Annotated in this window: 113 protein-coding genes, 2 tRNA genes, 1 other RNA gene and 1 pseudogene (1 of these 117 running past the window's edge); 68 read left to right on the top strand and 49 right to left on the bottom strand. The window is 69.3% G+C overall.

Features of this window, described 5'->3' with window-relative positions; translation table 11 throughout:
• Window positions 1–745: the 5' portion of an iron transporter gene (locus M1L36_RS06775; RefSeq protein WP_250872963.1), read on the bottom strand. It extends 329 nt beyond the left edge of the window; 745 of the gene's 1,074 nt are visible here — the first part of the coding sequence; its start codon is at window positions 743–745; the stop codon falls past the left edge of the window.
• A 33-nt stretch (window positions 746–778) separates the two neighbouring features.
• Between M1L36_RS06775 and M1L36_RS06770 the strand changes: the two genes are divergently transcribed.
• The 5 genes from M1L36_RS06770 (at window position 779) to M1L36_RS06750 (ending at window position 4,305) form a co-directional block, all read left to right on the top strand.
• Window positions 779–1,240, top strand: coding sequence for a halocyanin domain-containing protein (locus M1L36_RS06770; RefSeq protein ID WP_250872962.1), 462 nt, complete (start codon window positions 779–781; stop codon window positions 1,238–1,240).
• Window positions 1,241–1,399: 159 nt separating this feature from the next.
• Window positions 1,400–2,674 carry a right-handed parallel beta-helix repeat-containing protein gene (locus M1L36_RS06765; protein ID WP_250872961.1) on the top strand — a complete coding sequence of 425 codons (1,275 nt, stop codon included), beginning with the start codon at window positions 1,400–1,402 and terminating at the stop codon, window positions 2,672–2,674.
• Window positions 2,674–3,117 carry a hypothetical protein gene (locus M1L36_RS06760; protein ID WP_250872960.1) on the top strand — a complete coding sequence of 148 codons (444 nt, stop codon included), beginning with the start codon at window positions 2,674–2,676 and terminating at the stop codon, window positions 3,115–3,117. The genes M1L36_RS06765 and M1L36_RS06760 overlap by 1 nt, the downstream gene beginning before the upstream one ends.
• Window positions 3,118–3,203: 86 nt before the next feature.
• Window positions 3,204–3,665 carry a PaaI family thioesterase gene (locus M1L36_RS06755; protein ID WP_250872959.1) on the top strand — a complete coding sequence of 154 codons (462 nt, stop codon included), beginning with the start codon at window positions 3,204–3,206 and terminating at the stop codon, window positions 3,663–3,665.
• Window positions 3,666–3,711: 46 nt separating this feature from the next.
• Window positions 3,712–4,305 carry a hypothetical protein gene (locus tag M1L36_RS06750; protein WP_250872958.1) on the top strand — a complete coding sequence of 198 codons (594 nt, stop codon included), beginning with the start codon at window positions 3,712–3,714 and terminating at the stop codon, window positions 4,303–4,305.
• A 24-nt stretch (window positions 4,306–4,329) separates the two neighbouring features.
• Here the strand turns inward: M1L36_RS06750 and M1L36_RS06745 are convergent, their stop codons facing one another.
• Window positions 4,330–4,902, bottom strand: a complete 573-nt coding sequence (locus tag M1L36_RS06745) for a cysteine hydrolase family protein (RefSeq protein WP_250872957.1) — start codon at window positions 4,900–4,902, stop codon at window positions 4,330–4,332.
• A gap of 79 nt (window positions 4,903–4,981) precedes the next feature.
• Here M1L36_RS06745 and M1L36_RS06740 point away from each other — a divergent pair, with 79 nt between their 5' ends.
• The 6 genes from M1L36_RS06740 (at window position 4,982) to M1L36_RS06715 (ending at window position 12,059) form a co-directional block, all read left to right on the top strand.
• A complete protein-coding gene (locus M1L36_RS06740) occupies window positions 4,982–6,673 on the top strand; it encodes an Hvo_1808 family surface protein (RefSeq protein ID WP_250872956.1) in 1,692 nt (563 codons plus the stop codon).
• On the top strand, window positions 6,674–7,972 hold the full coding sequence (locus M1L36_RS06735) for an Hvo_1808 family surface protein (protein WP_250872955.1): 1,299 nt from the start codon (window positions 6,674–6,676) through the stop codon (window positions 7,970–7,972). It abuts the gene before it with no gap.
• Window positions 7,973–8,080: 108 nt separating this feature from the next.
• Entirely contained in the window at window positions 8,081–9,238 is a 1,158-nt protein-coding gene (locus tag M1L36_RS06730; protein ID WP_250872954.1) for a nicotinate phosphoribosyltransferase, read from the top strand.
• Between the two features lie 39 nt (window positions 9,239–9,277).
• Window positions 9,278–9,703: RNase P RNA component (rnpB, locus tag M1L36_RS06725), an RNA gene on the top strand.
• Window positions 9,704–9,956: 253 nt separating this feature from the next.
• Window positions 9,957–11,117 (top strand): zinc-dependent metalloprotease family protein, encoded by a 1,161-nt coding sequence (locus M1L36_RS06720; protein ID WP_250872953.1) that lies wholly within the window; start codon window positions 9,957–9,959, stop codon window positions 11,115–11,117.
• A 48-nt stretch (window positions 11,118–11,165) separates the two neighbouring features.
• A complete protein-coding gene (locus M1L36_RS06715) occupies window positions 11,166–12,059 on the top strand; it encodes a hypothetical protein (protein WP_250872952.1) in 894 nt (297 codons plus the stop codon).
• Window positions 12,060–12,095: 36 nt separating this feature from the next.
• Here the strand turns inward: M1L36_RS06715 and M1L36_RS06710 are convergent, their stop codons facing one another.
• Both M1L36_RS06710 and M1L36_RS06705 read right to left on the bottom strand, forming a co-directional pair.
• Window positions 12,096–12,965: an ATP-grasp domain-containing protein gene (locus M1L36_RS06710; RefSeq protein WP_250872951.1), complete on the bottom strand. Its 870-nt coding sequence runs from the start codon at window positions 12,963–12,965 to the stop codon at window positions 12,096–12,098.
• 119 nt (window positions 12,966–13,084) lie between these two features.
• Window positions 13,085–13,615, bottom strand: a complete 531-nt coding sequence (locus M1L36_RS06705) for a 50S ribosomal protein L16 (protein ID WP_250872950.1) — start codon at window positions 13,613–13,615, stop codon at window positions 13,085–13,087.
• Window positions 13,616–13,993: 378 nt separating this feature from the next.
• Between M1L36_RS06705 and M1L36_RS06700 the strand changes: the two genes are divergently transcribed.
• The 5 genes from M1L36_RS06700 to M1L36_RS06680 all read left to right on the top strand — a co-directional run bounded on the left by M1L36_RS06700 (window position 13,994) and on the right by M1L36_RS06680 (window position 19,154).
• Window positions 13,994–15,034, top strand: coding sequence for a glutathione S-transferase family protein (locus M1L36_RS06700; RefSeq protein WP_369694219.1), 1,041 nt, complete (start codon window positions 13,994–13,996; stop codon window positions 15,032–15,034).
• Between the two features lie 72 nt (window positions 15,035–15,106).
• Window positions 15,107–16,093 carry a DUF7282 domain-containing protein gene (locus M1L36_RS06695; protein WP_250872949.1) on the top strand — a complete coding sequence of 329 codons (987 nt, stop codon included), beginning with the start codon at window positions 15,107–15,109 and terminating at the stop codon, window positions 16,091–16,093.
• Window positions 16,094–16,188: 95 nt separating this feature from the next.
• Window positions 16,189–17,496 (top strand): DUF7405 family protein, encoded by a 1,308-nt coding sequence (locus tag M1L36_RS06690; RefSeq protein WP_250872948.1) that lies wholly within the window; start codon window positions 16,189–16,191, stop codon window positions 17,494–17,496.
• 106 nt (window positions 17,497–17,602) lie between these two features.
• The gene (locus M1L36_RS06685; protein WP_250872947.1) at window positions 17,603–17,842 is read left to right on the top strand and encodes a hypothetical protein; all 240 of its coding nucleotides are present in this window, start codon (window positions 17,603–17,605) and stop codon (window positions 17,840–17,842) included.
• Between the two features lie 172 nt (window positions 17,843–18,014).
• Window positions 18,015–19,154: an MFS transporter gene (locus tag M1L36_RS06680; protein WP_305794418.1), complete on the top strand. Its 1,140-nt coding sequence runs from the start codon at window positions 18,015–18,017 to the stop codon at window positions 19,152–19,154.
• A gap of 41 nt (window positions 19,155–19,195) precedes the next feature.
• Here the strand turns inward: M1L36_RS06680 and M1L36_RS06675 are convergent, their stop codons facing one another.
• Together M1L36_RS06675 and M1L36_RS06670 are read right to left on the bottom strand one after the other, a co-directional pair.
• Window positions 19,196–19,348: a hypothetical protein gene (locus M1L36_RS06675; RefSeq protein WP_250872945.1), complete on the bottom strand. Its 153-nt coding sequence runs from the start codon at window positions 19,346–19,348 to the stop codon at window positions 19,196–19,198.
• Window positions 19,349–19,449: 101 nt separating this feature from the next.
• On the bottom strand, window positions 19,450–19,626 hold the full coding sequence (locus M1L36_RS06670) for a hypothetical protein (RefSeq protein WP_250872944.1): 177 nt from the start codon (window positions 19,624–19,626) through the stop codon (window positions 19,450–19,452).
• 156 nt (window positions 19,627–19,782) lie between these two features.
• On the opposite strand from M1L36_RS06670, the gene M1L36_RS06665 reads away from it, so the two are divergent.
• Window positions 19,783–20,622 carry an aldo/keto reductase gene (locus M1L36_RS06665; protein ID WP_250872943.1) on the top strand — a complete coding sequence of 280 codons (840 nt, stop codon included), beginning with the start codon at window positions 19,783–19,785 and terminating at the stop codon, window positions 20,620–20,622.
• Between the two features lie 45 nt (window positions 20,623–20,667).
• Here the strand turns inward: M1L36_RS06665 and M1L36_RS06660 are convergent, their stop codons facing one another.
• The 5 genes from M1L36_RS06660 to M1L36_RS06640 form a co-directional block, all read right to left on the bottom strand.
• Window positions 20,668–21,060, bottom strand: a complete 393-nt coding sequence (locus M1L36_RS06660) for a hypothetical protein (protein ID WP_250872942.1) — start codon at window positions 21,058–21,060, stop codon at window positions 20,668–20,670.
• A gap of 163 nt (window positions 21,061–21,223) precedes the next feature.
• Window positions 21,224–21,418 carry a cold-shock protein gene (locus M1L36_RS06655; RefSeq protein ID WP_250872941.1) on the bottom strand — a complete coding sequence of 65 codons (195 nt, stop codon included), beginning with the start codon at window positions 21,416–21,418 and terminating at the stop codon, window positions 21,224–21,226.
• A gap of 2 nt (window positions 21,419–21,420) precedes the next feature.
• Window positions 21,421–21,615, bottom strand: coding sequence for a cold-shock protein (locus M1L36_RS06650; RefSeq protein ID WP_250872940.1), 195 nt, complete (start codon window positions 21,613–21,615; stop codon window positions 21,421–21,423).
• A gap of 436 nt (window positions 21,616–22,051) precedes the next feature.
• A tRNA-Phe gene (locus tag M1L36_RS06645) sits at window positions 22,052–22,125 on the bottom strand.
• 53 nt (window positions 22,126–22,178) lie between these two features.
• Complete coding sequence (locus M1L36_RS06640) at window positions 22,179–22,649, bottom strand: universal stress protein (protein ID WP_250872939.1); 471 nt, start codon at window positions 22,647–22,649, stop codon at window positions 22,179–22,181.
• A 324-nt stretch (window positions 22,650–22,973) separates the two neighbouring features.
• Between M1L36_RS06640 and M1L36_RS06635 the strand changes: the two genes are divergently transcribed.
• Window positions 22,974–23,714 carry a hypothetical protein gene (locus M1L36_RS06635; RefSeq protein ID WP_250872938.1) on the top strand — a complete coding sequence of 247 codons (741 nt, stop codon included), beginning with the start codon at window positions 22,974–22,976 and terminating at the stop codon, window positions 23,712–23,714.
• 288 nt (window positions 23,715–24,002) lie between these two features.
• Here M1L36_RS06635 and M1L36_RS06630 read toward each other — a convergent pair.
• Window positions 24,003–24,076, bottom strand: a tRNA-Tyr gene (locus M1L36_RS06630).
• Between the two features lie 115 nt (window positions 24,077–24,191).
• Between M1L36_RS06630 and M1L36_RS06625 the strand changes: the two genes are divergently transcribed.
• The 3 genes from M1L36_RS06625 (at window position 24,192) to ftsZ (ending at window position 26,389) form a co-directional block, all read left to right on the top strand.
• Complete coding sequence (locus tag M1L36_RS06625; RefSeq protein ID WP_250872937.1) at window positions 24,192–24,767, top strand: double zinc ribbon domain-containing protein; 576 nt, start codon at window positions 24,192–24,194, stop codon at window positions 24,765–24,767.
• A gap of 233 nt (window positions 24,768–25,000) precedes the next feature.
• Window positions 25,001–25,174: a transcriptional regulator CdrS gene (gene cdrS, locus M1L36_RS06620; RefSeq protein WP_247414101.1), complete on the top strand. Its 174-nt coding sequence runs from the start codon at window positions 25,001–25,003 to the stop codon at window positions 25,172–25,174.
• Entirely contained in the window at window positions 25,175–26,389 is a 1,215-nt protein-coding gene (gene ftsZ / locus M1L36_RS06615) for a cell division protein FtsZ (protein ID WP_250872936.1), read from the top strand.
• Between the two features lie 59 nt (window positions 26,390–26,448).
• Here the strand turns inward: ftsZ and M1L36_RS06610 are convergent, their stop codons facing one another.
• Both M1L36_RS06610 and ncsA read right to left on the bottom strand, forming a co-directional pair.
• Window positions 26,449–26,886: an SRPBCC domain-containing protein gene (locus M1L36_RS06610; RefSeq protein WP_250872935.1), complete on the bottom strand. Its 438-nt coding sequence runs from the start codon at window positions 26,884–26,886 to the stop codon at window positions 26,449–26,451.
• 67 nt (window positions 26,887–26,953) lie between these two features.
• Window positions 26,954–27,961, bottom strand: coding sequence for a tRNA 2-thiolation protein NcsA (ncsA, locus tag M1L36_RS06605; protein WP_250872934.1), 1,008 nt, complete (start codon window positions 27,959–27,961; stop codon window positions 26,954–26,956).
• 185 nt (window positions 27,962–28,146) lie between these two features.
• On the opposite strand from ncsA, the gene M1L36_RS06600 reads away from it, so the two are divergent.
• A complete protein-coding gene (locus M1L36_RS06600; protein ID WP_250872933.1) occupies window positions 28,147–29,214 on the top strand; it encodes a peptidoglycan recognition protein family protein in 1,068 nt (355 codons plus the stop codon).
• 53 nt (window positions 29,215–29,267) lie between these two features.
• Here M1L36_RS06600 and M1L36_RS06595 read toward each other — a convergent pair whose 3' ends face one another.
• A complete protein-coding gene (locus M1L36_RS06595; protein WP_250872932.1) occupies window positions 29,268–29,633 on the bottom strand; it encodes a hypothetical protein in 366 nt (121 codons plus the stop codon).
• Window positions 29,634–29,838: 205 nt separating this feature from the next.
• On the opposite strand from M1L36_RS06595, the gene M1L36_RS06590 reads away from it, so the two are divergent.
• A complete protein-coding gene (locus M1L36_RS06590; RefSeq protein ID WP_250872931.1) occupies window positions 29,839–30,543 on the top strand; it encodes a DUF7095 family protein in 705 nt (234 codons plus the stop codon).
• Window positions 30,544–30,580: 37 nt separating this feature from the next.
• On the opposite strand, the gene M1L36_RS06585 is transcribed toward M1L36_RS06590, so the two are convergent.
• Window positions 30,581–31,276, bottom strand: a complete 696-nt coding sequence (locus M1L36_RS06585) for an alpha/beta hydrolase (protein WP_250872930.1) — start codon at window positions 31,274–31,276, stop codon at window positions 30,581–30,583.
• A gap of 113 nt (window positions 31,277–31,389) precedes the next feature.
• On the opposite strand from M1L36_RS06585, the gene M1L36_RS06580 reads away from it, so the two are divergent.
• The gene (locus M1L36_RS06580) at window positions 31,390–31,572 is read left to right on the top strand and encodes a hypothetical protein (protein WP_250872929.1); all 183 of its coding nucleotides are present in this window, start codon (window positions 31,390–31,392) and stop codon (window positions 31,570–31,572) included.
• 52 nt (window positions 31,573–31,624) lie between these two features.
• Here the strand turns inward: M1L36_RS06580 and M1L36_RS06575 are convergent, their stop codons facing one another.
• The 4 genes from M1L36_RS06575 to M1L36_RS06560 form a co-directional block, all read right to left on the bottom strand.
• The gene (locus M1L36_RS06575) at window positions 31,625–32,494 is read right to left on the bottom strand and encodes a winged helix-turn-helix domain-containing protein (RefSeq protein WP_250872928.1); all 870 of its coding nucleotides are present in this window, start codon (window positions 32,492–32,494) and stop codon (window positions 31,625–31,627) included.
• Window position 32,495: 1 nt separating this feature from the next.
• The gene (locus M1L36_RS06570) at window positions 32,496–33,338 is read right to left on the bottom strand and encodes a class I SAM-dependent methyltransferase (RefSeq protein WP_250872927.1); all 843 of its coding nucleotides are present in this window, start codon (window positions 33,336–33,338) and stop codon (window positions 32,496–32,498) included.
• A 46-nt stretch (window positions 33,339–33,384) separates the two neighbouring features.
• Window positions 33,385–33,849 carry a hypothetical protein gene (locus M1L36_RS06565; RefSeq protein WP_250872926.1) on the bottom strand — a complete coding sequence of 155 codons (465 nt, stop codon included), beginning with the start codon at window positions 33,847–33,849 and terminating at the stop codon, window positions 33,385–33,387.
• A 346-nt stretch (window positions 33,850–34,195) separates the two neighbouring features.
• Window positions 34,196–35,032, bottom strand: a complete 837-nt coding sequence (locus M1L36_RS06560) for a deoxyribonuclease IV (protein WP_369694209.1) — start codon at window positions 35,030–35,032, stop codon at window positions 34,196–34,198.
• A gap of 598 nt (window positions 35,033–35,630) precedes the next feature.
• Between M1L36_RS06560 and M1L36_RS06555 the strand changes: the two genes are divergently transcribed.
• Both M1L36_RS06555 and M1L36_RS06550 read left to right on the top strand, forming a co-directional pair.
• Window positions 35,631–36,293 carry a helix-turn-helix domain-containing protein gene (locus tag M1L36_RS06555; RefSeq protein ID WP_250872925.1) on the top strand — a complete coding sequence of 221 codons (663 nt, stop codon included), beginning with the start codon at window positions 35,631–35,633 and terminating at the stop codon, window positions 36,291–36,293.
• Window positions 36,294–36,369: 76 nt separating this feature from the next.
• On the top strand, window positions 36,370–36,789 hold the full coding sequence (locus tag M1L36_RS06550; protein ID WP_250872924.1) for a DUF7344 domain-containing protein: 420 nt from the start codon (window positions 36,370–36,372) through the stop codon (window positions 36,787–36,789).
• Window positions 36,790–36,839: 50 nt separating this feature from the next.
• On the opposite strand, the gene M1L36_RS06545 is transcribed toward M1L36_RS06550, so the two are convergent.
• Window positions 36,840–37,697 carry a lipoate--protein ligase family protein gene (locus M1L36_RS06545; RefSeq protein WP_250872923.1) on the bottom strand — a complete coding sequence of 286 codons (858 nt, stop codon included), beginning with the start codon at window positions 37,695–37,697 and terminating at the stop codon, window positions 36,840–36,842.
• Window positions 37,698–37,838: 141 nt separating this feature from the next.
• On the opposite strand from M1L36_RS06545, the gene M1L36_RS06540 reads away from it, so the two are divergent.
• Together M1L36_RS06540 and M1L36_RS06535 are read left to right on the top strand one after the other, a co-directional pair.
• The gene (locus tag M1L36_RS06540; RefSeq protein ID WP_250872922.1) at window positions 37,839–38,447 is read left to right on the top strand and encodes a proteasome subunit beta; all 609 of its coding nucleotides are present in this window, start codon (window positions 37,839–37,841) and stop codon (window positions 38,445–38,447) included.
• Window positions 38,444–39,127: an archaeal proteasome endopeptidase complex subunit alpha gene (locus M1L36_RS06535; protein ID WP_250872921.1), complete on the top strand. Its 684-nt coding sequence runs from the start codon at window positions 38,444–38,446 to the stop codon at window positions 39,125–39,127. Before M1L36_RS06540 ends, M1L36_RS06535 begins: the two co-directional genes overlap by 4 nt.
• Before the next feature lie 59 nt (window positions 39,128–39,186).
• On the opposite strand, the gene M1L36_RS06530 is transcribed toward M1L36_RS06535, so the two are convergent.
• The 4 genes from M1L36_RS06530 to M1L36_RS06515 form a co-directional block, all read right to left on the bottom strand.
• Window positions 39,187–40,029: an ABC transporter permease gene (locus M1L36_RS06530; RefSeq protein WP_250872920.1), complete on the bottom strand. Its 843-nt coding sequence runs from the start codon at window positions 40,027–40,029 to the stop codon at window positions 39,187–39,189.
• A gap of 184 nt (window positions 40,030–40,213) precedes the next feature.
• Window positions 40,214–41,179, bottom strand: coding sequence for a DUF7351 domain-containing protein (locus M1L36_RS06525; protein WP_250872919.1), 966 nt, complete (start codon window positions 41,177–41,179; stop codon window positions 40,214–40,216).
• Window positions 41,180–41,410: 231 nt separating this feature from the next.
• Window positions 41,411–42,001 (bottom strand): DJ-1/PfpI family protein, encoded by a 591-nt coding sequence (locus M1L36_RS06520; RefSeq protein WP_250872918.1) that lies wholly within the window; start codon window positions 41,999–42,001, stop codon window positions 41,411–41,413.
• A gap of 63 nt (window positions 42,002–42,064) precedes the next feature.
• On the bottom strand, window positions 42,065–43,414 hold the full coding sequence (locus M1L36_RS06515) for an MFS transporter (protein ID WP_250872917.1): 1,350 nt from the start codon (window positions 43,412–43,414) through the stop codon (window positions 42,065–42,067).
• 116 nt (window positions 43,415–43,530) lie between these two features.
• Here M1L36_RS06515 and M1L36_RS06510 point away from each other — a divergent pair, with 116 nt between their 5' ends.
• From M1L36_RS06510 to M1L36_RS06495, 4 genes are all read left to right on the top strand, one after another.
• On the top strand, window positions 43,531–44,115 hold the full coding sequence (locus tag M1L36_RS06510; RefSeq protein WP_250872916.1) for a PaaI family thioesterase: 585 nt from the start codon (window positions 43,531–43,533) through the stop codon (window positions 44,113–44,115).
• Window positions 44,116–44,243: 128 nt separating this feature from the next.
• On the top strand, window positions 44,244–45,191 hold the full coding sequence (locus M1L36_RS06505; protein WP_250872915.1) for a ring-cleaving dioxygenase: 948 nt from the start codon (window positions 44,244–44,246) through the stop codon (window positions 45,189–45,191).
• Window positions 45,192–45,290: 99 nt separating this feature from the next.
• Complete coding sequence (gene yciH / locus M1L36_RS06500) at window positions 45,291–45,593, top strand: stress response translation initiation inhibitor YciH (RefSeq protein ID WP_250872914.1); 303 nt, start codon at window positions 45,291–45,293, stop codon at window positions 45,591–45,593.
• Window positions 45,594–45,772: 179 nt separating this feature from the next.
• Window positions 45,773–46,678, top strand: a complete 906-nt coding sequence (locus tag M1L36_RS06495; RefSeq protein ID WP_250872913.1) for a serine/threonine-protein kinase RIO2 — start codon at window positions 45,773–45,775, stop codon at window positions 46,676–46,678.
• A gap of 233 nt (window positions 46,679–46,911) precedes the next feature.
• Here M1L36_RS06495 and M1L36_RS06490 read toward each other — a convergent pair whose 3' ends face one another.
• Window positions 46,912–47,952 carry an aldo/keto reductase gene (locus tag M1L36_RS06490; protein ID WP_250872912.1) on the bottom strand — a complete coding sequence of 347 codons (1,041 nt, stop codon included), beginning with the start codon at window positions 47,950–47,952 and terminating at the stop codon, window positions 46,912–46,914.
• A gap of 76 nt (window positions 47,953–48,028) precedes the next feature.
• Entirely contained in the window at window positions 48,029–49,867 is a 1,839-nt protein-coding gene (locus tag M1L36_RS06485) for an ABC transporter ATP-binding protein (RefSeq protein ID WP_305794416.1), read from the bottom strand.
• A 359-nt stretch (window positions 49,868–50,226) separates the two neighbouring features.
• Here M1L36_RS06485 and M1L36_RS06480 point away from each other — a divergent pair, with 359 nt between their 5' ends.
• From M1L36_RS06480 to yqeC, 7 genes are all read left to right on the top strand, one after another.
• Window positions 50,227–50,577: a DoxX family protein gene (locus M1L36_RS06480; protein ID WP_369694218.1), complete on the top strand. Its 351-nt coding sequence runs from the start codon at window positions 50,227–50,229 to the stop codon at window positions 50,575–50,577.
• Window positions 50,578–50,702: 125 nt separating this feature from the next.
• Complete coding sequence (locus tag M1L36_RS06475; protein WP_250872909.1) at window positions 50,703–51,929, top strand: trans-sulfuration enzyme family protein; 1,227 nt, start codon at window positions 50,703–50,705, stop codon at window positions 51,927–51,929.
• 115 nt (window positions 51,930–52,044) lie between these two features.
• Window positions 52,045–52,512 carry an Lrp/AsnC family transcriptional regulator gene (locus tag M1L36_RS06470; protein WP_250872908.1) on the top strand — a complete coding sequence of 156 codons (468 nt, stop codon included), beginning with the start codon at window positions 52,045–52,047 and terminating at the stop codon, window positions 52,510–52,512.
• A 77-nt stretch (window positions 52,513–52,589) separates the two neighbouring features.
• On the top strand, window positions 52,590–53,051 hold the full coding sequence (locus M1L36_RS06465) for an NAD-binding protein (protein ID WP_250872907.1): 462 nt from the start codon (window positions 52,590–52,592) through the stop codon (window positions 53,049–53,051).
• On the top strand, window positions 53,048–55,231 hold the full coding sequence (locus tag M1L36_RS06460; protein ID WP_250872906.1) for an amino acid permease: 2,184 nt from the start codon (window positions 53,048–53,050) through the stop codon (window positions 55,229–55,231). Before M1L36_RS06465 ends, M1L36_RS06460 begins: the two co-directional genes overlap by 4 nt.
• Before the next feature lie 180 nt (window positions 55,232–55,411).
• Window positions 55,412–56,002 (top strand): 50S ribosomal protein L15e, encoded by a 591-nt coding sequence (locus M1L36_RS06455; protein WP_250872905.1) that lies wholly within the window; start codon window positions 55,412–55,414, stop codon window positions 56,000–56,002.
• Between the two features lie 114 nt (window positions 56,003–56,116).
• Window positions 56,117–56,851 (top strand): selenium cofactor biosynthesis protein YqeC, encoded by a 735-nt coding sequence (gene yqeC / locus M1L36_RS06450; RefSeq protein WP_250872904.1) that lies wholly within the window; start codon window positions 56,117–56,119, stop codon window positions 56,849–56,851.
• Here yqeC and mobA read toward each other — a convergent pair.
• From mobA to M1L36_RS06430, 4 genes are all read right to left on the bottom strand, one after another.
• Window positions 56,848–57,459, bottom strand: a complete 612-nt coding sequence (gene mobA / locus M1L36_RS06445; protein ID WP_250872903.1) for a molybdenum cofactor guanylyltransferase — start codon at window positions 57,457–57,459, stop codon at window positions 56,848–56,850. The genes yqeC and mobA overlap by 4 nt on opposite strands.
• 70 nt (window positions 57,460–57,529) lie before the next feature.
• The gene (locus tag M1L36_RS06440) at window positions 57,530–57,820 is read right to left on the bottom strand and encodes a hypothetical protein (RefSeq protein WP_250872902.1); all 291 of its coding nucleotides are present in this window, start codon (window positions 57,818–57,820) and stop codon (window positions 57,530–57,532) included.
• A 338-nt stretch (window positions 57,821–58,158) separates the two neighbouring features.
• Complete coding sequence (gene fdhF / locus M1L36_RS06435) at window positions 58,159–61,440, bottom strand: formate dehydrogenase subunit alpha (RefSeq protein WP_250872901.1); 3,282 nt, start codon at window positions 61,438–61,440, stop codon at window positions 58,159–58,161.
• Window positions 61,441–61,442: 2 nt separating this feature from the next.
• Entirely contained in the window at window positions 61,443–62,948 is a 1,506-nt protein-coding gene (locus M1L36_RS06430; RefSeq protein WP_250872900.1) for an NADH-ubiquinone oxidoreductase-F iron-sulfur binding region domain-containing protein, read from the bottom strand.
• Window positions 62,949–63,104: 156 nt separating this feature from the next.
• On the opposite strand from M1L36_RS06430, the gene M1L36_RS06425 reads away from it, so the two are divergent.
• Complete coding sequence (locus M1L36_RS06425) at window positions 63,105–64,280, top strand: CobW family GTP-binding protein (protein ID WP_250872899.1); 1,176 nt, start codon at window positions 63,105–63,107, stop codon at window positions 64,278–64,280.
• Between the two features lie 39 nt (window positions 64,281–64,319).
• Here M1L36_RS06425 and M1L36_RS06420 read toward each other — a convergent pair whose 3' ends face one another.
• Complete coding sequence (locus M1L36_RS06420; RefSeq protein WP_250872898.1) at window positions 64,320–64,466, bottom strand: hypothetical protein; 147 nt, start codon at window positions 64,464–64,466, stop codon at window positions 64,320–64,322.
• A 103-nt stretch (window positions 64,467–64,569) separates the two neighbouring features.
• Here M1L36_RS06420 and M1L36_RS06415 point away from each other — a divergent pair, with 103 nt between their 5' ends.
• Complete coding sequence (locus M1L36_RS06415; protein ID WP_250872897.1) at window positions 64,570–64,713, top strand: hypothetical protein; 144 nt, start codon at window positions 64,570–64,572, stop codon at window positions 64,711–64,713.
• 33 nt (window positions 64,714–64,746) lie between these two features.
• Here M1L36_RS06415 and M1L36_RS06410 read toward each other — a convergent pair whose 3' ends face one another.
• From M1L36_RS06410 to M1L36_RS06395, 4 genes are all read right to left on the bottom strand, one after another.
• Window positions 64,747–65,907 carry a glutathione-independent formaldehyde dehydrogenase gene (locus tag M1L36_RS06410; protein WP_250873446.1) on the bottom strand — a complete coding sequence of 387 codons (1,161 nt, stop codon included), beginning with the start codon at window positions 65,905–65,907 and terminating at the stop codon, window positions 64,747–64,749.
• Window positions 65,908–66,137: 230 nt separating this feature from the next.
• The gene (locus M1L36_RS06405; RefSeq protein ID WP_250872896.1) at window positions 66,138–67,106 is read right to left on the bottom strand and encodes an ABC transporter permease; all 969 of its coding nucleotides are present in this window, start codon (window positions 67,104–67,106) and stop codon (window positions 66,138–66,140) included.
• A 149-nt stretch (window positions 67,107–67,255) separates the two neighbouring features.
• Window positions 67,256–68,293 (bottom strand): ABC transporter permease, encoded by a 1,038-nt coding sequence (locus tag M1L36_RS06400; protein ID WP_250872895.1) that lies wholly within the window; start codon window positions 68,291–68,293, stop codon window positions 67,256–67,258.
• Window positions 68,294–68,408: 115 nt separating this feature from the next.
• On the bottom strand, window positions 68,409–69,491 hold the full coding sequence (locus M1L36_RS06395) for an ABC transporter permease (protein WP_250872893.1): 1,083 nt from the start codon (window positions 69,489–69,491) through the stop codon (window positions 68,409–68,411).
• Between the two features lie 130 nt (window positions 69,492–69,621).
• On the opposite strand from M1L36_RS06395, the gene M1L36_RS06390 reads away from it, so the two are divergent.
• The 3 genes from M1L36_RS06390 to pyk all read left to right on the top strand — a co-directional run bounded on the left by M1L36_RS06390 (window position 69,622) and on the right by pyk (window position 73,157).
• A complete protein-coding gene (locus M1L36_RS06390) occupies window positions 69,622–70,824 on the top strand; it encodes an ABC transporter permease (RefSeq protein WP_250872892.1) in 1,203 nt (400 codons plus the stop codon).
• 284 nt (window positions 70,825–71,108) lie between these two features.
• Entirely contained in the window at window positions 71,109–71,333 is a 225-nt protein-coding gene (locus tag M1L36_RS06385; RefSeq protein WP_250872891.1) for a hypothetical protein, read from the top strand.
• Window positions 71,334–71,384: 51 nt separating this feature from the next.
• The gene (gene pyk, locus M1L36_RS06380) at window positions 71,385–73,157 is read left to right on the top strand and encodes a pyruvate kinase (protein ID WP_250872890.1); all 1,773 of its coding nucleotides are present in this window, start codon (window positions 71,385–71,387) and stop codon (window positions 73,155–73,157) included.
• Window positions 73,158–73,193: 36 nt separating this feature from the next.
• Here pyk and M1L36_RS06375 read toward each other — a convergent pair whose 3' ends face one another.
• Complete coding sequence (locus M1L36_RS06375; RefSeq protein WP_250872889.1) at window positions 73,194–75,026, bottom strand: AMP-dependent synthetase/ligase; 1,833 nt, start codon at window positions 75,024–75,026, stop codon at window positions 73,194–73,196.
• 118 nt (window positions 75,027–75,144) lie between these two features.
• On the opposite strand from M1L36_RS06375, the gene wecB reads away from it, so the two are divergent.
• From wecB to M1L36_RS06350, 5 genes are all read left to right on the top strand, one after another.
• Window positions 75,145–76,221: a non-hydrolyzing UDP-N-acetylglucosamine 2-epimerase gene (wecB, locus tag M1L36_RS06370; protein WP_250872888.1), complete on the top strand. Its 1,077-nt coding sequence runs from the start codon at window positions 75,145–75,147 to the stop codon at window positions 76,219–76,221.
• Window positions 76,222–77,208 carry a glycosyltransferase gene (locus M1L36_RS06365; RefSeq protein WP_250872887.1) on the top strand — a complete coding sequence of 329 codons (987 nt, stop codon included), beginning with the start codon at window positions 76,222–76,224 and terminating at the stop codon, window positions 77,206–77,208.
• Window positions 77,209–77,212: 4 nt separating this feature from the next.
• Entirely contained in the window at window positions 77,213–78,565 is a 1,353-nt protein-coding gene (locus tag M1L36_RS06360; RefSeq protein WP_250872886.1) for a sulfatase family protein, read from the top strand.
• Between the two features lie 43 nt (window positions 78,566–78,608).
• Window positions 78,609–80,036: a flippase gene (locus tag M1L36_RS06355; protein WP_250872885.1), complete on the top strand. Its 1,428-nt coding sequence runs from the start codon at window positions 78,609–78,611 to the stop codon at window positions 80,034–80,036.
• 144 nt (window positions 80,037–80,180) lie between these two features.
• Window positions 80,181–81,437, top strand: coding sequence for a sulfatase-like hydrolase/transferase (locus tag M1L36_RS06350; protein ID WP_250872884.1), 1,257 nt, complete (start codon window positions 80,181–80,183; stop codon window positions 81,435–81,437).
• A gap of 34 nt (window positions 81,438–81,471) precedes the next feature.
• On the opposite strand, the gene M1L36_RS06345 is transcribed toward M1L36_RS06350, so the two are convergent.
• Window positions 81,472–82,413: a glycosyltransferase family 2 protein gene (locus tag M1L36_RS06345; protein WP_250872883.1), complete on the bottom strand. Its 942-nt coding sequence runs from the start codon at window positions 82,411–82,413 to the stop codon at window positions 81,472–81,474.
• A gap of 67 nt (window positions 82,414–82,480) precedes the next feature.
• Here M1L36_RS06345 and M1L36_RS06340 point away from each other — a divergent pair, with 67 nt between their 5' ends.
• The gene (locus M1L36_RS06340; RefSeq protein WP_250872882.1) at window positions 82,481–83,428 is read left to right on the top strand and encodes an alkaline phosphatase family protein; all 948 of its coding nucleotides are present in this window, start codon (window positions 82,481–82,483) and stop codon (window positions 83,426–83,428) included.
• Between the two features lie 54 nt (window positions 83,429–83,482).
• On the opposite strand, the gene M1L36_RS06335 is transcribed toward M1L36_RS06340, so the two are convergent.
• Complete coding sequence (locus M1L36_RS06335) at window positions 83,483–84,664, bottom strand: glycosyltransferase (RefSeq protein ID WP_250872881.1); 1,182 nt, start codon at window positions 84,662–84,664, stop codon at window positions 83,483–83,485.
• Window positions 84,665–84,783: 119 nt separating this feature from the next.
• Between M1L36_RS06335 and M1L36_RS06330 the strand changes: the two genes are divergently transcribed.
• From M1L36_RS06330 to M1L36_RS06285, 10 genes are all read left to right on the top strand, one after another.
• Complete coding sequence (locus tag M1L36_RS06330; RefSeq protein ID WP_250872880.1) at window positions 84,784–85,131, top strand: thioredoxin family protein; 348 nt, start codon at window positions 84,784–84,786, stop codon at window positions 85,129–85,131.
• Window positions 85,132–85,208: 77 nt separating this feature from the next.
• Entirely contained in the window at window positions 85,209–87,869 is a 2,661-nt protein-coding gene (gene mutS / locus M1L36_RS06325) for a DNA mismatch repair protein MutS (RefSeq protein ID WP_250872879.1), read from the top strand.
• Between the two features lie 91 nt (window positions 87,870–87,960).
• Window positions 87,961–89,112, top strand: coding sequence for a thiolase family protein (locus M1L36_RS06320; RefSeq protein ID WP_250872878.1), 1,152 nt, complete (start codon window positions 87,961–87,963; stop codon window positions 89,110–89,112).
• A 72-nt stretch (window positions 89,113–89,184) separates the two neighbouring features.
• On the top strand, window positions 89,185–89,487 hold the full coding sequence (locus M1L36_RS06315; RefSeq protein WP_250872877.1) for a putative quinol monooxygenase: 303 nt from the start codon (window positions 89,185–89,187) through the stop codon (window positions 89,485–89,487).
• A gap of 137 nt (window positions 89,488–89,624) precedes the next feature.
• Complete coding sequence (locus tag M1L36_RS06310) at window positions 89,625–90,035, top strand: NUDIX domain-containing protein (RefSeq protein ID WP_250872876.1); 411 nt, start codon at window positions 89,625–89,627, stop codon at window positions 90,033–90,035.
• Window positions 90,032–92,266, top strand: a complete 2,235-nt coding sequence (gene mutL, locus M1L36_RS06305; RefSeq protein ID WP_250872875.1) for a DNA mismatch repair endonuclease MutL — start codon at window positions 90,032–90,034, stop codon at window positions 92,264–92,266. Before M1L36_RS06310 ends, mutL begins: the two co-directional genes overlap by 4 nt.
• A gap of 160 nt (window positions 92,267–92,426) precedes the next feature.
• Window positions 92,427–93,371: a PfkB family carbohydrate kinase gene (locus tag M1L36_RS06300; protein WP_250872874.1), complete on the top strand. Its 945-nt coding sequence runs from the start codon at window positions 92,427–92,429 to the stop codon at window positions 93,369–93,371.
• 137 nt (window positions 93,372–93,508) lie between these two features.
• The gene (locus tag M1L36_RS06295; protein ID WP_250872873.1) at window positions 93,509–94,756 is read left to right on the top strand and encodes a carboxypeptidase-like regulatory domain-containing protein; all 1,248 of its coding nucleotides are present in this window, start codon (window positions 93,509–93,511) and stop codon (window positions 94,754–94,756) included.
• Window positions 94,757–94,853: 97 nt separating this feature from the next.
• Entirely contained in the window at window positions 94,854–96,194 is a 1,341-nt protein-coding gene (locus M1L36_RS06290) for an MFS transporter (protein ID WP_250872872.1), read from the top strand.
• Between the two features lie 44 nt (window positions 96,195–96,238).
• Window positions 96,239–97,069, top strand: coding sequence for a DUF7537 family lipoprotein (locus tag M1L36_RS06285; RefSeq protein ID WP_250872871.1), 831 nt, complete (start codon window positions 96,239–96,241; stop codon window positions 97,067–97,069).
• A gap of 203 nt (window positions 97,070–97,272) precedes the next feature.
• Here the strand turns inward: M1L36_RS06285 and M1L36_RS06280 are convergent.
• Together M1L36_RS06280 and M1L36_RS06275 are read right to left on the bottom strand one after the other, a co-directional pair.
• Window positions 97,273–97,819, bottom strand: a pseudogene (locus M1L36_RS06280) (Type 1 glutamine amidotransferase-like domain-containing protein); the annotation flags it as partial.
• An 88-nt stretch (window positions 97,820–97,907) separates the two neighbouring features.
• A complete protein-coding gene (locus M1L36_RS06275; RefSeq protein ID WP_250872869.1) occupies window positions 97,908–98,669 on the bottom strand; it encodes an SDR family NAD(P)-dependent oxidoreductase in 762 nt (253 codons plus the stop codon).
• Between the two features lie 134 nt (window positions 98,670–98,803).
• On the opposite strand from M1L36_RS06275, the gene M1L36_RS06270 reads away from it, so the two are divergent.
• Together M1L36_RS06270 and M1L36_RS06265 are read left to right on the top strand one after the other, a co-directional pair.
• Window positions 98,804–99,250 (top strand): peroxiredoxin, encoded by a 447-nt coding sequence (locus tag M1L36_RS06270; protein ID WP_250872868.1) that lies wholly within the window; start codon window positions 98,804–98,806, stop codon window positions 99,248–99,250.
• Between the two features lie 68 nt (window positions 99,251–99,318).
• Entirely contained in the window at window positions 99,319–100,080 is a 762-nt protein-coding gene (locus M1L36_RS06265; RefSeq protein ID WP_250872867.1) for an SDR family oxidoreductase, read from the top strand.
• Between the two features lie 111 nt (window positions 100,081–100,191).
• Here M1L36_RS06265 and M1L36_RS06260 read toward each other — a convergent pair whose 3' ends face one another.
• Window positions 100,192–100,599 (bottom strand): DUF7988 family protein, encoded by a 408-nt coding sequence (locus tag M1L36_RS06260; protein ID WP_250872866.1) that lies wholly within the window; start codon window positions 100,597–100,599, stop codon window positions 100,192–100,194.
• The gene (locus M1L36_RS06255; RefSeq protein ID WP_250872865.1) at window positions 100,596–101,744 is read right to left on the bottom strand and encodes an MBL fold metallo-hydrolase; all 1,149 of its coding nucleotides are present in this window, start codon (window positions 101,742–101,744) and stop codon (window positions 100,596–100,598) included. The genes M1L36_RS06260 and M1L36_RS06255 overlap by 4 nt, the downstream gene beginning before the upstream one ends.
• A gap of 401 nt (window positions 101,745–102,145) precedes the next feature.
• Here M1L36_RS06255 and M1L36_RS06250 point away from each other — a divergent pair, with 401 nt between their 5' ends.
• Window positions 102,146–102,787 carry a rubrerythrin family protein gene (locus M1L36_RS06250; RefSeq protein WP_250872864.1) on the top strand — a complete coding sequence of 214 codons (642 nt, stop codon included), beginning with the start codon at window positions 102,146–102,148 and terminating at the stop codon, window positions 102,785–102,787.
• 70 nt (window positions 102,788–102,857) lie between these two features.
• Here M1L36_RS06250 and M1L36_RS06245 read toward each other — a convergent pair whose 3' ends face one another.
• From M1L36_RS06245 to M1L36_RS06230, 4 genes are all read right to left on the bottom strand, one after another.
• Window positions 102,858–103,694: a YihY/virulence factor BrkB family protein gene (locus M1L36_RS06245; protein ID WP_250872863.1), complete on the bottom strand. Its 837-nt coding sequence runs from the start codon at window positions 103,692–103,694 to the stop codon at window positions 102,858–102,860.
• Between the two features lie 114 nt (window positions 103,695–103,808).
• Window positions 103,809–104,177, bottom strand: a complete 369-nt coding sequence (locus tag M1L36_RS06240) for a DUF8159 domain-containing protein (protein WP_250872862.1) — start codon at window positions 104,175–104,177, stop codon at window positions 103,809–103,811.
• Window positions 104,178–104,246: 69 nt separating this feature from the next.
• Window positions 104,247–104,795, bottom strand: coding sequence for a DUF6663 family protein (locus M1L36_RS06235; RefSeq protein WP_250872861.1), 549 nt, complete (start codon window positions 104,793–104,795; stop codon window positions 104,247–104,249).
• Window positions 104,796–104,873: 78 nt separating this feature from the next.
• Complete coding sequence (locus M1L36_RS06230; RefSeq protein ID WP_250872860.1) at window positions 104,874–105,218, bottom strand: YkvA family protein; 345 nt, start codon at window positions 105,216–105,218, stop codon at window positions 104,874–104,876.
• 273 nt (window positions 105,219–105,491) lie between these two features.
• Between M1L36_RS06230 and M1L36_RS06225 the strand changes: the two genes are divergently transcribed.
• Both M1L36_RS06225 and M1L36_RS06220 read left to right on the top strand, forming a co-directional pair.
• Entirely contained in the window at window positions 105,492–106,424 is a 933-nt protein-coding gene (locus tag M1L36_RS06225; protein WP_250872859.1) for an ABC transporter substrate-binding protein, read from the top strand.
• Entirely contained in the window at window positions 106,424–106,846 is a 423-nt protein-coding gene (locus tag M1L36_RS06220; protein ID WP_250872858.1) for a desampylase, read from the top strand. The genes M1L36_RS06225 and M1L36_RS06220 overlap by 1 nt, the downstream gene beginning before the upstream one ends.
• A 104-nt stretch (window positions 106,847–106,950) precedes the next feature.
• On the opposite strand, the gene ubaA is transcribed toward M1L36_RS06220, so the two are convergent.
• Both ubaA and M1L36_RS06210 read right to left on the bottom strand, forming a co-directional pair.
• Window positions 106,951–107,772 (bottom strand): SAMP-activating enzyme E1, encoded by an 822-nt coding sequence (gene ubaA, locus M1L36_RS06215; protein WP_250872857.1) that lies wholly within the window; start codon window positions 107,770–107,772, stop codon window positions 106,951–106,953.
• A 67-nt stretch (window positions 107,773–107,839) separates the two neighbouring features.
• Entirely contained in the window at window positions 107,840–108,220 is a 381-nt protein-coding gene (locus M1L36_RS06210; protein WP_250872856.1) for a hypothetical protein, read from the bottom strand.
• Between the two features lie 103 nt (window positions 108,221–108,323).
• Between M1L36_RS06210 and M1L36_RS06205 the strand changes: the two genes are divergently transcribed.
• The 3 genes from M1L36_RS06205 to M1L36_RS06195 all read left to right on the top strand — a co-directional run bounded on the left by M1L36_RS06205 (window position 108,324) and on the right by M1L36_RS06195 (window position 110,601).
• Complete coding sequence (locus M1L36_RS06205; RefSeq protein WP_250872855.1) at window positions 108,324–108,647, top strand: EthD family reductase; 324 nt, start codon at window positions 108,324–108,326, stop codon at window positions 108,645–108,647.
• A gap of 204 nt (window positions 108,648–108,851) precedes the next feature.
• Window positions 108,852–110,111: an MFS transporter gene (locus tag M1L36_RS06200; protein ID WP_250872854.1), complete on the top strand. Its 1,260-nt coding sequence runs from the start codon at window positions 108,852–108,854 to the stop codon at window positions 110,109–110,111.
• 121 nt (window positions 110,112–110,232) lie between these two features.
• Window positions 110,233–110,601, top strand: coding sequence for a DUF7522 family protein (locus M1L36_RS06195; protein ID WP_250872853.1), 369 nt, complete (start codon window positions 110,233–110,235; stop codon window positions 110,599–110,601).
• Window positions 110,602–110,794: the final 193 nt, after the last annotated feature.

Here is a 110,794-nt window from a genome sequence, read left to right as displayed (position 1 = left end):
CCACCGCGTCGTCGGCGCGCGTCCGCCCGAGCCTCGTCCACGCGGAGTCGGCGGTCGGCGTGCGGGCGGTCGGCACCGGTGGCTCCTCGAGTGGGTCGACGGCTCCCGAGGTGCCGGCGTCCTCGTTCCGGCGGGTCGCGAGCGCGTCGCGTTCGGCACGACTGTACTCGAACTCGAACGTGTGGCTCGCGGGGTCACCGAACCGGTCGGCGAACGCGCCCGTCCGTCGGAGTTGGAGGCCGCCGACGGCGACGGTGACGTCGTAGCGGCCGTCGCCCGGCAGCGCGACGTTGTCGCCGTAGTGGAAGCCGAGCCCCTGTGAGAGCATCGCGTAGACGGCCTCTTCGGCGACCAGGTCGCCCGCGTCGTGGTCCGCGCCGGTCTCGGCGTGGGTGACCTCGACGGTCAGGCCGACCTCGGGAAAGACGACGCCCGTCTCGGGGTCCCACGCGAGCGCCATCAGGTGGACGCTGTCCTCGTCGGTCACGTCCCGCAGGTAGGTCTGCTCGCCGACGACCTCCCAGAAGCGCGTCGGGTAGCTGTAGAGCACTCCGAGGCGGAACGGGCCGGCGTCGGCGGTGCCGACGAGCGCGAGGCCGGTGCTGGCGGGTGGTCGGTAGACGCCGGCCGGTGGGTCCGCGACGCGCGGTGGCGGGACGTAGCTCCCGTCGGTTGCCCCGCCGAGACACCCGCTCGTGGCGGCGAGCGCTCCGGTGGTCGCGGCGAGGAACGTCCGGCGTCGCATACAGTTAAGAGGCGACTCCCGCTCAAAGTGATTGTGCACAGCCAACGCGATGCGGAACGGCGCTCTCCAGGCGCACGACGGAGCAGACGGGCGGTTCTCGGCGCGGTGGGGTCGGCCCTCGCGCTCGCCGGGTGTCTGCGCAGCGGCAGCGGCGACTCGGTCGACTACGACGAGTGGCTCGACGGCTCGAACGGCTACGAGTCGGTCGTCGACCGCACCGGAACCGACGAGACGACGGTGCAGGTCGGAACCGAAGGCGGTCTCGCGTTCACCCCGGCGGCTATCGAGATCGACCCCGGGACGACCGTCGTCTGGGAGTGGACCGGGAAGGGCGGCGGTCACAACGTCGTCGCGCGCGACGGCACGTTCGAGAGCCAACTGTACAGCGACGCCGGTGAGACGTTCTCCTACACCTTCGAGGAGAGCGGCGAGTTCCCCTACTACTGCGAACCCCACCGCCCGAGCGGGATGCAAGGCGGTGTCGCCGTCCGCTGACCGTGCACGGCCACGCTCGGCGGAGTCCGCCCCGCTGACTGCACGCGACCGCGCTCGACGGTGTCTGTCCCGCTGACCGTCGAGACTCCCACCGAGGCGTAGTTTTATCCTCGGGTACTCGAATCGACGAGACATGTCAACGAACGACGTGGGTGGGGCGTGACCCACCGTCGACGCGACGTGCTCCGGGCGCTCGGTGCGGCCGGTGCGGTCGGGACGGCGGGGCTCACGGCTGCACACCTCGCCAGCGCCGACCAGTCCGCCCCCGAGTTCCCCGCGGGCCAGCCACTGCGCGGCGAGCCACGCGCCTACGAGGACTACACGGTCCACGAGGTTCCGGGCCAGTACGACACCATCCAGGCGGCGGTGAACGCGGCCGCTCCGGAGGACCTCGTGCTCGTCGAACCGGGCGTCTACCGCGAGGCCGTCGCGGTGACCGACACGCCTCGACTCACCATCCGGGGTACCGACCGCAACGAGGTCATCCTCGACGGCGAGTTCAAGCGCCAGGACGGCGTGCTCGCCACCGTCGACGACGTCGTCGTCGAGAACCTCACCGCGCGCCACTACGTGCGCAACGGCTTCTTCTGGTCGTCGGTGTCGGGGTGGCGTGGGTCGTACCTCACCGCGTACAACAACCAGGTGTACGGCATCTACAACATCGACAGCCAGCACGGCCGCTACGACAACTGCTACGCGTCGGGCCACACCGACTCGGGGTTCTACATCGGCCAGTGCAAGCCCTGTCACGCGCTCATCGAGAACGTCCGCTCGGAGAACAACGCCATCGGCTACTCCGGGACGAACGCGGGCGGGTACCTCACCGTCCGGGACTCGGTGTGGCGCAACAACATGGGCGGCATCGTCCCGAACTCCCTGGACAGTGAGGCCGACCCGCCACAGGACAGCGCCCGCTTCGAGAACAACCTCGTCGAGTCGAACCACAACGCCGACGCGCCCGACGAGGGGTTCGGCTACGCCGCGTTCGGGACGGGCATCAACGTCGCCGGCGGAATCGACAACGAGGTGGTCGGCAACACCGTCCGGGACCACCCCAACTTCGGCATCGTCGCGGTGCCGATGGTCGACGACAACGTCTACCCGCCGCGGAACAACCGCTTTCTCGACAACGACGTCTCGGGGTCCGGGCGCGCGGACCTCGCCGTCGGCGCGCCCGAGGACGGCGGCAACGTCTTCGAGGGGAACCGCGCCGACTCGACCCGCCCCGGCGGTCTCGACGGCGGCCTCCGCATCCTCGGGGGCGACCCCTGGGTGACGATGGTGCTGCTCGAGCAGTTCACGCAACTCGACAACGGCGAGGCTCCACGCGGCGACTGGCGGAGCGCGCCCGAACCGCCGTTCGACGAACTGGAGGGCATGCCGAACGCGCGTGACGCCCCGCCCCGCGAGGCGGTCCGCCGGGGTGAGTCGTGATGTCGACGAGCGACGCCCTCCGTCGCCGTCTCGACCGGTGGTTCGGCCACGGTCACGACGCGCTCACGACGGGGCTGGTCGTCGGATGTGCGGTCGTCCTCGGCGCGCTCGCGGCGTGGGTCGGCGCGGACCTGCTCCCGCGAGCGGTGCTGTTCGGCCTCGGCGTCGTCGGCTTCGGGGCGGTGCTCTACGGTCGGCCCTCCCGACGGGGGGTCGTCGCGACTGCGCTGTACGCCCTCGCCGCGCTCGTCGCCGCCGTCCCCGTGGTCTACGAACTCGTCCTCGCGATGCACGTCGCCGACCCGCTCGCCCACCTGCTCTCGGTGACGGACCTGCTGTTCGTTCTGGTGTGCTGGCTGCTCGCACTGGTGCCGGCGCTGGTCGGCTACCGGGTGGCGACGGGACCGTTCGGCCCCCGAGTTCGGGCCGCACTCGGACGCTGAGACGCTCGTCGGTCGGCCGCCCGCCGAACCGGTGGCTCGACCCGTCGAACCGCTGATTTCAAACCGTCACCGCCTCGATGGGTCGTATGACCGACGACACGCTCCCCCCGGCGGCAAAGGAGATGCTCCAGCAGTTCATCGAGCAGGAACACGGCTACCTGTCGTGGCTCGGCACGACCGTCGAGGAGTTCACCTACGACTCCATCACGCTCGCGGTGCCGTTCGACGAGAAGCTCACCAACCCCACCTCGCCGCCGACGATGCACGGGGGAATCGCGGCGACGCTCATCGACACCGCCGGCGGTATCGCGCTGCGTCCGTCGCTGGAGAACCCCATCCAGGGCGGCGTCGCCACCATCAACCTCAACGTCAACTACCTCCGGCGGGCGGCCGGCGACGTGACCGCCCACGCCGAGGTCATCCGCTCGGGCGGGTCCGTCGGCGTCAGTCAGGTGACGGTGACCAGCGACGTCCCGACCGGCGAGGGCGAGACGGCCGTCAAACCGGTCGCCGTCGGGCAGGGTGCCTACAGACTGTTTCAGGGCTGATTTGACCCACCGGGGGGATTACGGTCGCCCCGCCGACAGGAGTCGTATGGCTCCGACCCGTCGTCGCGTCCTCCGAACGGTCTTCGCCGGGACCGCTACCGTCGCTACCGCTACTCTCGCTGGCTGTGTCGAGAGCGAGGGACTCCCCGAGACGAGTGGGCCGGCGACCAGTGCCCTCGAAACCGGGATGTCGCCCGACGGCACGTCGACGCCGCGACGACCCACCACGACGCCCACCGAGACCTCGGCAACGGAGTCGCCGGGGACCGGCACCGACGCTCCGCCGGGGACGATGGCCGACCCGAACGAAGTGAGCTACGACCACCACGTCGCCATCGACAACCAGTACGACAGCGAGCAGACCGTCGATGTTCGTATCGAAGGGCCGGCTGCGGGGAGTTCCGACGAGACGACAGTCTACCACGAGGAGACCTACACGGTCGCAGCGACGAGTCGAAAACGCGTGTTCGAGTTCTCGACGCTCGAAGCGGAGACGGGTGGTGACCGGGAGTTCACCGTCTACGCGGCTCACGACGACGAGACGGCCTACGACACCGTTCGGACCACCGTCTGTTACATCGGGGTCACCTTCGCTATCGGCCCCGACTACGACTTCCGTGTCCGCTCTGGCATCTGCTGAGCGGTCGGTTCGCGACGGACACGGTCAGTCGAACGTCACGTCCGCCGCGTCGACCACCTCGCCGAACAGCCAGTCGGCGTGGTCCAGCGCGTACGCCTTGTGGTCGTCCTCCAGTGCGCCGATGGCGTCCGCGACGAGGACGGGCCGGAAGTCCCGCAGCCCCGCGCTCCCGGCCGTGTGAAGCACGCAGACGTTCGCGAGCGTGCCACAGAGCAGGAGGTCCGTCACCCCGCGAGCGCGGAGCCAGCCCTCCAGTTGCGTCTCGTAGAACGCGTCGTAGGTGTGTTTCTCGACGACGAGGTCCGCCTCGCGGACGTCGAGGTCCGCGTGTAGCTCGGCGTCCCACGTCCCCTCGACGACGTGTTCGCCCCATCGCTCGAACTCGTCGTAGTAGTGGTTGCCGTCGAACTGCTCTGGGGGGTGGACGTCGCGGGTGTAGACGACGCGCCCGCCCGCCTCTCGGACGCGGGCGACGAGGTCGGTGACGGGGGCGAGCGCCGCCTCGCTGCCGGGTGCGTAGAGGCTGCCGTCGGGGTGACAGAACCCGTTCTGCACGTCGACGACGACGACCGCGGTGCTGGTCGGTTCGAGGTCCATAGTCGGGCTACGGCGGGCGTGTGGAAAACCGTCACGTCGACAACAGGGGTTTCATTGTGGGGCCGCGAGTACGGGTGGTATGCGACGCCCTGCACTACTGGCGGTCGTCCTCGCGGTGCTGACGCTCTCGGCACCCGTGGCGGCCGCGGTCCCCGGGTCGGCCCCCGCGGCCACCTCCACCGACTCGGCGGTCGACTCGACACAGAACAGCGCCCCCGACGACCCCGAGAGCGACGTCCTCGGCTGGGAGAACGGCTACTGGTACAACGAGAGCGTCGACGTCGACCCGAGCGACGGGCTGAACGACGAGGAGCTCGACACGGTCGTCGCCCGGGCGATGGCCCGCGTCGAGGAGGTTCGGGGCCTGGAGTTCGAGCGGTCGGTCCCCGTCGAGATCTACACCCGCGAGGAGCTGCAGGCGGAGGCCGGGCAGGGCACGGCCAACACGAGCGAGAACGCGCGGCTCCACCAGAACGTGAAGTACGAGGCGACGTTCATGGTCGGCGAGTCCACCGACGCGGTCGCCGTCCAGCAGTCCAACCAGGGCGCGACCGTCGGCGGCTACTACAGCCCCTCCCAGGAGCGCATCGTGGTCGTCTCGGAGAACGCCGAGTCGCCACAGCTCAACGAGGTGACGCTCTCACAGGAGCTGTTCCACGCCCTCCAAGACCAGAAGTTCGACCTCACCTCCTACAACCAGTCGACCCGCGAGAAGCACAACGCCATCGACGGCATCGTCGAGGGCGACGGCAACTACGTCGACTACCTCTACCAGCAGCGCTGTGAACTGCCCGCCGACGACGCCGACGCGTGGGGGGAGTGTCTCACCGACACGCCCGCACCCGGCTCGAACGGCAGCGCCGCCGGCGGCAGCAGCGACATCAACCTCGGGCTGTACCTGACCATCTACCAGCCCTACAGCGACGGTCCGGCGTTCGTCCGGAGCCTCCACGAGAACGGCGGCTGGGACGCGGTCAACGCCGTCTACGAGAACCCGCCCGCCTCGACCGAACAGACCATCCACCCCGAGAAGTACGGCGAGGACGCTCCCAGCGAGGTGTCCATCGAGGACCGGTCCGACGAGCGCTGGAACGTCCTCGAACTGGAGGGTGGCCTTGACTACGCCGAGTTCGGCGAGGCCGGCCTCGCGGCCATGTTCATCTACCCGACGTACGCCTCCCAGGGCCAGGGCGGTCTGCTCTCGCCCCAGCAGTTCCTCAACATCAACGAACAGGGCACGGGCGCGGACTCGTTCGACCCGCTGAACTACGACCAGTCGTGGTCGAACGGCTGGGACGGTGACAAGCTCCTGCCGTACGTCGCGAGCGACGCCGGCACCAACGAGACGGGCTACGTCTGGAAGATGCAGTGGGACTCGCCGGCGGAGGCCGAGGAGTTCCGCGAGGGCTACGAACAGCTGCTCGGCTTCCACGGCGCGACGCAGGTCGGTCAGGACACCTACGTCGTCGAGGACGGCGAGTTCGCCGACGCGTTCCACGTCGCCGTCGAGGGCGACACGACGACCATCGTCAACGCCCCGACCGTCGAGGACCTCTCGGGTGTCGACGGGAACGTCTCGGTCCAGGAGATTCAGAACGGTACGGACGCCGGGACGGGCACCGACGGCTCGACCGGAACCGACGGCACGAACACGACCGGCGACGACGTCGACTCGACGACCGACTCCTCCAGCGGGTTCGGTCCCGGCTTCGGTGTCGTCGTCGCGCTCGTCGCGCTGCTCGCCGTGGCGCTGCTCGCCCGGCGGTCGTAGATGCGCGCGCTGGTCGGTTGTTGTGTCGTTCTCGTCGTCCTCGCGGGCTGTTCGCTGCCCGCCATCGGCCCCTCCGACGCGGAGGACCCGAACGACCGGCTGGGCTACGAGAACGGCTACAACGCCACCGACAGCCTGTCGGTGACGACCGCCGACGGACTCAACGCGAGCGAACGCGAGGCGGTCCTCGGGCGTGCGATGGCCCGCATCGAGACGATTCGAGGGCTGGAGTTCGAGGAGACCGTCACGGTCGAACTAGTCACCCGCGAGGAGTACCGCGCGAACCGCGGCGGCGGGCCGACGCCGAGCGCCGACGAGCGCGTCTTCGTCAACCAGCGCTGGGAGGCGCTGTTCGCCGTCGGCGAGGACGCGGACGCGACCGCCGCCTTCGAGTCGGTGTACGGCAGTTCGGTCATCGGTTTCTACTCGAACGGCCGCATCGTCATCGTCAGCGACAGCGAGTCGCCCGAACTCGACAGTCGGACGCTCGCACACGAACTGGTCCACGCGCTCCAGGACCAGCACCTCGGGTTCGGTCCGGGTCGGTCGACGTTCGACGGGGCCCGCGCCCGCGAGGGACTCGTCGAGGGCGACGCCAACTACGTCGAGTCGCTGTACGATGCCCGCTGTAACGCCTCCTGGAGCTGTCTCCCGATCCCCGAGCGCCCCGAGGACCCGGGGTCGTTCAACCGCGGCATCTACGGGACGCTCATCCAGCCGTACGTCGAGGGGCCGGAACTGGTCGGCGCGCTCCACGAGCGCGGGAACTGGACGGCGGTGAACGACGCCTACGGCCGGTTTCCCGAGAGCACCGAACAGACCATCCACCCCGAGCGCTACCCCGAAGAGCCAGTCGTGGAGGTGACCGTCGAGGACCGCTCGGACGAGTCGTGGTCGCGTCTCGACCGCGAGCGCTGGTCCGACCGCCTCGGCGAGAGCGGGGTCTACACGATGTTCCGCACGAACGGGCTGTTCCACGACCACGACCCGTACGACTACTCCCACCCCGCGACGACCGGGTGGGCCGGCGACCGCCTCGTCCCCTACACGAACGCCGACACCGGCGAGTCGGCGTACGTCTGGCGGCTGGAGTGGGACTCACCCGAGGACGCCCGCGAGTTCGTCGCCGCCTACCGCGACCTGCTGGTGAAGCAGAACGCGACGCGGTCGGGCGACCGCTACACCATCCCCACGGGGCCGTACGCAGACGCGTTCCGGGTGACCCGCGACGGGTCGACGGTCACCATCGTCAACGCGCCGACCGAGGGGGCGCTGGACGCGGTCCACGCGCGGGACTGAGCCCCGCTCGCCCGTCTCGGCCGCCTCCCGACGCCGGCCCGACGCTGGTCCGTCGCGGCGAGCGGTCGGAACCGGCCGTTTTTTCGAGCCGCCACGTCTACCCGGCGTATGTTCGACATCGTCTCCGCGGAGACCATCCGCGAGGGGGCCGCGACCGACGCCTACTTCGACCGGACGGTCGCCGCTCTCGACCACGCCGGCCGGGACCCGCACGTGGTCGCCGAAGTCACCGCCGACCAGTTCCCCGACGGCGAGTTCGAGGTGTTCGCCGGTCTGGAGGACGCGGCCGAGTTGCTCGCGGACCTCGCCGTCGACGTCGACGCCGTGCCCGAGGGGACACTGTTCGACGGCGGCCCCGTCATGCGCGTCGAGGGCCGCTACACCGAGTTCGCCCGCTTCGAGACCGCGCTCCTCGGGTTCCTCTCGCACGCCTCGGGCGTCGCGACGAACGCGCTGCGCGCGCGCCGGGCCGCCCCCGACTCGTCGCTACTCTCGTTCGGTGCCCGGCACGTCCACCCCGCCATCGCCGCGATGGTCGAGCGCTCGGCGCTCGTCGGCGGGTTCGACGGCTTCTCGCACGTCGCCGCCGGCGAGTTGCTCGGCCGCGAACCGTCGGGGACGATGCCCCACGCGCTCGTCATCTGCTTCGGTCCCGGCGAGCAGGAAGCCGCGTGGGAGGCGTTCGACGCCGCCGCTCCCGAGGGTACCCCTCGCATCGCGCTGTGTGATACCTACACCGACGAGACCGACGAGAGCCTGCGTGCCGCCGAGACCATCGACCTCGACGGTGTCCGCCTCGACACCACCGGCTCGCGACGCGGCGACTTCCGTCACATCGTCAGGGAGGTCCGCTGGAAACTCGACGACGCGGGCCACGACGACGTCGAGGTGTTCTGCTCGGGCGGGCTGGGCCCCGAGGAACTCCGCGAGTTGCGCGACGTCGCCGACGGGTTCGGCGTCGGCGGATACGTCTCGAACGCGACGCCCGTCGACTTCGCCCTCGACATCGTCGAGGTCGAGGGCGAGTCGCGAGCGAAACGCGGGAAGCTCCCCGGCCGGAAGGCCGTCTACCGGAGCGCCGACGGCGAGCACCTCGTGCTCCCCGAGGGCGACGACGCGCCCGCCGACGCCGAGTCGCTGTTCGAACCGCTGATTCGCGACGGCGAGGTCGTCGCCGAGTTCGACGTCGACGCCGCGGCCGACCGCGCGTTGGACGACGCCGAGCGCGTCGGGTTCGGGTCGGGCGACGACGCCGAGAACGAGTAACCGAACGACTTAGGCCGCGCGCTCGGCTATCTCCAGACGGGCAGCGAGTGACCGGCCACCGTGGCGGCGTGCCCGTTGGCACGCACGCAAACGAGGAAAGTCCCCCCACCGGCCGGGCAGGCGACCGGGCACAAGCCCGGGACGGGAGACCGTCGGCTATGGAACAGAAACGAGACCCCTCCTCCGGACCGATGAGGTGCGTCGCGACGGGAGCACCGTCGCGCTTGCGTTCGCGGGCGACGCCCGCGAACGGGCGAAGCGACCCGCGAGGGAAGCGAGCTAACCCACCGAGGGTAGCGCGGTCGTACGGGACCGCCGATGGAGGAGAACGGGTGGAACGGCGAACCCTCGCCGGTGCAAGCCCGCGACGTCGAGGTAGCCCGGCAGACGACCAGTAGGGTCGGCCTGTCGCGGGCGCTCAGCCGAATGCCGGTTCGAACAGAAGGGGGCTTACGGCTCGCAGCCCACCACCTCTTACTGCGTGAGCGGCTGTGCCGCTCACTGGCAAAAGCTGGACCAAAAGCGCTGCACGCCCCCTGCGGGACCTCCGGTCCCGCTCCGGTCGCGTTCGCGCCCGCTCGCTCGCTCCACTCGCTCGCGGCGAGTGCGCTGGTGACTGTGTGTCGATAGTCGCCACTCCCCGGTCTCAGAATCTGTCGGTTCGAAAGCGACACAGGTCCCACAAGGGTCATTCCGCTCGCCGTGGTACCCCGGGTAGATGACGAGACGGGTCACCGCACTCGCCCTCCTCTGCTGTGTCGTTCTCGCGGGCTGTTCGGCCCCCGTCACGCTCCCGGAGGTGGGTGACTCCGACCCCGGCGACGCCGACGGGCCGTCGCCGGGTGGGACGGTCACCGAACGCACCGACTCGACCGCGGAGCCGGGCGCGCGCTCGACGGCCGAGGCGACCGGTGGGTCCGGAACGGACCGACCGAACGGCGGTGAGGGTGCTCGAACCCTCGAACCGACGGTCGAGCCGCGGGACAACCCCTACGAGGAGGGGACGCTGACCGTCGCCGTCGACGCGACGAACGTCTCGGCCGACCGGGACGTCCGCACCGCCGTCCGCGAGGCGCTCGACTACTGGGAGGCGAACGCGACCCGCTACGCCGGCTACGACGTCGAGTACCGGCTGTTGGCGGCGAGTGCGGACGCGAGCGACGCCGACGTCGTGGTGCGGTTCGTCGACGAGATCGTCGACTGCGGGCGCGACCAGCACGTCGCCGGCTGTGCCCCCTACATCACCCGCGGGCCGGTCGAGCGACCGGTCGTCGTCCGCCTCCAGACCGGCTACGACGACGACTCGACGCGACTCGTCCTCCAGCACGAACTCGGTCACACGCTGGGCCTCGACCACGACGACCCGCCACAGGACGTGATGTCGAGTCGCGCCGCGCTGACGAGCCAGCCGCGGACCGACGCGAGCGAGCGAGAGTTCGCCTGGAACCACTCGACGCTCTCGGTGTACGTCGACTACGGTGCCGCCGAGGACCGCGCGGCCGCCGAACGGCAGGTCGACGCCGCGCTCGGCTACTTCGCCGACGGCGCGGCGGGCACCGTCCCCGACAACGTCTCGTTCGTGCGCGTCGACGACCCCCGGCGAGCGGACGTCACCATCACCTTCGCCGAGACGCTGCCGTGTGACGCCACCGGCGGGTCCTGCGGTCGGCTCGGCGGGTTCGACCCCGACCGCGACGGCGCGCTGGAGACGTACACGTCGCTCGACATCACCGTCGCGGACCTCGACACCGAGGCCGTCGCGTGGCACGTCGCCCGCTGGGTCGGTCTCGGTCTGAGTCTCGACGGCGACGACGAGTTCCCCGAACCGCTGCGCCAGTCGGCCTCCCCCGGCGAGCGACGCAGCGAGTGGTGGCGTTGAGCGAGTCGGACACCGCTACTTTTCCTCACACGCGTCGGACGACCGGTCGTGTCTCCCTCCCCCGACGACCACCCGCCCTCCACGGCGACTCCGCCCCCGACCGTCGAGTGGCGCTACGACGCGACGACGAGTCGCTGGCTCCGCGGTGTCGCGCTCGTCCGGGCGGCACTGCTCGGCGGTGCGACCGTCGTCGTGTTCACCGTCCTCGCCGTCCTCGTCTCGCTGCTGGTCGCGAGCGCCGACGCCACGCTCGCCGGCGTCGCGCTCCTCGTCGTCGCGCTCCGCCTGTTCGGCGACCCCAACACCCTCGCGCTGGTGACCGGCGACGACCGCCTCGCGATAGTCCCCCGGCAGTACCGTCGCCCACGTCTCTCGCGGCGTCAGCGCCGACTCGTCGCGGTTCCGGGTGCGCTCGTCCTCCTCGCCGCGGCGTGGCTGTCACCGCCGCTCGTGCTCGTCCCGCTCGTCGTCGGCCTCGCCGCGCTCGCCGTGCTCGAAGCGTTCAGCACCGCTGGTCGACTCGACGCCGCCGAACGCCGGTACCTCTCGGAACCGGGTGCGGTCGAGTGGTCGTTCGCCGGCCTCTCCGGGTACACGACCCGCCGTCTCGGTCCCGTGGTGGTGTTCCGACTGCGCTACCCCCGTCGGCCGGGGCGGCTGTCGAAGCTCCAGCGCGTCTGGGTCCCGACGGCGCGCGCACCCGACGCCGCAGCGTTGTTCGACGCCGTCGTGGCGTCGTCGCCGTCGTCCGACGCCCCGGCCACGGACGGTCGCTCGTCGAACCGGACCGTGACGCTCGTCGCCGGCGTGATGGCTCTCGGTATCCTCGTCGGGAGTACCCTCGCCGTCGTCGAACTCGGGGGTGTGCTGGGCTGGTACTTCGCGGCTATCGGGGGGACGTTCGGACTGCTGTTGCTCGCCGTCGCCGTGTTCGAGGGGTGAGACGGTTCGACGTCTCGCCGTCGCGTCGACGGTTGCTCACTCGGCGCGCGAGCGAATCAGCGCCGCGAGGTCGTCGTAGAACCCGGGGTCGTACTTCGTCTCGTCGTCGACGGTCGGCCGGGCGTTCGTCTCGCCGACGACGACTCGGTCGTCGGTGACGAGCAGGTCGACGCCGAGGTAGTCCACGCCGAGCGCCGCCGCCGCGTCCTCGGCGACCGCTCGCAACTCGTCGGGTAGCGAGACGCCCTCGGCCACCGCGCCGCGGTGGACGTTGTGTTTCCACTGGCCCGCGGCCCGCGCGCCCTCGGGGAGGCGACGCTCGACCGCGCCGACACACGCCCCGTCGACGACCATCGCGCGGTAGTCACGCGCCTCGGGCAGGTACTCCTGGACGAGAAACGACTTGTCGCCGGTCGCCCGGTAGTCGTGGACCAGCGCGAGGTAGTCGGTGACGCCGAGCAGCGAGTCGACGTCGTGGACCTTCGTGATGCCCGTCCCCCGCGTCGTCGAGTTCGGCTTGACGACGACCGGCGGGTCGAACCGCTCGAACGCCTCACGGAGGTCGGCGTCGCTCGCGGGGTTCGAGACGACGACGCTGTCGGGGACCGGGACGCCCGCTCGCGCCAGTCGCGCCAGCGCCTCGCCCTTGTGCCGCGAGCGCAGGACGGCCTCGCGGTCGTTGACCCACGGCACGCCGAGCAGCGCGTCGATGACGCCGCCCTCTGGGAGTCGGGAGGGGTAGACGAACCCCACGTCGAACCCCTCGAACTCCGCGGGGCGGCCGTCGCCGAGCGCGACCGTCCGCTCGTCGGCCTGCACGTACCCCACCTCGACACCGCGCTCGGCCAGCGGGTCGGCCACGCGCTCGAACGTCTCGGCGTCGGTCGTCATCGCCAGCCGAAGCATACGCTACCCGAGCGTGGAGAACGCAAAAAGATGGCCCGTCTCTGCCGGGCAGTGCAGGTCTCTGCGAGACGAGCAGGTCCTCACCGCGCCCTACTGGGCGGAGCGAAGAACTGCTGGTTCTACGAAACCAGCAGTTCTTCGCCGCGCTCGACCTTGATGCGGCACGGCGGGGTGATCTTGTTGTACGCGCGGCGGAAGGCGTCCTTCACGACGGGTGCCTGTTCCGGCGTACACCACGCGGTGAACAGCTGGTCGCCCTCGTAGACGCGCGCGGCGGTGCCGACGATCTTCCCGAACGAGAGGCGCATCCCGTCGGAGACACGGTCTGCACCCGCACCGGTCGCCTGCTTGTTCTCTCGGAGCACCTGGTGGGGGAACTTCCGGAGAATCATCTTGTAGTTCTTCTCGCCGAGCTCCTTGATGAGGTGGCGGTTCGCCGAGAGGCGCGAGGCCTCCAGCGAGCCGTGCCGGAGCTGGACGGACTCTTCGACGACGAGACTGATCTGGACCGGGTAGTCGTCGGGGTCGGCCTCGATGTCGCCCATCTTGTGCTGGGCGATCTTCGAGCCGGGAATCCCCGTGATGTACTCGCGCCGGGTGTACGGTGGCTTGTCGATGTCCCGGTACATCGAGGCGGGTTTATCGGCCATATTACGTGTGGTGAAGAGCAGTTGGGGGTTAAAGCCTTCGAACCCACTTTTTGCTGCGCTCGCGGTTCGATGACACGCCTCACTGCGTTCGGCGGTCATCGAAGGCTCGCTGGCAAAACCTGGACTAAAAAACACTCCCTCACCGCCTCTGCCACTCGCTTCGCTCGTTCCGTCGACGGTTCGGTCGGCCCGCTCGCTCGTTCGCTTCGCTCACTCACTCGCGGTAGGAACGCTGGTGTACCCATCACTCGCTGAGTGGCTATCGCGCTGTTGGCTCGCGAGACCGGCCACCGAATCTCGCTCGTCACACTCGTCTCGCCCGGTTACGCCCGTGCCACCTGTGTGCCTATCCGGGGTCGGCCCCTACCTTCTGCCATGGTGAACATGTTCGTCGACGGCGAGTGGCGCACCGACGCCTACGAGATGTCGAACGAGGACGGCGAGTTCGACCGCGACGAGACCACCTTCCGGAACTGGGTGGGCGGCGAGCAGGTGCGCGACGGCGAAGCCCCCGACCCCGACGCGGAGTTCCCCGTCGAATCCGGTCGGTACCACCTCTACGTCTCGCTGGCGTGTCCGTGGGCACACCGAACGCTCGTCACGCAGGCGCTGAAGGGTCTGGAGGACGCGATTTCGGTCGATGTCGTCGACCCGTACCGCGACGACGGCGGCTGGCAGTTCACCCCCGAGAAGGCGGGCTGTGACGCGGACTCGATAAACGGGTTCGACTACCTGCGGGAGGCGTACGTCGCGGCCGACGAGAACTACACCGGACGCGTGACGGTGCCCGTGCTGTGGGACAAGCAGGAGGGTACCATCGTCAACAACGAGTCCGAGGAGGTGATGCGGATGCTGGACGTGGCGTTCGACGACCTCGCGGAGCGAGACGTCAACCTCTACCCCGAGGGCCACCGCGCGGACGTCGACCGCGTCGTCTCCGAAATCTACGAACCCATCAACAACGGCGTCTACCGCTCGGGGTTCGCCGAGACCCAGGAGGCCTACGAGACGGCCGTCGGCGAACTGTTCGACGCGCTGGACCGCTGGGAGGCGGTCCTCGACGACCAGCGCTACCTCGCCGGCGACGTGCTCACCGAGGCCGACGTCGCGATGTTCACGACGCTGGTCCGCTTCGACGACGTCTACCACACCCACTTCAAGTGCAACGTCCGGAAGATAGCGGAGTACCCGAACCTGTGGAACTACCTGCTCGAACTGTCGCAGTTGCCGGGGGTCGCAGAGACGGTGAACATGGACCACATCACCGAGCACTACTACACGACCCACACCGACGTCAACCCGAAGCAGATCGTCGCGGTCGGCCCGGACCACGACTTCCTCGCCGCACACGACCGCGACCGACTGGCGGGCGGCCCGCCCGACGCGCTCCGCGAGGCGAACGCGACGGCCGACGACTGAGCGGTCGCCCGGAGCGGCCCGCCCACGCGGCCACCCGGTAGCCCTTTTCGGACGGCTCCCGTAACCCCGGTCATGCGTCGCCCGCTCGCGTTCGCAGTCGTCCTCCTCGTCGTCCTCGCGTCGGTCCCGCTGCCGGTCAGCGCGCACTCGAACCACCTCACCGCGACCAGCCAGGTCAGCGACGACGGCACCCTCCTCGTCGAGACGGTGTTCGTCTCCCAGCGCGCCCACCTCGTCGTCCACGCCGACGACGGCGGCGAGATGGGCGCGGCGCTCGGTTCGCGCTCGCTCACGCCCGGTGGCCTAGTCCGCGACGTCGAGGTGGACGTCGCCGCCGACCAGTGGGACCAGTGGGGCGAGAACCGGACGGTGTGGCTCGCGCTCCACGCCGACGACGGCGACGGCGAGTACGACGCCGACGACCCGGTCTACACCCGGTTCAACCGGCCGGTCGCCGAGCGCGTCGCCGTCGGGAAGGGGTCGCCCGCCATCGTCACCGGTCAGGGCTTTCTCGGGCAGTACACCGACGGCCCCGAGGTGACCGTCGGCCGGGTGACGCTACCGGACGACGGGTTGGTGGTCGCCCGGGACAACGAGACCGGCGACGTCCTCGGGACGCGGGCGCTCGCGGCGGGTACGCACCGCGAGGTCGCCATCGGACTGAACGAGTCGTTCGTCGCCGCCCAGGACGGCCAGTTCGTCGTCCGCACCCAACTGTACGCCGACGACGGCGACGGCAGGCTCGGCGACGCCGACCGACCGCTCCGAGTCGGGAACCTGACTCTGGAGACGACGCTCCCCGTCGTCTCGACCGGCGACGGGAACGGGTCGGCCCCGGTGGTGAACACCCCCACGCAACCGGCCATCAACACGCCCGCGAAGACGACGGGTACGTCACCGCCCGCCGAGTCGTCGCCGACGAGCACCGCACCGAGCACCGATTCGACGAGTCCGACGCCGCCGTCCTCGGGCACCGGGGGCGGGTTCGGAGTGGGGGTGGCGTTCGTGGCCGCCACCCTCGCTTCCGTGCTCTGGTTCGTCCGTCGAACGGACCGCTGACACCGAAAGGGCCTTTCTGACGAATCCGCTAGTCGAGATATGGTCACTCCCCGCTCGTCGCGTCCTCGTTCGGCCCGCTCGGAGGTGCTGTGCGGATGACCGACGACCCGTCTCGCCGCGAGGTCCTGAAGGCGGCCGTCGCCCTCGGCGGTGCGAGCGCGCTGTCGGCGTGTCTCGACATCCAGGGCGGTGACGACGGGACGCCCACGCCGGTTCCGACCGGTGGCGGCCCCGACTCGCTCCCCCGCCGCCAGTTCGCGTGGAACGAGCGCATCCGCCACGACGAGCACGGCAACGACCTCCTGCCGACTCACCAGACGCTGTGGTACCTCTCGGTGCCCGGCGACGGACCGCCCGACGCCGACACGCGCGAGGCCGTCGAGTCGGCGCTCGCCACCCTCGACCGTGCCTACGAGCGCTCGAACGAGGGCCTCATCTACTCCATCGGCTACTCGCCGGCGTACTTCGCGCGGTTCGACGAGTCGCTCCCGGAGGGCCTCGACCTGCCCCGGCCGCGTCGCCTCTCGTCGTTCGAACAGCCGACGCTCGACGAGCAGGACGCGCTGCTCCACCTCGCCAGCGACCGCGCCGACGCGCTGCTCGAAGCCGAACAGGCGCTCCGCGGCGAGGTCGACACCGCCAACGGCGTCGACGTCGAGACGGCGCTCACGGACGCACTGGACCTCGACGACCGCCGGACGGGGTTCGTCGGTCCCGGCCTCCCCCGCCAGAAGGCCGAGGACACCGACCTCAACGGCGTCCCCGCGGACAACCCCATCCCCGAGGCGTCGCCGCTGTTCATGGGGTTCGCCGCGGGGTTCCAGCGCAACCAGGCGACCGAGGACTACGTCACCATCCAGGAGGGGCCGTTCGCCGGCGGGACGACGAAACACGTCGCCAACGTCCGCCAACGGCTCGACGACTGGTACGGTGAGCAGGACTTCGACCAGCGCGTCACGGAGATGTTCAGCCCGCAGCACGCCGAGCAGGGACTCGTCGAGGGTGTCGGCGACAACCTCGGGGACGACAGCGGTATCGACCAGTTCCTCGACACGGTCGTCGAGGACGCGAAGGAGTTCGGCCGGGTCGGCCACGCCCAGAAGGCCGCGCGCGCCAACCGCGACTCGGAGGGGAACGTCCGCCTGCTCCGGCGGCACTTCGAGTCGACCGACGACGACGACGCGAGCCTCCACTTCCCGTCGCTCCAGCGAGGAATCACGGCGTTCGAGGAGGTCCGAACCGCGATGAACGGCGAGGACGTGACGCAGGCGACCCCCGCGGTCCGCCAGCGCGTCAACAACGGTATCCTGGAGTACATCTTCGTGCGCAACCGCGGGAACTTCCTGGTCCCGCCGAGCGACCTGCGCGCGCTCCCGACGCCGACCGGCGACGCAGCGGAGTGACGCGTCGGGGTCGGGGTGGTCCGGAGCGAACACGGCCGCGGCGTTCCGCCCGTCGACCGACGACGGGAAGCGAAACGCTGTAACCTCTCGACGGCAATCCCGAGCCATGCCCGACCCGTTCTCCCAGAACCCGCGGTTCCGGAAGTTCGCGCTGTACCGCAGCGAGGACTCGACCGGCGTCTCCGGTACCGGCGTCGTCGCCTACGGCGTCCAGTTCCCGCCACCGAACGGCAAGTGCGTCATCGCGTGGACCACGGACGTCCCGAGCCTCAACATCTACGACAACATCCGCGAGGTCCAGGAGATACACGGCCACGAGGGCGGCACCGAAATCCTCTGGGAGTAGTCGACACCCGGACCGACCGTTCGGGCCACGTGCCGAGTGCGTGCTCGCGTCGCGTGCGCACCGTCCACCAGAACGCACCCGTCTTTTTCGTCTCGGCTGACCGACGTGTCGTGTGGCACTCGACCGGAAGTGGCGGGCGCTCGTGCTGTTGGGCACCGCCGAACTGTTCGCGATGGCGCTGTGGTTCAGCGCGACAGCGGTCGCGCCGGACCTCGCCGCGGCGTGGGACCTCTCGGCGGTCGAACGGGCGTGGCTCACCAACGCCGTGCAGGTCGGGTTCGTCGTCGGCGCGCTCTTCAGCGCCGCCCTCACGCTCTCGGACGTGGTCCGCCCGCGCGTGCTGGTCGCCGTCTCGGCGTGGCTCGGTGCGGCCGCGACGGTCGCCATCGCGCTCGCGGTCGACAGCGCGCTGCCGGCCATCGGACTCCGATTTCTCACCGGCGTCGCGCTCGCGGGCGTCTACCCGCCGGGGATGAAGCTCATCGCGGGGTGGTTCCGGAACCGCCGCGGGTTCGCCATCGGCACCCTCGTCGGCGCGCTCACCGTCGGCTCCGCCCTGCCGCACCTCCTGCGAGCGGTCGGTGGCGTCGGTCGGCCACGGGCGGTCCTGCTCGGGGCGGCCGGCCTCGCCGTCGTCGGCGGGGCGCTCGCGCTCCGTGTCGAGCAGGGTCCCTACCAAGCGCCCACCGCGCCGTTCGACCCGCGTGCGGTCCGGCGACTGCTGGGCAACCGTCCCGCGGTTCTCGCGAACCTCGGCTACTTCGGGCACATGTGGGAGCTGTACGCCGTCTGGACCTGGATTCCGGCGTACCTCGCGGCGAGCGCGACCGTCGGGTCGCCCCGTCTCGCGTCCGGCCTCGCGTTCCTCACCATCGGCGTCGGGTCGGTGGGGGCGGTGGTGGCCGGCGTCGTCGCCGACGACGTGGGGCGGACGACGGTGACGAGCGCGAGCATGGTCGTCTCCGGGGCGGCCTGTCTCGGTGCGGGCGTCGCCTTCGACGCGCCGTTGCTCGCGCTCGTCCCGTTTCTCGTCGTCTGGGGGGCGACTATCGTCGCCGACTCCGCGCAGTTCTCCGCGGCGCTCACCGAACTCGCCGAGGCGGAGTACGTCGGGACGGCGCTCACCCTCCAGACGGCCGTCGGCTTCCTGTTGACGACGGTCTCCATCCAGGTGACGCCGCTGGTCGCCGACGCCGTCGGCTGGCGGTGGGCGTTCGCGCCGCTCGTCGTCGGTCCGGTGCTCGGCACGCTCGCGATGCTCAGACTCCGGGGACTGCCGGCCGCGAGAAAACTGGCGGGCGGACGGCGGTGAGACGCGGTCGGTGGTGAGTGAGCGGTCGGCCGACGAGTCGACTACTCGTAGCGGCCGGTCCAGGCGCAGCCGACGCAGGCGACGAGACCTTGCCCCTCGACGAGCGCCTCCTCGCACTCCGGGCAGGCCGTCGCGCGTCGGGCGAGCGGTTCGGGGTCGGCGGTTCGAACTCGTGGCTGGGACATCGCGGACATGTTCGACGGAGGTCACTACACGCGTATAAACTCGCGCACTAGCGTGGTAAGACGCTCGTACGTTCCTGATTCGTGATTATATCCCTTAGACACCGACTCACTCAGACGGCACCTCTCCCGGGTGGCGTCGGTTCGCTCTCGGTCACCGGTTCCACCAGGGACTCCGACGTCGAACCGTCCGCCATCACTCGTTTCATCAGGACGATACCGACGGTTCCGACGGCGGCGAGCACGCCGCACGTCAGGAGTGTCAGGACGAACGCGGCCATCTCGGTCATAGGTACCAGTTCACACTGTGGTGGCAAAAGGCTGTCTCGGAACGCCGCCGCGAGAGACTCTCTCCGGCGGCTGAACGGACGTCCCGACGGTGCGGACTGCCGGACGACGTTGCCACTGCGCCAACGGCTTTGCGGCGTCCGCGCGGACCACCGACGATGCCGACCAACGAGAGCGACACCTTCGACCTCGACGGCGAGACGACCGTCAACCGACTCGGCTTCGGCGCGATGCGCCTCTGTGGGGAGGGCATCGTCGGCCCGCCGGACGACGAGGAGAACGCCCGCGACGTGCTCCGCCGGGCCGTCGACCTCGGCGTCGACTTCGTCGACACCGCCGACTCCTACGGCCCGGGCGTCAGCGAGCGACTCATCGGCGAGACGCTCGACCCCGACGAGGCCGTCGTCGCCACCAAAGCCGGCCTACTGCGCAACCGCGACGGCGACTGGCTCCCCCACGGCGACCCCGACTACGTCCGCAACCAGGTGCTCTGCTCGCTCGACCGCCTGCGAACCGACACCATCGACCTCTACCAGTTCCACCGCCCGGACCCCGACACCGACTTCGAGGAGAGCGTCACGACGTTCGCCGAGTTGAAAGACGACGGACTCGTCCGCCACGTCGGCCTCTCGAACGTCTCGGTCGACCAGCTAGAGACCGCCCGCGACCACGTCGAGGTGGCGACCGTCCAGAACAACTTCAACGTCGGCAACCGCGAACACGACGACGTGCTCGCCGCCTGCGAGGAGTACGACATCGGGTTCATGCCGTACTTCCCGCTGGGCGCGGGCGACCTCGGTGAGAAGAGCGCGGTCGTCGACGTCGTGGCCGACGCCCACGACGTCTCCCGCATGCAGGTCGCGCTCGCGTGGCTCCTCCGCCACTCGGACGTCACCCTCCCCATCCCCGGCACCTCCAGCGTCGACCACCTCGAAGAGAACGTCGCTGCCGCCTCGCTCGACCTCACGGACGAGGAGTACGACCGCCTCAGCGAGTGAGCGGTCGGCGACGGTCGGCGCTCCGTCGGCTCCGGTCCGCCGCGCTCAGAGTCGCCGCTCCCGTCGCCGCAGTCGGGTGAAGTCCGCGGCCCGGACCGCCGCCACCCCCGCGGCCCCGCCGACGACGGCGAGCGTCAGGCCGACGTTGAACAGCGTCACGACCGACGGCTCCGCCGAGAAACAGGCGACGAACAGTCCCGTCAGCACCGACCGCACCGCCAGCGCCGCCACGAGCGTCGTCGTCGCCCCGACGAGCGCCGCCCGCGTCCAGCGGTACTCTCGCCGCATATCGCCCGGTTCGTAGTGGACCGGCGAGAGCCCGAAGAACAGCTCTCGGAGTCGACCGACGACCGCCCGCCACGCCGACCGGACGGTCGTCGCCACCGTCGGGCGGAACTGCTGGTCGAGCGAGGAGGCGTCTCGGGGTTGCGCCGCCATGAGTGTCGGTGGTTCACCGCCGGGGAGTATGAAGGTCAGTCAGACACCCGTCGGTCACACGACGTTTCTTCGTCGCCGTCGGATCGACCGTCTGGTCCCCGCGCCAGCGCTGTCGCTGTCGGAGTGAAAATACCGAGAATCGTCGTTCGTGTGTGAAGTCGTCTTACAGGCGGGTGACGTTGGTCGCGCGTGGACCCTTGTCGGCCTGCTCGATGTCGAACTCGACTTCCTGACCCTCTTCGAGGTCGGGACCGCCGACGTCCTCCATGTGGAAGAAGACGTCCTCGTCCTCCTCGTCGGTGTCGATGAAGCCGTACCCGCCCGTGTCGTTGAAGAAGTCGACTTTGCCTTTCGCCATGATTAGAGTCGGGTGACGTTGGTCGCGCGCGGGCCCTTGTCGGCCTGCTCGATGTCGAACTCCACTTCCTGTCCCTCTTCGAGGTCGGGGCCGCCAACGTCCTCCATGTGGAAGAAGACGTCCTCGTCCGCATCCTCAGTCTCGATAAAGCCGTAACCGCCCGTGTCGTTGAAGAAATCAACCGTACCTTTCGCCATTACTTCTAACTGGAATGGCTTGCCAGACATAAGGCTTCTGCAGGCGGTCTCCTGTGTCTCTCGCTAGCATACGTGGGGGTTGGACGGGTCGTCCCCGACACGGTCCGGCCTCCGAACGGCCGGTCATCTGGGGGTGTCGGCCCGCTCTGCTTCGGCGTCGCGACCGCACAGTAGTTTTGTGCGGCCGCATCGGGACTCACTTCGCTCGGACTCGTCTGGTTCGGAATCCGCTCGAGGTGCACAGATACGTTGGCGACGGCTCGAGTCTCAGTCGAGAGCCGCAGCCCTCTCGAACGTGATTCGCGTGAAAACGCCATGCCGCCTCCCGGATTTGAACCGGAACAAGACGGACCTGCTCGCTGCGCTCGCAGGTTGCGACTTGCAGGGTTCAAACCGGTCGCGAGCATTTTCACTGCTCACTTCGTTCGCAGGAAAATGCCGCCTCCCGGATTTGAACCGGGGACAGCTCGATCTTCAGTCGAGTGCTCTCCCAGTCTGAGCTAAGGCGGCGCGCATACGTGACGAGGCCGAGCACCTGAAAAAGCGTTTCGGAACGCGGTCCGTCACTCCTCGTCGGTCGTGGTCGACGAACCGTCGAGGATACCCTCCGGGGAGACGGCCAGTACGGGGATGGAGGAAGCCATCAGCACGCGTTCGGTCGTACTACCGAGGAGGTGTTCGAGGCCCTCTCGACCACTGGTCCCCATCACGACCAGGTCGACGTCGTGGTCGGTGCAGTAGTCGACGATGGCGGTGTGGACCTGCACGGCGTGTCCCAGTTCGGTCGTCACCTCGACGCCGGCGTCGGTGGCACGTTCCTCGACGGTCGCCAGCACCTCCTCGCCGCGTTCGCGCAGCGACTCCAGGACGGTCCGCATGCTGTGGGTCGAGAGCAACATCGACTCGACGCTCTCGTCGACGACGAACAGGACGTGCACGTCCGCGCCCAGGGCCGTCGCGAGGTCGAACGCGTGGTCGGCGGCGGCGTAGGCGATGTCGCTGCCGTCGACGGGGACGAGGATTCGCTCGTACATGCCTTCACGTGCGCGGGCGCGACCCTTAGTTGTAGGTCCGTGGCTGTCGGACGACCACGGTCGCTATCGTACGCCCGCGCCACCCGGCAGAAAGTATTTCGTGTCGGATTCACGAACACATCGTATGCGCCGCCGTGCCCTCCTGGCGAGTCTCGGTGCTCTCGCTGCAGGCTGTCTGCAGTCGCCACCACAGACGAACCGTTCGTCGCAGCCCTCTCGCCGTCCCGTTCGACACCACCCGCTACGGGGTCGAGCCAGACGCCGACCGACGCGGAGTACAGACTGACGAACCTCACCCGGTCGACGAGCGTCGAGCGTCCCTCGGTGAAGTACGTCCTCGAACCGTCGGCGTTCTACTCCGGGGACGCCGTCGAACGGGAGGGAGAACGCACCGGCGAGGAACAGGTCGTTGTGGACGTGGCGGACATCGACGACGCCACGGTCCGCGGTGCTGTCGAAACTGCGATTCGGGACGGCGAGTGGCGGTCGAACACCGCGCCCGAGGGGTTGGCCGAGACCGTCGAGCGCGTCGACTTCTTCACCGGTCCCACCGACGGCGACACCGCCACACACGTCGGACTGACGCTGTATCGATTCGACCCGGACAGCCCACCCGCCGTCGAGTTCAGCGCTTCGGTCGTCGACGACACCGTCTCGGCGGCGAGTCCCGGCGCGGTCGAGTTCACGCTCACGAACAGTAGCGAGACGACCCAACTGGTGTACGCGGGGACCGTCCCGCCGTTCGGTGCCGTGTTCGCGCAGGCCGTCGACGCCGACGAGCGGTTCCTGCTCTGGCGGGAGTACGAGGAAGAGGGCTGTATCAGCTTCTCGGACCGGGGGATGACGGCGTGCAGTATCGGCTCGGTGACGGAGCTAGCGCCGTCGGACGGCGTCACCCGCCGCTACGAGGTGTTGCCGACCGGGACGACGAACCACCCCGAGTTCACGGTGCCACCGGGACCCGGTACCTACCGCGTCACCGACTCGCTGAGTTACTCCGCGGAGCGGGGGGCACCGGGGTCGACACTCTCCGTCGACGTCGCGTTCACGCTCGAATCGGCGTAGTTCCCACTGCCGCGTGCAGTAGCGGTTTGCTCTCCCCGACTTGAACGCGCCGAGACGGTCGCTCCTCCCGGTCGCGCTGCGTCTCGTCTCTTCAAATCGTGTTGGGGTGTCTTCTCGACCTCACCGTACTCGCTTCGCTCGCGGTTCGGTCACGAAGAAGTCCGCTCTCCCCGATTTGAACTCACTCGCTCCCAGCCGTCGCTCGTTGCTCAAATCGGGTCGTGTTGGACACCACACGCGGCGCTGGTTCACTCGCTTCGCTCGTTCACAGTCGCCGCGAGAAGGTAGTCCGCTCTCCCCGATTTGAACGGGGGGCAAGTCGATCTACAGTCGACTGCTCTGCCAGACTGAGCTAAGAGCGGCCTGTTCGGTGGGAGTACGTCGTCGAATTTAATGCTTGTCTTTCGGTGCGACTGACGGACGTCTGACGCGGGTGAGGAAAATATATATCGAATGAACAGTAATCCGTCGTATCCGATGAGTAAAATCACGTTCCGCGCCGACGATGACCTCGTCGCTCGCATCGAGGCGTGTGAGGGGTCCAAGAGCGAGGTGATGCGCGAAGCGCTTCGCGCGTACCTCGACGACGCCTCGGCGCGGGACGACGACGAGCGCCCCGCCCCGTCGGACGGGCCGGCCGTCCACGGGTCACTCGACGCACTCGTTCGCGAGCGCGTGGACACGCTCGTCGACCAACGCATCGACGCCGTGCTCGCGGCACACGAGCGCCGACACGGACGCCGCGACGCTCAGGACATCAACGTAAACGTCACGCTCGACGGTGACCGCGCACCGTCGCGGTCGGAACCGAGCGCACAGACCGACCGGCCCCCACGAAGTGAACAGTCCACGTCGGACGGCGAAGACGGGCGTAAACAGTGCTCCGGCTGTGGGACGTCGCTCGCCGGGGACGCGGTGTACTGTTCGAACTGTGGCGAGAAGGCGACCCACCGCGTGTTCTGTGAGTGTGGTGACGAACTCCGGTCGGACTGGGGGTTCTGTCCCGGGTGCGGTCGTCGGACGCCAGCGGCAGACGTGCTAGAACGCTCGTAAACGCGTCGTACACGGGAATTCGTTCTCGTTTACGTACTAATCGTCGTCGGCGTCTTACGCCGGGCCAAAGTTTTATTACACATCGGAGTATGCAAACACCTGCGTAAGACAGTCGTCTTACACGGGGTGTGGCGGGTCGAATTCCTGCCACGTACTGCGGTTTCCTCCCGTGTCCGGCGCCTGGGTCGTCGTGACACGCGGCTCGGTGTCTTACCAAGGGGAATACGATAAAAATGGAGCGTGTGACACTACGGATTCCGAAGCAGCAGATCGAGGAAGTTGAACGCATGGTCGAGACCGGGGAGTACCCGAATCGCAGCGAGGCGATTCGCGCCGCGGTCCGCGACATGATCAACGAGGACAACACCGAGCGCCGCGACAAGAAGCGGCCGTGGGCGAGGGCCTGAATGCAGGACATCGTCAACTCGGCGCTCGAGAACGCCGAGAAAGAGCAGCGCAAACGCTCGGACTCGGGCGACTCCGAGGCCGACGAGTTCGGCGACCCCCGAATCGTCATCGTCGGCTGTGGTGGTGCGGGTAACAACACCGTCAACCGCCTGTACAACATCGGCGTCGACGGCGCGGACACCATCGCCATCAACACCGACAAACAGCACCTGAAGATGATCGAGGCCGACACCAAGATACTCGTCGGCAAGTCGCTCACGCAGGGGCTGGGTGCCGGTGGTGACCCGTCGATGGGCGAGCGCGCCACGGAGATGGCCCAGGGCACCGTCAAGGACGTCCTCGGCGAGGCGGACCTCGTGTTCGTCACCGCGGGCATGGGTGGTGGCACCGGGACCGGTGCGGCCCCCGTGGTCGCCAACATCGCCAAGGAGCAGGGCGCGATCGTCGTCGGGATGGTCTCGACGCCGTTCAACGTCGAGCGTGCCCGCACGGTGAAAGCCGAGGAGGGCCTGGAGAAACTCCGCAACGCCGCGGACTCCATCATCGTCCTCGACAACAACCGCCTGCTCGACTACGTCCCGAACCTGCCCATCGGCAAGGCGTTCAGCGTGATGGACCAGATCATCGCCGAGACCGTCAAGGGTATCTCGGAGACCATCACCCAGCCGAGCCTCATCAACCTCGACTACGCCGACATGACCGCGATCATGGGCCAGGGCGGCGTCGCGGTGATGCTCGTCGGTGAGACCCAGGACAAGAACAAGACCCAGGAAGTGGTCAAGGACGCGATGAACCACCCACTGCTGGACGTGGACTACCGCGGGGCCACGGGCGGTCTCGTCCACATCACTGGCGGCCCCGACCTCACGCTGAAAGAGGCCGAGGGCATCGCCCAGAACATCACCGAGCGCCTCGAAGCCTCCGCGAACGTCATCTGGGGCGCGCGCATCCAGGAGGAGTACAAGGGTAAGGTGCGCGTCATGGCCATCATGACGGGCGTCCAGTCGGCCCAGATTCTCGGGCCGACGACCCAGAAGCAGGCCAACGCATCGCGCGAGGCCATCGACAACTCCGGCGGCATGGGGTCGACCTCCCAGAGCCACCAGTTCGAGTCGAACTCCGGGTCCAACGGCGGCAACGGCGTCAACTTCGGCGAGACCGACGGCGGGCGCAGCGAGGTCGAGCAGAACAACGGCCTCGACGTCATCCGATAGTCGGGCCGCCGACTCTTCCACCTGTTCACAGCACCGAGCGACAGCGTCCCGGTCTCGACTCAGGCGACGACGCGCGATTCGACTCGTTCTTTCAGTGCCTCGTTCGTCGCCTCGAACCCACGTTCCGTCGAGTCGCCGAGCCACCAGTTGATGGGGCCGACCAGTACCCCCGAGAACGTCTCGGCGTGGACGAGGTGGGTCGTTCCGTCCGGTTGCTCGGTCAGCGTGAACGAGTGCTCTCCATCGTAGAGGCCACCGACGAACAGTTGTCCGCGCCAGCGTAGCTCTCGCCCGTCGGCGACGAGAATCTCGGGGGTCATCGTCACGGACGGCTTGCCGGGTGGCGTCAGGTGGACGGTCACCTGCTCGCCCTCGGTCGGTCGCTCTTCTACGTCGATGAACGGGTTCCACTCCCCGTAGCTGTCGACGTCCATCAGTACGTCCCACACCGCTTCGGGCGGCGCATCGATGTCGACGTGCGTCTCGATAGAATCCATGGCGTCTGTACTGGTGGCCGAGAGGATAAACCCGCGCAGCGGCCCGTAAACGCGGTGATGTGGTCTCTCAGTCGCTCCCGGTCCCGACACCGGCGTCGGCGTCGGCCTCGTGGACCGCCTCCACGAGTTCGCACTTCCGACACAGGTCGCGGGTGGTCGTCGCGCCACAGCGTTCACAGTCGCCGAGGGCGGGGCCGTCGCCGTCGCCACGGAACCGCTCGGCGACGATGGCGGCGAACTCCTCGTAGCCCGCCATGATGGAGTGACGGGTGCCGGGGTGGTTCGATTCGAGGTTCAACAGTAGCTCCTGAATCTCGCCGCGGTAGGCCTCGCTGGAGTGGGGACACTCGGCCATGTGTGTCGGTAGCTCGCGCAGGTGAGCGTACAGGGCCACCTCCTTCTCGGGGACGTCGCGCAGGGGTTTGGCGCGCGGGACGAACTCGTCGGCGTGTTCGTCACCGCGGCGGTCGAAACTCCCCAGGGAAGCGTCGAAGTGTTTCGCCATCTGGCGGAGGTCACCCGACAGCACGTTCATCAGCGCGGTCTGGGCCTCGTCGTCGAGGTTGTGGCCCGTCAGCAGTTTGTCGGCGTCGAGCGCCTCGGCGTAGCGTGAGAGCACGTCCCTGCGGAAGACGCCACAGTACGCACACGGAGCCATCCCTTCGGGGTCCTCGCGCGCGACGTCGTCCATCCGCAGGCCGAACTCCTCCTCGTAGCTCACCACCTCGTGGCGGATGTCGAGGGCGTCGGTCAGCGAGAGACAGGCGTCGAGTGACTTGTCGCGATAGCCCTGGATGCCTTCGTGGATGGTCAGCGCGACCAGTTCGACGCGGGGGTCCTCGGCGAACGTCTCGTGGAGGATGTGCGTGAGGACGACGCTGTCCTTCCCGCCCGACAACCCGACGACCCACGTCTCGGGGTCGTCGGGCGTCGCCGCGTCCGACAGCAGGTCGTCGTCGCGGACCCGGCGACGGAGCCGTTTCTCGACGGAGCGACAGAAGTGCGACTCACAGAGGTGCAGTCCGGAGTAGGCGGCGTGCATCACCGCCGGTGCGCCACACTTCTCACAGTCCATGGCCGCGCTGGGGGTTCGAGCGGGATAACGTCCGCGTTCGACTGCGCTCGGAGCTCCCGGATTCGATATTGAATACGACTTGGCCGCAAATTTTAACCATCGCAAACAGTGGATTCTAACCGTTCCGACACACCGTCGGAGTACACCATGATAGACGACGAGACCGCGACGACGGAGGTAACGGCATGAACGACCGCCGGACGTTCCTGAAGGGCGTCGGTGCGTCGGCGGTGGGTGGGCTGTCGCTGCTCGCCGCCGGGACGGCGAGCGCCGCGGCCCCGCCAGCAGACGAGTACATCGCCGCCGACTCGTCGAACTACTCGGACGACTATCGGGGCGCGAGCGAGATCGACTGGGTCGTCGTCCACATCACGGACGGGACGTGGGGGAGTGCGGTCAACTGGTTCCAGGACCCCGACGCGGACGTCAGCGCCCACTACGTCGTCCGCAACAGCGACGGCCACACCGCCCAGATGGTCGACGAACAGGACGTCGCGTGGCACGCCGGCGGGTTCAACTCCAACGCCATCGGTATCGAACACGAGTGGCACGACGGCCAGAACGGCATCTCCGACGCCGCCTACGCCGCCAGCGCCGACATCGTCGACCACGTCGCCAGCGCGTACGGCGTCCCCAAGCAGTACTTCACCGACCCGTGCGCGGCCGCGAACGCTTCCGGTGGTATCATCGGTCACGCCAACGCCCCGAAGTACGGCGACTGCGGGAACACGAGCTACAAGTCCTGCCCGCAACCGGCGTGGGACTGGGACCGCTACATGGAGTTCGTCGGCGGCTCTGCGGGCGACGGCGGCGACGACGGCGGAACGGGCGGGTCGTACTCGTGGGAGTACTTCTCGAACGGCGACCAGGGTGAGGACGTCTACACCATCCAGTACCTGCTCGAACAGCACGGCTACGACCTCCAGTACCACGACGGCATCTACGGCAGCGAGGTCGAGACGAACGTCGAGTCGTTCCAGTCTGCCTCCGGCCTCGCCGTCGACGGCGTCGTCGGCCCGAACACCTGGGACGCGCTGGTCGTCACCGTCGCCGGGCCGAACGACGACCCGTGGTGGGCGACCTACGCCGCCCAGCACTCGCTGCGCTACGGCCACGGCTACAGCATCTCGGTCGACGGCTACTACGGCAGCGAAACCGAGGGCGCTATCGAGTCGTTCCAGTCGAGCGCGGGACTCGCCGTCGACGGCGTCGTCGGCCCCGCGACGTGGCAGGCGCTCGTCGACCTGACCTGACCGTCGCAGAACGGTGGGGTGGAGAGGGGGCGGTTCCGTCTCCGCTCACCGAGTTACAGTTTCTCGCCGGGACCACCGCGGGCGTCGAGCGCCCAGAACACGAGCGTCCCGGAGACGCTGATGAGGATGGACAGCGCGGCCACGCCCGCCGCGACCACGGGTCGAGACCGGAGGAGTTCGACGAGGACGGCAGTCCACGCCGCGAGCAAGAACGCGTCGAGCGGACGAGGGGCGTAGCGGTCGCGCAGGTCGCGCCACGGCTGTGGGGGCCGCCAGTCGGTGACCCGCCTCGCGACCCGCGGACCGACGGCGGCGGCGCTCGTCGCCACCGCGAGGTCCAGCGCGACCAGTGCGAAGACGACGCCGGCCCCGAACACGCCGGGACCGAGGTCGATCACCTGTGCCACGACGGGGTTCATACAGGCCCCTTAGTAACCTCACGAATAAGTGTCGTGGCCTTCGTTCAACACGCTTGACAGAAGCACTGATAACTGTCTGCCGTCCGTCACACTGCGTGTGAAACACACGCACTGCGGGCGGGTCGGACGTGACGGCCCGCGAGTGCGACGGTCGTCCTCGTCCCGCGAGAGAAACCGCTTTCGGCGACCGGCCGGTACGTCGGGTATGAGCGAGTTCTCTCGCGAGGCGGCCGTCGACCGGGTCGAACGACTGCTCGACACCGTCGACGCCGACCCGATGCCCGTCCCGGTCCGCGAGGTGTGGGTGTACGGCGACGTCGCCCTCGGCGTCGACCCCGTCGACCGCCTCGACGTCTACCTCACCAAGGACCTCCTGTTCGGTCGGGACGCCGACCGCGAGGCCGAGTTCCGCGACTCGCTGGGCGTCCAGGGCGTCGGCAAGACCGTCGACGCGGCGTGGGCCGAGCAGTTCCCCGAACACGTCCGCGCGAACCACAGCGGTCACGCCGCCCCCGAGAAGTGCCTCGCCGCGCACCTCCTCGGCGAGGGTGCCGAGGGGACCTCGGCTGGCAGCCGGACCTCGGCGAGTTCCGGCGAGGGCGAACCCGTCCACCTCGAAGTGTGCAACAGCGGCTTCGAGTCGAACGTCACCCAGCGGTTGAAGGGCGCGCGGATGCGCGAGAACTACGAACAGATCCTCGACCCACGCGGCGCGTGTCTCTGGGTCGACGGTCAGCGCAGCGAGGAGACCCTCGACAAACTCCGTGCGGGGGAACTGGTCTTCCCGACGCTCTCGGATGCGCTGGAGATGCTCGGGATGGAGAGCGAGGAGGCCGAGACGGCCGCGAGCGCCGTCCGACGCTACCGAGAGCGACAGGAGGGGACGTCCGTCCGCGGTGACGTCGTTTGAATCGACCCGCTCCGCGCCGAGCGCGTCGCCCGACGCCCTACCACAGCGCCGACGGTCCCTCCGCCAGCGCGTCGAACACGGTGCCGACGTGTGTCTCTCGCGACGGCGAGGAGAACAGTTCGTGGCCGCCCTCGAAGGCGACGCGGTTCCTCGCGGGCGTTCGCTCCTCGATGGCCGTCGCGCTGACGACGGCGTCGGTCGGCGTGTAGAACACGCTCGTCGTCTCGTCGTCGAACGCCGGCAGGCGGCGCTGGGCGCGTCTCGCCTCCCGAAGGAACGTGGGCGCGGCCCGCTTCGGCCCGTCTGCGAGCCGTTCGTCGGTCACCAACGTGCCGAGTTCCTCGCGACCGAACGCCGACGGGAGGAGCGGCGTCGAGACGGGTAGTTTCATCGCCCACTCGACCAGCGGCGTCTCCAGGTCGCCGTGGAACCCCCACCACGGACTGCAGTGGACGGTCTCGGTCGCCCCGTTGAGGAACTCCCCGATGAGGCCGCCCGTCGAGTGGGTGAGCAGGCGATACTCGTCGAGCGCGTCGACGGTGGTCGCGACGGGGCGGACCCAGTCGCGTTCGAAGTCGGTGACGACCGTCGGAATCTGGAAGCCGTGGACGCGGTAGCCCGCCTCCACGCCCTGTTCGACGAGCCATCGGACCGTCGGGTGTCCGAGTCGGTTACCCCACCCGAGGACCAGGAGGAGGTCGCGGTCGCCGTCGCCGAACCGTTCGATGTGCATGGCTATCCGTTCGCTCCCATTGACTTGTAGCTGCGGTCACGTCCGGCGATTCCGCGGTCGTCCCGCGACCGACGGCTCAACGCTCTTGTGTTCGGCGCGTGTCGTGTCGCTCGATGTCCGACCGAACGACACGCCGACGACTGCTCGCGGCCAGTGGTGGATTGCTCGCGGCCCTCGCCGGGTGTGGACTCCCGGGGGGCGAGGAGGGAGAAGACGGAGAGGGAGAAGACGGCGAGAACGGCGAGGACGGCGGGGGCGAGGAGGAAGAAGACGCGCTCGCCGCTCCACACGACTGACTGGTCGCGCCGTCTCCCTCCCGACGGTCCTCGACCGACCCGGCGTCGTGGCTCAGGACCGGTCGGTCGCGACGGTCCGACCGTGTTCGTCGAGGGTCGCGCTGAACGTCTCGTCGTCGATATCGATGGTCATCCGAACGCGGAGCGGGTCCTCGCTCACGACGGTCTGTGACCCGTCGAGTGTAGCGAACGTCCACGGCGGCTGCTCTCGCGGGTCGGCGTCGTGGTCGGCAGCGAACGCGACGAACGACGGTGCAGTCAGTACACACACGCCGGCCGAAGCCCTGAACTGCTGTCCACAGCGTTCGCAGCGAGCGTCGAAGAACCACTCCACCTCCTCGTCACCGCCGGTTCGCTGGAGCGAGCGCGTCACCGTACCGAGACACTCCGGACACACCCCCTCGATGGCGAGTTCGATGTCGTCGTACGTCAGGCGGGCTGAGAGCGCGAGGAGACGTTCCATCGACCGGTCGGCGGCCGCCCCCGGCGGGAACCCCACCCGATAGACGACGTGGTCGTTCGCACACGTCACCTCCAAGACACCCTCCTCGTAGGTGGCCGTCGCCGTCGTCTCACAGACCGGACACTCGCCGACGTCGGTCGGCCCCTTCGACTCACCGGCGCTGTAGGTGCCCGCGAGCGCCGCCCCCACGACCTGTTGGCCAGCGTAGCTCAGCCGGTAGCCCCCGTCGGTCTTCTCGACGAACCGGTCGACGAGCTTCCCCAGGTGGTAGTTGAACCGCCCGGAGTCCGCGACGCCGACCCGTTCGCGCAACGCCGAGAACGAGAGCGTCGCGTCGTCGGAGCTGACCCGTCGGTGTTCGACCAGCGCGAGGAGAATCGCCCGTCGGGTCTCGTCACCGAGGACGTCGAGTGCGTCCGGGTCGACGTCGGTCGTCTCGTCGGTGACGGCGTCGCTCATGTCACTCGAGTGAGAAGGGCGCGGAAAAGTCGCTTTCGCTCGACGGCACCCGCCCCACCGTCACGAAGAACGGCACCGTCTCCCGCCGCCGGTAGGTGCCCGCGGCCATCGCCTCGACGACCTCCCGGCCCATCGCGCGCCACTCGCCGCGGAGCGCGTCGAACGCCGCCTCGCTCAGTCCGCCCGCCAGCAGCGTCTCGCGTTGTTCGCTCAGTCGCGACCCGGTTGCCTTCCGTTTCGCGCCCTCCAGCGTGGCCTCGTCGTACGGTGGCTCGACGGTCCGGACGTGGTCGTACCGACGCGTCTCGACGTCGCGGAGGCCCGCCTCGCGGAACAGGTCGGGGGCCGCCCCGAGGGTCACGTCCGTCGGGACGCCCGCGACGAACCGCTCGCGTGCACGGGCGGTCAGTCGCTCCTCGGCGTCGACGGTCGACTCGACGGTCACCGCGGCGTTGTCGGGTTCGACCGCCGCGACGAGGGCCGAGGACGCCCGGGAGAACTCCTCGACGGCGGCCAGCGGGTCGGGGAGGTTGATGAGCAGCGCCTGACAGACCACCAGGTCCGCGCTCCCGTCGGCGACGGGCAACGAGAGCGCGTCCGCCCGGACGGGGTGGGCGGGGTCGGGCACCGCCGCGAGCAGCGCGGGGTCGCGGTCCAGCCCGACGACGCGGGCCTCCTCGGGCGTCTCCTCGGCGAGGACGGCCGACAGTTCGCCGGTGCCACAGCCGACATCGAGGACGCACGACCGCTCGGCGAGGTCCAGGGGCGCGAGCGCCTCGCGGTCGTCGGGGGACCACATCCCGCGGCGGGTGTCGTCGAGGTAGTCGGCGGAGAACCGGCGCATTGGCTGGTGGTGTGGGTGGTGCGGGCAAAACGGTGTGGATGCGCGCTCACTCCGGGCAACGAGCGTCGACTTCCGTCATGATGTGGTCGCCCTGCACCGCACCGACTGCGTAGACTCGGTTCGCGTCGAGGTAGACGGTCCGATACGGTTCGTCGGCGGCGGCGTCTCGCTGCTGCCGGAGGTGGTCGAAGACGCGGTCGGTGAACGCCCACGCACCGCTCGAGACGCCGTCGTATCTGGCACACTCCTCGTCGATGGCCCGGTGGACCGCCCGACGCTCCTCGGTCGGCAACTCCTCGAAGACGATGGGGACGGCCCGTTCCCACTGCTCGTCGGAGGGAGTTGCGGGAACCACGTGGAGGAAGACGGTCGTAGACCCGTCCGTACCGACCGCCGTCACAGTCGGTACCTTCGTCTGGGGTTCTACCGAGTCGTTGTCGGCGTCGCTCGACGGTCGCGAACTACATCCCGCGAGCGCCGCGAGCGCGACGAGGAGGGCACGGCGTCTCATACTACGAGCGACACGTCACTCGACAAGTGTCTTCTGTCGTCGGGTGACTGCACACGCGTTCGCCGTTCGCGTACGCGTGATTCCCGTTCACCTACCGAGACTCTCGCTCGTTCACTCCGAACCGCGCAGCTCGCGGGTCGCTAGCGCTCCCCGCTCACTTCACCGAGACTCTCGTTCGCTCCCTGCGGTCGCTCACTCCGAGTCTCGCAACTCACGGCTCCCTCCTGTCACCGTTCGTCTTCCCGAGAGTCTCGCTCGTGTTACTCGCTCGACTCTCGCAACTCCTCACGGCTCACTCCGTTCGCCGTTCGGTACTCGGGATTCTCGTTCACTCGCTACCGCTCGTTCACTCCGAATCCCGCAACTCCTGCACCCGCTCGATGTTCCACGCGAAGCTCTTGCCGTTCTCGGTGGGCGTCTCCAGCACGAAGGGGCGGTCACGCACGCGCGGGTCGTTCACCAGCGTCTCGAACCCCTCGACGCCGATCTCGCCCTCGCCGATGTGGGCGTGTTCGTCCTTGTTCGTTCCGCAGGCGTGTTTCGAGTCGTTGAGGTGGAAGTACGCCAGGTTCTCCAACCCGACCACGTCGTCGAACTCGGTCAGGGTGTCCTTCACGCCCTTGGCCGTCGAGAGGTCGTAGCCCGCCGCGAACGCGTGGGCGGTGTCGACACAGACCGACAGGTCGTGGCCGGTGTCGTCGAGCACCTGCGCGAGGTGTTCGAACTGGCCGCCGAGTTTCGTCCCGCTGCCCGCGTCGGACTCGACGAGGATGGTGACGTCCTCGGGGACGGTCAGTTCGTCCAGCGCGCTCGCGGCGTTGGCGAGGCCGTCGTCGACGCCCGCGCCGGTGTGCGCGCCGAGGTGGACGTTGACGTAGGGGACGTCGAGGCGCTCGGCGGCGTCGAGCTCCTTCTGCATGGAGTTGATGGACTTCTCGCGGAGATCGTCCTTGGGGGTGCAGAGGTTGACGAGGTACGACGCGTGGATCATCCACGGGCCGACGTCGTTCGCCTCGGAGCGCGCGCGGAACGCCTCGACGTCCTCGTCGTCGGCGGGCGTGTGCTTCCACACCTGGGGGGAGTGGGTGAATATCTGCCCGCAGTTGCCGCCCAACTCGACCTGCTCGTCGACCGCGTTCTGCACGCCCCCGGAGATGGAGGTGTGTGCACCGACTCTCAGCATGTGCTCTCGGCTAGGAGTTCCGGGGCATAGGGACTTCGGAACGGTGCGCGACGTGCCCGTCGGTCGCGGCGGTCGCCGTGTGAGCACACCTCTTCGGGTTAAACGACTTGCAGGCTATAGGGGTCGACTGATTCGGCTCACGTCGATACTACCGCACGCTCGTCACCCGACTCCCGGCTCGGTCGACACTGGTCGGACGGTCTCTCCGGGCGGAGGCGTGGCGAGACTCGTGGGTGCGGTAGGGGGAACCAGCCTCTGACATCGTCTTCCCCCTCCGTCGCACTCTCGATGGCTCGTGGCCGCCGACCGACCGGGTCGCTCGCCGCACCCGTGGGAACGACGGAGAAACCGGGCCACCTGTGGGGAGTGGCCCGGCCGACAGGTGGGGTGGCGGGCGGGCGACCGAGCCGACCGAATTGCCGCTGACACCACTCGGGCTCGCCTGTCCACCCGGTGTCCATAGACGGTGACAGTATATCACCCGGTCGTCTGTCCGGGTTTCGGTCGCTCCCGATTCGGTGGGCGACGGGACGACACGACCGCTCCGGAGAGCCGATTCGCCGCGACGCTTTTCTCGGTCGGCCGGAAACCAGTGTCGATGACGATAATCGCGGAGTTCACGCTGCACGCCGAGGAGTTCATCCTCGGGCAGGTGCTGTCCCGCGACCCGGACACCAACGTCGAAATCGAGCGGGTCGTGCCCGCCTCGCGGCGTGTGATGCCCTACATCTGGGTCCACGGCGGAGGCCTCGACGCGTTCGAGGCCGCGGTTCGAGCGAGCGAGCACGTCCGTGAACTCGTCGCGCTCGACTACGTCGACGAGAGCGGTCTCTACCGAGTCGAGTGGCGAGCGGACGTCGAGAGTCTCATCTACGGGATGGCCCAGACCGAGGCGTCGATCCTCGAAGCCCGGGGTAACGAGGAGTGGTACTTCCGCATCCGCTTCGACAGCCACGAGGGGTTGACCGAGTTCCACGACTACTGTCTGGACCACGACATCAGCTACAACCTCGAACGAGTGTACACGCTCGTCGAGGGTGAAGAGCAGGGCTACCTGTTCAACCTCACGCCGCCCCAGCGCGAGGCGATGCTGCTGGCGCTCGAACGGGGGTACTTCGAGATTCCGCGCGAGGTGACGCTCGCCGAGTTGGCGAACGACCTCGACATCTCCGAGCAGGCGTTCTCCGAGCGCGTCCGCCGTGCTACGAACAAGGTGCTGTCGAGCGCGCTGTCGAGCCACTCGGTCTCGGACCGCCGGTGAGGCCGCCGCGGCCGACTGATAAATGCCCTGTGCAGAACGGGATAACGACCACCCGAACGCGTCCGGTACGGTTCGCATGGGTGGCACCGACGGCACACCGACGGGCCCCGACGACTGGGACGAACTGTTCCTCGTGCTCGCCGACGAGCGGAGACGCCGACTGCTGGCACACCTCCACCGACACCGCGGGACGCTGGCCGTCTCCTCCCTCGCCGCGTCGCTCGCCGAGAACGATACGGGGCCGACGGCCGGTCCCGACGGGTCCGCCGTCCGCGACAGTCGGAACCGACTGTATCACGTCGACCTCCCGGCGCTCGCAGACCGTGGTCTGGTCGCCTGGGACCGGGAGGCGGGGGCGGTCGAACTCGGCGACCGTGCCGACGAGTTCCCGCTGTTCGACCCGCTCCCGGACGGCCTCGTGGGCACACCGGAACGGAGTGCCCCTCCCACCGAGGCGACACTGCCGGGGCAGGGTGTCGAGAAGACCGACGACTGACCGACGGCGGGACGCTCGGTGCCACGTCGCCACCGACGCTCACCGGCCCGCTAGCGCTCCAGCGGGTCGATGCGTTCGCGGTTCCAGCGGTCGCTGGCGAACTTCTCCCGGGCGATTTCGCGTGCGCGCTCGTGCTCGGCGTCGGTCCACTCGCCCACCTCGGCGTCGGCCCACGTGGCGAGCGCCGATTCGAGCGTCTCCACGCACTCCCCGCGCGTGAGGTCGGCGTGTTCGTCGAGACCGGTGACGCGTTCGCGGAACCGTTCGGCGTTCACCGGCGGGTCGACGAAACAGCCCAGCGTCCGTTCGGCGCGCGAGGAGAAGGTGAGCGAGCCGTGTTGGATGATGCTGTCGCGCCGGCGGTACTGGGCGTTTCCCGAGAGCTTCTGCCCGCGATACATCACGTCGTGGGCCGGGTGGAGCGCTCTGAGGTAGCACGCCGGGTGGTACAACTCGGGGTACGACTCCTCGGCGAAGCCGGCGGGCACGCCCAGCTCCGCACACGCCGTCAACAGCGGTTCACACAGCAGGTCGTACGTCTCCATCAGGTCGCCGGGCAACTCGTCGGCGGGCGCGATGGTCGAGTACGAGACGTCTCCGACCTCGTCGTGGTAGATGGCTCCGCCACCCGTTGGGCGGCGCACCACGTCGATGCCCTCGCGCTCGCAGAACTGCCAGTCGACGTCGTCTGGGTCGTTGCGGTAGCCCAGCGAGAGCGTCGAGGGCGACCACTGGTAGACGCGGACGGTCCGGGGGCCGCCCTCGGCGGCGGTCTCGGCGGCGACGGCGTCGTAGGCCATACACAGCGGGCCTGGCAGCGCCTCCTCGCGAATCAGTCGCCACTCCCGGTCGGCGAGGGCGTCACCGGCCGCCGCGGCACCCGCGTCGTCCCCGCGCGTGTCGGTCATACCCGCCCGTAGCGAGGACGGCGGGAAAGCGGTTGCGCACGGCGCTCGGGTGGCCGCGAGCACCGCCCGTCAGCGCCGCCCCCGCGCCAGCTAAAGAGCGTTTTAGCGAGAACTTATCCGAGGAGCGCCCGCAGTGAGTGTATGGACAAGGTGCTGAAGACCGGGACGACGACGGTGGCGCTGAAAGCCACCGACGGCGTCGTCCTCGCGGCCGACCGCCGCGCGTCGCTCGGCGGGCGGTTCGTCGCCAACAAGAACGCCATCAAGATAGAACCGGTTCACGACCGCGCCGCGGTCACCATCTCCGGGTCGGTCGGTGGCGGTCAGGCGTTCGTCCGCCAACTGCGCGTCCAGTCGGACCTCTACGAGACGCGCCGTGACCGCGAGATGAGCATGGACGCGCTCGCCCAGACCGCCGCGAACGTCATCCGCGGGATGCAGGCCCAGCCGTTGCTCGGTGGCGTGGACGTCGACGGAACGCCCCGCGTGTTCCAGATCGACGGCGCAGGCGGCGTCATCGAGGACGACTACACCGCCAGCGGGAGCGGCATGACCGTCGCCACCGGCGCGCTCGAACGCCTCTACGACCCCGAGATGAGCGTCGAGGAGGCCGTCGACGTCGCCGCCGAGGCCATCGCGGCCGCCAGCGAGCGCGACACCGCCTCCGGAAACGGTATCACGGTGACGCGCATCACCGCCGATGGCGTGCAACAGGATACGTACGACGACACCACGGAGGTCCTCGCATGATGGGTAACAACGACCGGCAGGCGTACGACCGCAACTCGAACATCTTCTCGCCCGACGGGCGACTCTATCAGGTCGAGTACGCCCGCGAGGCGGTGAAACAGGGCTCGGCGAGCGTCGGTATTCGCACGAACGACGGCGTGGTCCTCGCGGCCGCGCGCCGCGTGCGGTCGCCGCTCCTCGAAGAGCGCAGCGTCGAGAAACTGCACAAGGTCGACGAGTTCCACGGCGTCGCCAGCGCGGGCCACGTCGCCGACGCCCGCCAACTCGTCGACGTCGCGCGTCGCGCCGCCCAGGTCGAGCGCCTGCGCTACGGCGAGCCGATCACGACCGACCAGCTCACCACCGAGATCTCCGAGCATATCCAGGAGTACACCCAGTCGGGCGGCACCCGCCCGTACGGCGCGGCACTCCTCATCGCGGGCTTCCAGGATGGCGACGCCCGCCTGTTCGAGACCGACCCCTCGGGGACGGCCATCGAGTGGCAGGCGACCGCCATCGGCGGCGGCTCCGACCGCATCCGCGAGGAACTCGAAGAACAGTACGACCCCGAGATGAGTGTCGAGGACGCCGTCGCGCTCGCTCGCGACGTGCTGACCGACGAGGACGACGAGGACGGCGCGGAGCCGACCATCGCCGTCATCACCGCCGACGGCTACGAACCGCGCGACGGCGGCGAGTAACGCCACCGACCCTTCTCACCGCGCTGTCCGAGCGTCACGGTCCGTCGACCGCTCGTTCCTCACTCGAGGTCGATTCGCTCGAAGCGCACGTAGCCGACCACGAGCGGCACGACGACCCACACGAACAGGACGACGACACCGACCCAGTCCTGGAGGTAGGCCGCACTCGTCCTCGGGGTGAAGACGAGTTCGTGGTACTCTGGTAGCAGGGTTCGGCGCGTGTACACGATTGCGGACGACGGATTCAACAGCCAGACGTACTCCATCCAGCCCGGTAGTTGGGACCCCTCCGGGAGCGTCGGCCCGATGAACAGCACCTGTACCAGGAACATGAATGCGTCCCAGACGATGAAGAACAGCCAGAACAGTCCGGCTGCTCCGAGGAGCGCGCGAAAGCGTGACTTCGTGAACGCCGAGAACCCGATGCCGATGGCGACGTACACCCCACCGTAGAGCACCGACACCGCCGTGTTGACCACGAGCGCCTCGACGTCGAAGTACGCGTACGTCGCCAGTGCGACGATGCCGATGCCGGCGCTCGCGAGCGCGATGACCGTCGCCACGACGGCGAACCGCCCGAGAAACGTCCCGAACACGACTGCACGACGTGTGTTCGGAAGGCTCAACGTGAGTCTGATACTCCCGCTCTCGCGCGCCCCGCCGATGGTGTGGTAGCCGACCAGCAGGCCCAACAGCGGAACGAACGCCGCACCGGGTTGGGTGAGGCTGTTCAACAGTGCGAGCGTGCTCGTCGACGCCTCCCTGGACATGTCGGGGTACGGGACCCACTGAATCACCGCGAAGAACACGGCGATGAGGACGTACAGGCCCGCGAGACCGAGGAGCGTGTACGAGCGGCGACACTCGTGGAACTCCTTTCTCGCGACCGCTCGCAGGCTCATCTGGTGGCTCCGTGGCGCGACGACTCACCGTGTTCGGAGGGGGCGAGCGCGTCACCCGTGCGCCGTCGCACACGGGGCGGGTGGAGGGACGGGCCGACCGAACCGCACGTCGGTCGTGGCGGGACCATACTCGGACGTCGAACGACGACCGCGAAGTACGTTCTGGTGGGGTGACGTGTCGCGCTTACGACGCCGAGCGCGTCCGTCGCTCGGTCTCGACGACGGTGCCGTCCGCGCCGACGAGCACGGACAGCGCCTCCGCGTCGAGTTCCGTCGCGACTCGGACACACCACGGGTCGTCCGACAGCACGCGTTCGGCCCACTCCTCGCCGACGTTCCAGATGGGTCGGTCGCGCAGGTCGACGCCGTGGTCGTGGTAGAAGGAGACGACGGCGGGGTGGTCGAGCACCGCGAGCGTCACCGGACAGCGCAGCGCGTAGCCACACGCCGTACAAGAGAGGGCGAGTCGCGTGGGACGCGCGGCGTCCGCGTCGGTCCCGTCGTCGGTCTGGTCGGCGTCCGTGTAGCCGACCCGCCCGCGGGTCGCCCCGCCACACTCCGGACAGGTGCCGTCGGCGAGCAGACCGACGCGGTGGCGATACAGGCGGTCGAGCGCCCGCGGGAACGACTCGTCGTCGTGGCTGCGGAACCCACCGGGCGGGAACCCCAGCGAGAGGACGGTCCGCTCGCAGGCCGAACAGGTGATGGCGACGGTGTTGTCGTGTGCGCCCGCGTGGAGGCCGGGGTGGTCGTCGCCCTCCGCTCCGTCCACTTCGCCTGCCCCCTCGTCCTCCCCGCCCGCTCCGCAGAACGGACACGGGTCGGCGACGGGCACGGGGTCGCGGTCGACGCTGTCGGTGTACGTCCCGGAGGCGATAGCGCGAGCCATCCGGACGCCGGCGTCGGTCAGCGCGTAGCCGTCGTCGGTCTCTCTGAGGTAGTGGTCGGTCAACTGTCGGAGGTGGTAGGCGAACCCCGCGGAGGTGTCCGCGCCGCTGGCCTCGAACAGCTCCGAGAAGCGCCGACGCGTCGGCATCCCGTCGTCGAGGAGGGCCGCGAGCGTCCGCGTCCGGACCTCGTTGCCGAGCGGGGCGAACGCCTCGCTGGGGGCGGGACCGTCCGCGTCGGCGACACGCTCGCTCTGTGTCATGCCCCGGCGTAGGCCAGCCCCTCGTATAAAAAGTCCGCCCGAGGCGCTCTCGCTTCGACTGTCCCGTTCGTCACCGGCGGCAGAGTCGCCGGCTTCCAGCGAGGCCTTCGGTCCCGTACGACTCCCCGCTCTCACTCCCGAGATTCTCGTTCGCTCGCTGCCGCTCGCTCACTCCGAATCTCGCTGCTCACGGCTCCCGCAGGTCGCCGTTCGCCTATCCGTGGTTCTCGCTCACTCCGTTCGCTCCGAACCACGCTCCCACTCCATCTCGGTCGTCACCTGCTCGGCGACGTCCGCGCCCGCGAATCGCTCGACCAGGTGCAACGCGAGGTCGATGCCCGACGTCACGCCGCCCGCGGTCACCACGTCGCCGTCGTCGACGACCCGCTCCTCGCGTACCTCGACGTCGAACTCGCGGAGGTCGTCGAGCGCACCGCGGTGGGTGACTGCCGGCCGACCGTCGAGCACGCCCGCGTGGGCGAGAACCATCCCACCGGTACAGACCGACGTGACGAGCGCGTCCGTCTCGGCGACGCGGGCGACGGCGTCGGGGAGGTCACCCTGCTCGACCTGCGACCACGCACCCGCCGTCGAGCGGTCGTTCCACCCGCCGCCGGGGACGACGAGCAGGTCCGGATCCGAGAGAACCCCGTCGACGCCGACTCTGAGGCCGTGGCTGGCGGTGACGGTGTCGCGCTCGTCGAGCGTCACGAGCGTCGGTGGGAGGTCACCGCCGGCGCGCGTCGCGTTGGCGAACACCTCGAACGGGCCGATGGCGTCGAGTTCGTCGAACCCCTCGTACAGCACGATTTGGACGTCCATGCTGGGTGCTGGCGCGGCGAGGACATGGCTGTTGGTGCGACCGGCGGTGGGGAGGGTCGTGAATCAGTCGTCGTCGTCGCCGTACCCGCCCTCGGCGGTCGGGCCGCAGAGTGCGTCACACGCGAGGTCCGGGCGGCCGTCGCCGCTGGTGTCGAGGGGCGAGCGCGGCTCGGCGGGCGGGGTCGGGGCCGCCACACCCGGTCCCGTCGCGGGCAGGTAGACGTAGATGAGGAGGGTGATGACCGCCATCACGACGCCCGCGGCGACGGCGCTGGAGGGGTAGCCCGTCGCGGCGTACGCCGTCCCCGCGAGCGCGCCGCCGACGCCGGTGCCGACCTGCCCGACGCCGACGGTGAGGCTCATCAGCGACCCGCGCTGGCTGCCGTCGGCGAGTTCGGTGAGCAGGGTGGTGAACGAACTCGCGCGGGAGGCGAACAGCGCCATCACGACGACGAACACGCCCGCGACGGCGAGGAAGCCCCCGACGGTGCCCGCCAGCGGTGTCGCGGCCATCGTGAGCGCGATGCCGACGCTGGCGACGAGGATGATACGCTTGCGCCCGAGTCTATCCGAGAGACTGCCCGCGAGGGGGCCGACGACGGCGTTCGACAGTCCACCGAGGAGGAAGAGGAGGGCGATGGCGCTCGCGCCGACGAGCAACTCGACCTGGAGCCACGTCGGGAGGAACGTGGTGTACAGCGCCGTCCCGCCGAACATGAGGAAGAAGACGAACGTCGCGACGAGTATCTCGGTTCGGCGGAGCAACGAGGCGTACTCGCCGACGAAAGACCGGACGGTGAGCTTCGACGTCGCGAGCGTCACGTCCGGAGCGGGCAACAGCGTCACGACCAGTGCGAACGCGAACAGCGTCGCCACCGCGAACGCGAGGAACGGCGCGCGGAAGCCGAACTCGGCGGCGAGGAGGGTTCCGATGGGGATGCCCGCGATCTGACCGGCGGCGAACCCGCTGATGACCCAGCCGTTGGCCCACCCGCGGCGTTCGGGCGGGAAGTAGTCGCCGACGTAGGCGATGGCCGCCCCGTTGAGCACGCCGCCGGCGACACCGGCGAGCAGGCGGACGCCGAACAGGCCGAGGAAGTCGCCGGCGAACCAGTGGGCCGCGAGCGCGGCGGTCATCAGGCCCGTGCCAGCGAGGAGGACGGGCCGACGGCCGACGCGGTCGGAGACGGGGCCGACGAGCAGTGCGAACGCGCCGACGGCCACACTGTAGGCGGTGACGAGCGTCCCCAACAGCGCCTCCTCGACGGCCAGTTGCGTCGCTATCTGGGGGATGATGGGGGCGATGAGCATCGCCTGGCTACCGACGCCGAACACGAGCAACCAGAGCGTGAACACGACGAGTCGTGGGTCCGGACCGCGTCTCGCGACTCCGGTGTCGTCCGCTACCGTCACGCGCCCTCCGTACCGACCGGTGAGAACATGACCTCGTGTAGGCGACGCGAGGTGATAGCGTTCGCGTCACCCGGGGTGACACGGGGCTATATCGTCTCGCGGGTGGCTGCATTCGTATGACCGAGCGAACGCTCGAACTCACACTCACCGAGGAGGAACACGACCGACTGACCGACGTGGCCGACGACCCCGAGACGCTGGCTCGCGACGCCCTGTTCGACCGCGTCGAACTCGCCGAGTCCATCGCGTTCACCCAAGACGGCGGCTTCCGGAGTGTGGAGGGGTCGCCGTCGACACGGGAGCAGGGGATGCCCCGCCCGCCCGTCGGCGCGCTCGTCGGGTTCGACATCGAGCACGTCGCCGACGGCGAGTCACGCATCGAGTTCGAGGCCGGCCCCGAACACGCCAACCCGATGGGGACGCTCCACGGCGGCGTCCTCTGTGACGTCGGCGACGCGGCGATGGGAACGGCCTACGCCAGCACGCTCGACGACGAGGCGTCGTTCACCACGCTCGAACTGAAGGTGAACTACCTCCGACCGGTGTGGGACGGCCGCCTGACCGCCACCGGACGGGTCGTCTCGGGGGGCCGCACGGTCGGCCTCGTCGAGTGCGACGTCCACGACGAGGACGAACGCCTCGTCGCCCGCCTCTCCAGTACGTGTCTCACCCTTCGGGGCGAGCAGGCGTCGGGTCGCTGAGGCGGCCGCCCACTGTCCCGCTCTGCCGCGCACCCGGCCTCGCCCGAACTCCCCCCGGTAACACTCGCGTCACCACCCGGCGAGGGTGTCCGCGCCGACTGAAGTGCCTCGGCGTCCTACTGGGAGTAATGCCCGACCAGATTCCCGGTATCCACCACGTCACGGCGATGGCCGGCGACGCCCAGACCAACTACGAGTTCTACACCGAGGTACTCGGTCTGCGCCTCGTCAAGCGCTCCATCAACCAGGACGACCCCTCGACGTACCACCTGTTCTACGCCGACAGCCAGGGCTCGCCCGGCACGAGCATGACGTTCTTCCCGTTCGACGGCATGCCAAGCGGCCAGGTCGGCGCGGGGCAGGTCGGCGTCACCGCCTTCCGCGTCCCCGAGGGCTCGTTCGACTTCTGGACCGACCGTCTCGACGACCACGGCGTCACCCGCGACGACCCCGTCGAGCGATACGGTGAGCGGGTGCTCCCGTTCGAGGACCCCGACGGCCTCCCGCTGGAACTCGTCGAGGGCGACGACGCGGCCGACCCGTGGACCGAGGCGCTCCCCGAGGAGTACGCCATCCGTGGGTTCCACGGCGTCGCGTTGCTCGTTCGCGACCCCGGTCCCACGAGCGAACTGCTGGAGACGATGGGCTACGAACAGGTCGAGGGTGACGCCGAAGACGACCGAACCCGCTACGTCTCCTCGGGCGAGTTGGGGGCGGTGGTCGACCTGATTCCGACCCAGCAGGCCGGCCGCCAGGGCTACGGAACGGTCCACCACGTCGCGTTCCGGACGCCGACCGACGAGGACCAGCAGGCGTGGCGCGAGACGTTCGTCGACATGGGGTTCAACCCGACGCCCGTCATCGACCGCGAGTGGTTCCACTCGGTGTACTTCCGGGGGGGCACCCAGAGCGCCAACACCGGCGGCGTGCTGTTCGAACTCGCCACGCACGAACCAGGGTACACCGTCGACGAACCCCTGGAGGAACTCGGGTCGTCGCTCGTCCTCCCACCGAAGTTCGAGAGCATGCGCGAACAGATCGAGGCGAACCTCCCGCCGCTGGCGACCGACGACTGAGCACGGGCCAGTCGCTCGAAACCCGCAGCGAACGCGTTCGTGTGTCGGATTTCGGACCCGCGGCAGGGTTATACGCGCGAACCGCATAGCTCGGGTGTAGTGACAAAGGACTTCAGTGACGTCACCGGTCTCCCCGACGACCTCGGTATCGGGGACGACCTCGCCCGTGCGGAACAGCAACTCAGCGTCCGCGTCGAGAGCCGACGCTACGGCAAACCGATGACCATCGTCGAGGGGTTCTCCGACGACACGGTCGACCTCAAGGAACTCGCCTCGACGCTCAAACGTCGCCTCGCCACGGGGGGCACCGTCGAGAAGAAGACCCGGACCATCGAACTCCAGGGCGACCACGCCGGCCGCCTCCCCGATATTCTGCGGGACGAAGGCTTCCAGGTCGCCTGACACCGACGCTCTGCCGGCTCACGCCGTCTTCGACTCCGATAGCGACGGCCACGGGCCGACCTCGGTTCGCTCCGTCCCCGAGTTCGCTCCGTCCCCGATTTCGTATCGTGCTATGCGATTCATCGTACCCGTCGCCGCCGACGCGGGGGGCTTTTCCCTCTCGCCCGTGAACGGCGGGTATGGTGCGGAACGTCGCCGATTTCTTCCCCGACCTCCAGACGGAGGACTTCTATCTGCTCTCGGGGCTCGAACACGGGATGCGTTTCTCGGAGTGGGTCGCCACCGAGAAGCTGACCGAGTTCGCTCGCCTCGACGACGAGGAGGTCGAGTACCGCCTCGACCGCTGTGAGGACCGCGGCCTCGTCGAACGCAAGACCATCCAGTACCTCGGCTTTCGCCTCACCTTCGAGGGGTACGACGCGCTCGCGTTGCGGACGTTCGCCGAGCGCGACACCATCGAGGGGTTCGGCGCACCCCTCGGGGTGGGGAAGGAGAGCGACGTCTACGAGGTCCGTTCGTACAAGCCGCTCGCCTTGAAGTTCCACCGCGAGGGCTACACCAACTTCCGGGAGGTGCGCCGCGAGCGCGACTACACCTCCGACAACCGCCACATCTCGTGGTTCTACACCGCCCGGAAGGCCGCCGAGCGCGAGTACGAGGCCCTGGAGACGGTGTACCCCGACGTCCGCGTACCTCGTCCCATCGACCAGAACCGCCACGGCATCGTGATGGAGAAGCTGTCGGGCGTCGAACTGTCGAAGGCGAAACTCGACCCCGACCAGGCGGTCGGCGTGTTGGATCTGATCCTCGACGAGTTGGCGAAGGCGTACGCGGCGGGGTACGTCCACGCCGACATGAGCGAGTACAACGTGTTCGTCGACACCGACGGTGTCACCGTCTTCGACTGGCCGCAGGGCGTCCCGACCGACCACGAGAACGCCGACGAGTTCCTCGAACGCGACCTCTCGAACCTCGTGGGCTACTTCCGCCGGAAACACCCAAACCGTATCGGCGACCCGGACGTCGGCGACGTGGCGCAGGCGCTGCGTGACGACGCCTTCGCGACCGTTCGCGACCACCGCTGAGTCGTCCGCGGCCGTCTTCACCAGCTATCCTCATCGAGCGGCCGCCACGGGCCGTGAGCGGTGGCTTCGTGGTTCGACCGTTCGCCCCGCGATAAATCGCCGCGTGCTATACAGAACTGGCCGCTCGGCCGCCCCCACCGAACTCGCCCGCGTGCTCGGGCACCTTCGACGAGGTCCCGATGGTCCGTCCGGTCGGTCCGGGGTCGCTCTCTCCGGCGACCGCCCCTGGGCGACTACTCGACGTAGTCGTTCGGCGCGTCCAACTGGTCGTACGTCCCCCCGAACAGGATGTTCCGGATGGCAGGCCGCGCGAGGAAGTCGTGGGGGAAGCCCATCTCGACGGCACTCGCCTCGTCGAGACGTGCGAGGTGGTCGTCGGTGAGCGACACGTCCAGCGCGGCGAGGTTGTCGTCGAGTTGGTCGAGCGTTCGCGCCCCGAGGATGGGGACGTACCGGTCGCCCTGTGCGCGGACCCACGCGATGGCGACCTGCGCAGGCGTCACGTCCAGATCCGCGGCGACGTCGACTACCTCGCGAGCGACGCGCTCTTGATACTCCGTCAGGTCGCGACCGGTCGTCGTCACCCGGCCGTCACCCTCCCTCTGGCCGTCGACGTACTTCCCGGTCAACACACCGCCGTCGAGCGGACTCCAGACGAGGACGCCGAGGTCGAGGGCACGAGCCATCGGCAGCAGTTCGCGTTCGACGGTGCGCTCGGTGAGCGCGTACTTGACCTGGATGGCCGAGAACGGCGTCCAGCCACGCTCCGCGGCGAGCGTCTGGGCGCGGGCGACGACCCACGCCGGGGCGTCCGAGAAGCCGACGTAGTGGACTCGCCCCGAGGAGACTACGTCGTCCAGTGCGCGCATCGTCTCCTCGACGGGGGTGACGCCGTCCCAGGCGTGGACCCACAGCAGGTCGAGGTAGTCGGTGTCCAGCCGTTCGAGGGAGGCGTCGACCGACTGGAACAGGTTCTTGCGGCCGTTGCCCGAGGCGTTCGGGTCGCCGTCGCGCGTGCTGAGGCTGTACTTCGTGGCGACGACGAACTCGTCGCGGCGGCCGTCGAGCAGGTCGCCGACGATACGCTCGCTGGTCCCGTTCGTGTAGTTGTTCGCGGTATCGACGACGTTGCCGCCCGCCTCGACGTACCGCTCGAACATCTCTCGGCAGGCGTCCTCGCCCGCACCCCATCCCCAGTCCTCGCCGAACGTCATCGTCCCGAGCGCGAGTTCGCTCACCCGTAGGCCACTGTTCCCGAGCAGTCTGTACCGCATACGACGGGGACGCGGGCAGCGAGGATGAGCACGCCGTCGGTCGGCTTCTCGGACCCTCTCGTGGTGGTGGTCGACGTTACGTCCCGCGGTCGGCGCGAGCGACGACCTGCGCGATGAACTCCTCGGTGGCGTCCGACCCCGCCTGGACGTTCCAGAGCGTGGCGTAGAGGCCGTCTTCGGCGAGCAGTTCGTCGTGGGTGCCGCGTTCGACGACCGCACCGTCGTCGACGACGAGGATGAGGTCGGCGTTCTTCACCGTCGAGAGGCGGTGGGCGATGACCAGCGTGGTGCGGTCGGCAGTCAACCGCGCCAGTCCGCGCTGGATGAGCAGTTCGGTCTCGGTGTCGACCGCGGAGGTCGCTTCGTCGAGGACGAGGATGGCGGGGTCCTGGAGCATCGCACGAGCGATGGCGATGCGCTGGCGCTGGCCGCCCGAGAGCTTCACACCGCGTTCGCCGACGCGCGTGTCGTACTTCTCCGGGAGGTTCTCGACGAACGCGTGGGCCTCGGCGAGTTTCGCGGCGGCCACGACCCCCTCGTCGGTGGCGTCGAAGCTCCCGTAGCGGACGTTCTCGGCGACGGTACCGTCGAACAGGAACACGTCCTGGGAGACGTAGCCGACGTTCGAACGGAGGCTGTCGAGCGCGAGGTCACGTACGTCGACGCCGTCGACGCGAACGGCTCCCTCGTCGACGTCGTAGAGGCGGAGCAGGAGTTTCGCGGCAGTGGACTTCCCCGCGCCGGTCGGCCCGACGAACGCGACGGTGTCGCCCGCGTCGACGGCGAACGAGAGGTTCCGAATCACGGGCCGGTCGGGGAGGTACGAGAACGTCACGTCGTCGTACTCCACGCGGCCCTCGACCGTCTCGCGGACGACGCTGTCCTCGCGGTCCCGGACCTCGACGGGTCGGGAGACGAGGCCGACGATGCGTTCGCCGCTGGCACGGGCGTTCTCGTAGCTGTTGACGATGCGGCCCACGCCCGACAGCGGGTCGACGAACCGCTGGGTCATGAACAGGAACGTGACGAACTCCCCGACGAGCAGCGTTCCGGTGAACGGGCCGGGTGCGCCGCCGACGAGCCACAACCCACCCAGCAGGAAGGTAGCGGCGAACGCGAGGCCTGCCAGCAGGTCCATCGACGGCTGATACAGATATTCGAGTTTCGCGACGGCCCACGTCCGCAGGTAGTACTCCCAGGAGGTCTCGCGGATGCGGTCGGTCTCGTGATTTTCGGTGTGGGCGGTCTTGATGACCTCCATCCCGTCGAGGTTGTTCTCCAGGCGGGTGTTGAGTTCGCCGATGGACGACCGCAGGGCGCGGTATCGGGGACGAATCGTCCGCATGAACCAGTAGGTGAACACCGCGAGGAGCGGCACCGCGACGAGCGTGACGAGCGCGAGTTGCCAGTTGAGCGTGAACAGGACGAACGCGATTCCGAGCACCGTGGCGACGAGTTGGAGCGCGCTCGACACCGTCGACCCGAGGAACATCCGGAGGTTCCGCACGTCGTCGTTGAGGATGGCGAGCACCTGGCCCGTCTGCTTGTCGTCGAAAAAGGCCATGTCGAGGCGTTGCATCGCCTCGTAGCTGTCGACGCGGATGGCGTGCTGGAGGCGGTTGGAGAACAGCGACAGCGCCGCGCCGTTCGTCCACGTGAACACGACCGACGCGAGCAGGGCGGCGACGACGAGACCGACCGAGAACCACACCTCGCCGACCTGTGTCGTCGGCAGCCACGCGCTCGGAACGTACGGAATCGTGTAGGGGACGCTGTCGTCGAACGTCGCGTCGATGGCGACGCCGAGCACGAGCGGTGGCGCGAGGCTGACGAAGCGACCGAGGACGCTCGTGACGACGCCGAGGACGAACAGCGGCCAGTCCGCCCGCGCGTAGCGGACGAACAGGTCGCGCATCGGGTCGCCCTCGACGTCGAACGTCAGCGGGTCGTCCGGCCCGCCCCACCACGGCGGCGGACTCACTCACCCTCCTGCGCGTCGGGACAGGCGGCGCTCGGGTGTGTTCTCATTCACCTCGGGTAAGCCTCACACGCTGATAACGAGAGCGCTACCTGTCACCGCACGCGGTAACACTCGTGTAACTCATAGCGGAGGGCCTCGCCGCCTCACCAACCGATATTCTCCCGACGCCCGTCCGCCGAAGCATGGCAACGACCACAGAGACGACCGGTGCCGACAGCCTCGACGACGTGCCGGCCGAAGAGTCGGCCGAGGACGCCACCGAACGCGTCCCGGACGACGATTCGTTCTTCCGGATGGCCCGTCTGCTGTTCGGTGCGGTGCTCGTGTTCACGGGCCTGAACCACTTCCAGAACACCGAGGGGATGGCGCAGTACGCCGAGGCGAAGGGGATTCCGAACGCCGAGACGATGGTCCCGGTCTCCGGCGGCCTGCTCGTGTTCAGTGGTCTGGGAATCGCGTTCTGGCGCGTCCCCAAACTCGCCGCCGGCGCGGCCGCGACGTTCCTCGTCGCCGCGACCCCGACGATGCACGACTTCTGGAACGCCGACGAGGAGCAGAAACAGACCGAACTCAACGCGTTCCTCAAGAACGTCGCCATGCTGGGCGGTGCGCTCGCGTTCCTCGTCCGGGCCGGCAAGCGGTAGTCCGACCCCGAACCTGACAGCGACACTGGTCACCGTGCCAGTGTGATTAACTCCGGTAATTCTTGCGACACGGTTTATTATCAGATTCCCGAAAGATGTTTCGCGGTTTGCGCGGACGTTCGGGTATGAATCACGACTCGCACGTCGAGACGCGCGCGGTCAGCCACGGGGAGAAGCCGTCGCCCGAGGAGGGTCGCGGCGACGTGGTCTCGCCCATCCACCTCGCGTCGACGTTCGCGCTCCCGGCGCTCGACACCGGTCTGTCGCTCGAAGACGTCGACCCCGACCGCGGCGAGTTCCTCTACTCGCGGCTGTCGAACCCGACGCGCCACGCCGTCGAGCAGCGCCTCGCCACGCTCGAAGGCGGCACCCACGGGTTCGCGTTCTCCTCGGGGACGGCGGCTATCGTCACCGCGATGCTCGCGACGGTCGAACCGGGCGACCACGTCGTCGCGTTCGACGACCTCTACGCCGGGACTCGCCGGATGCTCGAGGAACTGTTCGTCAAGCGTCTGAACGTCGACGTCTCGTTCGTCGACGCCACCGACACCGAGACCGTCGCGGCCGCGATGCGCGAGGACACCGCCCTCGTCTGGATGGAGACGCCGACGAACCCACTGATGAAGCTGTGTGACGTCGGAGCGATCGCCAGCCTCGCCCACGAACGGGGCGCGTTGCTCGGCGTCGACAACACGTTCATGAGTCCGCTCTGTCAGCGCCCGCTCGCGCTCGGTGCCGACCTCGTCGCCCACTCGACGACGAAGTACCTCAACGGTCACTCCGACAGCGTCGGCGGCGCGCTCGTCACCGACTGCGACGACCTCGCGGAGTCACTCGGCTTCCTCCAGCAGATCGCTCTGGGAAACATGCTCGCACCGTTCGACAGCTACCTCCTCCTGCGCGGGACGAAGACGTTGCCCGTCAGGATGCGCCAGCACGAGGCCAACGCCCAGCACATCGCCGAGTTCCTCGAAGCACACGACGGCGTCTCGCGGGTGCTCTACCCCGGTCTCGAATCCCACCCACAGCACGAACTCGCCTGCGAGCAGATGACCGGCTTCGGCGGCGTCCTCTCGTTCGAACTCGACGGCGACATGGACGACGTCGTCGAGTTCATGGGTCACCTCGAAGAGTTCACGCTCGCGGTGAGCCTCGGCGGCGTCGAGAGCCTCATCGAGTGTCCCGCGGCGATGACCCACGAACCGCTGCCCAAGGAGGAACGCGAGGCCGTCGGCATCAGCGACACGCTGATTCGCGTTTCGGTGGGCATCGAACACGTCGACGACCTCGTCGCGGACCTCGACCGCGCGTTCGCGGCCGTCGCCAGTCTGCGAGAGTCGCCGTCCCCGTAGTCGCCTCGTTCTCACCTCTCGTTCTGCGCTTCGCTCTCACTCCCGTCTCGTTTGTCGGTGTGTCCCTGCTGTTCCGACCGGGGGGTTATTTCGCTCGTTGGCCGTTGGAACCTGTATGACAGAGACGGACCTCGACGACCTCGACAGAACCATCATCCACGCGCTCCAGGCGGAGGCCCGTCACACGTCGTCGTCCGACATCGCCGAGAAGACCGACGTCTCCGCGAGCACCGTTCGAAACCGCATCGCACGACTCGAACGCGAGGGCATCATCCGTGGCTACCACGCCGACGTGGACTACGAACGTGCGGGCTACCAGTTGTACACCCTCATCGTCTGCACCGCGCCGATTCCCGAACGCGAGCAACTCGCTCGACGGGCACTCGACATCGAGGGGGTCGTCTCCGTCCGGGAGGTGATGACCGGCACCGAGAACGTCCACATCGGCGTCGTCGGCGTCGACGGCGACGACTTGAGCCAAATCGGCCGGGAGCTGAACGACCTCGGGTTCGAAATCGTCGACGAGGACCTCATCCGCAACGACTTCTTCCACCCGTACCACCGCTTCGACAGGACAGATTAGCAAATTATGCTTCTTATTTTCTCGTTCTGATTTCGAAATGGGCTAGTTTTTATCGTTCTGTCTCCTAACGCCGGGCGATGACGTCTTCGACATCGACCCCGGACATCCGTCGCTCGTCCGACCCGCCCAGCGGGTCCGAACACGGCCGAACCGTCTCCGTCGTCGGTGGCGGTCACGTCGGCCGCTCGCTGGTCGAACGCCTCCTCGCCGACGGTGCCGACGCCCGCCTCGTGGACGACACGCCGAAAGTCGTCGCTGCGGCCGCAGCCGCCGGTGTGCCGGTCGTCGACGGTGACCCGACCGACCCGTCGACGCTCGACGCGGCCGGCCTCGCCGACGCAGATACCGTCGTCGCCGCGACGACGAGCGACCGGGCGAACCTACTCGTCGCGCAACTCGCTCGCGCACGGTTCGGCGTCTCGGCAGTCGTCGTCCGCGTGAACGACCCCGACCACGTCGAGACGTTCGAATCCCTCGACTACGAGACGGTCTGTGTCACGGAGAACGTCGGGACGGCGCTCGCGAGTCGACTCCGATGACGGGCAAGACCCTCGAACGAGACCTCGGACTCGGTGCGGTCCTCGCCATCAGCGTCGGCGCGATGGTAGGGAGCGGCATCTTCATCCTGCCAGCACTGGCGTTGAGCGTCGCCGGACCCGCCGTCGTCGTCGCCTACCTGCTGGCGGGTCTGCTCGTGGTCCCCGCTGCGCTCTCGAAGTCCGAGATGGCGACGGCGATGCCCGAGGCGGGCGGGACCTACATCTTCATCGAACGCGGGATGGGACCGCTCCTCGGGACCATCGCCGGTATCGGGACGTGGTTCTCGCTGTCGTTCAAGAGCGCGCTGGCGCTCGTCGGTGGCGTTCCGTACCTCGTTCTCCTGTTCGACCTGCCGGTTCAACCGGTCGCGCTCGGGTTGGCCGCCGTGCTCGTCGTCGTCAATCTACTCGGCGCGAAACAGACCGGGCGACTGCAGGTCGTCATCGTCGTCGCCATGCTGGCGGCGCTGTCGTGGTTCGTCGTCGGCAGCGCCGGGAGCGTCGAACAGGCCAACTTCCAGCCGTTCCTCACCGACGGGCTGGGTGGCCTGCTCGCCGCGACCGGTCTCGTCTTCGTCTCGTACGCGGGGGTGACGAAGGTGGCGAGCGTCGCCGAGGAGGTGGAGAACCCCGGTCGGAACATCCCGCTCGGTATCCTCGGCTCGCTCGTGTTCACGACGCTGCTGTACGTCGGCATCGTGGCGGTCATCGTCGGCGTCACCGACCCCGGCACCGTCGCCGGCTCGGAGACGCCGGTCGCGGAGGCCGCCGAAGTCACGCTCGGGACGTTCGGTCTGTGGGCCGTCGTCGGCGCGGCGATGCTCGCACTGGTCTCGACGGCCAACGCCGGCATCCTCTCGTCGTCGCGCTACCCCTTCGCGATGAGTCGCGACCGCCTCGCCCCGCCGTCGCTGGGGTCTATCCACGACCGGTTCGGCACGCCGACACAGGCCATCACCGTCACTGGCGTGGTGATGCTCGCGCTCATCGCGTTCGTCCCCATCCTCGACATCGCGAAGCTCGCGAGCGCGTTCCAGTTGCTCGTGTTCGTCCTCGTCAACGCCGCCGTCGTCGCCTTCCGGGAAGGGAGCGCGACGTACGATCCCGAGTTCGAGTCACCGTTCTACCCCTGGATACAGGGGTTCGGCGTACTGAGCGGCCTTCTCCTGCTCACACAGATGGGGACGGTCCCGCTCGTCGGCGCGCTCCTCATCGTCCTCGGGAGCGTGGCGTGGTACGTCCTCTACGCTCGCCCTCGCGTCCACCGCGAGGGAGCGGCGACGGACATCGTCCGGCGAAAAGTCGGTCGAGACGCGCTCGACGCGACCGAAGCGGTCGTCGCGGACGACGGCGCACCCGAGGTGCTCGTCGCGCTCACCCGACAGCACTCGACCGACCGCGAAGCAGCACTCGTCCGCCTCGCCGCCGACCTCGTCCGCGGACGGGGTGGTCGGGTCGAGGTCGTCCGTTTCGAAGAGGTCCCGGACCAGGCACCGCTCGACGAGACGGCGACCGCACAGTCGTCGTCGGACCTTGCCTTCGAGTCACGCATCGCCGCGCTCGCCGCCGACCTCGACGTACCGGTCGAGACGGGTGAAATCGTCAGTCACGACACCAAACACGCCGTCGTCAACCACGCGGCCGACCGGAGCGTCGACACCGTCGTCGCCGAGCACGAACGGCTTCGACTGCGTTCGCGTGTCGTCGGCGACCCGATCGATTGGGTCGTCCGCCACGCGCCGTGTGACGTCGTCCTCGTCGAGAACCGTGGCTACGACACGCCCCGGACGGTCGTGCTGGAGAGCGACGACGGTCCGTTCGACCCCGGCACCGTCGGTGTCGCGGACGCCATCGCGGGAGCGAACGGCGGCCAGGTGGTCTTCCGGTTCGGCGCGACGGCCGACCCGCCCGAACGCGCCGTGGGGACGCTGACCGCCTACCAGGAGGAACTGGCCGCGCTCTGCTCGTCTCCGGTCGTCGCCACGCCGTTTCGCACCGACGGTGGCGGACCGGCCGCCCCGGACATCGTCGTCCGCCGCGGCGTCGACCACCGACTCCGGGGAGCGCTGTTCGACCGCGACCCCGCCAGCCCACCGGTCTGCACGGAGCTCACGGTGTTCCCTCACGAGTCCCGGCGGCCGGGCGTCGTCAAACGACTGCTCGAACGTGTCGTGTTCTGACACGCGACACGCTCGCTCGTGGGGCTTCGAAGCCCTCAAGTAGGCCACGGAAGTAGCTCGGACAACTCGCTGGACGGACGGGCACCAGTGGGCACCTGCTACGGCAGGCCGGAATGTGGTCGACGTGACTCTGACGGAGTCGCGTTCCGACTGAACCGCCAACGCCCGTCGGTGAAACCAATGGCACGAAGCTTCTACTCACACATCAAGGAAGCCTGGGAGACCCCGAAGGAGGGGAAGCTCGCAGAGCTGCAGTGGCAGCGACAGCAGGAGTGGCGACGTCAGGGCGCTATCGAGCGCGTCGAGCGCCCCACCCGTCTCGACCGCGCCCGCGAACTGGGATACAAGGCGAAACAGGGCGTCGTCGTCGCCCGCGTCTCCGTCCGCAAGGGCGGCGCGCGCAAACAGCGCTTCAAGGCCGGTCGCCGGTCGAAGCGCCAGGGTGTCAACAAGATCACCCGGAACAAGAACCTCCAGCGCATCGCCGAGGAGCGTTCCCAGCGCCGCTACCGCAACCTGCGCGTCCTCAACAGCTACTGGGTCGGCGAGGACGGCTCGCAGAAGTGGTTCGAGGTGATCCTCCTCGACCCCAACCACCCCGCTATCGAGAACGACGACGACCTCAACTGGATCTGTGCGGACTCCCAGAAGGGTCGCGCGTTCCGCGGCAAGACCGCCGCCGGCCAGAAGGGTCGCGGGCTCAACAACCGCGGCACCGGCGCCGAGAAGGTCCGACCGTCCATCAGCGCGAACGACCACCGCGGCAAGTAACGCCGGGCGTCACGCGAACGCTCGCGGCATCTTCACGTTTTCACGACCGCCGAGCGACGGCGTTCCCGTCACGCCCGGCGACACGCCTAACCGCTCGCCCCGAGCACTCCCGCCATGGACCTCTCGACGGCCCTCGGCGCGACGCGCGAGGACGACCGGACGCCCGTCGTCTGCGTCGTCGGCGCGGGCGGCAAGAAGACGACGCTCTGGCGACTCGCCGAGCGCCACCCCGCGCTCGTCACCGCGAGCGTCCGCATCCCCGTCTTCGACGAGAAGATGCCCGTCGCCGTCACGTCCGACCCCGTGGCGGCCCTGCACGACCGCGAGGAACGACCGCTGGGTCTCGTCCCGGAGCGCGCCGCCCCCGACGACCCGCGATACGCGGGCTACGACACGGAGACGGTCGACGCCATCGCGGCGGCGGCCGACGACCCGGTGCTCGTCAAGGCCGACGGCGCACGCAATCGCTCGTTCAAAGCGCCCGCCGAGCGCGAACCGCAGCTCCCGGACAGCACCACGTCGGTCGTCGCGCTGGCGAGCGTCCAGGTCGTCGGCGAACCGCTCACCGACGAGCACGTCCACCGCCCCGAACTGGTCGCCGACGTCGCCGACCTCGACCTCGGCGACACCGTCGAACCGGTCCACGTCGCCCGAGTGCTCGCCAGCGAGCGCGGCGGGCGCAAGCGCGTCCCGACGGGCGCGCAGGTCGTTCCGACGCTCAACAAGGTCGACGACGAGGAGTGGGAGGGCGTCGCCCGCGAGATCGCCGAGGAGATCCACGACCGCTGCTCGGTGCCGTACGTCGCGCTGACGTGTCTACGCGAGGGGCGACTGGTGGAGACGGTTTAGGAGAACCGCTTCGCCGCCCGCTCGAACTCCTCGCGGGTGTTGAGGTTCTCGAACGTCTCGACCGACCCGCGGGCACGGACCGCGTCCTCCTCGACGACGACCCAGTCCAACTCCTCCAGCGGCGCGAGTATCTTGTGGGCGTCGCGCGCCAGCGCCCGGTCGCAGGCGTCGGCCATCGCGTCGGCCCGGTAGACGGCGTGGGTCGTCTGGTACCAGCCGTCGTCGAGTTTCGGGACGGCGGCGTCGTGGCCCTGTGCACGCTCGACGAGCAGGTCGACGACGCCGGAGTCGAGAAACGGCATGTCGCAGGCGCAGACGAACGCGTACTCGTCGTCGACGGCCCGAAGACCGGTGCGGATGCCGGCCATCGGCCCCTCGTCGGGGTCGGGGTCGACGGCGTAGGTGACGGGAAGTGGGGAGTCCGCCATCGCCGCGGCGACGGCCTCGCGCTGGTCGGCCCGGCAGTTGACGACGAGCGTGTCGGCGACCGGTTCGAGGCGGTCGGCGACCCGTCGGACCATCGGGACGCCCGCGAGCGGTGCGACGGCCTTGTCGGTCTCGCCGAAGCGCGTCGACCGCCCGCCCGCGAGAATCACGGCTGCTGGCATGGTCGTGTGTTCGCGCCCCCGAGGGAAAGTCACTCGGCGGCCGCGGGTCCGGGGACCGCCGTCGTCGCGCTCACGTCCGGCCGGGCGGGCCCTCGATGTGGACGACGCCGTTGCTCTTGACGGTGACGTCGTAGCCGGCGTACCGCAGGGAGAGTTCGCCGCCGAGGCGGTGGGTGCTGGAGAACACGCCGTCGATGGTCCGGACGCGCTCGGACTCGTCGGCGGCGGGGCGAGGCGGGGTCGGTGGACCGAGGTCGACGATGCCGCTCGCTATCGAGCGTTCCAGCGGCACGTCGCCGCCCCACTCGTGGACGACGACCACCGTCGACTCCCAGTCACAGGGTGCGTTGTCGGTTGGCATGGGTGTGACTCGTAGGCCGTGTGTGCGCCGGTACACGGCCGTCCGCCCGCCGACGGCGTCGCCACTCGGGCCAACGCTTATGTCGGCTGGGAGAGAAGAAGGGCGTGTACCACCACGGACCCCTTTCTCTGCGCTGATGTCTTACGAGCTACTGCTACCAACGTCGGCCAGTCCCATGAGTATTGTCGCTTATCTTTGATGACTGAAACTGAACGTTTACCGAGGGGTCGTCCGCCGTGGTGCGATGTGTTTATTTCGTAATACTATGGCGTGAATCGTACTACTCGTGTGACGCACGGTGTAGACGGGCGGTCGAAAGGGGGTACCGCCGGTCGACCTCAGTCGTCGCCCGCCACGGCCGTCGAGTCGAACGGGTCCTCGTCGGGCTCTGGACCGAGCGCGTCGACACGGACGCTGGCGACCTTGTACTCGGGGATGCCGCTCTGGGGGTCGAACTTCTCCTGGGTGAGTTTGTTGACCGCGCCCGCCGCGAAGTGCATCGGGACGAAGACGACGCCCTCCCCGACGCGGTCGGTCACCTCCGCCTTCACGACGATGTCGCCGCGCTTCGAGGTGACGCGGACGTACTCGCCGTCGGCGACGCCGAGACGCTCGGCGGTCGTCGGGTGGAGTTCGACGAAGCTCTCGCCGACGTGGTGCATCAGTCCCTCGACACGGCGGGTGAGCGTCCCGGTGTGCCAGTGGTACAGCACCCGACCGCTGGTCATCGTCAGCGGGAACTCCTCGTCCGGGAGTTCGCCGGGTTTCCCCATGTCGGCGGGGACGAACCGTGCGAGACCGTCGTCGAAGTTGAACTCCTCCTCGTAGAGGAAGTCGGTGCCGGGGTGTTCGTCGTCCCAGCAGGGCCACTGGATGCCGCCGAGGTCGTCCAGACGGTCGTGGCTCATCCCGCCGTAGATGGGGACGAGCCGCGATATCTCGTCCATCACGTCCGCCGAGGAGTCGTAGTCCCACTCGTGACCGAACCGGCCCGCGAGGTCACAGAGGATGTCCATGTCCGTGCGTGCCTCCCCGGGCGCGTTCATCGCCTTGCGGACGCGCTGGACGCGCCGTTCGGTGTTGGTGAACGTGCCGTCCTTCTCGGGGAACGTCGCCGCCGGCAGGATGACGTCGGCGAACTCCGCCGTCTCGGTCATGAAGATGTCCTGGACGACGAGGAACGACAACTCCTCCAGTGCCTGCGTGGCGTGGTCGATGTCGGGTTCCGACAGCGCCGGGTTCTCCCCGACGATGTACATCCCCTCGACGTTGCCCTCGAGCGCCTCGTCGAACACCTGGGGCACCTTCAGGCCCTCCTCGTCGGGCGGGCGGACGCCCCACTCGTCTTCGAACTTGTCGAGCACGTCGGGGTCGGTGAGGTCCTGGTAGCCCGGCAGACTCGTCGGGAGCGTCCCCATGTCGCCGCCACCGCCCTGGACGTTGTTCTGCCCGCGGAACGGCGAGAGCCCCGCACCCTGCTTGCCGACGTTGCCCGTCACGAGCGCGAGGTTGGCGAGGGCCAGACAGTTCTGCGTCCCGTGGGCGTGCTGGGTCATCCCCATCGCCCACCCGAACACGACCTTGTCGGCCTCGGCGATGGCGCGGGCGGCCGTCTCCAGTTCCTCGGGGGAGACGCCCGCGAGCCGTTCGACCTCCTCGGGCGTGAACGGTTCGATCTTCTCTTTCAGCTCCTCGAAGTTCTTCGTGCGCTCCTCGATGAACGCCCGGTCGTGGAGGTCGTGTTCGATGACGTATCGTGTCAGGCCGTTCAGCCACGCCACGTCGTAGCCCGGCTTCGTCCGGGCGTACTGGGTGGCGTGTTCGGCGATCTCGACCTTCCGGGGGTCGAAGACGTACAGCTCCGCGCCGTCGCGGAGGTTCTGCTTGATGCGCGTCGACAGCACCGGGTGGGACTCGGTGGTGTTCGACCCGGTGATGAGGTAGGCGTCGGCCTCGGCGATGTCCTCGTTGATGCGGTTGGTCATCGCGCCGTAACCGACGGTCTGCTGGAGCGCCGCGACCGTCGAGGAGTGACAGAGCCGCGCGCAGTTGTCGATGTTCTTCGTCCCGACGACGCTGCGAGCGAACTTCTGGACGAGGTACGCCTCCTCATTGGTCCCCTTCGAGGAGGCGAAACACGCCAGCGAGTCGGGGCCGGTCTCCGAGCGGATGTCCTGCAGGCCGTCGGCGACGACGTCCAGCGCCTCGTCCCACGACACCTCGCGGAAGCCGGGGTACTCCTCGGACTCTTTCTGGCCCGCCGGCAGCGGGCGCTCCTCGCTGATGCGGACGAGCGGCTTCTCCAGTCGGGCCTCGTCGTCGACGAACTCGTAGCCGAACTTCCCCTTCACGCACGTCGAGAAGTCGTTGGCCGGGGCGTTCTCGGCTTCGGTCGGCTGGACGGCGAGGAAGTCGTCGTCTTTCGTGTAGACGTCGAACCGACAGCCCACGGCGCAGTAGCCACAGGTCGTCTCGGTCTTGTCGACCTTCTTCCACTGGTGGTCCGACCACGTGTCGGCGATGCCGAACAGGACGCCCTCGGGCATCGTGCTCGCCGCGACGTCCTCCGCGGCGTGTTCGACCTGCTGCCACGCCTTCTTGCCGGCGTCCTTCACGGAGACGCCGGCCTTCTGTCGGGCCTTCGTCATGTAGCGGGCGACCCCTCGCTTCTCGCTCGGGTCGACGCCGGCGTCGAGTCGGCCGCGGTTGGCCGCGACGGTCTCGGAGGTGGTCTCGGTGGGTTCGTGGTCGTAGCTCTTCCCGATGGAGTTCTTCTGGTTGAACCCCGGAATCGGCAGCGTCGCCACGCCACCCATGTGTTTCTCGGTGAGCGCGCCGGTCGGACAGACCGTCGAACAGTGCCCACAGGAGACACACGTCGAGGACGCCATCGTCTCCGCGCCGTTCTGGAACGCGATGCGCGGTTCGCCCTCGTGGTTCTCGATGCGCAGGACGCCGGAGACCTGCACGTCGTTGCACGCCTCGACACAGCGGTTACAGAGGATGCACTTGTTGCGGTCGATCTGGATGAACGAGGAGGTGTCGTCGAGCGGTTCGTACTCCGAGCGCTCGTCGAACACGCCGTAGCGTGGCTCCCAGACGTCGTTCTCGATGGATGCCTCCTGCAACTCGCAGTCGCCGTTGGCGTTACACGTCGTACAGCGCAGGTTGTGGTTCGAGAGGACCAGGTCGAGGTTGACGTCCCGTGCCTCGCTCGCGTCGGCCCCGTCGGTGTGGACGGTCAGTCCCTCCTCGACGGGGAACGAACAGGCGGGGACGGTGCCGTGTTCCTCCGTGTCGACCATGCAGGTGCGACACTCCGAACGCGGCCCGATGTGTTCGGCGGCCTCGGTCTCGCGGTCGTAGTAACAGAGCGCGGGGACGTTCTCCTCGGTCTCCAGGTCGTCGACGACGTCCATCAGCGTCCGGCCCTCCGGGACGACGACGCTGTGGCCGTCGACGGTGACGGTCACCTCGTCGGTCGCCCGGACGGTCGGGTCGTTGGCCGTGCCGGGTTCGAAGTCCTCGGTCAACGGCGTCTCGTGGGTCGGGTCCTCGACGGTCGGGACGCGTGGCAGCGGTGTCGGTTCGTTCGTGGTGTCTCGTTGTTCGGTACTCATTGTCAGAACTCGCAGGTCCCGCTGGGACAGCGTCCCTCGGCGTGGGCGCGGAACTCGGTCTCGAAGTCGTCCATCGCGGTCGTGACGGGGCGGGTCGCGTCCGCCCCGAACGCACAGGTGCTCGTCGTCGCCATCGTCCGGGTCAGCTCCCGGAGCATGTCGGCCTCGTAGCTCCCGTCGTAGACGTCGCGCAGCAGGTCGAGGAGCTGTTTGGTCCCCTCGCGACACGGCACGCAGCGCCCGCAGTTCTCGTCGCGAGCGAAGCGAGCGCGTTTGCCGGCGGTGGCGACCGCACACTGGTCGGTGTCGAACAGTTCGACGACGCCCGCCGTGCCGAGGTCGGCCGCCAGCAGGGCGGGAGCGCTCGCCGGTACGTCGAGCGAGCGGGCGAACCCGCCGAACTGCCCGCCGACGCAGGCCATCTTGAACCGCCCCTCGACGTCGACGGCGTCGCGGACCCGTGCCAGCGACGCGCCCGTCGGCAACTCGACGGTCGTGCGGTGGGCGACATCGCCGCCCACGCTGACGAGGCGGGTGCCGGGGTCGTCGCTCTCCGAGTGCGACCCGAACGCCTCGGGGTCACGAACGCACGAGCGAACCTGCGCGAGCGTCCGCGGCGTGTGGACGACCGTCGGGCGGCCGTACAGTCCGTGTTCGCTGGGGTACGGCGGGCGCAAGCGCGCCTCGATGCGGTCGGCACCCTCCATCGCCTCCAGCGCCATCGTCATCTCGCCGGCGATGTAGCGGTCGGGGCCGGCGACGACCGAGTGCTCGCCGTCGACTCGCTCGTCGCTGTCGGCGAGCGCCGCGACGGCGCTCTCGACGCGCGTTCGAGCGACGTCGTCGTCCTCGTTGAGGTAGACGACGACGTCGGTGGCCTCGACGGCGCGGGCGACGAGCAGTGCTCCGTCGAGCACCGTCAGCGGTGCGCTCTCCAGCAACAGGCGGTCGCCCTCGACGCGGTGGTCGGCCTCGTTGGCGTTGACGACGACCACGCTGTCGCCGTCGGCGTCGGTCGCGCGGTCCCACTCGTCGGCGATTCGTCGGTCCGGTGCCCCGTCCCCCCGTCCTCGGCCGAGCAGTCCGGTGTCGCGGACCGTCTCGCGTGGGTCTCCACGCGTCAGTCCGCCGACCGCGTCGACGTCGTCGGGGGCGACCCAGCCACACGGGCCGAGCACGCGCCGCCGGCCGACCGACAGCGGTCCTTTCTCGGGTGTCGGGAGCGTCTCGCGACTCTCCTCGTGGTCGACGAGTGCGTCCGCGTCGTCCGGCAGGTCGCCGTCGGCGAGTCCCTCGGCGAGCGCCCGGACCGTCTCGGTGTCGGCGTTCGTCGCGAACGCGGTCCGTCCGTCGACGGTCGCCGTCACGAGCGGTGCGAGCGCTCGCGCGCCGGTCGGCCCGACTTCGACGACCGTCACTCCCTCGACGTCGTGTGCGGGCCCGACCAGCGACGAATCCGCCGGGACTCTGAGTACGGAGGACGCTCCCTCCTCTCTCGTCTCCTCCATCGGTGAACTGTGCGACGGCTACCCACAAAAGCGACGCCCCGGCGGAGGTTATATGTCCGACTTCCGACCACGAATCTACCCGCCGTCTCCGAGTCCACCGCGACTCGGTCCGAACCGACGCGGAGTTCATGTACGTTCGGTGACGAGTGGTCGTGTATGAGTGACACACAGCGCGACGACCGAACCCCCATCACCGTCGTCACGGGCGTGCTGGGTGCGGGCAAGACGACGCTCGTCAACCGCCTGCTCCGGGACCCGGGCGAGCGTGACCTCGCCGTCGTCGTCAACGACATGGGCGAACTCAACGTCGACGCCGAACTGCTCGGCCGGAGGGAGGACGGCATCGTCGACCTCTCGAACGGCTGTATCTGCTGTCGGCTCCAAGGTGACCTGCTGACCTCCCTGGAGCGCCTCGCCGAGGAACGCGAGTTCGACGCCGTCGTCGTCGAGGCGTCGGGCATCTCCGAACCGGTGCCTATCGCCCGCACGCTGACGACCGGCGACGACGAACGCGACGCGCCCGCGACCTACCGCCTCGACACGATGGTGACCGTCGTCGACGCCTACGGGTTCTGGAAGGAGTTCGACGCCGGGGAGTCCCTGCCTGCGAGCCACGACCCCCAACGCCCGCTGGCGGACGTACTCGTCGACGGCATCGAGTTCTGTGACGTCCTCCTGTTGAACAAGAGTGACCTCGTCCCCGACGACGTCCTCGACGGGATGGAGTCGGTCGTCGACCGCCTCCAACCGCGGGCGACGCGCTACCGGACCGTCGAGTGTGACGTGCCGGCCGACGCGGTGCTCGACACCGGTCGATTCGACTTCGCGGCCGCAAGTCGCGAGCAGGGCTGGAAACGGGAACTGGCCGGCGGAGCCGAAGCCGACGAGAATCACGCGCACGGCCACGACGGGCACGGCCACGGAGGGGATGGCCGCGACGAACACGACCACACGCACGACGACTCGGCCGCCGCGGTCCACGGCGTCGAGTCGGTCGTCTACCGGCGCGACCGACCGTTCGACCCCGAGCGGTTCGACGCGTGGCTCGACGACTGGGACGGGAGCGTGGTCCGTGCGAAGGGTTTCTGCTGGCTGTCGAGCCGTCCCGAGACGGTCGTCGGCATGAGTCGGGCCGGGCCGTCGGTTCGCGTCGGTCCCATCGGCGAGTGGGGCGAGGACGACCCGGAGACGCGACTCGTGTTCATCGGTCGGGACCTGGACAGCGAGCGCCTCGCCGCGACACTCGACGACTGTCTCGCGACCGACGAGGAGCGGGCCGACCCACCCGACGCCGCGGCCGACCCGTTCCCGCGCGAGACGGTCCAGGAGTGACGACACGGTCGGGGTGGGCGCAGTCGGTACCGTCGCGTGCTACGGCCCGACCTGCTCGCGCAGTTCGTCGTACGACTCGTGGAAGCCGTAGGTCGACTCGCTCGTGGCTCCCATCGCGGACTGGTACACCTCGTCGTACTGGAGCAGCGCCGACCAGCCCTCGTTCATCGTACAGTAGAGGCACATCGCCCGTCCTTCGCGATGTCGGCTGTTAACGCTTGTGCGGGCCTCGGCGACCCGCGACGAGGGTAGCCCCCGGGGGGACGACGGTCGCCCGGAGGCGGATAGCGTGCCACCCGCCAGTCGGTGTACGCTCACTGGCCGCTGTGAACGCTGTGACTGGCAGACGCTCGCCGGGTCGCACCCCGAGATGGTCCGAGCGTACCGGGACCACCTCCGCGAGCACCACCCCGAACGCTGGGTCCGGGTCTGACCGCGTCCCGCGTTCGGTTCGGGCGTCCGTCGGCTACGGTTCGAGGAGCACCTTCGTCACGCCCTCCTCGCGTTTGTCGAACTTCTCGTACATCTCGGGGGCTTCCTCCAGTCCCACGCGGTGGGAGACGACGAAACTCGGGTCCGCCCGCCCCTGGACGATGAGGTCGCGAAGCTCGCGGTTGTACTGCTTGACGTTGCACTGCCCGGTGCCGAGGCGCTGGCCCTTCTCGAACAGCTTCCCGAAGTCGATGCCGAGGCGACCCTGGGCGGCCATCTCGTCGGGCGCGCCGGGGTCCGACGGGACGTACAGCCCAGGAATCCCGAGTTGGCCCGTCGGGCGGACGGTCTGAATCAGCTGGTTCAACACGACCGCCGGGTTCTCGCGGGCCGGGTCGTAGGCGTCCGACCCGGGGTCGGTCTCGGGGTCGATGGCCTGATAGCCGACGGCGTCGACGCCGCGGTCGACCTCCCCGCCGTGGGCGTCTTTGATCTGTTCGACCGGGTCGCCCTCCTCGAAGTTGATGGTCGTCGCGTCACAGTGCTGTTCGGCGAGGTCGAGGCGACTCGGGACGCGGTCGACGATGTATATCTCGGCCGCGCCCTTGATCTTCGCGCTGTAGGCGGCCATCAGGCCGACCGGGCCGGCCCCGAAGATGGCGATGGACTCGCCGGGCTGAAGCCCCGCGAGTTCCGTGCCGTGCCAACCCGTCGGGAAGATGTCCGCGAGCAGCGCGAACGAGTCCTCGTGGTCGTCCCCCTCGGGCAGTTTCAGCGCGTTGAAGTCGGCGTACGGGATGCGGAGCTTCTCGGCTTGCCCTCCCGTGTACGGCCCCATCGCGACGTAGCCGTACGCGCCGCCGGCGAACCCGGGGTTGACGTTGGTACAGAACCCCGTGTAGCCGTCCTCGCAGTTCTCACAGAAGCCACAGGCGACGTTGAACGGCGCGACGACGCGGTCGCCCTCCGCGAGCGTGTCGACGCCGTCGCCCACCTGCTGGACGATACCCATGTTCTCGTGGCCGAACACGATGCCCGGTTCCGCCGACGTCCGCCCCTCGTACATGTGCAGGTCCGACCCGCAGATGCAGGACGTCGTTATCTCGATGACGACGTCGTTCGGGTGCTGCAGCTCCGGTTCGTCGACCTCCTCGACGGCGACCTCCTTCGGTCCTTTGTACACTACTGCGTCCATTGACATCTTTTCACACCGGTCTACGACGATGGTGTCTTGTCGTTTACAGTTTTTGCAGGCGGACCCGGATGTCTCCCAGCGATGACTGACTCCGTGGCGTCACTCCCACGGACCGCCGAACCACTCACCGTCCGAGCGACGCTGGTCGTCGTTCGCGTTCCCGTGGCGTCCGCTCGTGGGCGGTGTTCGCTCCGGGGGACTCGCTGTACTCGTGGGGACTCCGACCCGCGCTACTCCCCGACTCGCGGGTCGAGGTAGTGGTGCGAGAGGTCTTGCAGGAGCGTTCCGAACACGCCGGCGGCGACGATGACCGTCGTGATACCGACGATGAGCGGGAGGTCGCGGCTCTGGATTCCCGTCAGCGCCATCGAGCCGATGCCGCCGATGGGGAAGACGTACTCCAGGACGAACACGTCGACGACGAGCACCGCCAGCACCTCGGTGAAGAACAGCGCGATGAGGGGGAGCGCGGCGTTCCGCAGGACGTGACGGGCGAGGCGAGTCGGCCCCGCGCCCTTCGCCCGGACGAGGCGTACGAAGTCCTCGCGGGCGTACTCCAGGGCCTCCGTTCGCGCGTAGCGAATCTGTCCGCCGACGAGTCCCAGCGTCAACACGAACACGGGGAGGAGCGTCGTCTGGACGCCGAGCGGACCGAGCGTCCGGGGTAGCTCGTGGCCCAGCAGGTTCAGCGGAATCGACACCACGACGGGGACGAGCACCGCGAGGTAGAAGTTCGGGAACCCACCGCCGAAGTAGGCGGTCATCGACGCGACCCGTGCGGCCCGGGAACCGGGAGAGAGCGCGGCGTAGACGCCGATGGCCCAGCCGAGTGCGACCGCCAGTAGGATGGCCGGGACGACGTATCGGAGCGTGTTGGGGAGACCGCGTGCGAGCGCGTCGGTGACCGTGACTCTGACCGGTTGGCGGTTCTCGTCGTACCGCTGGAGACTGTTCGCGTACCCCCACTCCAGCGTCGCGAAGTCGCCCGCCCAGTCGAGATAGCGGTCGAGTGCGGGTTCGCCGCCGTCTTCGAGTCGCTCCAGCGCAGCCTCTTTCTCCGCGTCGCTCAACTGGTCGTTGGTGTTGATCGCGCGTCGCTCGGCGGCCGCGTTCGGGTCTCTCGTCAGGGCGATACTCGCCCACGTCAGCGAGACGACGAGCCAGACGACACAGACGGCGAACACGACACGACGAGTCACCAGCAGCCAGCGCGACACACGACGACACCTCTGCTCATGGTTCGACACGCCGCGCATGTGACAAATAGCCTCGGTTTCTGTGAAAGAACCGTTTCACACACATCGTCGACGGCCGCCCGCAGTTTTCGCCCGAGTTCGCTCGACTCGCTCTACTCCTCCCCGACTCGCGGGTCGAGGACGAGTGCCGCGAGGTCCTGCAGGAGCGTTCCGAACACGCCGGCGGCGACGACGACCGCCGTGACGCCGACGAACAGCGGGTAGTCTCGGTCGAGAATCGCCCGAACCCCCATCGAGCCGACGCCTCGGACCGGGAAGACGTACTCCAGGACGAACACGTCGACGACGAGCACCGCCACCACCTCGGTGGAGAACAGTGCGACGAGGGGGAGCGCGGCGTTCCGCAGGACGTGGCGTGCCAGCCGAACTGGTCCCGCACCCTTCGCGCGGACGAGACGCGCGAAGTCCCGCTGGGCGTACTCCAGAACCTCCGTCCGCGCGTAGCGGACCTGGCTCCCGAGCAGGCCCAGGGTGAGCACGAAGACGGGGAGGATGGTCGTGTTGATGCCGAACGGGCCGACGGCCCCCTCGATGACGGTCTCGTGAACCCTCCCACCGTCGACGACACGGGTGACGTCCGAGCCGAGGAGGTCGAGCGGGATGGCGATGAGGACGGGCAAGACGACGGCGAGGTAGAAGTTGGGGACGCCGCTGCCGAAGTACGCCGCCATCGAAGCGACCCGGCCGAGTCGCGAGTCCGGGACCAACGCGGTGTACGTGCCGACCGCGACGCCGATGCCGACCGCCAGCAGTATCGAGGGGACGACGTACCGGAGCGTGTTCGACAGGCCGTTCGCCAGCGCGTCGGTCACCGGCAGTGGGACGCGCCCGCCGTTCGGACCGGCCGTCGTCAGACTGTAGGAGGTCCCCCAGTCGAGCGTGAGGAAGTCGCCGAGCCACGCCACGTAGCGCTCGTGGAGTGGGGCGAACCGACCACGGCGTTCGAGGTACTCCCGGACCGCTCGTCGTATCTCGGCGTCCGACGCCCCACCCTGTGCCATGAAGTGGCGAATCTCGGCGACGTTCGGGTCGCGGGTCGCGTTCAGGGCCAGCCAGGCGAGCGAGACGACCACCAGCGCGGCCACCACCGCGAACGCGACGTGACGGAGGGCGGTCAGCCACCGCGCCACGTAGCGTCGCCTCCGAACATGGTACGAAGCGACCTGGACGGGTCAAATAACCGATGTGTGGCTGAAACGGTCGTTTCACAGACTCGAACGCGCCTCTCGACGCGCGCGCGACCGGTCAGTCGTCTCCCACCCGTGGGTCGAGGTAGAGGGCCGCGAGGTCCTGCAACAGCGTTCCGAACAGCCCCACGGCGACGACGACCGCCGTGATGCCGACGACGAGCGGGAAGTCCCGGTCGAAGACGGCGGTGTACGCCATCGACCCGATGCCGGGGACGCCGAACACGTACTCGATGACGAACACCTCGACGAACAGCACGGCCAGGACCTCGCTGACGAACAGTGCGATGAGGGGGAGCGCGGCGTTCCGCAGGACGTGACGGGCGAGGCGGAGCGGTCCCGCACCCTTCGCCCGAACGAGGCGCACGAAGTCCCGTTGGGCGTACTCCAGGGCCTCCGTCCGCGCGTAGCGGACCTGGCTCCCGAGCAGGCCCAGCGTCAGCACGAAGACGGGGAGGATGGTCGTGTTGATGCCGAACGGGCCGATACTACCGACGAAGACGGTCTGTTGCAGACCCGTTCCGACGGTCTGGGTGAGGTCGGAGCCGAGGAGGTCGAGCGGGATGGCGAGGAGGACGGGAAGCGCCACGGCGAGGTAGAAGTTCGGCAGGCCGCCGCCGAAGTACGCGACCTGTGAGACGAGGCGCGCCCCGCGTGACGTCGGGACGAGCGCGGCGTACGTGCCGACCGCGACGCCGATGCCGACCGCCAGGAGTATCGACGGGACGACGTACTGGAGCGTCTTCGGCAGGCCGTACGCCAGCGCGTCGGTCACCGACAGTCGCTCCGGGCCGTCTCCGGGTCCACCGACGACCGTGGACGTCGAGGCCTCCATCGGGCGGCCGCCCGGTCCGCGCACCAGACTGTAGGAGTCACCCCAGTCGAGCGTCGCGAAGTCGCCGAGCCACGCCACGTAGCGTTCGTGGAGCGGGCCGACCTTCCCCCGGCGTTCGCGGTACTCGCGGACCGCCCGTTCGACTTCGTTCACCTCCGTCTCGGGGTCGTCGGCGACGGAGTTACGGATCACGGCGACGTTCGGGTCGCGGGTCACGTTGATGACCAGCCACGTCGCGGAGACGACGAGCCACAGGGCGAGGACGGCGAACGCCACCCGTCGGAGCGCGGTCAGCCACCGCGCCATCGGGTGTCACCTCCGAGCATACCTCCACGGCGGCCGCCACACGACGAATAACCGACGTATCGCTGAAACGGCGGTTTCACTCAACCGACAGACCTTAACCCCGTAGTGTGCACGAACGTGACAGACACCGATGTCGACGGATACCGAGGACCGTTTCGAGAACATCGACTGGGAGACGGAGGCGTCTCGCAAGCGGCTTGGACTGCAGGGGAAGGCGACGCTCACCGTACTCGTCGTCGGGTTGGCGGCGTTCGTCTACGAGACGTACGTCCTCCCGCCGAGTGACGACCTCATCCCGCCGTCGGGCGGGATGCTGGAGCTCACCTGGCCCATCTCTCGGACCGACTGGCTGTTCCTCATCGCGCTCGGTCTGCTCGCCGTCAACGTCGTGATTCCGCTGGCGCAGAACCCCGACCGGGCGCGTCAGTACTGGCGACGGCTCCGTGCGGACCGCCTCGGGAGCGCCGCGGCCGCCTACCTCGCCGTCTTCTTCCTGCTCGGTCTGTTCGGGCCTATCATCCTCGGCTCGCCGGTCATCCAGAAGGAGATCGCCTTCCAGCCGCCGGTGCTGTTCACCATCGACGCGCGGACGCCGAACACCTGCGTCGGTCCGAAGTTCCTCTCGCGGTGTTTCGGCACCATGGCCCACCCGCTGGGGACGACCTACGAGGGCAAGGACGTCCTCCTCATGATCATCATGGCGATGCGCATCACCCTCCAGGTGGCCGTCATTGCCGCCGCCATCATCGTCCCCATCGCCACCGCCGTCGGCACCGTCGCGGGCTACGTCGGCGGCTGGGTCGACGACGTGCTGATGCGCTACGTCGACGTCCAGCAGGCGATTCCCGCGTTCCTCGTCTACATCATCGCCATCTTCCTCTGGGGACGCTCGCTGTTCCTCGTCGTCGTCATCTTCGGACTGTTCTCGTGGGGTGGGGTCGCCCGGATGGTCCGCTCGGAGGTCATCCAGCGTCGCGAGGAGATGTACGCCATGGCGGCGCGGTCGGCCGGCGCGAGCCACTTCCAGGTCGTCCGTCGCCACCTCCTGCCGAACATCTCGGGGACCATCGTCACCGCGACGACGCTCCAGGTTCCGGCTATCATCCTCGCGGAGGCGGCGCTGTCGTTCCTCCGGCTCTCGAAGACGACCCTACCCTCCTACGGCGACCTCATCGCCGGCGGCTCCATCGGGGCCATCCTCCGCTGGACGACGTTCACCGAGGCGTGGTGGATAGCGACGATTCCGGCCATCTTCCTGGGCATCACGGTGCTGTCGCTCGGCCTGCTCGGTGACGCGTTGCGCGACGTGTTGGACCCACGCGGTTCGGAGTGAGCGCGGGATTCAGAGCCGGGCGAGACCTTCGGTCTCGCTGGAAACCGACGGCGAAGCCATCGGTGACGAGCGCCAGCGAGCGAGAATCCCGAAGAAGCGAGCGGGGAGCCCAGCGACCCGCGAGTCGCGTGGCTCTCGCTCGTTCCCCTCGACCACTCACTCCGAGCCACGAAGAAGCGACCGACGAACCGGTCGCCGACCCGACTGAACGGGATTTCAGTGAGCGAGTTTACAGAAATGTAGTTCAGATTATACTTATCCTCGTAGGGGTCCTCGCTTCGAGTGTGAACCGAACCACGTTCGAAACGACCTCCAGCCGACCCCGGTTCGACCGTCTCGCGCTCGCCACCGTGGCGTTCGCCGCACTGTTGGTGCTCGCCACGCTCGCGGTCACGTCGGCGATGGCCGGCGTCCTCCTCGGAGCGTTCGGGTTCGCGGTCGCCGTCACGCTCGTCACGGCCCTGCCGTTCCTGGTCGTCCGTGCGGTGAGTGACGCGGCGCTCCGCTGAACGGACTACTCGACGCGAGCTTTTTTGCCGTCTCCCGGAGCGAGCGAGGGTATGACCGAGTCGACGCCACGGACGAACGCGAAGGTGGTCTGCACCCTGGGACCGGCCTCCGACGACCGCGAGACGATTCGCGCGCTCGTCGAGAGCGGGATGCGCGTCGCTCGCTTCAACGCCAGCCACGGGTCGCGTGAGGACCGCCGCGAGTTGCTCCAGCGGGTCCGGGCGGTCGCCGAGAACCTCGGGACGCCCGTCGCGACGATGGTCGACCTCCAGGGGCCGGAGGTCCGCACCGCGCCGCTCGACGAACCCATCACGCTCGCCGAGGGCAGCGACGTGCGGTTCGTCGTGGGCGACGACGCCACCCCCGAGGAAGTGGGTCTCTCCCACCCCATCGATGCCGCCAGCCAGGGCGACCGCGTGCTGCTCGACGACGGGCGCATCGCCGCGACCGTCCTCAGCGTCGACGACGACGCGGTGCTCGCGCGCGTCGACTCCGGCGGGGAGTTGGGCGGGCGGAAGGGCGTCAACCTCCCCGGTGTCGACCTCGCGCTGCCGGTCCCGACCGACGACGACCGCGAGGAGATTCGCCTGGCCGTCGAGGAGGACGCCGACTTCGTCGCGGCGAGTTTCGTCCGCGACGCGGCGGACGTGCTCTCGGTGGCGGGCGTCGTCGAGTCGCTCGGGGGCGACGTCCCCATCGTCGCGAAACTCGAACGTGCCGGTGCCATCGAGCACCTCGAAGCCATCGTCGAGGCCGCCGACGGCGTGATGGTCGCCCGCGGCGACCTCGGCGTCGAGTACCCGCTGGAGGACGTGCCGCTCATCCAGAAACGGACGATTCGGGAGTGTCAGCGCGCGGGCGTCCCCGTCATCGTCGCGACGGAGATGCTCGACTCGATGGTCGAGTCCCGGCGGCCGACGCGCGCCGAGGCGTCGGACGTCGCCAACGCCGTCCTCGACGGCACGGACGCGGTGATGCTGTCGGCGGAGACCGCGGTGGGCGACCACCCCGTGCGAGTCGTCGAGACGATGCGGACCATCGTCGCGGAGGTCGAGGGGAGCGACGAGTACGCCGAGTTGCGCGAACAGCGCGTCCCCAGCGCCGACGCGACCAGCGCCGACTCGCTGGCGCGGGCGGCGCGCTACCTCGCACGGGACGTCGGCGCGAGCGCCATCGTCGCCGCCAGCGAGTCGGGGTACACCGCCCGGAAGGTCGCGAAGTACCGACCGCGGGTCCCCGTCGTGGCGACGACGCCGAACGAACCCGTCCACCGACGACTGGCGCTGTCGTGGGGCATCACCCCGGTCGACGTGGAGACCGTCGACGACGCCGCCTCGCTCGTCGAACGGTCGGTCGACGCCGCCCTCGACGCGGGGGTCGCCGACTCGGGCGACACCGTCGTCGTGCTCTCGGGGATGATGAGCGGCGTCCGGACGGACACGACGAACACGCTGAAGATACACGTCGCCGCCGAGACGCTGACGACCGGGACGAGCGCCGTCTCCGGGCGGGTGACCGGTCCCGTCTTCCACACCACGGGCGACCTGCAGGGCGCACCCGAGGGAGCCATCCTCGCGTTGCCCCGCGACTTCGACGCGGAGTTCGACGGCGACCTGACGGCCATCGGCGGCATCGTCGCTGCCGAGCGTGGGCTGACGGGCTATCCGGCCATCGTCGCCCGCGAACTCGACGTACCGATGGTCTCGGGTGGCGAACTCGACCCGGAGACGATTCCGGACGGGACGACCGTCACCCTCGACGCCGAACGCGGCGTCGTCTACGAGGGCGACGTGCTGTCGGGGCCGGGCGAACACGCCGAGTGAGTAACGCGGCGAGGGGGCCGAGCGCAGGGCGACGACTCAGACGTACAGCGCCTCGATGCGGTCCCCGAAGTTCTCGGCGATGTTCCGGCGACGCTTCTTCAGCGTCGGCGTCAACTCCTCGTTCTCGACGGTGAACGTCCGTTCGACGACGGCGATGCGTTTGACCTGTTCGTAGCCCGCGAGGTCGGCGTTCGCGGCGTCGACCTCCGCCTGGAGGAGGTCGCGCACCGCCTCGTGGTCGAGCAGTTCGGTCGGGACGGCGACGACCGTGCCGTCGTCGTCGCGTTCGACGGCCTCCTCGTCGTACGCGAGGCCGCGTTCCTCGGCGAACGACACCACCACGTCGAAGTTCGGCTGGACGAGCGCGGTGACGTACTTCCGACCCTCGCCGACGACCATCGCCTCGCCGATGTAGGGGCTGCGCCGTAGCGCGGTCTCGATGGGACCGGGGTAGACGTTCTTTCCCGTGTCGAGCACTTGGAGGCGCTTCTTCCGGTCGACGATCTTCAGGAACTCGCCGTCCCACTCGCCGACGTCGCCGGTGTGGTACCAGCCGTCGGCGTCGATGGCCTCCGCGGTCGCTTCGGGATTGTTCCAGTAGCCGCGGAACACCTGTGGGCCGCGGATGAGCACCTCGCCGTCGTCGGCGAGCGTTATCTCGATACCGGGGACGGGTCTGCCGACGGTCCCCGCTCGCATCTCGCCGGGGCGGTTGAGCGTCCCGCCGGCGGCCGTCTCGGTCGCACCGTACCCCTCCATGACGGGGACGCCGATGCCCCACAGGAAGTGCAGCAGGTCGGCGTCGATGCTCGCCGCGCCGGTGATGGCGAAGTTCACGTCGCGCAGGCCGAGGCGCTCGCGCAACTGCCCGTAGACCAGTCGGTCGGCGAGCGCGTGACGCGCGCGCAGGCCCGGTCCGGGCGTCCCCCCGCCGTCGACCGCGCGGCCGTACTCGTGGGCGACGCCGACCGCCCAGCGCGCGATACGGCCACGTGCGCCCTCCGTCTCGCGAATCTGCTTCTGGACGCCGTCGTACATCCGGCGGTACACCCGCGGGACGGTGACGAACCCGTTTGGCTGGGTCTCGCCGAGGTCCTCGAGCAGTCTCGGCACCTCGATGAACACGGTGGCGACGCCCTGGTTCCAGTCGGCGTAGTTCGAGATGCGCTGATAGACGTGGCTCAGCGGGAGGAAACACGTCGAGGTGTCGCCGGGTTCCGAGTCGATGAACGAGGCGACCGCCGCGAGCTGGGCGAGGAAGTTGCGGTGGGTGAGTTCACACCCCTTCGGGAACCCCGTGGTGCCCGAGGTGTAGATGATGGTCGCGAGGTCGTCGTCCTCGACGTCGAACCCTGGCAGGTCGTCCTCCTCGAACCCCTCGTCGCGGGGCAGGTCCTCGACGTCGACGACCCACTCGACGGCTCCCGCCACTTCGAGGGGCGGGTCGCGTTCGGTGACGAGCGTCCGGACGCCGGCGTCTTCGAGGACGTACCGCGCCTGTTCGGGGCTGAACGACGGGTAGACCGGAACGAGCACCAGTCCGGCGAGGATGCTCGCGACGTCGACCAGCGACCACTCGTAGCGCGTCTCGGCACGGATACCCAGCCTGTCCCCCGGCTCCATCGTCTGGAGGAAGCCGCCGGCGACGGCGACGGCCTCGTCGTAGAACGCGTCGAAGGTCGTCGCGACGAACGCTCCGTCCGCTCCACCTCGGTCGCTGGCACGGTGCATCGTCGCCGGGAGGTCACCGTACGTCTGGACGCGGTCGCGGAACCACCGGGCCAACGGTCCCGCCGGGACGTCGAGCGGTCCCCCGTCGTGGACGGGCCGCTCGCTCGCTTCGGTCGTCGTTGTGTGGTCGACTGCCATAGAGTCTCAGAACCGTTATAGATTTTCTCGGACATATAGCTGCGTTCACGGGTGTGAGACTGTTCCTGACACGAGCGCGGGAGAAAGAGGCAAGTGGTCGTCCGTTGGCGTACTCCGTATGCGAGAACTCGCGGTCGTCGTCGGGACCCGACCAGAGATCATCAAGATGGCCCCCGTGATTCGGGCGGCCGAGGGCCGTTTCGACCTGCATCTGGTCCACACCGGGCAGCACTACGACGACGAGATGAGCGGCGCGTTCTTCGAGTCGCTGGACCTGCCGACGCCCGACGACAACCTCGAGATCGGTTCGGGGAGCCAGGCCGAACAGACCGCCTCCGGACTCGTCGGCGTCGAGGCGATGTTGAGCGAGCGCGAACCCGCCGCGGTCCTCGCGTTGGGCGACACGAACGCGGTGCTCTCGACGGCGCTGGCGGCCTCGAAGCTCTCGACGAAGTTCGGCCACGTCGAGGCGGGTCTGCGGAGCTTCGACCGAACGATGCCCGAGGAGGTCAACCGCGTCGTCGCGGACCACGTCGCGGACTTCTCCTTCGCTCCGACGGCGAAGGCCATCGAGCACCTCGAAGACGAGGGCGTCACCGCGGGCGTCTACGAGACGGGCAACACCATCGTCGACGCCTGCCGTGACCACGCACCGATGGCGGCCGAGCGCTCGACGGTGCTCGAGGACCTCGGCGTCGCCGGCGAGGACTACGTCGCCGCCACCATCCACCGCGCGAGCAACACCGACGACCCCGAGCGCCTGCGCGAGATCGTGGCCGTGCTCGATTCGGCGAGCGCGCCGGTGATTCTGCCCGCTCACCCCCGGACGACGAACGTCCTCGACGAGATGGGCTACGAACCGTCGGGGTCGCTCCGCCTCGTCGACCCGCTCGACTACCTCGACTTCCTCCAACTGCTGAACCACGCCCGCGTCGCCGTCACCGACTCGGGGGGTATCCAGGAGGAGACCTCCATCCTCGAAGTGCCCTGCCTGACGGTCCGGCCGAACACCGAACGCCCCGAGACGGTCGCCGCGGGCGTCAACGAACTCGTCGAACCCGACGAACTGGAGGGCCGACTGGAGACCCTCCTCACCGACGACGCCGCCCGCGAGGCGATGACGGGCCACCCCGACCTCTACGGCGACGGCAGCGCCGGCGAACACATCGTCGACGTGCTCGACGCCCAGACCTGAATGCGCGTCTGCTGGCTGACGCCCGACAAGCCCGAGCACATCAGCGTCGGGCGACGACGCATCGCCGACTGTCTCGAAGCCGACGGCTTCGACGTGACGCTGCGAGGGACGACCCCCGCCACGCTCCGCGAGACGCTCGGCGAGCGCTCGCGCTACGACGTCGTCGTCGGCACGACCCGCTCGGGAGCGCTCGCCGGCCTCACCACGAGGGCGCTCGGGACGCCGCTGGTGGTCGACCACGTCGACCCCATCCGGCAGTTCGAGACGACCCACCCGCGCTGGCTGGCGACGGGCGTCCGCCTCGCCGAGAACGTCGCGTTCCGTGTCGCCGACCACGTGCTGTACGTCTACGAGGAGGAAGCCCGCCGTGTTCGACGGTACGCACGTGCGGCGACGAAGACGGACCTCGGCGTCTCGTTCGAGCGGTTCGCCGACCCGCCCGCAGACGTGGTCGAGCGCGCTCGGTCCCGACTGGCCGAGGCGGGCGTCGAGGGGAACGTCCTCGTCTACGTCGGCGGCCTCGAACCCATCTACCACGTCGAGGCGATGCTCGACGCGGCCCGACACCTCGACGACTGGACGTTCGTCGTCCTCGGCGCGGGCAGCCTCGAATCGACCGTCGAACGGGCCGCCCGCGAACACGAGAACGTCGTCTTCCTCGGCACCGTCGACCACGCGGCCGTGCCGGGGTACCTCCACGCCGCGGACGTCGGCGTCTCGCTGGTCGACGACCCGCACACGCTCAAGGTGCTGGAGTACGGCGCGGCGGGTCTGGGCGTCGTCCAGGCGCGGGGCCGTGCGGAGGAGCGCTTCGGCGAGCACGTCGCGTACGCCGACCCGACCGGCCCCGACGTGGCCCGTGCCGTCCGCGAGGCGGGCGAACGAGCCGACAGCGCGGCGTTCCGGGCGTTCGTCGAGCAGTTCGACTACGAGCGGGTGGCGGCGACGTACGGAAAGGTACTCGAAGCCGTGGCGAGGAGTGGGTGAGAAGATGAGAGACGTGCTGTTCATCACGGTCGACTCGCTGCGCGCCGACCACGTCGGCTGCTACGGGTACGACCGTCCGACGACGCCGAACGTCGACGACCTCGCGGGCGAGGGCCACACGTTCGAGAACGCGTTCTCCCACGCCTGCGCGACCCGTCCGTCGTTCCCCTCCATCCTCACCTCCTCGACGGCTCTGATGTACGGGGGCTACGAGCGCATCTCCGAGCGCCGGACGCTCGTCTCCGAGGCGTTGAAACCCGAGTTCTCGACGGCCGGGTTCCACTCGAACCTCTACCTCTCCGAGGAGTTCGGCTACGGGCGTGGCTTCGACGAGTTCTTCGACTCGAAGACCGACCCCTCCGGACTCGCACGGCTCAAACAGGAGGTCAAGGAGCGACTCGACGAGGACGGTCGGCTGTTCCAGTTCCTCTCGCGAGCGGTCGAGACCGCCGAGAAGGAGGCGGGCGTCAACGTCGGGTCGGCGTACGTCCGGGCCGACGAGATGACCGACATGGGTATCGAGTGGGCCGAGCGCCAGCGCGACGGCCCCCGGTTCCTCTGGGTCCACTACATGGACGTCCACCACCCGTACGTCCCGCCGGCCGAACACCAGCGCCCGTTCCGCGACGACCCGGTCGGCGAGCGCGAGTCCATCAAACTCCGCCGGAAGATGATCGAAGACCCCGGCGAGGTCACCGACGAGGAACTCGACACCATCATCGACCTCTACGACGCCGAGATACGCTACACCGACGCCGAGGTCGGTCGCCTCGTCGAGCGCGTCCGGGCGGCGTGGGACGACCCCGTCGTCTGTTTCACGTCCGACCACGGCGAGGAGTTCCGCGAACACGGCGGGTTCAGCCACAGTCAGACGTTCCACGACGAGGTCACCCACGTCCCGCTGGTGGTCGACGTCGGCGACGACGCGGGCGCGACCCACGAGGACATCGTCGGGATGCTCGACGTGACGCCGACGCTCGTCGACTACGCCGGCCAGGAGCAGTCCGAGGCGTTCTACGGCCACAGTCTCCGCGCGCTCGTCGAGGACGACGAGTGGCCCCGCGAGCACGTCGTCGGGGACTGGGCGGACGGCGAGCGCACCGAGTTCCGCTACGCCTACCGCGACGACCGCTGGAAGTTCGTCGACCTCGCGGGCGAGACCGCGCTGTACGACCTCGAGGCGGACCCCGAGGAACGCACGGACGTCTCGGGCGAGTTTTCCGACGAGCGCGAGCGCATCGAGGCGGTCCTCGACGACCACCGCGACACCGTCGCCGCGACCGCCGAGGACCTCGACGAGGTCGAGATGACCGAGGACGTGAAGTCCCGTCTCCGGGACCTCGGGTACGCGGAGTAGGGATGCTCGACCGACCGACCGCTCCCGCGCGACGGGTCCGACGATGCGGATAGGCCAGACCTCGGTCGTCCACTTCGTCTCGCAGGTCCTCACGTCGCTGCTCGGGTTCGTGGTGACGGTGTACCTCGCCCGGGAACTCGGCAGCGAACTGCTCGGGAACTACTTCCTCGTCGTCGCGGTGCTGGTGTGGCTGAAGGTGCTCAGCGGCCAGGGCATCCAGATGGCGGTCCGCAAGCGCATCAGCGAGGGCGAGCGTCGCCGGCAGTTCCTCGGAGCGGGGTTCGGCCTGCAACTGCTCGCGTTCGTCGTCGTCGCGACCGGCGTGCTCGCCTTCCGCGAGCAGGTCGACGCGTTCGTCCGGGTCGACGGCGCGGCCCTCCCGCTGGTCGCGTTGCTGTTCACCGGTCTCCTGCTCTGGCAGGTGATGGCGGCGCTGGAGGGCGACCACCGCGTCCACGTCGCCTCGCTGTTACGCCCGCTCGACCGGACGCTCCGCAGCGGGCTGCAGGTCGCGGTCGTCGTCGCCGGGTTCGGCACGGTGTGGTGGCTGCTGACGGGCTACGCCGTCGCGGAGCTGGTCACGTCCGTCGTCGGTCTCGCGCTCCTGTCGTTGCGCCCGCGCCTGCCGACCCGCGAGCAGGTCGTGGACGTGGTCGACTACGCCCGCTACTCGTGGTTCAGCGGCATCGAGTCCCGGACGTTCGCCTCGATGGACACGCTCGTCCTCGGCGCGTTCGCGGTCTCCTCGGGACTCATCGGCGTCTACGAGATCGCGTGGAACCTCGCTTCCATCCTCGCGGTGTTCGGCGCGTCCATCGCGACGACGCTGTTCCCGGCCATCAGCAAGCTCGACAACGAGGACGACCCGGAGGCCATCAGCGGTCTGGTCGAGGACAGCCTCGCGTACTCCGGACTGTTCGTCATCCCCGGCCTCGCGGGCTGTGTCGTCCTCGGCGACGCCGTCCTCGGCGTCTACGGCGCGGAGTTCACGAAGGGGTGGCTGGTGCTCGTCGTGCTCGTGTTCGCGCGACTGGTGTACGTCTACGAGTCACAGTTCACCTCCGTGCTGGCGGCGCTCGACCACCCCGACGTCGCCTTCCGGGTCAACGTCGCGTTCGTCGGGACGAACCTCGTGTTGAACGTCGTCCTCGTCGCCGCGTTCGGCTGGCTGGGAGCCGCCGTCGCCACCACGACCTCCGCCGTCGTCGGGCTGGTGCTCGGCTACGTCTTCCTCCGGCGGTACGTCGCCCTCCCGGTCCCCCGCCGTGAACTCGCAAACCAGGTGGGCGCTGCGGTGGCGATGGCCGTCGTCGTCTACGCCGCACGGGAGGCCATCGCGCTCGACCCGACGAACACCGTGCTGACGTTCGTCCTCATCGGTGTCGGCGCGAGCGTCTACTTCCTCGTGCTGTCGGGGCTCTCACAGCGGTTCCGGGCGACGGTCCAGCGCAATCTCCCGACCGCACGCTGACGGCTCCCGGCACGGTGGCCGACTCGTCGTCTCGCCGACCGTGCGTCCGACCCACCGGCGGTGACGCCCTCGCGACCGACCGTCTCCGATTCCGGACCGTCACACTATTGGCCAGCGTCACCAAGTGGTGACCGAACTCCCCCGATGACCGACTCGCAGTCCTCCCCCCCGAACCTGCTGTTCGTCTGTGTCGACTGTCTCCGGAACGACGCCGTCGTCGACGGCTGGGGCGAGACGCCGTTTCTCGACTCGCTGCGTGCCGACGGTCGCGTCTACACCGACCTGTTCGCCACCGCGACGACGACGACGCCATGCGTCGCGGGGCTGATGACGGGCCAGTACTCCGAACACAACGGCGTCACGTCGCTGCGCGAGGCGCGACTGAACGCCGAGACGACGACGCTCGCCGAGCGCCTCTCCGCGGCGGGCTACGACACCTGTGCGATGGTGACCGGCCCGCTGGTCGAGGAGACCGACCTCGACCGCGGGTTCGACGCGTACCACTACCGCGAGAAGGAGGCGTCCCTGTTCGGCCCGTGGGAGCGCACCGCCGGCGAGCGTCTCGACGAACTCGACGACCCGTTCTTCTGTTACCTCCACCTCTGGGAGCTCCACGAACCCATCTCGGTCCCCGAGGGGTACGACGAGCGCCGGTACGGTCGCTGGCCGTACGAACGTGCGCTGTCGGCGCTCGACGCCCGCCTCGAAGCTCTCGTCGAGCGCCTCCCCGACGACACGGTCGTCGCCCTCCACGGCGACCACGGCGAGAGCGTCACCTGGCGTGGCCACCCGGCCCACGAGGCCGCGAAGACCCTCCGGGACAAACTCCGCTACGAGCGCGGGGTCGACACCCGCCGCGTCGAACGGGCGGTCAACCGCGTCGTCGACCGCCTCGTCCCGGCGGGCGTCCCCGACCACTTCCTCGAAGCGGGCCACGGCGAGACCGTCTACGACACCACCGCGAACGTCCCGTTCGTGCTGTCGGGACCGGGCGTCGACGCGGGTACCGAGTCGGGGGTCTGTCGCCAGGTGGACGTCGCGCCGACGCTCTGTGACCTGCTCGGCGTCCCCCTCGACGAGTCGACCGTCGACGGCGCGTCGCTGCTGGGTGGGTTCGACGACCGGACGGCGTACATCCGGGCCTGCGGGGCGGCGCTCCGGGGGCACGAGAACTGGCAGCGTGCGGTCCGAACCTGCGAGGAGAAGTACGTCGAGTACCCCGCTCGGGACTGGTCGCCGGACCTCTACGACCTCGACCGCGACCGCGACGAACGGCGACCGCTCGGGGAGGCGGCCGCCGACCGGCGACGGGCGATGCGCCGACAGTTCCCCCGTCTCGACGCCGTCGACTCCGAACGTCTCGACATCGACGAACGCCTCCACGACCTGGGCTACCTCTGAGTCCGGCGGCGCGCCGTCGCGTCACCGGCGCTCCTCACCGCAGTCGTTCCTGCGCCCGTTCGAGCAGTCCGAGCAGCCGTGCGTGTCCAGCGGGGGCGTACGCGACGGCGAGCGCGGCCAGCGCACGCGGGTCGGTCATCCCCTCCGCGACGGCGCGGCGGAGCGGTTCGCGGGCGGCTCGCCCGTCGCCGCCCCGAAGCAGTCGTTTGCCGTGTTTGTACGCGGCCTTCCGTTCGAGGGCGGGGTACGCCTCGGCCACCTCGGGGTACCGTTCGGCGAGGTCGGCGAGCACCGTCAGCTCGGCGTCGTACATCACGTCGGCGTCCGAACTCATCGACGCCTCGCGGACGGCGTAGTACGCCAGCGGTTCGGCGATGCGCGCGGGTCGATAGCGGGCGAACAGTCGCGCCCACATGTGGCGGTCCTCGACGGCGGGGAGCGACTCGTCGAACCGTTCGTCGTCGAAACACGCGCGGCGCGCGACGACGGTCGGCATCGGCACGCCGCCCTCGAACAGGAAGTCGAGGTGGTGGCGCTCGGGGTCGGAGACGGGGAGCGACGACTGGTAGCGTGTCGTACCGTCCTCGAGGAGGTAGACGTCGCCGTAGACGACGTCCGCGCCGGCGTCCAGTGCCGCGAGTTGTTTCTCCAGTTTCTCGGGAACCCAGCGGTCGTCCGCGTCGAGGAACCCGACGACGTCGCCGCTCGCGGCGTCGATGCCGGCGTTCCGTGCCGCCGACAGGCCGCTCGGCTCCTGGTAGACGTACGTCAGGCCCTCGACGTCGGCGGCGAGGTCGCGCAGCCAGTCGACGCCGGAGCTGTCGACGACGACGATCTCGACGTTGCCGTGGGTCTGGGCGGCGATGCTCTCCAGGGCTGCGGGGAGGAACCGGGCGTCCTCGTACGTCGGCACGACGACCGAGACGAGCGTCCCGTCCCCGCGCAGCGATGCCGGCAGGTCGACGTCGGGCGTCACTGTCTGAACCTGCCCCGGCCGACGTATCAACGTTTATGCCGCGCTCCGGTGGAGTGTGTCGGTAGTCGTGGCTCCGTTCGACACCCTTCGCTACGTCGTCGACGAACTCCGGGAACACGCCGCCGACCGGCTCTGGTGGAAACAGCGCCTCGTCCAGCGCGTCGCCGTCCCGACCCACCGCCGACTGTACGGCGACCGGGGCGTCCGGGTGATGGACGAGGACTGGGACTCGCTGTTCGTCCTCGACGCCTGCCGGGCGGACCTGTTCGCCACCGTCACCGACCTCGACCGGTTCGACGCCTACCGCACCGAACGCAGCCCCGCGAGCATGACCGCCGAGTGGACCGAGACGCAGTTCGCGGGTCGCGAGTTCGGCGACACCGTCTACGTCTCGGCGAACCCCTACACCTCGACCGTCGCGGGCGACTCGTTCCACGAACTCGTCGAGGTCTGGCGCGAGGGGTTCGACGAGGAGGAGGCGACCGTCCTCGCCGAGGACGTGGCGGCGGCCGCCCGCGACGCCCACGAACGCCACCCCGACAAACGGCTGGTCGTTCACTTCATGCAGCCACACTACCCGTTCGTCGGCCACCCCGACCTCCGGTACGCGAGCTGGTCGCCCGACGAGATTCTCGACGGCGCGTACGCGAACGAGCGGCCTCACGACCCGTGGCAGGCACTCGACATGGGGTTAGTCGACCACGAGCAGGTGCTGTCGGCGTACGCCGACAACCTCCGGTACGTCCTCGACGAGGCGTTCGACCTCGCGGCCGACGTCGGCGGCACGACCGTGCTCACGAGCGACCACGGCAACCTCATGGGCGAGCGGATGTGGCCCCTGCCGGTCCGTGGGTACGGCCACCCTCGCGGGCTCCGGTCGGCGGGGCTGGTCGACGTGCCGTGGGCCGTGCTCGACGGCGACCGCCGCGAGGTGACCGACGACGGCGTCACGGCGGTCGAGGAGGCCGCCTCCGAAGAAGTCGAGAGCCGCCTCCAGGCGCTCGGCTACCGCTGACGCGGTCGGTTCGCACTCGCCATCACGACCCTGCTCCTCGCCGAAGCCACCGCTTCAGACTCGGAACCGACGTTCGAACGCCCGGTAGCGCTCGGCGAGGTGGACGCGCAGCTCGTCGGCGAAGCGCTCGCGTGCGAACCGCTCGGCACGCTCGTACTCGGCGGCGAACGGGTCGGCCTCGAACCGGTCGAGCGCGTCGCGGATGCCCGCGACCGACCCGTCGTGGAACAGTCCCGTTCGGTCGTCGACGAACAGCGCCGGGAACCCCTCCTCGCGGGCGAGACAGGCGGTGCCGGCGGCGACGGCCTCGACGGGGACGATGCCGAAGTCCTCGGCGACGCCGTTGAACACCACGGCCCGAGCGCGTTCGTACAGGTCGCGTTTCTCGTCGAGCGAGACGAACCCGCGGTACTCGACGTTCGGGTGGCGTTCGACGGCCGCCAGCACGCGCTCGGTGTCGTCGCCCTCCGGACCGATGAGAACGAGCGAGCGGTCGCCGTCGGCGAACGCCTCGACGACCGCGCGGACGCCTTTCTCGCGGTCGAGTCGGCCCGCGTGGAGGTAGAAGTCGCCCTCGGTCGAGTCGCGTGGTTCGAACGCGCCGACGTCGACCGGCGGGTAGAGCACCGTCGACTCGCGGTCGTAGAACTTCCAGAGCCGACGGGCGATGACGGGGCTGTTGACGAGGTAGTCGTCGACACGGTCGTCGACGGCGGCGTCGCGGGTCCGGAGGTAGCGCAGCGCCACGCGGGCAGCCAGTTCCGTCGGCCAGCGTAACTCCTCGATACGGGCGTGGTAGCGGTCGTAGAGCCAGCGCGGCGTCGTGTGGCAGTAGTTGACGTGGAGGGTCTCGTCGGGCGTGATGACCGCCCGCGTCGTCGCCCCGGAGGTGAGCAGGACGTCGGGGCTGCCGTAGTCGGTCCAGTCGACGTCCTCCCACAGCGCGTACTCGAAGACACGGTCGGCGCGCGCCTGGAGGCGGCGGGCGGGTTCGAACGCGGCGTCGGCGAGCACGTCGTAGAACTCGACGTCGGGGTACGTCGTCCGGACCTCGGGGGCGGGTTCGCCGACGGTGAACACCCGGTCGAGGTCGAGGGCGTCGGCCATCGCGGCGACGACGGTCTCGGCCCCGCCGCGAGCGGCCATCCCCCAGTGGGCGAGCGCCACGTCGACGTCGTCGAGCGCCGTCGCGGGGTCGATGTCGGTGGCGTCGTCGGTGGCCGCGTCGCCGTCCATGGCGCTCTCTCATCGGCCCTCGTGGTAAGTGTCACGAGGTCGGGCCGACGCGCCGCGTCACTGCTCGCGGCGCGCACACGCCCGGTCGGTTGAAACCCCTCCAGTTCCTCTCGACCAGTGTGACTCTCACCGCCAAGCCACTCCGACCCGCCGACGGCGACGACCTCGACGACGTGCTCGCCGGTCACGACCGCGTGCTCGTCGAGTTCTACACCGCCGGCTGTTCGATGTGCCAGGCGATGGAACCCGTCCTCGGGACCGTCCAGCGCGCCACCGACGTCACCGTCGCGATGGTCAACCCCGGCGACGACATCCGGTTGGTCGAGGACTGGGACGTGCGGTCGGTGCCGACGCTCGTGCTGGTCGAGGACGGCGAGGAGGTCGCGCGGATGGCCGACGGGTTCCAGGGCGCGGAGTCGGTGGTCGAGTTCCTCGAGACCCACACCGACGAGACGCTGTCGGCCTGAGCGAAGCGGTCGCGACTGCACCCCACTCCACCGACGAACCCACACCGTTTTCACCGCCGCCGCGACACTCCCGAACCATGACTGCGGAGGGTATCGTCGGGCAGTACCTCGCGCTCAAAGCCGAGAGCGACGCGGACGTGCTGGCGATGCAGATGGGCGACTTCTACGAGTTCTTCCACGAGGACGCCGAGTTGGTCGGGCGCGAACTGGACCTCAAGGTCTCCGAACGCTCCTCGGGCGGCGACGCGTACAAGATGGCGGGCGTCCCGCTCGCGGACCTGACACCGTACCTGAGCGCGCTGGTCGAACGCGGCTATCGAGTGGCGGTCGCCGACCAGTACGAGACCGACGACGGTCACGCACGGCGCATCGAGCGGGTCGTCACGCCCGGCACGCTCCTCGAAACGAGCGACGCCGACGCCCGCTATCTCGCCAGCGTCGTCGCGGGCGAGGGGAGCGAGACGGCGGGGAGCGTCGACGGCTACGGCCTCGCGTTCGTCGACGTGACCACGGGGCGCTTTCACGTCACGGCGGTCGGCGACGCGCCGGCGGTGCTCACCGAGTTGTACCGCTTCGCGCCGACCGAGATCGCGCCGGGACCGGCGGTGCGGACCGACGACGACCTGCTCGCGACGATTCGCGAGCGCACCGACGCGACGCTGACGCTGCACGCGACCGACGCGTTCGCGCCGGGGCGCGCCCGCCACACGCTGCGCGAGCAGTTCGGCGACGTCGAGGACGCCCTCGACCTCGACTCGACGCTCGCGGTACAGGCGGCGGGTGGCGCGCTCGACTACCTCGCCGAGACGGGTACGGGCGCGCTGGCGTCGGTGACGCGCCTCGGGACGTACACGCCCGACGACCACGTCGCCGTCGACGCGACGACCCAGCGCAACCTCGAACTCACCGAGACGATGACCGGGGCGGGGCGCTCGCTGTTCGCGACAGTCGACCACACCGAGACGAGCGCCGGACGCCGTCTGCTCAAACAGTGGCTCGGTCGGCCCCGCCGCGCCCGGGGGGAACTGGAGCGCCGCCAGGCGTGTGTCGGCGCGTTCTGTGAGGCCGCGCTCGCTCGCGAGGAGCTTCGTGAGACGCTCGCCGACGCCTACGACCTCGAACGACTCGCCAGCAAGACCGTGTCGGGCAGCGCCGACGCGGACGACCTGCTCCGCGTCGAGGAGACGCTGGCGCTGCTCGACCCGCTCGCGGACCTGCTGGAGGGGACGCCGCGACTCTCGGAGTCGCCCGTCGCCGACGTGCTCGCCCACCTCGACCGCGAGGCGGTCACCGACCTCCGGACGACGCTCGACGAGGCGCTCGCCGAGGACCCGCCGAACACCGTCACACAGGGCGGACTCCTGCGCCCGGCCTTCGACGAGGAACTCGCGGACCTCATCGCGCGCCACGAGGACTGTGCCGAGTGGTTCGAGACGCTCGCCGAACGCGAACAGCGCGAGACGGGCATCTCGCGGCTCTCGGTGGACCGCAACAAGACCGACGGCTACTACATCCAGGTCGCGAAGTCCGAGGCCGACGCCGCCCCCGACCGCTACGAGGGCATCAAGACGCTGAAGAACGCCCAGCGATACGTCACCGACGAACTCCGCGAACGCGAACGCGAGGTCCTCCGCCTCGAAGAACGCCGCGGCGAGTTGGAGTACGAACTGTTCGGCGAGTTGCGCGAGACGGTCGCCGCTCGGGCCGAACTGCTCCAGGACGTGGGCCGGGCGCTCGCGGAACTCGACACGCTGGCGAGCCTCGCCACCCACGCCGTCAAGCACGACTGGACGCGGCCCGAACTCGTCGAGTCGGGGCCGCTCCACGTCGAAGCCGGACGACACCCGGTCGTCGAGACGGACGTCAACTTCGTCCCCAACGACCTGCACCTCGACGCCGAACGACAGTTCCTCATCGTCACCGGCCCGAACATGAGCGGGAAGTCCACGTACATGCGCCAGGCAGCGCTCGTGACGCTGCTCGCGCAGGTGGGGAGTTTCGTCCCCGCGCGTGCGGCGACGGTCGGGATGGTCGACGGCATCTACACCCGCGTCGGCGCGCTCGACGAACTCGCGCAGGGCCGGTCGACGTTCATGGTCGAGATGCAGGAGCTGTCGAACATCCTCCACAGCGCCACCGAGGACTCGCTGGTGATTCTGGACGAAGTCGGGCGCGGGACGGCGACGTACGACGGCATCTCCATCGCCTGGGCCGCCACCGAGTACCTCCACAACACCGTCGGCGCGAAGACGCTGTTCGCGACCCACTACCACGAGTTGACGGGCCTCGCCGAACACCTCCCACGGGTCGCCAACGTCCACGTCTCGGTCGACGAGTCCGACGGAGACGTCACCTTCCTCCGCACCGTCGAGGAGGGAGCGACGAACCGCTCGTACGGCGTCCACGTCGCGGACCTCGCTGGCGTCCCGGAGCCCGTCGTCCAGCGCGCGGGTGACGTGCTCGACCGCCTGCGCGAGGAGAAGGCCATCGAGGCGAAAGGGTCGGAATCGGGTGGTGGCGAGCCGGTACAGGCCGTCTTCGACCTCGGCTCCGGGTCGTTCGAGGGGCCGGCCAGCGCCGACGGGGGGACGGCGACCGACGACCCGCCGGCCACGGCACTCGACGCCGACACCGAGGCCGTGCTGGCGGAGCTCCGGGACACCGACCTCACCGCCACCTCGCCCATCGACCTCGTCTCGACCGTCCAGGAGTGGCAGCGACGACTGGACGACTCCTGACCGGGTGCTCACGGCGTCACGACCGCTGGGCGACACCCCTGCCACACCGTCCGAACCGAACACTCATACCCGTCCATCGGTATCATCTGTCATGACCGACGCGTACATCGTCGACGCGGTTCGGACCCCGTTCGGGAAGCGTGACGGCTCGTTCCGCGACACGCACCCGCAGGACCTCGCGGCGAAACCGCTGCTCGCGCTCGAAGAACGCAACGGCTTCTCCGGGCCCGACGACATCGAGGACGTCATCTACGGCTGTGTCACCCCGACCGACGAACAGGCGAACAACATCGCCCGTCTCGCGCCGATGGTCGCCGGGTGGGGCGACGACGTCCCCGGCGTCCAACTCGACCGGATGTGTGGCTCGGGCCAGCAGGCGGTCAACTTCGCGGCGGCCCAGATTCGAGCGGGTTTCCACGACGTCCTCGTCGGCGGTGGCGTCGAGCACATGACCCGCGTTCCGATGGGCTCTGCGGGCAGCAGCATCACCGACACCTACTTCGAGCACTTCTCGGAGCTGACGACGCAGGGCGAGGGTGCGGAACGCATCGCCGAGAACGGCGGGTTCAGCCGCCAGGACCTCGACGAGATAGCGGTCGACTCCCAGCGGCGCTGGCACGAGGCCGCCGAGGCGGGGAAGTACGACCCGCAGGTCGTCCAGAGCGAGGTCGAACTCGACGGCGAGCACGTCGTGCTGGAGGAGGACGAACACCCGCGCCCCGGGACCGACCTGGAGACGCTCGGGGGCATCCCGCTCGCGTTCCGCCAGGAGGGCGAGGGCGTCATCCACGCCGGCAACGCCTCGGGCATCGTCGACGGGTCGGCCGCGACGCTCGTCGCCTCCGGCGAGGCCTGTGAGGAACACGGCTGGGACCCCATCGCGCGCATCGTCGACACGCACGTCGTCGGCGTCGACCCGTTGACCATGCTCCGCGGACCCATCCCGGCCACCAACGAACTGCTCGACCAGAACGACATGACGGTCGACGACGTCGACCGCTTCGAGGTCAACGAGGCGTTCGCCTCCGTCGTCGCGGCGTGGCTCGAAGAGACCGGCGCGGACTGGGGCCGGACGAACGTCTGGGGTGGAGCCATCGCCCACGGCCACCCGCTCGGTGCGACCGGCGCGGCGCTGCTCGGCAAACTGCCGTACCAGCTCGAAGAGTGCGGCGGCAAGTACGGCGTCTCGACGATGTGCATCGGCTTCGGCCAGGGTATCGCGACGCTCGTCGAGCGCGTCTGAGCGAACTCGACCGAGTACGCCCCGCTCGCCACGGGGTCGGACTTTTGTCCTCGCGGGGAGCAGTGTGTGGCGATGATACTCCAGTACGCCATCATCCCCGTCGACCCCGACAGCCGCGAGGAGGCCATCGAGGCGCTGACCGAACTCGGCGAGCGCTCGCGCGCCGAGGAGGGCGTCGTCGACTACCGCGTCACGACCGACGTCGACGACGAGCACACCGTCCGCATCATCGAGCAGTACGAGGACGAGGCGGGCGTCGAGGCCCACATGACGAGCGACCACTTCGAGGCGTTCCAGGGGAAGGTGCCCGGCTTCGCCGGCGGCGAGGTCGAACTGTACAAGTACGAGGTGGCGGACTCGACGCAGTTGATGTGAGCGCGGTCGGCGTTCGGTTCTCGAACGTCGAGCAACGCCGGATTGATACGGCCACGGACTGAGATGAGGCCAATGATTTCACGGAACCGAACGCGAGCGGTCGCCCCGACGCCGGGCGACCGCCGGAGGGGGCGGACGTGACCGAGGAGACGCACTTCCTGTGCAACGTCACCCAGAAGGCGGTGACGGTCGGTCCGCGCGGCGACGTGTTGCTCGTCCAGCACCCGCGCGGGACGTGGGTCGTCCCCGGCGGACGCATCAACGAGGGGGAGGCCGCCGAGGCGGCGCTCGAACGCGAGATGCGCGAGGAGACGGGCCTCGACGTGGCGGTCGGTCGGCCGGTGTTGACCGGGACGGACCTCTGGGTCAACGACGACGGCGACCCGATGTTCACCGTGGTGTACCGCTGTGAGAGCGACGACCGGGCGGTGACGCTCAACGAGGAACACGACGACTACCGCTGGTTCGCCCCGTCCGAAGCCGTCGAGCGGGTCCGCGGGGAGCGACTCGGCGTCGCCGTCGAGCGGGCGCTGGAGACCGACCGATGAGCGACGAGAGCGACGGGAGCGACGTGGGCGACGAGGCGGCGGCGAGCCCCGAGATTCGCGAACTCGACGCGACGACCATCGAGCGCATCGCGGCCGGCGAGGTGGTCGAACGGCCCGCCTCGGTCGTGAAGGAACTCGTCGAGAACGCCATCGACGCCGACGCTTCGCGCGTGCGAGTGAGCGTCGAGAACGGCGGTATCGACGGCATCCGTGTCGAGGACGACGGCCACGGGATGGCCGAGGCCGCGGCCCGTCGCGCCGTCGAGAAACACACCACCTCGAAGATTCGCGACATCGAGGACCTCGAAGCGGGCGTCAGCACGCTCGGCTTCCGCGGGGAGGCGCTGTACGCCATCGGCGCGGTGTCGCGGCTGACCGTCACGACCAGACCCCGTTCGGGCGGGCGCGGCACCGAGGTCCGCGTCGAGGGTGGCGAGACGGCTCACGTGGGTCCCGCAGGCTGTCCGACGGGCACCACCGTCGCCGTCGACGACCTGTTCTACAACGTCCCCGCGCGCCGGAAGTACCTGAAACAGCCGACCACGGAGGTCGACAACGTCCAGCGGGTCGTGACGGGCTACGCGCTGGCGAACCCCGACGTCGCCGTGACGTTCGAGACCGACGGCCGCGAGCGGTTCGCGACGACGGGCCGGGGCGACCTCCGCTCGGCGGTGATGGCGGTGTACGGTCGCGAGGTGGCGAGCGCGATGGTGCCCATCGAGGCGAACGCGCCCGACGGCCCGCTGTCGGGCGTGTCGGGGCTCGTCAGCCACCCCGAGACGACCAGAGCGAGTTCGGAGTACGTCGCGACGTTCGTCAACGGGCGGTGGGTCACCGCGCGGGCGGTCCGAGAGGCGGTCGTCGACGCCTACGGCGGGCAACTCGCGCCCGACCGCTACCCGTTCGCGGTCGTCTTCCTCGACATCGACCCCGCCGAGACCGACGTCAACGTCCACCCCAGGAAACTGGAGGTTCGGTTCGCCGACGAGGCGGGCGTCCGCGAGCAGGTCGAGACGAGCGTCGAACGCGCGCTGCTCGACGCCGGCCTGATTCGCTCGCGCGCCCCACGAGGTCGGTCGGCCCCCGAGCAGACCGAGATCAGTCCCGAACGGACCACCGAAGCGAGGGACGAGTCGTCGGCGACTCCCGAGACCGAGAGCGAGCGTACGGGTGTCGGGGCTGGCGACGACCAACGAGCAGGCGACCGCTCGGCCGACGACCGCTCGTCCAGCGACGCCGCGACGGGCGACGGTGCCACCTCCTGCCCGTCCCGAGCGCGCCGGCCCCGGACGGGGGCCGATCCGCGCGACGTCCCCGAGACGCCGACGACGCGGTCACGTCCCGGTCGGCGTCGTCCGGCCGCGTCCCGAACGAGCGCCTCGGCCGGCGAGTCGAACGGGACGACCGACGAGGGGACTAGCCGGGCCACTGCACCGGACGACAGTGGGGTGACCGAGCGCGAGGACGGACCCTCGACGACGGGTGGGGATGACACTCCGTCACGAACCCCCTTCGTTTCCGGTGGAGACCGGTCGACCGAGGCTCCTTCGACGGCGGACCGGAAGTTCCGCGGGCCGGTCGAACAGACCCGTCTCTCGGAGCGCCCGCCCGAGGCCGAGTACGAGCGGTTGCCGACGTTGCGGGTGCTCGGCCAGTACGACGAGACGTATCTGGTCGCGGAGGCGGACGACGGCCTCCTGCTGGTCGACCAGCACGCCGCCGACGAGCGCATCAACTACGAGCGCCTGCGCGAACAGTTCGCTGCGGGCGTGACGGCCCAGACGCTCGCCGAACCGGTCGACCTCGAACTCACCGCGCGGGAGGCGACGCTGTTCGACTCGTACCGCGAGGCGCTCGCGGAGTTGGGGTTCGACGCCACGCTGGCCGACGACCGGACGGTCCGCGTGGAGTCGGTGCCCGCGCTGTTGACCGGCCACGAGGACCTGGTTCGGGACCTGCTGACGGCGTTCGTCGCGGGCGACGGCGCGGCGACGGTGAGCGAGGCGGCCGACGAACTGCTCGCGGACCTCGCCTGCTACCCCTCTATCAAAGGCAACACGTCGCTCCGAGAGGGCACCGTCGTCGACCTGCTGTCGGCGCTCGACGACTGCGAGAACCCCTACGCCTGCCCCCACGGGCGGCCCACTATCGTCGCGTTCGACCGCGGCGACATCGAGGACCGGTTCGAGCGCGACTACCCCGGTCACGGGGGCCGGCGAGACGACCTGTAGCGCCGCCCCGGTCGCTCGTCGCGACTCCGTTCGACGCGGCAGTCGGTGGGTCGTTCGTCGTCGCTCGCTGCGGAACGACTTTCTCCCCCCACTCCTTTGCCGGTAGCATGACCGTTCGAGAATCGGATAGTTCGGCCGTCCGCACCCCGGGGGGCCGACCGTGACGCTCGTCACGTTCGGCGAGGCGTCGTTGTGGCTCGCCCCGCCGACGGGCGACCGACTGGCGAACGCCGACCGCCTGCGGGTCCGCGTCGACGGCGTCGAGAGCAACGCGGCCGTCGCGGCGGCGGCGCTCGGCACCGACGCGGTGTGGCTGTCGAAGCTCCCCGAGAACGCGCTCGGCCGGCGCATCGCGGGTGCGCTCCGAGGGCACGGCGTCGACGTGGACGTGACGTGGGCCGTCGAAGGCCGACAGGGCGTCCGCTTCTTCGAGCGCGGGAGCGGCCCCCGTGCGGACAGCGCCGTCGACGACGCGGCCGACGCCGCGGTCACGAACGTCTCGGCGGAGGAACTCGCCGTCCGTCGACTGGCCGGGGCCGCCGCGTTCTACACCTCGGCGGCGACGATGGCGCTCTCCGGTGACCTCGCGCGGACCTGCGCGACGCTGATGAAGACGGCCGCGAACAACGACGTGCGGACGGCGTTCTCGCTGACCGACCGCGGCCGCTGGACCGAGACGATGGCTCGCGAGGCCGCAGACCGCGTGTTGCCCGACGTCGACGTGCTGGTCGCCCGTGAGGCCGACGCCGCGCGACTGGTCGACCGTCCCGACCAGACGCCCCGCGAGATGGCCCACACGCTGGCCTCGCGGTACGACGTCGAGCGGGTCGCCATCACCCGCGGGGAGTTGGGGGCCATCGTCTGGGAGGCGTCGACGGTCCACGAGCGGCGTGCCGTCGAGACGCCCGTCACCGACCCCAGCGGGTCGCACGACGCCTTCGCGGGGGCGTTCCTCTCGCGGTCGCTCGACGGCGGGAGCGTCGCCGAAGCGCTCGACTACGGCGTCGCGGGGGCGACGCTCGCACGCACCGTCGCCGGTCCCACCCTCACCGCCAGCGACGAGGAGTACCGCGCGACGGTCGCGGCGATGGACGACCTGCGCTGAGCGCCGCCAGAACGCGACTCGCGGTCGTCTGCCTCCCGTTCACGACGACGCCGGCCGGACACGCGGTGACCGCCCAGGGCGAGGGGGGAATAATGTGAGACGATACTGATTAGTAACCAACCTCCTCAGCGAACTGTATGCGAACGAAGTACGTCCCGTTCGTGGCCCTGTTGGTGGTCCTCTCCGTCGTCGCCCCGACGGCGATGGCCGCGCCCCAACAGCAGGTCACGCTGACGGTGACGGTCGTCGACCAGAGCGGTGACAGCGTGGGTGGTGCCACCCTGACCGCGAGCTGGGACGGCGGCGAAGCGACCGAGACGACCCGCTCGAACGGCCAGGCACTCGTCGACGTGCCCCAGGGTGCAGACGTTTCTCTCGACGTCGAGGACGACGAGTACGTCCGGAACGTGCCGAAGGTCGTCAGCTCCGCCGACGGCGGTGACGTGACGGTCGAGGTGGCGAAGAAGGGTTCGGCGACGGTCCGCGTCGAGGCCGAACAGGGCGGCGCGCTCTCGGGTGCGACGGTCACCCTCAGCCGCGACGGCGACACCGTCGCCGAGGGGACGACAAACGACAACGGCGGGTTCCGCGCCCAGGACATCGAGCGCGGCGAGTACACCGTCGAGGTCGTCAAACCCGGCTACTACGCGACCGAACGCTCGCTGACCCTCCAGCAGTCGTTCGCCATCCAGACGGTCGCCGTCGAGGAGGGGCGTGTCACCGCCCGCTTCGGCGTCGTCGACGACCACTTCGAGGAGCCACCGGTGCTCTCCGGAGCCACCGTGAAGGTCGGCTCGCTCGGCCAGTTCAACACCTCCGACGACGGCACGCGGGCCATCGAGGTGCCGGTCAACGCCCAGTTCGAGGTCCGGGTCTCGAAGCCCGGCTACCAGACGACGACTCAGACCGTCACCATCGGCGAGTCCGACGAGACGACGGTGCTCGGCATCCAGCGCACGCCGACGCTCACCGTCGACCCCGCCAACACGCAGGTCGTCGTCAACCAGACCGTCGAGGTCCAGGTGACCGACGAGTACGACGAGACCGTCGCCAACGCGACCCTCCAGGTCGACGGCGAGGCCGTCGGCACCACCGACGCGCAGGGTCGCGTCCGCATCCCCATCGACAGCGACGGCGAACACGACGTCACCGCCCTCAAGGACGGCGTCACCTCCGACCCCATCGTCGTCGAGGGCGTCGCACGCGCCCAGCAGACCCAGCAGTCGACGATGACGGGGACGGCCGCCCCCGAACCGACCGCCAGCGAGACGGCGAGCGAGACGACGACCGAGTCCTCGGGGACCGGTCCCGGCTTCACGTCGGTGGCGGCGCTGCTCGCACTGCTCGCCGTGACCGCACTCACTGCGGTCCGGCGAACACAGTAACGCACCGCACACTCTGACCTGCTGCCCGCGGCGCTACTCCGGAGCCCTCGGGAGGTTTCATAGACGCCTTCTTGACGCGGGCGGTCTCACGCGGAGTATGGCTACCGGGTCGGAGTCGGAGGCCGAATCGAGCGTCCGAGGCGTGCTCCGGCAGGTCCTCTCCTTCGAGCGCGACGTGCTCGTCCTCTCGGCGGCGATGTTCGCGTTCAGCCTCGCCTTCCAGATGACGAGTCGGTACGTCCCGGAGTACCTCCGGGTGCTCGGCGGCGGGGCCGTCGTCATCGGCCTGTTCGGCACGCTCGGCAACGTCATCAGCTTCGCGTACCCCTACCCCGGCGGCGTCGTCTCCGACCGCATCGGCTCGCGGCGGGCGCTGACGCTGTTCGGCCTGCTCTCCTCGCTGGGCTTTCTCGTCTGGCTGTTCGCCGACTGGTTCGGCGTCGTCACGACCGGCCCCGTCGCCCTCGGCCCCGTCTCGCTGCCCGAGATGACGGTTCCGGTCGGCGTCTTCCTCGGCCTGCTGCTCGCCCAGTGCTGGAAGTCGTTCGGCCTCGGCGCGACGTTCGCCGTCGTCAAGCAAGCGACCACGCCCGAGCGACTGGCGACGGGGTTCGCTTCGACGGAGACGGTCCGTCGCCTCGCGTTCCTGCTCGGGCCGCTCGTCGCGGCCGCCGTGCTCGCGGCGTACAGCTTCGAGGACGGCTTCCGGTTCGTCCTGGCCGTCGCCGCCGCGGTGGCGTTCGTCGGCACCGTCGCCCAGCACCGCCTCTACGACGCCGGCGAGGACACGCTCGGAAAGTCGTTCGCGGGCGTGAGCGGCGTGCGCGACGACCTGCGCTCGCTCCCGTCGGAACTCCCGCCGCTGCTCGTCGGCGACACTCTGGTCCGGTTCGCCAACGGGATGGTGTACACGTTCTTCGTTATCGTCGTCGTCGAGTTCCTCGAAGTGGGGGTGACGCTCCCCGTCGTCGGCCGCCTCGGTCCGGCGGCGTTCTTCGGCGTCCTCCTCGCCGTCGAGATGGCCGTCGCCCTGCTGACGATGGCTCCCGTCGCGGCGCTCTCCCGGCGCGTCGGGCTGAAACCCGTCGTCGCGCTCGGGTTCGCCGTCTACGCGGTGTTCCCCGTCATGCTCGTCTTCGCGCCGCCCGACCCGGTCGTCGTCACGCTCCTGTTCGCGTTCTCGGGGTTGCGGTTCGCGGGCCTGCCCGCCCACAAGGCGCTCATCGCCGGCCCCGCCGAGGCCGACGCCGGCGGCCGCGTCACGGGGTCGTACTACCTCGTGCGCAACCTCGTCGTCGTCCCGAGTGCGGCCATCGGCGGTCTGCTGTACGCTGGGTCCCCGGAACTGGCGTTCACGGTCGCGAGCGCCGTCGGCGTTCTCGGCGTCGTCTTCTTCCTCGTCTTCGGCGAGGAGTTCGAGGACGCCATCGCGGCGTGACCTGTCACCACAACGTACTCACGTGTCGAGGAGAACGACGCCGTATGCGACGTGCCCTCCCGCTCGTCCTCGCTGCACTCGTCTGTCTCGCCGGCTGTGGCGGGTTCACCGGCTCGGACCCGGCGACCGACGCCGCCAACCCGACACCCGCGGCCGTCCCGACCGACGGGCCGGCCGACGACCTCCCCGGTCTCTCGGCGTCGGGTATCACGAACGCCACTGCGCTCGCCGCGGTGAACGCCGACGCGCTCGCGAACACCAGTTTCACGCTCCGCGGCAACACCACCGTCGTCGCCGCCAACGGAACCGAACTCGTCGACGGCAGCGGCGTGACGCGCGTCTCGGCGAACCACAGTCGGAGCACGGCACGGGCGTCCGGGGGCGGACTGTACACGCGGCCCGTCGACCACCCCGTCACGCGGACCGAACGGTGGTACAACGGGACGGCGACCCTCGTCCGCGCCGTCGGGCCGAACGAGACGACGTACCTCGTGCCGCCGTTCGCGGGTCGCCCCGAGCGGATTCCCGGAGCGATGGAGTCGTACTACCGGCCCGAGCGAGCGACGTCGGCGACGGTGTCGGCCAGCGAGGGTACCGTCACCCTCCGCATCGACGTGCGGCCGCCGGCCAGCGCGAACGCGACGTTCGTGGACGTCCCCGTCTCCGTGACCGAACAGACCGTGACCGTACGGATGACCGACGAGGGTCGCGTCCGGGGCTACCGCATCGACTACGTCGGCCACCTCGCGACCGACCCGGACGTCCGTGTCGAGGCGACCAGCCGAACCCGGTTCACGGACGTCGGCGAGACGACCGTCGAGCGCCCCGAGTGGGTGTCGACCGCCCGGAACGGAACCGTCGTCACCCCCGGGTGAGCGGCGACCTCCTCAGTCGAACCGACTCAACGGAGCGTCGCGACGTCTCGGAACTGCCCGTCCTCGTCCAGTTCGGTGACGCGGAGTTCGCCGTCCTCGTAGCTGTATCCGTGTGCTCGCTCCGTCCCGCTCACCGAGCGGACGCGGTACTCGCCGTCGGTGAGTTCGAGCGCACAGCCGTCTTCGAGTGCGACCCCAGCCTGGCCCCGTCTCGCCAGGACGTCACGGAACGCGCGTCGCCGCTCGGGCGTCGCGTGTGGCAGACACGCGAGGTCCTCGACCCACCCCAGACAGTCGACGGTGGCGAGCGGTCCGTCGTCGGCCCCGTCGGTTCCGACCGCGTCGGTCACGCCGCTGGCGAACCAGCACATCGCGCCGGCGCTGAGTCCGGCGAGGACCGTCCCGGTACGCCGCCCGGAGCGTCCGACCGAACTCGAACGCGCGCCAGGTGTCGAGAAGGAGCGAGGAGTTCCCGCCGCCGACGTAGACGAGGTCCGCCCAGTCGAGGTCGGCTTCGACCGCCTCCGGGCCGGGGTCGTCGTGGAGCGTCAGGTGCCGGGTCCGACAGCCCAGGCGGTCGCCGTAGTACGAATCGAAGGTGTCACAGTAGCCCGCGGCGTCGCCGCTCGCCGTCGGGACGAACAGCGCCGTCGGTGTCTCCGCGTCGACGAGGTCACGAACGTACCTGTCGAGGGGTTCGGTCTCGACGTCGGCTATCTCCCCGCCACCGATGGCGACGACGTGACTCATGGCCGAACGGTCCGCCCGTTCGACCCTATAGCTGATTGACGATTGGTAGCAGAGGACAGGGTAACCGAAGGAGCCGTCCGTTCCGCGGTTACGACGTCGAGAACCCGCCGTCGACGACGAGACCGTGGCCGGTCACCCACGACGCCTCGTCGCTGGCGAGAAACAGGATGGCGTTCGCTATCTCCTCGGCCTCGCCGAGTCGGCGGAGGTCGTAGCGCTGTTCCATCTGCTCGCGGGCCGCCTCGGGGTCCGACCGTGAGGCGAAGAACTGCTCGCCGAGGTCGGTCGTGACGAAGCCGGGACAGACCGCGTTCGCGCGGACGCCCATCGGCCCCGCCTCCGCCGAGACCGCCCGGGTGAAGTTGAGCACTGCGCCCTTCGTCAGCGAGTAGACGCCCTGGCGGGGCAGGCCGAAGATAGCAGCGAGGGAAGCGACGTTGACGATGGCTCCCGAGCCCTGCTCCTTGAGGTGGGGGAGCGCGGCGTGACAGCCGTTCCAGACGCCCTTGACGTTCACGTTCACCACGTAGTCGAAGACGCTCTCGTCGGTGTCCTCGATCCACTCGGGCGGGTGGCCGATGCCGGCGTTGTTGACGACGACGTCGAGTCCTCGCTCCTCGGCGACCTGGTCGACCAACTCGTGGAACCGGTCGGCGTCGGTGACGTCGAGGTCGTGTGCCTCCGCCGACCCGCCGGCGGCCTCGATGGTCTCGGCGGTCTCCTGCACGCTCTCGGTGTTCACGTCCGAGGCGACGACGTGCGCACCCTCCTCGGCGAACCGCAGCGCGGTCGATTCGCCGATACCCTGTCCCGCCCCCGTCACGAACGCCGTCTTGTCTTCCAGTCGCATGGTACGGGGTCGGGCGGCCCCGACATAAAACCGGACTCCGGGAGGGGTGTCGTCGGTCGCGACCGGTCGGTACCCGGGGTGGCCCCTGGTTCCGGAACCGGGAGGGCTTTGGCCGTCCCGGCGAACTCCCGGCCATGCTCTCGGTCGGCGACGACGCCCCGACGTTCGAACTGCGAGACCAGCACGGCGAGTGGGTCGCGCTCCCCGAGGAGGGGACCGCGGTCGTCTACTTCTACCCGCGGGCGGACACGCCCGGATGTACGACGGAGGCGTGTGGCTTCCGTGACTCCTGGGAGGCGTTCGCCGAGCGCGACGTGCCCGTCTTCGGCATCTCCGACGACCCGGTCGAGGACCTCGACGACTTCGCCGAGAAGTACGACCTGCCGTTCACGCTGCTGTCGGACCCCGACGGTGCGGTCGCGAGCGCCTACGACTCCTACGGCGAGAAGAACATGTTCGGCAAGACGTTCGACGGCACGTTCCGCAACACGTTCGTCGTCCACGACGGCGAAGTCGTCGCGGTGTTCGACGGCGTCTCCCCGGACGGCCACGCCGAGGAGGTGCTGGCGGAACTGCCGTAACGCGAACCGAGACTCTGCCTCTCGTCTTCGCCGAAAGAACGACGCTCCTCCACGCCGAGCGTTGGCGTATGTCACAGGACATCGGCGGGTCGGTCGCCATCGTCACGGGTGCGAGTTCTGGAATCGGAGCGGCCACCGCGGAGGCGCTGGCTGCCGAGGGGACGAACGTCGTCCTCGCCGCACGCCGCGAGGAGCGCCTGAACGAACTGGCCGACGCTATCGAGGGGAGCCACGACGTCGAGACGGCGACGGTCCCGACGGACGTGCGCGAGGAGGACGCCGTCGAGGCGCTCGTCGAGGCGACCGTCGAGCGCTTCGGTGGCCTCGACCTGCTCGTCAACAACGCCGGCCTCGCCCGTGGGTCGGACGTCGAGACGATGAGCACCGCGGACTACCGGACGATGATGGACACGAACGTCGACGGGATGTTCCTCACGACGCGGGCGGCCCTGCCCCACCTCCGGGAGTCCGGCGGGGTGTGCGTGTTCGTCGGCAGTTTCGCGGGCCAGTACCCGCGGCCGTTCAACCCCGTCTACGCCGCGACGAAGTGGTGGACGCGCGGGTTCGCGCTGAGTCTCGCCGGCCAGTTGGAGGGCGAGGTGGCCGTCACCGTCGTCAACCCCGCCGCCGTTCGGACGGAGTTCTCGGTCGGCAGCAGCGACGACGACGCCGAGTTCAGCACCGAGTCGTTCGCCGAGCAGTTCGTCCCCGGCGAGGCCGTCGAACCCGAGGAGGTGGCCGACGCCATCGTCTTCGCCGCGAAACAGTCGCCGTCGATGGTCGCCGAACTCGACCTGTACAACCGCGACAAGTACGAACTGTTCTCGTGAGCGAACGGAGTGAGTGAACGAGAATCAGCGAGACGAGGGCGACGAGTCTCGCGCGATTCACGCGAGCGAGCGACGGCGAGCGAGTGTGCTCACTGTCCAGCGACCCCCGACCTACCGCAGTTCGACCGTCAACGCCTCCTCGGGCGTCTCGCCGGCCCGGACCCACTCACCGTCGCGTCGTTCGAACGCCTCGACGCTGAGGACGAGTCGGCCGCGGTCGGGAAGCGTCGCACGAGCGACCGGCCCCGCCCGCGTCACGACGACGTACGGCGGGGCGGCGACCGGTTCGGCGGGCAACTGTGCTCCCAGCGCCTCGACCGCTCCGGCCAACACGCCGGGGAGCGCGTCGACGACGCCGTACTCCCGAAGCACCCGCTCGAAGCGGTCGGCGCTGGTGTCGCCCGTCTCGGCGAGCGCGTCGGCGCAGTCGAGGGTCGCCTGCCAGACCGCGTGGCGCTCGGCCAGCAGGTACTCCCGGACGGTCGCGGCGTCGACGTCCACCTCGGGTCGCTCGCTCATCCCGCCGCGCAGTTGTTCGGACCGAGTTCGAGTTCGAACGCCTCTTCGTCGTCGACGGTCTCCTGCCCGAGGTTCACGGCGATAATACGCTCGTAGTTCGCGGGCCGCGCGCCCATCCGGTCGGTGACGTAGTCGACGAACGCCTCGGCGTCCATGTCGAAGACGGGGAGTGCGCGGACCCGTCCGAGCGTCGAGATGTGGGCGTTCTCACCGTCGCCGTCGTCGGGGTCGTAGTGGCCCGGTGCGACACGCATCGCGTCGGGGAGGACGCTGAGCCGCTGGGTGAGCGTCCGGTGGAGGTCGCGAGCGTGGTCGGTCGCGCCCGCTGCGCCGGCTTCGAGGTCCGGCCGCGGGACGCGCTCGGCGAACACGCCGTCGCCGGTGAGCAACACGTCGCCGACGCGGTAGGCGGTCATCTCGCTGGTGTGGCCGGGCGTGGCGACCGCTTCGAGCTCAGTCCGGCCGACGGTGAGCGTCCCGCCGGGTGGGAGGAGCGTGAACCGCTCGGGGTCCGCGAGACCGCGGTCGGTCGCCCCGCTCGGGAGGACCGCCTCGACGCCCTCGTCGGCGAGCGTCCGGAGGCCGCTGACGTGGTCGGCGTGGACGTGCGTGTCGATAGCGTAGCGCAGTTCTGCGCCCAACTCGGCGGCGTCGGCGAAATACCGGTCGGTGAACGCCCGCAGCGGGTCGACGACGACCGCCTCCTCGCCCGAGACGACGAGATAGGAGAGACACCCCGAGGAGGGGCGGACGTACTGGACCAGTCGCGGGGTCTCCTCGAACGGCGTCGCTTCGTAGAGGCGTGCCCACCCCTCCATCCCGTCGGCGAGGTTGACGGCGTCGACGCCCGCCTCGCGCAGCGAGTCCGCCACCTCCGCGCTCGCCTTCCCCTCCGCACAGACGACGACGAGGTCGGTACCGTCGTCGAGACCGTTGTCCGCGGCGAGGGTCGCGACGTCGCCCGTCGCGCCCGCGGCGACGAACTTCATGTACGGGACGGTGACGTGGTCGGCCGCGGGAATCGACCACGCCTCGACCTCCTCGCGGTTCCTGACGTCGAGGACCCTGAGCGACTCGTCGGCGTCGAGGCGCGTCTTGAGTTCCTCGGCCGTCAACGACGGCGTTCCCCCGTCGGTCCGTGTCATGGTTCGGCGAACGATGGGCGGTCTGATAAGCCCCTCGGCGGCGCGATTCGAGTGAGCGCAGCGAACGAGAATCGCGCGATTGCGAGCGGTGAACGGATGTGAGCCGCGAGCGGCGCGGGCGGATGTGCGTGATTCGGTGCCGGACGAGTAGAGACGAGCAGAGAGCACGGAAGACGAGCCTGGTGAGTATTTCGGAGTGAGCACAGCGAACGAGAATCGCGCGATTGCGAGCGGTGAACGGACGTGAGCCGCGAGCGGCGCGGGCGGGTGTGCGTGATTCGGTGCCGGACGAGCAGGAACGAGCGGGAGCACGGAAGACGAGCGGTGCGGTTCGACGCGAACGGGCACCGACACCCGAAGCCGGGCGAACGGTTGATAGCCACGGCGCGAGTCGTCGGCGCATGGACGCTTCTGAGTTCACCGCCGCCGTCGAGCGCGCCACCGCGACCGAACTCGACCGCCTCGGCAGCGAGAAGTCGCTGGTCGCCTCGACGAACGCTCGTCTCGACACCGAGCACGTCCTCGCGGCCGCCGCCCGCTCGGAGGCACGCGCCGCCGAGACGTTCGAGCAGTGGGCTGGCGACGAGTCCGACGAGACGGTCCGGACCACATTCGGCCGGGTCGCCGACGCCGAACGCGACCACCGCGAGCGCATCGTCGCCCACCTCGACGAGTCGGCGAGCGTCGCCACCGCCGCCGACGTGGACCCGCTCCACGAGCACCTGCGCGGCCTCGACGACACCGTCGAGCGCGTCGCGGCCGGGATGGTCGCCCGGCCGCTGGTCGCCTCCCGCTCGCTGCTGCAGGTCATCAACTTCTTCATCAACGAGGCGGACGAGTCCAGCGCGAACGTGTTCCGCGACCTCCGCGCCGAGACCGAGGCGATGGCGGACGAGGGGGCGGAACTGCTCGAACCGCTGTGTGAGAGCGACGCCGACTGGGAGCGCGCCGAGACCGCCGCCGTCGAGACCGTCGCGGTCGCCTACGAGGCGTACGCCGAGACCCTGGAGGGGATGGGCGTCGACCCGAAGCCCGTCTGTTGAGTCGCCGGCCCGCGTCGGAGACACTGGCGTCGCGTCCGGTCACTCCGAGCGGTGGCGTTCCGACCGTGGCTCACGTCCGTGCGCCGCTGGCAGTGTCCGCGCTCCGCCCGACGGCCTCCTCGGCGCGGCCGAGCACGACCGCGTTGAGCGTCGCGCCGAGCAACAGCACGACGCCGGTGAAGTAGAGCCACGTGACGAACAGGAGGATGCTCGCGATGAGGTTCCCGTCGCCCTCGGTGAGGCCGACGTACACCTGGAACAGCACCTGCAACAGCGTCCAGCCGACGGCCGCGAACACCGTCCCGGGGAGCACGTCCCGTGGGCTGTGGTCGACGTCGGGGAACAGGTAGTACATCGGGAGGAACGCGAGGGCGAGGCCGACGACGAGCAACAGCGGAACGACGACGTGGATGAGCGGGACGAACGAGAGGAACGCGACGACGCTGGTCGCCCCGACCATCGCGACGATACCGACCGTGAGGACGACGAGTATCAGCAGGCTCTTCTTGAGCTGGCCGACGAACGACTCCTTGGCGGTCGTCTCGTAGATCTCCGAGAACGCGGTGTCGAGCCCGCGGAACACCTTGATCGCACCCCAGGTGAGCGTGAGCACCCCGATGATGGACGCGCCGACGGTCGACCCGGTCCCGGAACTGCTCTGTGAGTCGATCATCACGCCGATTATCTCGCCGACGGAGGGCGAGACGCTGTTCGTGGCGACCTCGACGATTCGGTCCTGGAGTTCGGGCGCGCCGGCCACCGAGACCGCGAGGAAGAAGAACATCACCAGCGGCACCAGCGAGACGAACGCGCTGTAGGCGATGCTCCCGGCGAGGAACGTGACGTTCTTCTCGCTGAACAGGGCCAAGGTCGCTTTCGCCCGCGAGACGGTCGACTCGAAATCCATGCACTGCTGTCACGTCCGAGCGAGATAACCGGAGGGGCCGAGCCGTCGACTGCGGTGAGTGTCACGCGTTCCGTCCGGTAGTTGGCCCTCACTGGCGCTCGCGGAGCGGTCCCGTCACCCCTCGGTTCGTGGTCCCCACGACCGCACCGCGTCGATGGCGAGCGTCGAGAACTCCTCCTCCGAGAGGTCGCCCGCCTCCAGGTCGCGCAGCCACGACTCGTCGACGAACCACGTCCCGTGGACGACGCCGTCGGCGTTGGTCGCCGTCGCGGCGACGTCCCGTGGCTCCCACCCCTCGAACTCGCGGAGGATGACGACGACGCTTCCCACCTGTCGGGGGTCCATCCCACCTTCGGGCATCACCGTCTCGTAGACGAGTTCGAGCGTGCCGTCGACGACGCCCGCCGCGGTGAGGTAGACGTTCCGACTCATCAGTTGGCTCTCCAGGTGGTGGTAGAGCGCCTCGTCGATGGGCCGGGGCATACTCCGAGCACGTCGGGAGGGGTAAAAAGCGCCGCGGGCGAGGCCGTCGGTGTGTGCGGCCCCGACGACTCAGCAGTACGTGTCGCGCATCGTGTCCGCGAACCGTCCCTGGGGGTCGAACGCGACGGTGACGGCGACACAGCGGTGCTCCGCGGGGTCGAGGACGAACACCTCGTACGGCGGTTCGGATGGCACACCCTCCAACAGTGGGTCGAGTGGCTTCGTCCCGTCCTCGAACTCGCCGAACAGGTCGCGCGCGCCGGGTTGCTCGGCGAAGACGACGACGAGGCCCACGGGGTCGGCGTCGGTGTTCCGGAGCACGCGGGTGTCCATCGCCTCGCCGTCGGCCATCGCGCGCTGCCAGCAGTCGGCGGCGGCTTCGAACAGCGGCGTCACGTCCCGTCGGAAGCGAAACCGGGTCGAGTCGACGACCTCGAACTCGGTCACGGCGGGGCCGTCCTCCCTTCCGGTGGTCCAGTCGAGTGCCGCCCTGACGCGGTTGCCCGGGTCGACGCCGTCGAGCGCCGACGCGGGGACGAACGTCGGGTCGGCCGCGGTGTCGAGCAACAGGCGTTCGTCGGGGTCGCGGGGGCTCGCGAGGACGCGGTACTCCTCCATCGGCGGTGCTAGGCCGGCGGGTGGGGTAGGTGCGTCGGTTCGGCGGCGGTCGCTCGGTGCCGGTGACGCGTGCCCCGCTCAGACGAAGCCGAGACTCCACGCCGCGAGTACGCCGACCGCCAGGAGCGCACCGAGTGCGACGGCCCCGGCCGCGAACGCGTGCTCACGGGCCGCGGCCCGATGTTCGGCGACCACCGTTTCGGGGACGCGACCGAGGACGAGTCGGTGGACGGCGACGCCCAGTGCGAGGTCGTCGAGCCACCCCACTCCGAGCGCGACGTCCGGAATCAGGTCGACCGGGACGAGCAGGTACGCGACCAGCGCGAGGACGAGTGCGGTCACCCGCCGTGGTGTGCGTTCGTCGAACGCGACGCGGACGAGCGTGTACGCTTCGGGAACCACCCCGAGTCGGAGACGAGTCATCGCGATCGCTGGTGGTAGGCGCGCAGCGAGATTGAGGGTAGCGGCGGTCGCTCAGCGGTCTCGGTCCCGGCGGCGGGCCGCGAGGTACGCTCGGACGCCATCTTCGGCGGCGGCCCGAACGGCGGCGCGAGTCTCGGTGGTCTGGAGGGACTGCATACTCGTCCTTTCGTACACGACGGTAAATACTTTCTCTCGGTGTGACTGTCTCTCTACTCGAAACGGATGGGTCGGTGGGGCGCTCGGATTTACGGACGTGAGCGCCGTAGGCGAGGTATGAACATCGTCTCGTTGCTTCCGTCGGCGACGGAACTCGTCTACGCGCTCGGTCTCGACCCGGTGGCGGTCTCCCACGAGTGCGACTGGCCCCCCGCGGCGACCGAGAAGCCGTCGGTCGTCGGGACACGTGTCGACGCCGCGGCGTCGAGCGGCGACATCGACACGCAGGTACGGGCCGTCGAAGCGGCCGGCGAGGGCGTCTACGCCATCGACCGCGACGTGCTCCGAGAGGCGGACCCGGACCTCGTCGTCACGCAGGGGTTGTGCGACGTCTGTGCGGTCGACGAGGTGGTCGTCCACGACGCCATCGCCGCCCTCGACCTGGACTGCGAGGTGCTGACGCTCGACCCCCACGGCCTCGACGACGTGTTCGACGACCTCCAGCGACTCGGGCGGGCGACGGGCCGCGAGGAGCGCGCCGAGCGAGTCGTCGCGGACCTGCGAGCGCGCGTCGCGGCGGTCCGCGAGCGAACCGACGGACTCTCCACGTCCGAGCGGCCGCGAACCGTCGTCCTCGACTGGCTCGACCCCGTGATGACGGCGGGCCACTGGACGCCCGAACTGGTCGAGTACGCGGGTGGGGAGTTCCTGTTGGCCGCCGAGGCGTCGACGCCCCGCGAGTGGGAGACGGTGCGTGAGACCGCCCCCGACGTCCTCGTCGCCGCGCCGTGTGGGTTCGAACTCGACCAGACCCGCGAGAACCTCGCGGACCTCACCGACCGCGACGGGTTCGACGACCTCCCAGCAGTTCGGGAGGGTCGCGCGTTCGCGATGGACGGCCACCACTACGTCAACCGTCCCGGGCCGCGACTCGTCGACACGCTCGAACACCTCGCTGGGCTGCTCCACCCCGACCGGTTCGAGTCGCCCCCCGCTGACGTCGCCCGGCCGCTCGACGAGTTGCGCGCCGAACCGGCCGCGGGCGACTGATGGAGCGATTCGTCCTCACCCCCGCGGTCCGCGACGCGTTGGTGACACACGCTCGCGAGGGGTCCCCCGAGGAGGTGTGTGGCGTCCTCGGCGGGCGCGAGCGGCGCGACGGCGACCCGGCCCGTGTCACCCGCGTCGAGCGCGTGCCGAACGTCGCGGCGACGCCCGAGACGCGCTACCAGCTCGACCCGGCGGCGCAGTTCGAGGCGCTCCAGACCGTCGAGGACGACGGCGACGACGTCGTCGGGTTCTACCACTCCCACCCGCGGGGACCGGCGGGGCCGAGCGCGACCGACGAGGCTCAGGCGACGTGGCCCGACGCGGTGTACTGCATCGTCTCGCTGGCCGAGGCGGAGCCACGACTCGGCGCGTGGCGCTGGACGGGCGAGCGCTTCGACTCGTTGGTCGTCAGCGTCGAGTGACGGGGTCGCGGCTCGCTTCCCCGTCGGTCGCACTCGTGCGGTTCTCCTTCGCCGTTCGCGTTCCCCGCGGTTCTCGCTCACTGCGTTCGTTCCGAACCGCGCACTCAGTCACCGATGGCGCAGGTGTCCGTGTACTCGACGTCGTGGACCGACCCGATGTCGGGGTTCTCGCCACACACCGGGCAGTTCGGGTTCTTGCGGATTTCGGCGGTGTCGAACGTCATGTCGGCGGCGTCGTAGAGCACGAGACGGCCGTCGAGGGTCTCGCCGTAGCCCATCGCGAGTTTGACGGCTTCGGTCGCCTGGATGCAGCCGACGGTGCCGGGGAGGACGCCCAGCACGCCCGCTTCGGCACAGGAGGGGACGCTGCCGGCCGGTGGCGCTTCGGGGAAGATACAGCGATAACACGGCGACTCCTCGCGGGCCTCGAACGTCGTCACCTGGCCTTCGAACTTGAGGATAGCGCCGTGGGAGAACGGGACGCCCGCGAGCGTGCAGGCGTCGTTGACGAGGTAGCGCGTCGAGAAGTTGTCCGAGCCGTCGACGACGACGTCGTACTCCGCGACGAGGTCCTCGACGTTCTCGCTGGTGACCCGCGTCTCGTGGCGCTCGACTGCCACGTCGGGGTTCTGCTCGGCGACGAAGTCGGCGGCGGAGTCGACCTTCGGGCGGCCGATGTCGCTCTCGCCGTGGACGACCTGCCGCTGGAGGTTCGAGCGCTCGACGACGTCGTCGTCGGCGATACCGATGGTGCCGACGCCCGCCGCCGCGAGGTACTGGATGACAGGGGAGCCGAGGCCGCCCGCGCCGAGACAGAGGATGCGCGAGTCGAGCAGTCGCTGTTGGCCCTCCGGCCCCACTTCGTCCATGATGATGTGTCGGGAGTACCGGTCCAACTGCTCGGGGTCGAGCGACAGGCCGCTCATACCCGGCAGTGGGTCGGCGCGCGCTTAACGTCGCGGGTGGTGCGGTCTCCCCACCTCCCGCAGTCGCTCACGAGGAGCCGCCGCCGTAGCGCTTCCCGCCGCTCGGCGTCTCGTCGTCGCCGTCGCTCCCGCCGCGCCCGCGAAGGAGCAACAGCGCCCCGAACACGATGGGCGACAGCGCGGCCATCACGGCCGCCCCGAAGATGACCGTCAACGACTGCATGTCGATGGGCGGCGCTTCCGACTCCGGGCCGGCCCCCTCGCCTTCGCCGCCCTCACCGCTGGCGTTGCCGCTCTGGTTGCCCGCGCCACCGCTCTCGGTCCCGTTCTGTGACTCGTTGCCGCCTTCGGTCTCCTGTGCTCCGGCGACGGCTGCGCCGGTCGTCCCTGCGGCGGCCGCACCGGCCGCCACGGTCGCTCGAACGAACGTGCGTCTGTCACACTCCATTGCTCGCCGGTTCTCGGGGGGTGCTTATCAATTCGCCGGACTACGCGGCAGCGAGGGTGTCACGGCCCCGAACAGTTACGTCGGGTCGTCTCCCACTCGCGCCATGCACAAACTCGTCTTCGGGCTCTCCCGTGCCGACGGGATGTCCTTCGAGGAGTTCCGTGACTACTGGCTCGACGACCACGCGCCGGTCGCGAGCGAACTCCCGGGGTTGCGACGCTACACCGTCTCCTTCCCCTCGGACCCCGGCCGCTCGCAGTACGACGGGTTCGCACAGCTGTACTTCGACGACGAGGCGGCGCTGAACGCGGCGATGGACTCCCCCGAGGGCGCGGAGACCGCCCGGAACATCGCCGAGTTCACCGGCGACCGGATGCTCCAGATGGTCGTCGAGGAGCACGTCGTGGTCGGGGACGAGGCCGAGTAGCGCGATTCGGAGTTCCCGCGAGCAGCGCGAGCCTTCCGGAGCGACCGGAGGGAGCGAGCGTCGCAGAGCAGCGGACGGTGAGTGGAACCGAACCGTGAGTCGCGCGACTCCCGCACGCTACGCGAGCGAGACGTCCCGCATCGGTCGCTCAGGCCGACGGTCACGGTTCGCAAGCCCTTTTCGCGCGCTGGCCGGAGCGCTCGTATGAAGGATGGGGCGGGTGTCGACGACAGGTTGCAGTTCGGTGCGCTGTATCTGACGCGGTTCGCCGCGGGCTTCGGTTTCGCGACGCTCGCCACCCTCCTGCCGACGTACATCAACCTCTACGACCCCTCCGGCCTCGTCCTCGGACTGTTCTACACCGGGTTCACCGTCGCCCAGACGGCCGCCGTCGTCCCCGTCGCGTGGGCGGGTGACCGCTACGACAAACGCGACGTGCTGCTCGTGGGGCTGGTGCTCTCGGTGCTGGCGTACGCCTCGTTCTCGCTGGCGAGCGGGAGTCTCGGGCTGGTCGTCGCTCGCGGGTTGCAGGGGCTGGGCGCGACGGCGACGGGCATCCTCTCGCTGGCGATGGTCGGGGAACTCGCACCCGACGACGAGCGCGCCAACCGCATCGGGCGGGCCAACGCCTTCCGACTGGCGGCGGGGGTCGGCGGGGCGCTCTCGGCGGGTTTCCTCTACCAGCAGTACGGCTTCGACGTGGTGTACGGCGTACTCGTCGGGCTGTTGGTCGTCGCCACGCTCGGCGTCTACGGCTTCGTCGAGCGCGACGGGACGCGCATCCGCGGCAACCCGTTCGCGGGCCTCGCGCTCAACGAGCGGCTGTTGACGCTCACCTCGTTTCGCGCACAGTACTCCGTCGCGGTGACGCTCGTGCGCAGTTGGGTGCTCGTCTACGCGGGCCTCGAAGTCGCCAACGGTGGGTTGGGCTACGCCGCGCTCGTCGTCGGCGTCGTCGCCGTCGCCGAGAAGCTGACGAACATGCTCTGCCAACCCTACAGCGGGTCGCTCTCGGACCGCTACGGCCGCGCGCTGTTCGTCTTCCTCGGCGGCGGCGCGTACGGGCTGGTCGCGTTGGCCGTGCCGTTCACCCCCGACATCGGCCTCGCGCTCGGCGCGCCGACGCAGGTGCCGTACCTCGGCGACCTCTCGCCGGCGTTCGTCCCGCTGGTCGTCTGTAACGGCCTGCTCGGGGTCGCCGACTCCGTCCGCGAACCCGCCAGCATGGCGCTGTTCGCCGACGAGGGAACCGACGACGGCGGCGTCGCCTCCAGTTTCGGTATCCGCGAACTCGTCTGGCGGCCGGGGAGCGTCCTCGCACCGCTCGCGGCCGGGTTGCTCACCGCCGGCCCCGGTATCGACTGGGTGTTCTTCCTGGGCGGGGCCGCGGCGCTGTCGGCGGTGGCGACGTTCCTCGGCGTTCTCTCGTGGACCCACGGCCGCGGCGCGCTCACCGAGTGGTGAGGCGGCGTCGGTGGACGGTCGGGCGTGGCCGAGGGTTCGGTGACTGTCGGCCGGTGGCGGCCGCTCGACGGGTGTGTCACGGTGCGTCACGGGTATGCTCGTCGGCGACCTACCGCCGTCCATGGCCGACTACGAATCACTTCGAGAGCCGCTGGTGTCCGCCGCCCGGACGGCCATCGGCGACGACCTGCGGAGCCTCGTCTCGTTCTCGCCGACCGACCACGAACAGCTGTATCTACGGTCGGACCTCGAACGGGACGCGGACGTCGAACGGTTCGTCGCGTTCGAACGCCTCTGGTTCGACGCCGTCGGCGACTACGGTAACTCCGAACTCGGCGAGTACGCGTTCACGGTACGGGCGTTCTCGAACGGCTACCTGATTCGGGTCATCGCCGACGGGCACGGCGCGTTCGCGACGACCGACCGGATGCCCATCGCGGAGTTCTCGGAGGTGGCGACGGCGATGCGGGGCGTCCTGGAGACGGTCTGAACGGCCGTACGGGCGTCCGAACCGACGCGTGTCGCTGGCCGGGTGTGCGCTTTTGCGTCCGCGACCTCTCGTTCGAAGTAATGGAGTACGCCGCGCTGGTCGACGTCTACCAGCGACTGGAGGCGACCGCCTCCACCAACGAGAAGACGCGCATCCTCGCCGAGACGTTCGCCGACGCGGGCGGCGCGTCGGC

Source organism: Halomarina rubra (genome assembly GCF_023699475.1).
Classification (GTDB): Archaea; Halobacteriota; Halobacteria; order Halobacteriales; family Haloarculaceae; genus Halomarina; species Halomarina rubra.
This window is presented reverse-complemented; position numbering and strand designations above follow the sequence as displayed.

Excerpts from the sequence above, each read along its gene's own strand:
- M1L36_RS06470 (WP_250872908.1), top strand. The coding sequence starts at position 52,045 with ATGACAGAGACGGACCTCGACGACCTCGACAGAACCATCATCCACGCG.
- cdrS (WP_247414101.1), top strand. The coding sequence starts at position 25,001 with ATGGAGCGTGTGACACTACGGATTCCGAAGCAGCAGATCGAGGAAGTT.
- M1L36_RS06690 (WP_250872948.1), top strand. The coding sequence starts at position 16,189 with ATGACCGACGACCCGTCTCGCCGCGAGGTCCTGAAGGCGGCCGTCGCC.
- M1L36_RS06560 (WP_369694209.1), bottom strand. The coding sequence starts at position 35,032 with ATGCTGAGAGTCGGTGCACACACCTCCATCTCCGGGGGCGTGCAGAAC.
- M1L36_RS06680 (WP_305794418.1), top strand. The coding sequence starts at position 18,015 with ATGGCGCTGTGGTTCAGCGCGACAGCGGTCGCGCCGGACCTCGCCGCG.
- M1L36_RS06455 (WP_250872905.1), top strand. The coding sequence starts at position 55,412 with ATGGCACGAAGCTTCTACTCACACATCAAGGAAGCCTGGGAGACCCCG.
- M1L36_RS06505 (WP_250872915.1), top strand. The coding sequence starts at position 44,244 with ATGCCCGACCAGATTCCCGGTATCCACCACGTCACGGCGATGGCCGGC.
- M1L36_RS06250 (WP_250872864.1), top strand. The coding sequence starts at position 102,146 with ATGGACGCTTCTGAGTTCACCGCCGCCGTCGAGCGCGCCACCGCGACC.
- M1L36_RS06390 (WP_250872892.1), top strand. The coding sequence starts at position 69,622 with ATGTCGACGGATACCGAGGACCGTTTCGAGAACATCGACTGGGAGACG.
- M1L36_RS06395 (WP_250872893.1), bottom strand. The coding sequence starts at position 69,491 with ATGGCGCGGTGGCTGACCGCGCTCCGACGGGTGGCGTTCGCCGTCCTC.
- M1L36_RS06335 (WP_250872881.1), bottom strand. The coding sequence starts at position 84,664 with ATGGACGGCGACGCGGCCACCGACGACGCCACCGACATCGACCCCGCG.
- M1L36_RS06480 (WP_369694218.1), top strand. The coding sequence starts at position 50,227 with ATGGCCCGTCTGCTGTTCGGTGCGGTGCTCGTGTTCACGGGCCTGAAC.
- M1L36_RS06530 (WP_250872920.1), bottom strand. The coding sequence starts at position 40,029 with ATGAGCCTGCGAGCGGTCGCGAGAAAGGAGTTCCACGAGTGTCGCCGC.
- M1L36_RS06585 (WP_250872930.1), bottom strand. The coding sequence starts at position 31,276 with ATGCACATCGAACGGTTCGGCGACGGCGACCGCGACCTCCTCCTGGTC.
- M1L36_RS06720 (WP_250872953.1), top strand. The coding sequence starts at position 9,957 with ATGACGAGACGGGTCACCGCACTCGCCCTCCTCTGCTGTGTCGTTCTC.
- M1L36_RS06670 (WP_250872944.1), bottom strand. The coding sequence starts at position 19,626 with ATGACCGAGATGGCCGCGTTCGTCCTGACACTCCTGACGTGCGGCGTG.
- M1L36_RS06520 (WP_250872918.1), bottom strand. The coding sequence starts at position 42,001 with ATGGACGTCCAAATCGTGCTGTACGAGGGGTTCGACGAACTCGACGCC.
- wecB (WP_250872888.1), top strand. The coding sequence starts at position 75,145 with ATGCGAGAACTCGCGGTCGTCGTCGGGACCCGACCAGAGATCATCAAG.
- M1L36_RS06230 (WP_250872860.1), bottom strand. The coding sequence starts at position 105,218 with ATGACTCGTCTCCGACTCGGGGTGGTTCCCGAAGCGTACACGCTCGTC.
- M1L36_RS06290 (WP_250872872.1), top strand. The coding sequence starts at position 94,854 with ATGGCTACCGGGTCGGAGTCGGAGGCCGAATCGAGCGTCCGAGGCGTG.
- M1L36_RS06220 (WP_250872858.1), top strand. The coding sequence starts at position 106,424 with ATGGAGCGATTCGTCCTCACCCCCGCGGTCCGCGACGCGTTGGTGACA.
- M1L36_RS06535 (WP_250872921.1), top strand. The coding sequence starts at position 38,444 with ATGATGGGTAACAACGACCGGCAGGCGTACGACCGCAACTCGAACATC.
- M1L36_RS06200 (WP_250872854.1), top strand. The coding sequence starts at position 108,852 with ATGAAGGATGGGGCGGGTGTCGACGACAGGTTGCAGTTCGGTGCGCTG.
- mutS (WP_250872879.1), top strand. The coding sequence starts at position 85,209 with ATGACTGCGGAGGGTATCGTCGGGCAGTACCTCGCGCTCAAAGCCGAG.
- ncsA (WP_250872934.1), bottom strand. The coding sequence starts at position 27,961 with ATGGACTGTGAGAAGTGTGGCGCACCGGCGGTGATGCACGCCGCCTAC.
- M1L36_RS06410 (WP_250873446.1), bottom strand. The coding sequence starts at position 65,907 with ATGGACGCAGTAGTGTACAAAGGACCGAAGGAGGTCGCCGTCGAGGAG.
- M1L36_RS06375 (WP_250872889.1), bottom strand. The coding sequence starts at position 75,026 with ATGGCAGTCGACCACACAACGACGACCGAAGCGAGCGAGCGGCCCGTC.
- M1L36_RS06295 (WP_250872873.1), top strand. The coding sequence starts at position 93,509 with ATGCGAACGAAGTACGTCCCGTTCGTGGCCCTGTTGGTGGTCCTCTCC.
- M1L36_RS06320 (WP_250872878.1), top strand. The coding sequence starts at position 87,961 with ATGACCGACGCGTACATCGTCGACGCGGTTCGGACCCCGTTCGGGAAG.
- M1L36_RS06205 (WP_250872855.1), top strand. The coding sequence starts at position 108,324 with ATGCACAAACTCGTCTTCGGGCTCTCCCGTGCCGACGGGATGTCCTTC.
- M1L36_RS06655 (WP_250872941.1), bottom strand. The coding sequence starts at position 21,418 with ATGGCGAAAGGCAAAGTCGACTTCTTCAACGACACGGGCGGGTACGGC.
- M1L36_RS06195 (WP_250872853.1), top strand. The coding sequence starts at position 110,233 with ATGGCCGACTACGAATCACTTCGAGAGCCGCTGGTGTCCGCCGCCCGG.
- M1L36_RS06735 (WP_250872955.1), top strand. The coding sequence starts at position 6,674 with ATGCGCGCGCTGGTCGGTTGTTGTGTCGTTCTCGTCGTCCTCGCGGGC.
- M1L36_RS06710 (WP_250872951.1), bottom strand. The coding sequence starts at position 12,965 with ATGCTTCGGCTGGCGATGACGACCGACGCCGAGACGTTCGAGCGCGTG.
- M1L36_RS06425 (WP_250872899.1), top strand. The coding sequence starts at position 63,105 with ATGAGTGACACACAGCGCGACGACCGAACCCCCATCACCGTCGTCACG.
- M1L36_RS06355 (WP_250872885.1), top strand. The coding sequence starts at position 78,609 with ATGCGGATAGGCCAGACCTCGGTCGTCCACTTCGTCTCGCAGGTCCTC.
- M1L36_RS06665 (WP_250872943.1), top strand. The coding sequence starts at position 19,783 with ATGCCGACCAACGAGAGCGACACCTTCGACCTCGACGGCGAGACGACC.
- mutL (WP_250872875.1), top strand. The coding sequence starts at position 90,032 with ATGAGCGACGAGAGCGACGGGAGCGACGTGGGCGACGAGGCGGCGGCG.
- M1L36_RS06495 (WP_250872913.1), top strand. The coding sequence starts at position 45,773 with ATGGTGCGGAACGTCGCCGATTTCTTCCCCGACCTCCAGACGGAGGAC.
- M1L36_RS06420 (WP_250872898.1), bottom strand. The coding sequence starts at position 64,466 with ATGTGCCTCTACTGTACGATGAACGAGGGCTGGTCGGCGCTGCTCCAG.
- M1L36_RS06545 (WP_250872923.1), bottom strand. The coding sequence starts at position 37,697 with ATGACCGACACGCGCGGGGACGACGCGGGTGCCGCGGCGGCCGGTGAC.
- M1L36_RS06695 (WP_250872949.1), top strand. The coding sequence starts at position 15,107 with ATGCGTCGCCCGCTCGCGTTCGCAGTCGTCCTCCTCGTCGTCCTCGCG.
- M1L36_RS06580 (WP_250872929.1), top strand. The coding sequence starts at position 31,390 with ATGTCCGACCGAACGACACGCCGACGACTGCTCGCGGCCAGTGGTGGA.
- M1L36_RS06265 (WP_250872867.1), top strand. The coding sequence starts at position 99,319 with ATGTCACAGGACATCGGCGGGTCGGTCGCCATCGTCACGGGTGCGAGT.
- M1L36_RS06575 (WP_250872928.1), bottom strand. The coding sequence starts at position 32,494 with ATGAGCGACGCCGTCACCGACGAGACGACCGACGTCGACCCGGACGCA.
- M1L36_RS06240 (WP_250872862.1), bottom strand. The coding sequence starts at position 104,177 with ATGCCCCGGCCCATCGACGAGGCGCTCTACCACCACCTGGAGAGCCAA.
- M1L36_RS06270 (WP_250872868.1), top strand. The coding sequence starts at position 98,804 with ATGCTCTCGGTCGGCGACGACGCCCCGACGTTCGAACTGCGAGACCAG.
- M1L36_RS06685 (WP_250872947.1), top strand. The coding sequence starts at position 17,603 with ATGCCCGACCCGTTCTCCCAGAACCCGCGGTTCCGGAAGTTCGCGCTG.
- M1L36_RS06475 (WP_250872909.1), top strand. The coding sequence starts at position 50,703 with ATGAATCACGACTCGCACGTCGAGACGCGCGCGGTCAGCCACGGGGAG.
- M1L36_RS06315 (WP_250872877.1), top strand. The coding sequence starts at position 89,185 with ATGATACTCCAGTACGCCATCATCCCCGTCGACCCCGACAGCCGCGAG.
- M1L36_RS06600 (WP_250872933.1), top strand. The coding sequence starts at position 28,147 with ATGAACGACCGCCGGACGTTCCTGAAGGGCGTCGGTGCGTCGGCGGTG.
- M1L36_RS06745 (WP_250872957.1), bottom strand. The coding sequence starts at position 4,902 with ATGGACCTCGAACCGACCAGCACCGCGGTCGTCGTCGTCGACGTGCAG.
- M1L36_RS06245 (WP_250872863.1), bottom strand. The coding sequence starts at position 103,694 with ATGGATTTCGAGTCGACCGTCTCGCGGGCGAAAGCGACCTTGGCCCTG.
- M1L36_RS06490 (WP_250872912.1), bottom strand. The coding sequence starts at position 47,952 with ATGCGGTACAGACTGCTCGGGAACAGTGGCCTACGGGTGAGCGAACTC.
- M1L36_RS06525 (WP_250872919.1), bottom strand. The coding sequence starts at position 41,179 with ATGACACAGAGCGAGCGTGTCGCCGACGCGGACGGTCCCGCCCCCAGC.
- M1L36_RS06485 (WP_305794416.1), bottom strand. The coding sequence starts at position 49,867 with ATGCGCGACCTGTTCGTCCGCTACGCGCGGGCGGACTGGCCGCTGTTC.
- M1L36_RS06225 (WP_250872859.1), top strand. The coding sequence starts at position 105,492 with ATGAACATCGTCTCGTTGCTTCCGTCGGCGACGGAACTCGTCTACGCG.
- M1L36_RS06730 (WP_250872954.1), top strand. The coding sequence starts at position 8,081 with ATGTTCGACATCGTCTCCGCGGAGACCATCCGCGAGGGGGCCGCGACC.
- M1L36_RS06750 (WP_250872958.1), top strand. The coding sequence starts at position 3,712 with ATGGCTCCGACCCGTCGTCGCGTCCTCCGAACGGTCTTCGCCGGGACC.
- M1L36_RS06510 (WP_250872916.1), top strand. The coding sequence starts at position 43,531 with ATGACCGAGCGAACGCTCGAACTCACACTCACCGAGGAGGAACACGAC.
- M1L36_RS06550 (WP_250872924.1), top strand. The coding sequence starts at position 36,370 with ATGGGTGGCACCGACGGCACACCGACGGGCCCCGACGACTGGGACGAA.
- yqeC (WP_250872904.1), top strand. The coding sequence starts at position 56,117 with ATGGACCTCTCGACGGCCCTCGGCGCGACGCGCGAGGACGACCGGACG.
- M1L36_RS06555 (WP_250872925.1), top strand. The coding sequence starts at position 35,631 with ATGACGATAATCGCGGAGTTCACGCTGCACGCCGAGGAGTTCATCCTC.
- M1L36_RS06350 (WP_250872884.1), top strand. The coding sequence starts at position 80,181 with ATGACCGACTCGCAGTCCTCCCCCCCGAACCTGCTGTTCGTCTGTGTC.
- M1L36_RS06565 (WP_250872926.1), bottom strand. The coding sequence starts at position 33,849 with ATGAGACGCCGTGCCCTCCTCGTCGCGCTCGCGGCGCTCGCGGGATGT.
- M1L36_RS06285 (WP_250872871.1), top strand. The coding sequence starts at position 96,239 with ATGCGACGTGCCCTCCCGCTCGTCCTCGCTGCACTCGTCTGTCTCGCC.
- M1L36_RS06625 (WP_250872937.1), top strand. The coding sequence starts at position 24,192 with ATGAGTAAAATCACGTTCCGCGCCGACGATGACCTCGTCGCTCGCATC.
- fdhF (WP_250872901.1), bottom strand. The coding sequence starts at position 61,440 with ATGAGTACCGAACAACGAGACACCACGAACGAACCGACACCGCTGCCA.
- M1L36_RS06430 (WP_250872900.1), bottom strand. The coding sequence starts at position 62,948 with ATGGAGGAGACGAGAGAGGAGGGAGCGTCCTCCGTACTCAGAGTCCCG.
- M1L36_RS06360 (WP_250872886.1), top strand. The coding sequence starts at position 77,213 with ATGAGAGACGTGCTGTTCATCACGGTCGACTCGCTGCGCGCCGACCAC.
- M1L36_RS06260 (WP_250872866.1), bottom strand. The coding sequence starts at position 100,599 with ATGAGCGAGCGACCCGAGGTGGACGTCGACGCCGCGACCGTCCGGGAG.
- M1L36_RS06255 (WP_250872865.1), bottom strand. The coding sequence starts at position 101,744 with ATGACACGGACCGACGGGGGAACGCCGTCGTTGACGGCCGAGGAACTC.
- M1L36_RS06610 (WP_250872935.1), bottom strand. The coding sequence starts at position 26,886 with ATGGATTCTATCGAGACGCACGTCGACATCGATGCGCCGCCCGAAGCG.
- M1L36_RS06595 (WP_250872932.1), bottom strand. The coding sequence starts at position 29,633 with ATGAACCCCGTCGTGGCACAGGTGATCGACCTCGGTCCCGGCGTGTTC.
- M1L36_RS06760 (WP_250872960.1), top strand. The coding sequence starts at position 2,674 with ATGTCGACGAGCGACGCCCTCCGTCGCCGTCTCGACCGGTGGTTCGGC.
- M1L36_RS06640 (WP_250872939.1), bottom strand. The coding sequence starts at position 22,649 with ATGTACGAGCGAATCCTCGTCCCCGTCGACGGCAGCGACATCGCCTAC.
- M1L36_RS06570 (WP_250872927.1), bottom strand. The coding sequence starts at position 33,338 with ATGCGCCGGTTCTCCGCCGACTACCTCGACGACACCCGCCGCGGGATG.
- M1L36_RS06465 (WP_250872907.1), top strand. The coding sequence starts at position 52,590 with ATGACGTCTTCGACATCGACCCCGGACATCCGTCGCTCGTCCGACCCG.
- pyk (WP_250872890.1), top strand. The coding sequence starts at position 71,385 with ATGACCGAGTCGACGCCACGGACGAACGCGAAGGTGGTCTGCACCCTG.
- M1L36_RS06660 (WP_250872942.1), bottom strand. The coding sequence starts at position 21,060 with ATGGCGGCGCAACCCCGAGACGCCTCCTCGCTCGACCAGCAGTTCCGC.
- M1L36_RS06650 (WP_250872940.1), bottom strand. The coding sequence starts at position 21,615 with ATGGCGAAAGGTACGGTTGATTTCTTCAACGACACGGGCGGTTACGGC.
- M1L36_RS06210 (WP_250872856.1), bottom strand. The coding sequence starts at position 108,220 with ATGGAGTGTGACAGACGCACGTTCGTTCGAGCGACCGTGGCGGCCGGT.
- M1L36_RS06590 (WP_250872931.1), top strand. The coding sequence starts at position 29,839 with ATGAGCGAGTTCTCTCGCGAGGCGGCCGTCGACCGGGTCGAACGACTG.
- mobA (WP_250872903.1), bottom strand. The coding sequence starts at position 57,459 with ATGCCAGCAGCCGTGATTCTCGCGGGCGGGCGGTCGACGCGCTTCGGC.
- M1L36_RS06755 (WP_250872959.1), top strand. The coding sequence starts at position 3,204 with ATGACCGACGACACGCTCCCCCCGGCGGCAAAGGAGATGCTCCAGCAG.
- M1L36_RS06460 (WP_250872906.1), top strand. The coding sequence starts at position 53,048 with ATGACGGGCAAGACCCTCGAACGAGACCTCGGACTCGGTGCGGTCCTC.
- M1L36_RS06440 (WP_250872902.1), bottom strand. The coding sequence starts at position 57,820 with ATGCCAACCGACAACGCACCCTGTGACTGGGAGTCGACGGTGGTCGTC.
- M1L36_RS06675 (WP_250872945.1), bottom strand. The coding sequence starts at position 19,348 with ATGTCCGCGATGTCCCAGCCACGAGTTCGAACCGCCGACCCCGAACCG.
- M1L36_RS06235 (WP_250872861.1), bottom strand. The coding sequence starts at position 104,795 with ATGGAGGAGTACCGCGTCCTCGCGAGCCCCCGCGACCCCGACGAACGC.
- M1L36_RS06275 (WP_250872869.1), bottom strand. The coding sequence starts at position 98,669 with ATGCGACTGGAAGACAAGACGGCGTTCGTGACGGGGGCGGGACAGGGT.
- M1L36_RS06365 (WP_250872887.1), top strand. The coding sequence starts at position 76,222 with ATGCGCGTCTGCTGGCTGACGCCCGACAAGCCCGAGCACATCAGCGTC.
- M1L36_RS06540 (WP_250872922.1), top strand. The coding sequence starts at position 37,839 with ATGGACAAGGTGCTGAAGACCGGGACGACGACGGTGGCGCTGAAAGCC.
- M1L36_RS06740 (WP_250872956.1), top strand. The coding sequence starts at position 4,982 with ATGCGACGCCCTGCACTACTGGCGGTCGTCCTCGCGGTGCTGACGCTC.
- ftsZ (WP_250872936.1), top strand. The coding sequence starts at position 25,175 with ATGCAGGACATCGTCAACTCGGCGCTCGAGAACGCCGAGAAAGAGCAG.
- ubaA (WP_250872857.1), bottom strand. The coding sequence starts at position 107,772 with ATGAGCGGCCTGTCGCTCGACCCCGAGCAGTTGGACCGGTACTCCCGA.
- M1L36_RS06705 (WP_250872950.1), bottom strand. The coding sequence starts at position 13,615 with ATGGCCGATAAACCCGCCTCGATGTACCGGGACATCGACAAGCCACCG.